At 72.9% G+C, this 105,689-nt stretch carries 91 protein-coding genes and 1 pseudogene (1 of these 92 running past the window's edge); 43 read left to right on the top strand and 49 right to left on the bottom strand.

The genetic code is table 11. The annotated features are described in order from the left end of the window. The 8 genes from AB0C33_RS43745 to AB0C33_RS43710 form a co-directional block, all read left to right on the top strand. Positions 1–1,648, top strand: a 1,648-nt coding sequence (locus AB0C33_RS43745; protein WP_358299249.1) for a response regulator, incomplete at its 5' end; no start/stop codon positions are given. A 25-nt stretch (positions 1,649–1,673) separates the two neighbouring features. Continuing rightward, on the top strand, positions 1,674–4,022 hold the full coding sequence (locus tag AB0C33_RS43740; RefSeq protein ID WP_358299246.1) for a SpoIIE family protein phosphatase: 2,349 nt from the start codon (positions 1,674–1,676) through the stop codon (positions 4,020–4,022). A gap of 114 nt (positions 4,023–4,136) precedes the next feature. Further along, entirely contained in the window at positions 4,137–4,613 is a 477-nt protein-coding gene (locus tag AB0C33_RS43735; protein WP_358299243.1) for an ATP-binding protein, read from the top strand. A gap of 19 nt (positions 4,614–4,632) precedes the next feature. Beyond that, positions 4,633–4,977 carry a YciI family protein gene (locus AB0C33_RS43730; RefSeq protein ID WP_352331477.1) on the top strand — a complete coding sequence of 115 codons (345 nt, stop codon included), beginning with the start codon at positions 4,633–4,635 and terminating at the stop codon, positions 4,975–4,977. Continuing rightward, positions 4,974–6,200, top strand: coding sequence for a sigma-70 family RNA polymerase sigma factor (locus AB0C33_RS43725; protein WP_358299240.1), 1,227 nt, complete (start codon positions 4,974–4,976; stop codon positions 6,198–6,200). Before AB0C33_RS43730 ends, AB0C33_RS43725 begins: the two co-directional genes overlap by 4 nt. A 32-nt stretch (positions 6,201–6,232) precedes the next feature. Then, entirely contained in the window at positions 6,233–6,820 is a 588-nt protein-coding gene (locus AB0C33_RS43720) for a helix-turn-helix domain-containing protein (RefSeq protein WP_358299237.1), read from the top strand. 1 nt (position 6,821) lies between these two features. Continuing rightward, the gene (locus AB0C33_RS43715; RefSeq protein WP_358299234.1) at positions 6,822–7,547 is read left to right on the top strand and encodes an SRPBCC domain-containing protein; all 726 of its coding nucleotides are present in this window, start codon (positions 6,822–6,824) and stop codon (positions 7,545–7,547) included. Positions 7,548–7,554: 7 nt separating this feature from the next. Then, the gene (locus tag AB0C33_RS43710; RefSeq protein WP_352329954.1) at positions 7,555–8,037 is read left to right on the top strand and encodes a metallophosphoesterase family protein; all 483 of its coding nucleotides are present in this window, start codon (positions 7,555–7,557) and stop codon (positions 8,035–8,037) included. Here AB0C33_RS43710 and AB0C33_RS43705 read toward each other — a convergent pair. From AB0C33_RS43705 to AB0C33_RS43675, 7 genes and pseudogenes are all read right to left on the bottom strand, one after another. Continuing rightward, positions 8,030–10,123 (bottom strand): molybdopterin-dependent oxidoreductase, encoded by a 2,094-nt coding sequence (locus AB0C33_RS43705; protein ID WP_358299231.1) that lies wholly within the window; start codon positions 10,121–10,123, stop codon positions 8,030–8,032. The two genes, AB0C33_RS43710 and AB0C33_RS43705, sit on opposite strands and share 8 nt — an antisense overlap. Positions 10,124–10,216: 93 nt before the next feature. Then, complete coding sequence (locus AB0C33_RS43700) at positions 10,217–11,512, bottom strand: M1 family metallopeptidase (protein ID WP_358299255.1); 1,296 nt, start codon at positions 11,510–11,512, stop codon at positions 10,217–10,219. Next, complete coding sequence (locus AB0C33_RS43695; RefSeq protein WP_358299228.1) at positions 11,509–15,351, bottom strand: Pls/PosA family non-ribosomal peptide synthetase; 3,843 nt, start codon at positions 15,349–15,351, stop codon at positions 11,509–11,511. Before AB0C33_RS43695 ends, AB0C33_RS43700 begins: the two co-directional genes overlap by 4 nt. 157 nt (positions 15,352–15,508) lie before the next feature. Then, entirely contained in the window at positions 15,509–16,447 is a 939-nt protein-coding gene (gene add, locus AB0C33_RS43690; protein ID WP_358299226.1) for an adenosine deaminase, read from the bottom strand. 11 nt (positions 16,448–16,458) lie between these two features. After that, the gene (locus tag AB0C33_RS43685; RefSeq protein ID WP_358299223.1) at positions 16,459–17,217 is read right to left on the bottom strand and encodes a class I SAM-dependent methyltransferase; all 759 of its coding nucleotides are present in this window, start codon (positions 17,215–17,217) and stop codon (positions 16,459–16,461) included. A 343-nt stretch (positions 17,218–17,560) separates the two neighbouring features. Next, positions 17,561–18,463 (bottom strand): annotated as a pseudogene (locus AB0C33_RS43680) (RNA polymerase sigma factor); the annotation flags it as partial. Between the two features lie 702 nt (positions 18,464–19,165). Further along, positions 19,166–19,537 carry a hypothetical protein gene (locus AB0C33_RS43675; protein WP_358299220.1) on the bottom strand — a complete coding sequence of 124 codons (372 nt, stop codon included), beginning with the start codon at positions 19,535–19,537 and terminating at the stop codon, positions 19,166–19,168. Between the two features lie 267 nt (positions 19,538–19,804). Between AB0C33_RS43675 and AB0C33_RS43670 the strand changes: the two genes are divergently transcribed. From AB0C33_RS43670 to AB0C33_RS43650, 5 genes are all read left to right on the top strand, one after another. Then, positions 19,805–20,644, top strand: coding sequence for a hypothetical protein (locus AB0C33_RS43670; RefSeq protein ID WP_358299217.1), 840 nt, complete (start codon positions 19,805–19,807; stop codon positions 20,642–20,644). A gap of 49 nt (positions 20,645–20,693) precedes the next feature. Then, positions 20,694–21,686, top strand: a complete 993-nt coding sequence (locus AB0C33_RS43665; RefSeq protein WP_358299214.1) for a hypothetical protein — start codon at positions 20,694–20,696, stop codon at positions 21,684–21,686. A gap of 406 nt (positions 21,687–22,092) precedes the next feature. After that, positions 22,093–22,659 carry a TetR/AcrR family transcriptional regulator gene (locus tag AB0C33_RS43660; RefSeq protein ID WP_358299211.1) on the top strand — a complete coding sequence of 189 codons (567 nt, stop codon included), beginning with the start codon at positions 22,093–22,095 and terminating at the stop codon, positions 22,657–22,659. An 87-nt stretch (positions 22,660–22,746) separates the two neighbouring features. After that, positions 22,747–24,576, top strand: a complete 1,830-nt coding sequence (locus tag AB0C33_RS43655) for an MFS transporter (protein WP_358299207.1) — start codon at positions 22,747–22,749, stop codon at positions 24,574–24,576. A 56-nt stretch (positions 24,577–24,632) separates the two neighbouring features. Further along, positions 24,633–25,979 (top strand): carotenoid oxygenase family protein, encoded by a 1,347-nt coding sequence (locus tag AB0C33_RS43650; protein ID WP_358299204.1) that lies wholly within the window; start codon positions 24,633–24,635, stop codon positions 25,977–25,979. 109 nt (positions 25,980–26,088) lie between these two features. Here AB0C33_RS43650 and AB0C33_RS43645 read toward each other — a convergent pair whose 3' ends face one another. Beyond that, positions 26,089–26,562, bottom strand: coding sequence for a MerR family transcriptional regulator (locus tag AB0C33_RS43645; RefSeq protein WP_358299201.1), 474 nt, complete (start codon positions 26,560–26,562; stop codon positions 26,089–26,091). Between the two features lie 19 nt (positions 26,563–26,581). Then, positions 26,582–27,454: an SDR family NAD(P)-dependent oxidoreductase gene (locus AB0C33_RS43640; RefSeq protein WP_358299198.1), complete on the bottom strand. Its 873-nt coding sequence runs from the start codon at positions 27,452–27,454 to the stop codon at positions 26,582–26,584. Between the two features lie 441 nt (positions 27,455–27,895). Here AB0C33_RS43640 and AB0C33_RS43635 point away from each other — a divergent pair, with 441 nt between their 5' ends. Next, positions 27,896–28,588 (top strand): L-2-amino-thiazoline-4-carboxylic acid hydrolase, encoded by a 693-nt coding sequence (locus tag AB0C33_RS43635; RefSeq protein WP_358299195.1) that lies wholly within the window; start codon positions 27,896–27,898, stop codon positions 28,586–28,588. 989 nt (positions 28,589–29,577) lie between these two features. Here AB0C33_RS43635 and AB0C33_RS43630 read toward each other — a convergent pair. After that, positions 29,578–30,222, bottom strand: a complete 645-nt coding sequence (locus AB0C33_RS43630; RefSeq protein WP_358299192.1) for a TetR/AcrR family transcriptional regulator — start codon at positions 30,220–30,222, stop codon at positions 29,578–29,580. A gap of 91 nt (positions 30,223–30,313) precedes the next feature. On the opposite strand from AB0C33_RS43630, the gene AB0C33_RS43625 reads away from it, so the two are divergent. Then, on the top strand, positions 30,314–30,976 hold the full coding sequence (locus AB0C33_RS43625; RefSeq protein WP_358299189.1) for a hypothetical protein: 663 nt from the start codon (positions 30,314–30,316) through the stop codon (positions 30,974–30,976). A gap of 382 nt (positions 30,977–31,358) precedes the next feature. Here the strand turns inward: AB0C33_RS43625 and AB0C33_RS43620 are convergent, their stop codons facing one another. The 5 genes from AB0C33_RS43620 to AB0C33_RS43600 form a co-directional block, all read right to left on the bottom strand. After that, positions 31,359–31,886 (bottom strand): hypothetical protein, encoded by a 528-nt coding sequence (locus AB0C33_RS43620; protein WP_358299186.1) that lies wholly within the window; start codon positions 31,884–31,886, stop codon positions 31,359–31,361. A 335-nt stretch (positions 31,887–32,221) separates the two neighbouring features. Further along, positions 32,222–32,788, bottom strand: coding sequence for a DUF4291 domain-containing protein (locus tag AB0C33_RS43615; protein WP_358299183.1), 567 nt, complete (start codon positions 32,786–32,788; stop codon positions 32,222–32,224). Between the two features lie 175 nt (positions 32,789–32,963). Next, positions 32,964–33,416 carry a hypothetical protein gene (locus tag AB0C33_RS43610; RefSeq protein ID WP_358299180.1) on the bottom strand — a complete coding sequence of 151 codons (453 nt, stop codon included), beginning with the start codon at positions 33,414–33,416 and terminating at the stop codon, positions 32,964–32,966. A gap of 286 nt (positions 33,417–33,702) precedes the next feature. Beyond that, entirely contained in the window at positions 33,703–34,278 is a 576-nt protein-coding gene (locus AB0C33_RS43605; RefSeq protein WP_358299177.1) for a 3'-5' exonuclease, read from the bottom strand. Positions 34,279–34,349: 71 nt separating this feature from the next. Next, a complete protein-coding gene (locus tag AB0C33_RS43600; RefSeq protein ID WP_358299174.1) occupies positions 34,350–35,405 on the bottom strand; it encodes a winged helix DNA-binding domain-containing protein in 1,056 nt (351 codons plus the stop codon). 9 nt (positions 35,406–35,414) lie between these two features. Between AB0C33_RS43600 and AB0C33_RS43595 the strand changes: the two genes are divergently transcribed. Further along, the gene (locus tag AB0C33_RS43595; RefSeq protein WP_358299171.1) at positions 35,415–36,593 is read left to right on the top strand and encodes a cysteine desulfurase-like protein; all 1,179 of its coding nucleotides are present in this window, start codon (positions 35,415–35,417) and stop codon (positions 36,591–36,593) included. Between the two features lie 43 nt (positions 36,594–36,636). Beyond that, entirely contained in the window at positions 36,637–37,233 is a 597-nt protein-coding gene (locus AB0C33_RS43590; RefSeq protein WP_358299167.1) for a CoA pyrophosphatase, read from the top strand. Positions 37,234–37,258: 25 nt separating this feature from the next. Here AB0C33_RS43590 and AB0C33_RS43585 read toward each other — a convergent pair whose 3' ends face one another. The 3 genes from AB0C33_RS43585 to AB0C33_RS43575 form a co-directional block, all read right to left on the bottom strand. Continuing rightward, the gene (locus tag AB0C33_RS43585; protein ID WP_358299164.1) at positions 37,259–38,848 is read right to left on the bottom strand and encodes a thiamine pyrophosphate-dependent enzyme; all 1,590 of its coding nucleotides are present in this window, start codon (positions 38,846–38,848) and stop codon (positions 37,259–37,261) included. Positions 38,849–38,964: 116 nt separating this feature from the next. Continuing rightward, the gene (locus AB0C33_RS43580; RefSeq protein ID WP_358299161.1) at positions 38,965–39,273 is read right to left on the bottom strand and encodes a hypothetical protein; all 309 of its coding nucleotides are present in this window, start codon (positions 39,271–39,273) and stop codon (positions 38,965–38,967) included. 93 nt (positions 39,274–39,366) lie between these two features. After that, positions 39,367–41,328, bottom strand: coding sequence for an ATP-binding domain-containing protein (locus AB0C33_RS43575; RefSeq protein ID WP_358299158.1), 1,962 nt, complete (start codon positions 41,326–41,328; stop codon positions 39,367–39,369). 66 nt (positions 41,329–41,394) lie between these two features. Between AB0C33_RS43575 and AB0C33_RS43570 the strand changes: the two genes are divergently transcribed. The 5 genes from AB0C33_RS43570 to AB0C33_RS43550 all read left to right on the top strand — a co-directional run bounded on the left by AB0C33_RS43570 (position 41,395) and on the right by AB0C33_RS43550 (position 45,776). Further along, a complete protein-coding gene (locus AB0C33_RS43570) occupies positions 41,395–42,009 on the top strand; it encodes a TetR family transcriptional regulator (RefSeq protein ID WP_358299156.1) in 615 nt (204 codons plus the stop codon). Positions 42,010–42,248: 239 nt separating this feature from the next. Continuing rightward, positions 42,249–42,926, top strand: coding sequence for a lysophospholipid acyltransferase family protein (locus tag AB0C33_RS43565; protein ID WP_358299153.1), 678 nt, complete (start codon positions 42,249–42,251; stop codon positions 42,924–42,926). 79 nt (positions 42,927–43,005) lie between these two features. Next, positions 43,006–44,580 (top strand): penicillin-binding transpeptidase domain-containing protein, encoded by a 1,575-nt coding sequence (locus AB0C33_RS43560; RefSeq protein ID WP_358299150.1) that lies wholly within the window; start codon positions 43,006–43,008, stop codon positions 44,578–44,580. Between the two features lie 87 nt (positions 44,581–44,667). Further along, complete coding sequence (locus AB0C33_RS43555) at positions 44,668–45,312, top strand: GntR family transcriptional regulator (RefSeq protein WP_358299147.1); 645 nt, start codon at positions 44,668–44,670, stop codon at positions 45,310–45,312. Next, positions 45,309–45,776, top strand: coding sequence for an OsmC family protein (locus AB0C33_RS43550; RefSeq protein WP_358299144.1), 468 nt, complete (start codon positions 45,309–45,311; stop codon positions 45,774–45,776). Before AB0C33_RS43555 ends, AB0C33_RS43550 begins: the two co-directional genes overlap by 4 nt. 24 nt (positions 45,777–45,800) lie before the next feature. Here AB0C33_RS43550 and AB0C33_RS43545 read toward each other — a convergent pair whose 3' ends face one another. After that, complete coding sequence (locus tag AB0C33_RS43545; RefSeq protein WP_352328164.1) at positions 45,801–46,079, bottom strand: DUF3040 domain-containing protein; 279 nt, start codon at positions 46,077–46,079, stop codon at positions 45,801–45,803. Between the two features lie 134 nt (positions 46,080–46,213). Between AB0C33_RS43545 and AB0C33_RS43540 the strand changes: the two genes are divergently transcribed. The 8 genes from AB0C33_RS43540 (at position 46,214) to AB0C33_RS43505 (ending at position 60,275) form a co-directional block, all read left to right on the top strand. Then, a complete protein-coding gene (locus tag AB0C33_RS43540; RefSeq protein ID WP_358299141.1) occupies positions 46,214–47,248 on the top strand; it encodes an Rv2578c family radical SAM protein in 1,035 nt (344 codons plus the stop codon). A 149-nt stretch (positions 47,249–47,397) separates the two neighbouring features. Beyond that, positions 47,398–49,794, top strand: coding sequence for a translation factor GTPase family protein (locus tag AB0C33_RS43535; RefSeq protein ID WP_358299138.1), 2,397 nt, complete (start codon positions 47,398–47,400; stop codon positions 49,792–49,794). 276 nt (positions 49,795–50,070) lie between these two features. Then, positions 50,071–53,253, top strand: coding sequence for a PDZ domain-containing protein (locus AB0C33_RS43530; RefSeq protein WP_358299135.1), 3,183 nt, complete (start codon positions 50,071–50,073; stop codon positions 53,251–53,253). A gap of 134 nt (positions 53,254–53,387) precedes the next feature. Continuing rightward, positions 53,388–54,728 (top strand): glycosyltransferase family 4 protein, encoded by a 1,341-nt coding sequence (locus AB0C33_RS43525; RefSeq protein WP_358299132.1) that lies wholly within the window; start codon positions 53,388–53,390, stop codon positions 54,726–54,728. A 101-nt stretch (positions 54,729–54,829) separates the two neighbouring features. Further along, on the top strand, positions 54,830–55,156 hold the full coding sequence (locus AB0C33_RS43520) for a helix-turn-helix transcriptional regulator (RefSeq protein WP_358299129.1): 327 nt from the start codon (positions 54,830–54,832) through the stop codon (positions 55,154–55,156). After that, entirely contained in the window at positions 55,153–56,205 is a 1,053-nt protein-coding gene (locus AB0C33_RS43515) for a hypothetical protein (RefSeq protein WP_358299126.1), read from the top strand. The genes AB0C33_RS43520 and AB0C33_RS43515 overlap by 4 nt, the downstream gene beginning before the upstream one ends. 79 nt (positions 56,206–56,284) lie before the next feature. Continuing rightward, the gene (locus tag AB0C33_RS43510; protein ID WP_358299124.1) at positions 56,285–56,998 is read left to right on the top strand and encodes an HNH endonuclease family protein; all 714 of its coding nucleotides are present in this window, start codon (positions 56,285–56,287) and stop codon (positions 56,996–56,998) included. A 91-nt stretch (positions 56,999–57,089) separates the two neighbouring features. Further along, positions 57,090–60,275, top strand: a complete 3,186-nt coding sequence (locus AB0C33_RS43505) for a S8 family serine peptidase (protein WP_358299121.1) — start codon at positions 57,090–57,092, stop codon at positions 60,273–60,275. Positions 60,276–60,404: 129 nt separating this feature from the next. On the opposite strand, the gene AB0C33_RS43500 is transcribed toward AB0C33_RS43505, so the two are convergent. The 3 genes from AB0C33_RS43500 to AB0C33_RS43490 form a co-directional block, all read right to left on the bottom strand. After that, the gene (locus AB0C33_RS43500; RefSeq protein WP_358299120.1) at positions 60,405–61,271 is read right to left on the bottom strand and encodes a CU044_5270 family protein; all 867 of its coding nucleotides are present in this window, start codon (positions 61,269–61,271) and stop codon (positions 60,405–60,407) included. Further along, entirely contained in the window at positions 61,264–61,827 is a 564-nt protein-coding gene (locus AB0C33_RS43495) for an RNA polymerase sigma factor (protein ID WP_358299118.1), read from the bottom strand. Before AB0C33_RS43495 ends, AB0C33_RS43500 begins: the two co-directional genes overlap by 8 nt. Positions 61,828–61,946: 119 nt before the next feature. Continuing rightward, positions 61,947–62,777 (bottom strand): SGNH/GDSL hydrolase family protein, encoded by an 831-nt coding sequence (locus AB0C33_RS43490; RefSeq protein ID WP_358299115.1) that lies wholly within the window; start codon positions 62,775–62,777, stop codon positions 61,947–61,949. A 218-nt stretch (positions 62,778–62,995) separates the two neighbouring features. Between AB0C33_RS43490 and AB0C33_RS43485 the strand changes: the two genes are divergently transcribed. Then, positions 62,996–64,231 (top strand): isochorismate synthase, encoded by a 1,236-nt coding sequence (locus AB0C33_RS43485; RefSeq protein ID WP_352329030.1) that lies wholly within the window; start codon positions 62,996–62,998, stop codon positions 64,229–64,231. Positions 64,232–64,237: 6 nt separating this feature from the next. Here AB0C33_RS43485 and AB0C33_RS43480 read toward each other — a convergent pair whose 3' ends face one another. Next, positions 64,238–64,858, bottom strand: a complete 621-nt coding sequence (locus tag AB0C33_RS43480; protein ID WP_352364154.1) for a YigZ family protein — start codon at positions 64,856–64,858, stop codon at positions 64,238–64,240. A gap of 135 nt (positions 64,859–64,993) precedes the next feature. Between AB0C33_RS43480 and AB0C33_RS43475 the strand changes: the two genes are divergently transcribed. The 3 genes from AB0C33_RS43475 to AB0C33_RS43465 all read left to right on the top strand — a co-directional run bounded on the left by AB0C33_RS43475 (position 64,994) and on the right by AB0C33_RS43465 (position 69,991). Next, positions 64,994–67,021, top strand: a complete 2,028-nt coding sequence (locus AB0C33_RS43475) for a hydantoinase/oxoprolinase family protein (RefSeq protein WP_358299112.1) — start codon at positions 64,994–64,996, stop codon at positions 67,019–67,021. After that, positions 67,018–68,646, top strand: coding sequence for a hydantoinase B/oxoprolinase family protein (locus AB0C33_RS43470; protein WP_358299109.1), 1,629 nt, complete (start codon positions 67,018–67,020; stop codon positions 68,644–68,646). The genes AB0C33_RS43475 and AB0C33_RS43470 overlap by 4 nt, the downstream gene beginning before the upstream one ends. A gap of 124 nt (positions 68,647–68,770) precedes the next feature. Beyond that, positions 68,771–69,991, top strand: a complete 1,221-nt coding sequence (locus tag AB0C33_RS43465) for a right-handed parallel beta-helix repeat-containing protein (RefSeq protein ID WP_358299106.1) — start codon at positions 68,771–68,773, stop codon at positions 69,989–69,991. Between the two features lie 22 nt (positions 69,992–70,013). On the opposite strand, the gene AB0C33_RS43460 is transcribed toward AB0C33_RS43465, so the two are convergent. The 9 genes from AB0C33_RS43460 to AB0C33_RS43420 form a co-directional block, all read right to left on the bottom strand. Beyond that, entirely contained in the window at positions 70,014–71,519 is a 1,506-nt protein-coding gene (locus AB0C33_RS43460; RefSeq protein ID WP_358299103.1) for a helix-turn-helix domain-containing protein, read from the bottom strand. Beyond that, on the bottom strand, positions 71,516–72,571 hold the full coding sequence (locus tag AB0C33_RS43455; protein ID WP_358299100.1) for a DUF917 domain-containing protein: 1,056 nt from the start codon (positions 72,569–72,571) through the stop codon (positions 71,516–71,518). The genes AB0C33_RS43460 and AB0C33_RS43455 overlap by 4 nt, the downstream gene beginning before the upstream one ends. After that, positions 72,568–73,503, bottom strand: a complete 936-nt coding sequence (locus tag AB0C33_RS43450) for a hypothetical protein (RefSeq protein ID WP_358299097.1) — start codon at positions 73,501–73,503, stop codon at positions 72,568–72,570. The genes AB0C33_RS43455 and AB0C33_RS43450 overlap by 4 nt, the downstream gene beginning before the upstream one ends. After that, complete coding sequence (locus AB0C33_RS43445; protein ID WP_358299094.1) at positions 73,500–74,831, bottom strand: MFS transporter; 1,332 nt, start codon at positions 74,829–74,831, stop codon at positions 73,500–73,502. The genes AB0C33_RS43450 and AB0C33_RS43445 overlap by 4 nt, the downstream gene beginning before the upstream one ends. A gap of 163 nt (positions 74,832–74,994) precedes the next feature. Then, positions 74,995–75,411 (bottom strand): nuclear transport factor 2 family protein, encoded by a 417-nt coding sequence (locus AB0C33_RS43440; RefSeq protein ID WP_358299091.1) that lies wholly within the window; start codon positions 75,409–75,411, stop codon positions 74,995–74,997. 88 nt (positions 75,412–75,499) lie between these two features. Further along, the gene (locus AB0C33_RS43435) at positions 75,500–76,459 is read right to left on the bottom strand and encodes an alpha/beta hydrolase (protein WP_358299088.1); all 960 of its coding nucleotides are present in this window, start codon (positions 76,457–76,459) and stop codon (positions 75,500–75,502) included. 107 nt (positions 76,460–76,566) lie between these two features. Further along, positions 76,567–77,322, bottom strand: coding sequence for an ATP-binding cassette domain-containing protein (locus AB0C33_RS43430; RefSeq protein WP_358299085.1), 756 nt, complete (start codon positions 77,320–77,322; stop codon positions 76,567–76,569). Beyond that, positions 77,319–78,359, bottom strand: a complete 1,041-nt coding sequence (locus AB0C33_RS43425) for an ABC transporter permease (RefSeq protein ID WP_358299082.1) — start codon at positions 78,357–78,359, stop codon at positions 77,319–77,321. Before AB0C33_RS43425 ends, AB0C33_RS43430 begins: the two co-directional genes overlap by 4 nt. A gap of 64 nt (positions 78,360–78,423) precedes the next feature. Then, positions 78,424–79,404: a sugar ABC transporter substrate-binding protein gene (locus tag AB0C33_RS43420; protein WP_358299080.1), complete on the bottom strand. Its 981-nt coding sequence runs from the start codon at positions 79,402–79,404 to the stop codon at positions 78,424–78,426. A 130-nt stretch (positions 79,405–79,534) separates the two neighbouring features. On the opposite strand from AB0C33_RS43420, the gene AB0C33_RS43415 reads away from it, so the two are divergent. Next, positions 79,535–80,173, top strand: coding sequence for a TetR/AcrR family transcriptional regulator (locus AB0C33_RS43415; RefSeq protein ID WP_358299078.1), 639 nt, complete (start codon positions 79,535–79,537; stop codon positions 80,171–80,173). On the opposite strand, the gene AB0C33_RS43410 is transcribed toward AB0C33_RS43415, so the two are convergent. Both AB0C33_RS43410 and AB0C33_RS43405 read right to left on the bottom strand, forming a co-directional pair. Next, positions 80,170–81,006 (bottom strand): CoA ester lyase, encoded by an 837-nt coding sequence (locus AB0C33_RS43410; RefSeq protein WP_358299076.1) that lies wholly within the window; start codon positions 81,004–81,006, stop codon positions 80,170–80,172. The two genes, AB0C33_RS43415 and AB0C33_RS43410, sit on opposite strands and share 4 nt — an antisense overlap. Next, the gene (locus AB0C33_RS43405; protein ID WP_358299074.1) at positions 81,003–82,190 is read right to left on the bottom strand and encodes a CoA transferase; all 1,188 of its coding nucleotides are present in this window, start codon (positions 82,188–82,190) and stop codon (positions 81,003–81,005) included. The genes AB0C33_RS43410 and AB0C33_RS43405 overlap by 4 nt, the downstream gene beginning before the upstream one ends. 96 nt (positions 82,191–82,286) lie before the next feature. On the opposite strand from AB0C33_RS43405, the gene AB0C33_RS43400 reads away from it, so the two are divergent. The 4 genes from AB0C33_RS43400 to AB0C33_RS43385 all read left to right on the top strand — a co-directional run bounded on the left by AB0C33_RS43400 (position 82,287) and on the right by AB0C33_RS43385 (position 85,216). Next, complete coding sequence (locus tag AB0C33_RS43400; RefSeq protein WP_358299072.1) at positions 82,287–82,913, top strand: GntR family transcriptional regulator; 627 nt, start codon at positions 82,287–82,289, stop codon at positions 82,911–82,913. A gap of 110 nt (positions 82,914–83,023) precedes the next feature. Next, entirely contained in the window at positions 83,024–83,749 is a 726-nt protein-coding gene (locus AB0C33_RS43395) for a hypothetical protein (protein ID WP_358299070.1), read from the top strand. Continuing rightward, the gene (locus tag AB0C33_RS43390; protein ID WP_358299068.1) at positions 83,746–84,447 is read left to right on the top strand and encodes an HAD family hydrolase; all 702 of its coding nucleotides are present in this window, start codon (positions 83,746–83,748) and stop codon (positions 84,445–84,447) included. The genes AB0C33_RS43395 and AB0C33_RS43390 overlap by 4 nt, the downstream gene beginning before the upstream one ends. A gap of 28 nt (positions 84,448–84,475) precedes the next feature. After that, a complete protein-coding gene (locus tag AB0C33_RS43385) occupies positions 84,476–85,216 on the top strand; it encodes a GntR family transcriptional regulator (protein WP_358299066.1) in 741 nt (246 codons plus the stop codon). Here the strand turns inward: AB0C33_RS43385 and AB0C33_RS43380 are convergent. From AB0C33_RS43380 to AB0C33_RS43370, 3 genes are all read right to left on the bottom strand, one after another. Next, positions 85,160–85,807, bottom strand: coding sequence for a DedA family protein (locus AB0C33_RS43380; protein ID WP_352324749.1), 648 nt, complete (start codon positions 85,805–85,807; stop codon positions 85,160–85,162). The two genes, AB0C33_RS43385 and AB0C33_RS43380, sit on opposite strands and share 57 nt — an antisense overlap. 174 nt (positions 85,808–85,981) lie before the next feature. After that, positions 85,982–86,485, bottom strand: a complete 504-nt coding sequence (locus tag AB0C33_RS43375) for a MarR family transcriptional regulator (RefSeq protein ID WP_352364113.1) — start codon at positions 86,483–86,485, stop codon at positions 85,982–85,984. A gap of 84 nt (positions 86,486–86,569) precedes the next feature. Beyond that, the gene (locus AB0C33_RS43370; protein ID WP_358299064.1) at positions 86,570–88,675 is read right to left on the bottom strand and encodes an FUSC family protein; all 2,106 of its coding nucleotides are present in this window, start codon (positions 88,673–88,675) and stop codon (positions 86,570–86,572) included. Positions 88,676–88,942: 267 nt separating this feature from the next. Here AB0C33_RS43370 and AB0C33_RS43365 point away from each other — a divergent pair, with 267 nt between their 5' ends. Beyond that, on the top strand, positions 88,943–89,341 hold the full coding sequence (locus AB0C33_RS43365; RefSeq protein WP_357977393.1) for a DUF3592 domain-containing protein: 399 nt from the start codon (positions 88,943–88,945) through the stop codon (positions 89,339–89,341). A gap of 171 nt (positions 89,342–89,512) precedes the next feature. Here AB0C33_RS43365 and AB0C33_RS43360 read toward each other — a convergent pair whose 3' ends face one another. Beyond that, positions 89,513–91,603, bottom strand: a complete 2,091-nt coding sequence (locus tag AB0C33_RS43360) for an alpha-galactosidase (RefSeq protein ID WP_358299062.1) — start codon at positions 91,601–91,603, stop codon at positions 89,513–89,515. A 270-nt stretch (positions 91,604–91,873) separates the two neighbouring features. On the opposite strand from AB0C33_RS43360, the gene AB0C33_RS43355 reads away from it, so the two are divergent. Together AB0C33_RS43355 and AB0C33_RS43350 are read left to right on the top strand one after the other, a co-directional pair. Further along, entirely contained in the window at positions 91,874–92,206 is a 333-nt protein-coding gene (locus AB0C33_RS43355; RefSeq protein ID WP_358299060.1) for an STAS domain-containing protein, read from the top strand. A 36-nt stretch (positions 92,207–92,242) separates the two neighbouring features. Beyond that, complete coding sequence (locus AB0C33_RS43350; RefSeq protein WP_358299252.1) at positions 92,243–93,658, top strand: RNB domain-containing ribonuclease; 1,416 nt, start codon at positions 92,243–92,245, stop codon at positions 93,656–93,658. Between the two features lie 117 nt (positions 93,659–93,775). Here AB0C33_RS43350 and AB0C33_RS43345 read toward each other — a convergent pair whose 3' ends face one another. The 10 genes from AB0C33_RS43345 to AB0C33_RS43300 all read right to left on the bottom strand — a co-directional run bounded on the left by AB0C33_RS43345 (position 93,776) and on the right by AB0C33_RS43300 (position 104,203). Continuing rightward, entirely contained in the window at positions 93,776–93,946 is a 171-nt protein-coding gene (locus AB0C33_RS43345; RefSeq protein WP_358299058.1) for a hypothetical protein, read from the bottom strand. A 198-nt stretch (positions 93,947–94,144) separates the two neighbouring features. Next, positions 94,145–94,723, bottom strand: a complete 579-nt coding sequence (locus AB0C33_RS43340) for a helix-turn-helix domain-containing protein (RefSeq protein ID WP_358299056.1) — start codon at positions 94,721–94,723, stop codon at positions 94,145–94,147. A 128-nt stretch (positions 94,724–94,851) separates the two neighbouring features. After that, a complete protein-coding gene (locus AB0C33_RS43335) occupies positions 94,852–96,501 on the bottom strand; it encodes an ABC transporter ATP-binding protein (protein WP_358299054.1) in 1,650 nt (549 codons plus the stop codon). A 574-nt stretch (positions 96,502–97,075) separates the two neighbouring features. Further along, on the bottom strand, positions 97,076–99,802 hold the full coding sequence (locus tag AB0C33_RS43330) for a DEAD/DEAH box helicase (RefSeq protein WP_358299052.1): 2,727 nt from the start codon (positions 99,800–99,802) through the stop codon (positions 97,076–97,078). Between the two features lie 79 nt (positions 99,803–99,881). Next, positions 99,882–100,766 carry a YegS/Rv2252/BmrU family lipid kinase gene (locus AB0C33_RS43325; protein WP_352364096.1) on the bottom strand — a complete coding sequence of 295 codons (885 nt, stop codon included), beginning with the start codon at positions 100,764–100,766 and terminating at the stop codon, positions 99,882–99,884. Between the two features lie 16 nt (positions 100,767–100,782). Then, positions 100,783–101,664 (bottom strand): twin-arginine translocase subunit TatC, encoded by an 882-nt coding sequence (tatC, locus tag AB0C33_RS43320; RefSeq protein WP_358299050.1) that lies wholly within the window; start codon positions 101,662–101,664, stop codon positions 100,783–100,785. A gap of 32 nt (positions 101,665–101,696) precedes the next feature. After that, positions 101,697–102,047 (bottom strand): Sec-independent protein translocase subunit TatA, encoded by a 351-nt coding sequence (gene tatA / locus AB0C33_RS43315; protein ID WP_358299048.1) that lies wholly within the window; start codon positions 102,045–102,047, stop codon positions 101,697–101,699. A 13-nt stretch (positions 102,048–102,060) separates the two neighbouring features. After that, positions 102,061–102,279, bottom strand: coding sequence for a hypothetical protein (locus AB0C33_RS43310; protein ID WP_358299046.1), 219 nt, complete (start codon positions 102,277–102,279; stop codon positions 102,061–102,063). Further along, complete coding sequence (locus AB0C33_RS43305; RefSeq protein WP_358299044.1) at positions 102,276–103,244, bottom strand: WYL domain-containing protein; 969 nt, start codon at positions 103,242–103,244, stop codon at positions 102,276–102,278. The genes AB0C33_RS43310 and AB0C33_RS43305 overlap by 4 nt, the downstream gene beginning before the upstream one ends. After that, entirely contained in the window at positions 103,241–104,203 is a 963-nt protein-coding gene (locus AB0C33_RS43300) for a WYL domain-containing protein (RefSeq protein WP_358299042.1), read from the bottom strand. Before AB0C33_RS43300 ends, AB0C33_RS43305 begins: the two co-directional genes overlap by 4 nt. 38 nt (positions 104,204–104,241) lie before the next feature. Between AB0C33_RS43300 and AB0C33_RS43295 the strand changes: the two genes are divergently transcribed. Continuing rightward, positions 104,242–105,309, top strand: a complete 1,068-nt coding sequence (locus tag AB0C33_RS43295; RefSeq protein WP_358299040.1) for a DUF3866 family protein — start codon at positions 104,242–104,244, stop codon at positions 105,307–105,309. Here AB0C33_RS43295 and AB0C33_RS43290 read toward each other — a convergent pair. Then, on the bottom strand, positions 105,255–105,689 hold the 3' portion of the coding sequence (locus tag AB0C33_RS43290; protein WP_358299038.1) for a DUF3291 domain-containing protein. It continues 45 nt past the right edge of the window; 435 of the gene's 480 nt are visible here — the last part of the coding sequence; its start codon lies beyond the right edge, outside the window; the stop codon is at positions 105,255–105,257. The genes AB0C33_RS43295 and AB0C33_RS43290 overlap by 55 nt on opposite strands.

The raw sequence follows: 105,689 nt of genomic DNA, 5'->3' as shown, positions 1-105,689 counted from the left end.
GCTGCGCACCCCGCTCAACTCGCTGCTCATCCTGGCCCAGCTGCTGGCCCAGAACCACACGCGCAACCTGACGCCCAAGCAGGTCGAGTACGCCGAGATCATCCACTCGGCCGGCTCGGACCTGCTCCAGCTGATCAACGACATCCTCGACCTGTCCAAGGTCGAGGCGGGCAAGATGGACATCAACCCCGAACGCGTGCCGTTGCGGCAGCTGCTGGACTACGTCGAGGCCACGTTCCGGCCGATGACGTCGCAGAAGAGCCTCGACTTCACGATCACCAACGCCCCCGGCATCCCGGTGGAGGTCGTGACCGACGACTCGCGCCTGCGCCAGGTGCTGCGCAACCTGCTGTCGAACGCGGTCAAGTTCACCGAGACCGGCAGCGTCGAGCTGCGCATCGAGCCGGCCGCCCAGGACGAGCTGCCCGCCTCGGTGCGCCAGCACGGCGCGGCCATCGCCGTGCGGGTGGTCGACACCGGCATTGGCATCGCCGCCCAGCAGCTCGAAGCCATCTTCGGCGCGTTCCAGCAGGCCGACGGCACCACCAGCCGCAAGTACGGCGGCACCGGCCTCGGCCTGTCCATCAGCCGCGAGATCGCCCACCTGCTCGGCGGCGCGATCGGCGCGCAGAGCACGCCGGGCCAGGGCAGCGTGTTCACCCTCTACCTGCCGATCGCCCGGCCGGACTTCATCGGGCTCTCCCCGAAGAAGGCCCTGGCCGGCCCCTCGGTGATCGTCGAGGCGGCCCGCGTCACCACGCCCGAGCAGGAGGCGGCCGCGCCGGCCAGGTCCCACCAGCCGCAGCCGCGCCGCCTGCTGGTGATCGAGGAACGGCCGCAGGGCCTGCTCTCGCACGTGGCCGAGAGCGTGGTGACCGAGCTGGCGCTGAGCAAGGACGAGACGATCGAGATCGTCACGGCGGCTGGAGCGCAGGAGGCCGCGGCCACGCTCGCCGCCGACCCCTGCCACTGCATCGTGCTCGACCTCGACCTGCCCGACCAGAGCGCCTACCGCCTGCTGGAGGCCATGGACGGCGACCAGGCCCTGAACTCGGTGCCGGTCCTGGCCTACAACAACTGGCGGGCCAGCTCCCAGCAGGCGGTGCCGTTGCAGACGCGCGAGGGCGGCCAGCCGCTGGAGCTGCTGTCCAGCCTCGACGAACTGCGCGAGCGCATCGCCCTGCACCTGACCGCCGACCAGCCCGGCGACGTGCTGCCGCTGATCCGGGCCGGGAACGTCAACCAGCTCGCCGGGGCCGAGATCGACACCTCGCTGACGGGCCGGACGGTGCTGATCGTCGACGACGACGCCCGCAACCTGTTCGCGCTGACCAGCATGCTGGAGGTGCACGGCATCGACGTGCTGCACGCCGAGGACGGCCGCAAGGGCATCGACACGCTCGTCGCCCACCCGCAGATCGACCTGGTGCTGATGGACGTGATGATGCCCGAGATGGACGGCTACACCGCCACCGCCCGCATCCGCGCGATGGCACAGTACGCCGACCTGCCCATCATCGCGGTCACGGCCAAGGCGATGCCGGGCGACCAGGAGAAGGCGCTGGCAGCCGGCGCGAGCGACTACGTGACCAAGCCCGTCGAGGCCGACCATCTGGTCGAACGCATCCGTCACTGGCTCGGCGCCTGACCCGTCCCCCTCAAGGAGCAACGCAGTGCACCACCAGCACGATCCGGCGGCCGCCGTGCCGCCGGAGCGTACCGAGCCGCCCAATCTCGGCCGCCTGGCCGCGACGGTCGACCGCCTGCACAACCAGATCCTGGAGGCCCAGCGGGCCGCCGAGGGCCGCGCCCTGGTCGAGGTCGCCAAGGGCGTGCTGGTCGAGCGCCTGCAGTGCAGCCTGGCCACCGCCGCCAGGCAGCTCGCCACCCTGGCCGACCAGGCGGGGGTGACGCAGCTCGAACTGGCCGCCGACATCATCAACCAGGCCGCCCACGACCGCATCAGCGAGGCCGCCCGCGACTTCCTCAGCTCGGCCCGCGCCCAGGAGTCGGCGGAGGTGGCGGTGCGGCTGCGCACCGCCGAGAACGGGGCGCTGACCGCCACCGACGCGCAGGCCGTGGCGCAGTCGCTGCTGGAGCAGGCCCTGTCCGCGCTCGGCGCGACGACGGTGGCCATCTGGGAGGCCGGGCCGGACGCGTCGCTCACCCTGGCCGGGTACGCGGGGCTGGCCGACGAGGAGGCCAGGCGCTGGCGTTACGTGCCGCCGGGCGTGGCCACGCCGGCCCGCCGCGCGCTGCTGGAACGCGGCACGGTGTGGCTGGACGACCTGGCCGCCGTCGGCCTGCCCTCGATCGGGCAGCGCCAGACCCCCGGCGCGCGGGCGACCGCCCCGGCCGGGACGGGCGGCCGGATCCTGGGCGTGCTGGAGATCGGCTGGCCGCACGCGATGCCGCAGCCCGACGCGCGGATCGTCAAGCAGATCGAGGTGCTGGCCGACCTGTGCGCCCACACCTTCGAGACCACCGACCAGGCCGTGCACGAGCCGCAGGTGCTGCCCGAGCTGATCGACCTGGCCGACGCGCTGCCGGACGCGGCGCTGGTGCTGCGCCCGCAGCTGGGCACCGAGGGCCGGCTGACCGACTTCCGCATCGTGCACGCCAACCCGCGCTTCCTCGACCCCGCCGGGCGGCCGCGCGGCGAGGTCGTCGGGAGCCTGTTCCTGGAGGCGTACCCGCTGGCCGCCGAGGAGGGCGCGCTGCTGGCCAGGATCGAGCACGTGCACGCCACGGGCGAGACCTTCAGGGCCGAGAAGATGACGATCACGGCCCTGGTGGACCAGATCCCGCTGCACACCGTCGCGGGCATCGCGATCATCCGGCTCGGCGACGGCGTGCTGCTCATCTGGCGGCTGCAGGACCAGGACGCCCAGCTCGCCAACCTGCTCCAGCACGCCCAGCGCCTGGGCCGCATCGGCGGCTTCGAGGAGAACCTGCTCACCGGCGAGATCGTCTGGAGCGCCCAGCTCCACGACCTGTACGGCATGTCCCTCGACGAGCCGCCCATCCCGCTGGAACGCCTGGCCACGCACGCCCACCCCGACGACGCCGTGGCCATCGGCCGGTTCGTCCGGGCCGTGCTGCACCACCGCCGTCCGGCCTCCACCGCCTACCGGCTGCAGCGGTCCGACGGCACGGTGCGGCACATCAGAGTGGTCGCCGAGCCGGTCTTCGACGACAGCGGCCTGCTGCTGTCCATCCGCGGCGCCTACCAGGACATCTCCTCCCAGCACTGGACAGAGGTGGCGCTGGCCGCCACCCGCGACCAGCTCGCCCACACCGAGCAGCAGGCCGCCGAGCGCAACCGGCTGGCCCTGCAGCTCCAGCAGGCGATCATGCCGCCGAGCCGGGAGCCGCTGGAGGCGTTCGACCTGCAGATCGCCGTGCGCTACCGACCGGCCGAGAAGGAGCACCTGGTCGGCGGCGACTGGTACGACGCGGTCGTGCTGCCCACCAAGCAGATCCTGCTGTCGGTCGGCGACGTCGCCGGACACGGCATCGAGGCGGCCACCGGCATGGTCGTGCTGCGCAACGCGCTGCGCGGCCTGGCCGCCACCGGCGCCGGGCCGGGCCAGCTGCTGACCTGGCTCAACCTGGTCGCCCACCACCTGACCGCGAACGTCACGGCCACCGCGATCTGCGGGCTGTTCGACCCCCGCACCCGCGTGCTGCGCTACGCCAGGGCCGGGCACCTGCCGCCCATCCTGGTCCGCGACGGCCAGGCCAGGGAGCTCGACCTGACCAAGGGCCTGCTGCTCGGGGCGGTCGCCGAGGCCGAGTACGAGGAGACGCACGTCCAGCTCGCCTCCGACGACATCCTGCTCATGTACACCGACGGCCTGATCGAACGCCGGGACGTCAACCTGCACGAGTCCCAGCAGCGGCTCCTGGACATCGCCCGGCACCCCGCGGCCACCCTGGAGCAGCGCCTCGACCACCTGCTGACGCACAGCAACTCCGACACCGACGACGACACGTGCATCATCGGCGCCCGCCTCCAGTAGCCGTCCGCGCCGCGGCCGGGCGGCCCGGGAGTTTGCCGGGCTTGCGTCTGGTAAGCAACCAAAGCCGGGTCCCCCGCCACGCCACACCCAGGCAGGACTGATCAGACCATGGGCATGGAACCGGAGCTACGCTGTCCCATCAGCACCGATCTCGACGCCATCCGCCGCCTCGTGCGCGACCACGCCGGCCGCGGCGGGCTGTCCGGTGAGCGCCTGGACAACTTCGTGCTGGCGGTCAACGAGGCGGTCACCAACGTCCTCGACCACGGCGGCGGCACCGGCACCTTGCTGGCCCGCACCGACTCCGGCGGCGTCACGGTGGAGATCGCGGACGAGGCCGGCCGGCTCAGCGCCGCCCACCTGGCCGCGGCCGCGCACGGCCGCGCCCACTCGGCGGGGTTCGGCTTCGGCCTGTGGCTGATCCAGCACCTGTGCGACCGCGTCGAGCTCGACCAGAGCCCGCGGGGCTCCCGGTTACGCCTGCACATGAGCGTGCGGACCGCCGCCGACCGGCCGCCCGGCACCCTCGTCCCCCAGGGCTGCGACTCGGTTGAACCCGGCCGGGCCCGGCCGGATTTCCCGGAACCCTAGGATGAGGCAGGTGAAATACATGCTGCTCATCTACAGCAACCCCGCCGCCCAGCAGGCCGTCGCCGACGGGTTCGACCAGGTCATGGCCGAGGTCGACGCGCTCATGGCCGAGCTGGAGGCCAACGGCGAGCTGGCCGGGGGCCAGGCGCTGGGCGACCCCGCCTCCTCCAAGACCGTGATGGTGCGCGACGGCGTGCCCGCCGTCACCGACGGCCCCTTCCTGGAGGCCAAGGAGTACCTGGCGGGCTATCTGATCGTCGACTGCGCGAGCGTCGAGCGGGCCACCGAGATCGCCGCGCGCTGGCCGGACGCGCGTCTGTGCGCCATGGAGGTGCGGCCCGTCATCGACGAGGTGGCGGAGTGATCGAAGGGCTGCTGCGCGAGCTGGCGCCGCAGGTGCTCGGCGTGCTCGTCCGCCGTTACGAGCAGTTCGACGCCTGCGAGGACGCCGTCCAGGAGGCCCTGCTCGACGCCGCCGTGCAGTGGCCCGACCAGGGCGTGCCGGACAACCCGCGGGCCTGGCTGATCACGGTCGCCTCCCGCCGGGTCATCGACCACTTCCGCAGCGAGAGCGCGCGCCGGCGGCGGGAGGAGAGCGCGGCGGTCGCCGTCCCGGCCGACGAGTTCGTCGAGCCGGCGCCGGGCGAGGAGCGCACGCCGTCCGGCGACGACACGCTGACGTTGCTGTTCCTGTGCTGCCACCCGTCGCTCTCGGAGCCCTCGCAGCTCGCGCTCACGCTGCGGGCCGTGGGCGGCCTGACCACGGCGCAGATCGCGGCGGCGTTCCTGGTGCCGGAGGCGACGATGGCCCAGCGCATCAGCCGGGCCAAGCAGCGCATCAGGTCCACGGGGGTGCCGTTCGGGCCGCCGCCGGAGCCGGAGCGGGCCGAGCGGCTGCGCGTGGTGCTGCACGTGCTCTACCTGATCTTCAACGAGGGTTACACCGCCACCTCCGGGCCCGACCTGCAGCGGCCCGAGCTGACCGCCGAGGCGATCCGGCTGGCCCGGCTCGTCCACCGGCTGCTGCCCGGCGACGGCGAGGTCGCCGGGCTGCTGGCGCTCATGCTGCTGACCGAGGCGCGGCGGGCGGCGCGCACCGGGCCGGACGGCTCGCTGGTGCCGCTGGCCGAGCAGGACCGCTCGTCGTGGGACCGGCGGCTGATCGAGGAGGGCGTCGAGCTGGTCAGCAAGGCGCTGGCCACCAGCGCGCTGGGCCCGTACCAGTTGCAGGCGGCGATCGCGGCCGTGCACGACGAGGCGTCCACCGCCGCCGAGACCGACTGGCCGCAGATCCTGGCGCTCTACGGCGTGCTGGCCGGGCTGGAGGACAACCCGGTGGTGCGGCTCAACCAGGCCGTGGCCGCCGCCATGGTGCACGGCCCGCGGGCCGGGCTCGACCTGCTCGACGGCCTGGCCGCCGACGACCGGCTCGCGGGCCACCACCGGCTGGCCGCGGTCCGCGCCCACCTGCTGGAGATGGAGGGTGACGCGGAGGGGGCGGCGCTGGCCTTCCGCGAGGCGGCCCGGCGCACGCTCAGTCTGCCTGAGCAGCGCTATCTGGAGGGCAAGGCCGCCCGGCTGGCTTGACAACGATTTTTTTCGGTGCGATCGTTTCAGGCATGCACGAAGTGGCAGCGATCGAAGACGCGGCGGCCGCCGAGGCGTCGCTCGACCCGATGCGGTCGAAGTTGCTGGCGGAGCTGGTCGAGCCGGGCTCTGCCACGTCCCTGGCCGCCAAGGTGGGCCTGGCCCGGCAGAAGGTCAACTACCACCTGCGCACCCTCGAACGCCACGGGCTGGTCGAGCTGGTCGAGGAGCGCAGGAAGGGCAACGTCACCGAGCGCGTCATGCAGGCCACGGCCGCCTCCTTCGTGATCTCCCCCACGGCCCTGGCCGCCGTGCAGCCCGATCCCGCCCGGTCCCCCGACCGGCTGTCGGCGCGCTGGCTGCTGGCCCTGGCGGCGCAGCTCGTCCGCGACGTCGGCACGCTGATCACCGGCGCGGCCAAGGCGCAGAAGAAGGTGGCCACGTTCGCCATCGACGGCGAGGTGCGCTTCGCCTCGGCCGCCGACCGGGCCGCGTTCGCCGAGGAGCTGGCGCAGTGCGTCACCTCGCTGGTCAGCAAATATCATGACGAGTCCGCGGAAGGCGGACGGGACCATCGTCTGATCGTCGCCGTGCACCCGTCCGTGAAGAAGGGTTCCTGAGGTGGGGCGCGAGTTCGAGATCCCCCTTGAGTCCATGGTCGAGGCGACGCCCGAGCAGGTGTGGGCGGCCATCACCACCGGGCCGGGCATCGACTCGTGGTTCATGGGCCGCAACGAGGTCGAGGGCGGCGCGATCCGCACCGCCTTCGCCGGGGCCGAGCTGCCCGAGTCCAGGGTGACCGCCGAAGACCCGCTCAAGCGCTTCGCCCACTCCGGCGTCCCGGGCCCCGACGGCCGTTTCGTGGCCTACGAGTTCCTGCTGGAGGGCCGCGGCCAGGGCAGCACCCTGCTCCGCATGGTCACCAGCGGCTTCCTGCCCGGCGACGACTGGGAGCAGGAGTACGAGGCGATGTCCACGGGCCTGGCCCTGTTCTTCGCGACGCTGACGGAGTACCTCGGCCACTTCGCCGGCCGGGCCGCGACCCCGATCACCGAGTCCGGCCCGCCGGTGAGCGACTGGCCGCGCGCCTGGCAGGCCCTGTACGCCGCCCTCGGCGGCCGCCCCGAGCCCGGCGACACCGTCCGGCTCGCACCGCCCGGCCTGCCCCCGGTCCAGGGCGTGGTCTACGTCCGCAACGCCCAGAGCGTCGGCGTCCGCACCCCCGACGCCCTCTACCGGTTCGTCCAGGGCATGGGCGGCAGCCTGCTCGCCATGCATCTGCTGTTCGGCGACCCCGCGGGGCAGGCTCCGGCCTGGCGGGCCTGGCTGGAGGATCTGCGGGCATGACGTCCGGATGAACGTGGTGGCGCTGTCCGACACCCACGCGCCCCGGCGGTGGCGCGCCTGCCCGCCCCGGGTGGCCGAGCACCTGCGCGGGGCCGACGTCATCCTGCACGCCGGGGACGTCTGCGTGCGCTCGGTGCTCGACGAGCTGGCCGCCTACGCCCCGGTGCACGTGGTGAAGGGCAACAACGACGGCCCCGACGTGGTGGCGCCGGAGACGCTGGAGCTGACCCTGGAGGGCCTGCGGATCGGGATGATCCACGACAGCGGGCCCGCCAAGGGCCGCCTGGCCCGCCTGCGCCGCCGCTTCCCCGAGGCCGCCCTGGTGGTCTTCGGCCATTCGCACATCCCGCTCGACGAGTCAGGCGAGGGGCTGCGCATCTTCAACCCGGGCTCCCCCACCGACCGCCGTCGCCAGCCGCACGGCACGATCGGGCTGCTGACCGTCGAGGACGGCGTCCTGACCCGCGCGGAGATCGTGCCCGTCAGCTGAGCGGCTCGACGGTGACCGGCACGCCGTTCAGCGCCGCCGTGCCGGTGAGCTCGTCCAGGAGGCAGGGGTCGGTGAGGTCGTTGGCGCTGGCGCCCCCCAGCGTGGCCGCGACCGACAGCAGCACGCCCGGCCGGTCGTGGCCGTAGCCGTGGGGCAGGCTGACCACGCCGGGCATGACGTCCTCGCTCGCGCTGACCTCCACCGTCACCTCGCCGCTGCGGGAGCGCACCCGGACCGGCGCGCCGTCGGTGAGCCCGCGGGCGCGCAGGTCGCCGGGGTGCATGAGCAGGTGGTGCCGGGGCCGGCCCTTGGCCAGCCGGGCGGAGTTGTGCAGCCAGGAGTTGTCGTCGCGCAGGTGCCGGCGGCCGATCAGCAGCAGCCCGGCGGGGGCGGGGGCCAGCAGCTCGGCGCGGGCGCGGGCGAGCCCGTCGAGCAGGACGGGCGGCGCGGCCTGGACGCGGCGGCCCGGCGTGCGCAGCCGGCCGGGCAGGCTCGGCTTGAGCGGGCCCAGGTCCAGCCCGTGCGGGTGGCGGCGCAACCGCGCCACGCTCAGCCGGTACGGCCCCGCCCGCAGCCCGAGGTCCACGATCCGCTCCGGCGAGAGCCGCAGCATGAGCCGGTCGGACAGCGACCCGGCCCGGACCAGGCGGCCGTATCGCCGGGCCAGCTCGCGCAGGATCTCCCAGTCGTGCCGGGCGCCGGGCGTCCTGGGCAGCACGGCCGGGGCGTAGCGGGCGTGGTCGCGGACCGCGACCAGGTTGAAGACGAGGTCGTAGTGGTCGCGTTCGAGCAGGTCGGTGGGCGGCAGGATGACGTCGGCGTGCCGGGTGGTCTCGTTGACGTAGAAGTCGAGGCTGACCATGAAGTCGAGTCCGGAAAGGGCCCGCGACAGCTCGTGCCCGCCGGGGGCCGAGCGCACCGGGTTGCCGGCGATGGTCACCAGCGCCCGCACCTGCCCTGCGCCGGGCGTGCGGATCTCCTCGGCGAGCGCCGCGGCGGGCAGCTCGCCGCCGAACTCCGGCAGGCCGCGCACCCGGCTGCGCCACCTGCCCTCGTGCCCGGGGTCGATCAGGCGGTTGCGCACCGGGTCGACGGCCGGCCTGCTCATCAGCGTGCCGCCGGGCCGGTCGAGGTTGCCGGTGACCAGGTTCAGCAGCTGGATCCCCCACTGGCACAGGGTGCCGAACCGCTGGGTGGACACGCCGATCCGGCCGTAGGCGGCGGCGCTGGGGGCGGCGGCGAACTCGGCCGCGATCCGGGTGATCACCTCGGCCGGCACGCCGGTGACGGCCTCCGCCCGCTCCGGCGTGAACGCCTCCAGCGCCGGGGCCAGCCGGTCGAGCCCGTCCACGTAGGGCGCGGGACGGGCGGCGCCGCCGGCGACGATCAGGCCGACCATGGCCAGGATGAGCGCGGCGTCGGTGCCGGGACGGACGAAGTGGTGCTCGTCGGCGATTCGGGCGGTCTCCGTGCGGCGCGGGTCGAACAGCACCATCCGGCCGCCGCGGGCACGCAGGTCGCGGATGCGCCGGACGACGCCGGGCGCGCTCATCACGCTGCCGTTGGAGACGGCCGGGTTGGCGCCGAAGGCCAGGAAGTAGGCCGTGCGGTCGATGTCGGGCACGGGGAGCAGCCACTGGCTGCCGTACAGGTGGCGGGCGACGTACTGGTGCGGGAGCTGGTCGAGGGAGGCGGCGGAGTAGCGGTTGCGGGTGCCCAGCAGGCGGGCGAACGGCGGCGCGTGCGTCAGCGCGCCCAGGCTGTGGACCACCGGGTTGCCGAGGTAGACGGCCACGGCGTCGGGGCCGTGCACGATGCGCGTCCCGGCCAGCCGGGCGGCGACCAGGTCGAACGCGTCCGCCCAGGAGACCTCGCGCCAGCCGTCCGGAGTGCGGACCACGGGACGGCGCAGCCGGTCGGGGTCCTCGCGCACGTCCTGCAGGGCCACCGCCTTGGGGCACAGGTGCCCGGCCGACAGCGGGTCGTCCTCGTCGCCGCGGATGCCGGTGATCCGGTCGCCGTCCAGGTCGACGCGCAGGCCGCACATGGCCTCGCACAGGTTGCAGGTCGCGAGCCGGGTCACCATGCGACCAGGCTATGAGCGGACGGGCCCGTCCCCGAGCCGCCACCCCGGCGACCGTCCGACCAGGTCGGCGCGGTATGCGCAGCTCGGGGCCGGTCAGGCGCCGCGGTCGCGGGTCAGGGCGCCGCCCGCCATCGGCGGCAGGGGCCGGTCGTGCAGCCACGCGGTCAGCAGCGCGCCGGCCGGGACGTGCCGCTCGGCGTGCGCGGCGAACTCCCGCGTGGTGACGCTGCCGTACCGGCGGCTGTCGGCCCAGGAGCGCAGGAGCGTGAAGAACGCCTGGTCGCCGGCCGCCCGGCGGAGGGCGTGCAGGGTCAGTGCGCCGCGCTTGTAGACGCGGTCGTCGAACAGCGCGGCCGGGCCGGGGTCGGCCAGCACGAAGTCCTGCGGCAGGGCGGCGAGCCTGCGGTGCCAGCGCAGCGCGTGCTCGTCCGCGGGCGGGCCGCCCGAGCGTTCCGACCACAACCACTCCGCGTACGTGGCGAACCCCTCCTGCAGCCAGATGTCGGCCCACCCCGCCACGGTGAGGCTGTTGCCGAACCACTGGTGGGCCAGCTCGTGCGCGACCAGCCGCTCGCAGCCGCGCGCGCCGTCCACGTGGTTCCTGCCGAAGATCGACATGCCCTGCGCCTCGACCGGGATGTCCAGGTCGTCGTCGGCCACGACTACGGTGTAGCCGCTGAACGGATAGGGCCCGAACAGCTCGCCGAACAGCGCCATCATCTCGCCCTGGCGGCCGAAGTCGTGCCGGGCGCGGGCGGCCAGCCGCGCGGGGTGGGCCAGGCGCGCGCCGCCCGCCTCCGACAGCTGGTAGCGCCCGATCTGCACGCTGGCCAGGTACGTCGCCATGGGCTCGGCCTGCTCGTAGACCCACGTCGTGGTCCCGGACGCCCGCCGCCTGGCGGTGAGCACGCCGTTGGCGATCACCTGGTACGCCGGCGCCGTCGTCACCGAGATCCGGTAGGGGGCCTTGTCGTCCGGCCGGTCGTTGCACGGGAACCAGGAGGGCGCGCCGATCGGCTGACCGGCCACCAGCGCGCCGTCGGTCAGCTCCTCCCAGCCGAGGCCGCCCCACGGGCTGCGCACCGGGACGGGCGTGCCCGCGTACCGCACCTCGACGACGGCCCGCTCCCCGGCGGCCAGCGGGCCGGGCAGGGTGAGGCGCAGCTTGCCCTGGCCGTGCGTGTGGCGGACGGCCCGGCCGGCCACCGTGACGCCCTGGACGCGGAAGTGGCCGAGGTCGAGGCCGAGATCGGCGAGCGGCTCGGCGGCACGGACCGTCAGGCGGGCGGTGCCGTCGAGCCGGTTGGCCGCGAGCCGGTAGTGCAGCGCCAGGTCGTAGTGCTCGACCGCGTACCGGTGGTCGCCGTGCCCGGGGAAGTACGCCGTCATCGCCACGCCGAGACGGGGTTGCCGAACCACCGGCTGCCGCCGGGCAGCGCCTCACCGCGCATGACCAGGGACGCCGGCCCGACCGTCGTGCCCGCGCCCACCCGCGCGGCGGGCAGGACGACGCCGTGCGGGCCGAGCGTCGCGCCGGCCTCCAGCGTCACCGTGTCGATGCTCATGACCCGGTCGTGGAACAGGTGCGTCTGCAGCACGCATCCCCGGTTGACGCACGCGCCGTCGCCGAGCGCCACCAGATCCGCCTCCGGCAGCCAGTACGTCTCGCAGGTGACCCCACGTCCGACGCGTGCCCCGAGGGAGCGCAGCCACACGTTCAGCGGGGCGGTCCCCAGCCACGGCTGGGCGAACCAGGGCGCGGCCAGCACCTCGACGAAGTTGTCCGCCAGCTCGTTGCGCCACACGAACGAGCTCCACAGCGGCCTGTTCCCGGCCTTGATCCGGCCGACCAGCGCCCATTTGGCGGCCGTGGCGACCGCCGCGGCGAGCACCCCGGCGGCCAGCACCACCAGCCCGCCGAGCGCGGCGGCCACGGCGAAGCCGTGACCGGCGGCCAGCCACTCGAACGCCGCCACCGCCAGCACGGCCAGCGCGACCACGCCCATCGCGGGCACCACCCGGCACACCTCGACCAGCGCCCGCGCCGTCCGGTACCGCGCGGGCGGGTCGTAGGTCCTGCTGCGGTCGGCCTCCTCGGCCGTGCGGCGCAGCTCCATGGGCGGCATGCCCACGTACGAGGAGCCCGACTTGGCCTTCTTGGGCGTCGCCGACAGCACGCCGACCAGGCCGTCCTTGGGCACCTTGCGGCCGGGGGCGGTCATCCCGGAGTTGCCGAGGAAGGCGCGCTTGCCGATCCGCGCCGAGGCCAGCCGCATCCAGCCGCCGTCCAGCTCGTACGGGGCCACCATGGTGTCGTCGGCCAGGAAGGCGCCGTCGCCGACGGAGGTCATCGTGGGCAGCGCGAGCACCGTGGACAGCTCGGCGCCGCGGCCCACCTTCATGCCGAGCGCCCGCAGCCAGACGGGCGTCAGGACGCTGGCGTACAGCGGGAACAGCCACACCCGGGCCGAGGCCATCAGCCGGCCGGTCACCCACGCCTGCCAGGCCGGACGGCTGTGCACCGGATGGTGACCGGGGTGCAGGCCCAGGCCGAGCAGCCGCACGCCGGCCAGCGTGACCAGCGCGAAGGCGGCCATGCCGGCGACCGTGGCCAACGGCACGGCGGGCAGGGCGGCGGCCAGCGCGCCGCCGAGCGTCGGCTCGTCCCCGGCGAAGGCGGCCAGGACGGCGAGCGCGACACCGGCCGCGGCCACCGGGAGCAGGCTGAGCACGACCGCGCTCACCCCGTACAGCGCGACCCACGGGCGGGAGCGGGCGGCGCGCTCCGCCGGCCGGGAACGGCGCGGCTTGCCCTGGCGGAAGGCCGGGACGCCGGCCCAGCGCTCGCCCGACGGGACCGTCCCGGCCACCGCGGAACCGGGGGCGACCTGAGCGTTCTTGCCGACGCGCGCGCCGGGCAGGAGGGTCGAGCGGGAGCCGACGGTGGCGCCCGCGCCGATGCGGATCTCGCCGACGCGCAGCAGGTCGCCGTCGTACCAGTGGCCGGACAGGTCGACCTCCTGCTCGACGGAGGCGCCCCTGCCCAGCTTGAGCAGGCCGGTGATCGGCGGAGGCGAGTGCAGGTCGGCGTCCGGGCCGACGGTGGCGCCGAGCAGCCGGGCGTACCAGGCCATCCACGGCGCGCCGGCCAGGTCGGGCACGCCGAGCCGGTCGGCGAACCGCTCGGCGAACCACAACCGCAGGTGCACGCCGCCGCCGCGCGGGTGGGCGCCGGGGCGCACGCCGCGCAGCAGCAGCCGGGCGACCGCCGCCGACAGGCCCATGCGTCCCATGGGGGTGACGAACGCCAGCGCGCCGAGCGTCACCCACCACCACGACAGCCGCGGCGCCCACGGCGGGGCGAGCACGTTGCCGAGCGCGGCCAGCGGCACGACCCAGCGCAGCGCGCCCACGGTGAGCAGCGGGATCATCAGCGCGGTCTGCGCCAGCGCGGCGCGTTTCGGCATGGGGGCGGCCGCGGCGTGCGCGGGGGCCTGCGTCCCGCCCCTGGCGGCCAGCAGCTCGGCCAGTCCGGCGAGGGTCGGGTGGGCGTAGACGTCGCCGACGGCCACGTCGGGGCAGGTGGCCCGGAGCACGGAGACCAGGCGGGCGGCGGCCAGGCTGGTGCCGCCGTCGGCGAAGAAGTCCGACCCGGGCCCTTCCGGGCGCACGCCGAGGATCTCGGTCCACTGCGCGGCCAGCAGCTCCTGGGCCGGGGTCAGGCCGGGGTCCGCGGCGGCCGGGCCGTCCAGCGGCCACGGTAGCGCGTCCCGGTCGATCTTGCCGGAGGTCCTGGTGGGCAGGGCGTCCACAGGGGCCAGGCGGGGCACGAGCGCGGCGGGCAGCGAGCCGGCCAGCAGCTCGCGGGCCCGTCCGGCGTCGAAGCCGGGCCCGGTGACGACGTAGCCGACGAGCACCTGGTGGCCGCCGCCCGCGGTGCGGACGGCCGCGGCCGCGCCGGTGACGCCGGGCAGCGCGTTCAGCGCGGCGTCCACCTCGCCGAGCTCGATCCGGCGTCCGCCCAGTTTCACCTGGTCGTCGGCGCGGCCGGCGAAGACGAGACCCTCGGGCTCGGCGCGGACGAGGTCGCCGCTGCGGTAGGCGCGCTCCCAGCCCAGGGACGGCAGCGGCGCGTACTTCTCGGCGTCCTTGGCCGGGTCGAGGTAGCGGGCCAGGCCCACGCCGCCGATGATCAGCTCGCCGGTCTCGCCCATGGCGACCGGCTCGCCCGCGCCGTCCACGACCGCCAGGTCCCAGCCGTCCAGGGGCAGGCCGATGCGTACGGGCCCCTCCCCCGTCAGGCGGGCGGCCGAGGCCACCACGGTCGCCTCGGTGGGCCCGTAGGTGTTCCACACCTCGCGGCCGGGCACGGCCAGCCGTTCGGCGAGCTCGGGCGGGCAGGCCTCGCCGCCGAAGATGAGCAGCCGGATGCCGTCGAGGTGCGCGGCGGGCCAGAGCGCGGCCAGCGTCGGCACCGTCGAGACGGCGGTGACGCCCTGCCCGGCCAGCCAGGGGGCCAGGTCCATGCCGGTGCGCACGAGCGCTCTGGGCGCGGGCACCAGGCAGGCGCCGTGCCGCCAGGCCAGCCACATCTCCTCGCAGGAGGCGTCGAAGGCCACCGACAGCCCGGCCAGCACCCGGTCACCGGGGCCGAGCGGCCGGTCCTGCAGGAAGAGCCCGGCCTCGGCGTCGGCGAACGCGGCGGCCGAGCGGTGCGTCACCGCCACGCCCTTGGGCCTGCCGGTGGAGCCGGAGGTGAAGATGATCCAGGCGTCGTCGTCCGGGGTGGGCCGCTCGGGCGTGGCCGCCTGGCGGGCGGGAGTGACCGGGCCGCCGTCGAGCACGGCGTCCACGGCGGCCTCGGCGAAGACGAGTTCGGCGCGTTCGTCCGGGTCGTCGGCGTCCACGGGGACGTACGCGGCGCCGGCCGCGAGCACGGCGAGGATGGAGACGTACAGCTCGGCGGTGCCGGAGGCGATGCGCACGCCCACCCGGGAACCGCGCCCGACGCCGGCCGCGGCCAGCTCGGCGGCGACCCGGTCGACCTCGGCGCGCAGCGACCGGTAGTCCAGGCACACGGCGCCGTCGTCCAGCGCGGGCGCGTCGGGGTGGCGGCGGGTGGTCTCGTCGAGGATGTCGATCAGCGTGCGGGGCGGCGCGGCCAGCATGCCCGCCGGGTAGACCGCCGACGCGGTCCTGAGTCTTAAGTCTGCCGAGTCGGTGCGCAAACGCTGCTCCTTCGGTCGGGCGGTCGGCCCCGGCCCGTCAAGGCCGCGGGCTGCCACTGTCGTGGCGTTCGCGCCACCTCCGTTCGCAACGGTCGCCGATTCGCCAACTATTCCACGATGTGACGGAGATCGCCGTGCCCGGCGGGGGCCGGTCGGGTCAGCGGAGCCAGGCGTCGACGGCGGCCAGCAGGTCCGCCTTGAGGGCGTCCGGGGCGAAGGAGGCCCTGATCGAGGCGCGGGCCAGCTCGGCCAGGACGTCGTCGCCGTACCCGAAGACCTCGCGCAGCCGCAGGTACTCGTCGGCCAGCGCCGTCTCGCCGTCGGTGTTGACCGTGACCGCGAGCCCCGCCTCGCGCAGGCGCGGCAGCGGGTGCTCGGCCAGTGACGGCACCAGCCCGAGCAGGACGTTCGACGTGGGGCAGACCTCCAGCGGGACGCCGCGCTCGCGCACCTCTGCCACCAGCGCCGGGTCGTCCAGCACCCGGATGCCGTGGCCGAGCCGCTCGGTGCGGCCGAGGTCCAGCGCCTCGCGGATGCTCGCCGGCCCGGCGGCCTCGCCCGCGTGGTGCACCAGGTGCAGGCCCGCGTGCCCGGCCGCGGCGAACACCTCGGCGAAGGGGGCCAGCGGATGGGCCTCGTCGCCCGCGAGCCCGAGGCCGATCACCTCGTCGTAGCGGGTGGCCAGCTCGTACGTCCGCCACAGCCGCTCCAGGGGCCGCCGCCTGGAGTGGTCGAGCAGCACCCGGGCCTCGACGCCGTACCGCCTGCCCTCGGCCAGGCCGTCGAGCACCGCCTCCAGCGGCATCTCCGGGGCGCCCAGCCGTTCGCCGTGGGCGGCGGCGGTGAAGGTGACCTCGACGTAGCGGGTGCCCTGGGCGGCCTCGTCCTCGCAGAACTCCAGGGCGACGCGCCGGAAGTGCTCAGGGGTGCGCAGCAGGCCGCGCACCTTGGCCCGCTGGTCGGCGAACTCGCGGAAATCGGCGAACGGGCCCTCGGGCTCGGGCGGGCCGCCCAGCTCGCGCACGGTCGCGGGCCGTACGGTGCTCTCCAGGTGGACGTGCAGGTGGGCCTTGGGCAGCAGGCGGAGGTCTCTCACTCTCCGGGAGGTTATCGCCGGGTGATGCGGATTTTCGACTGCTTATGTGGGCCCTGCTCCCAGTCGTCCATGAACGTCGCTTTCAGACCGTGCTTGCGGGCCAGTTCGACCAGCGTCTCGGTGCGGTAGTAGAAGTCCTCGCGCAGGACGTGGTGCTCCTCGCCCTCGGTCCGGTCGAAGGTGAAGTCGAACCAGCCGTCCGGCTTCATGACCCGGCCCACGTTGGCGAAGCACTCCTCGATGACCTCGATCGGCGAGTGCGAGAAGACGCTGTGGGCGTGGACGACGTCGAAGTACTCGTCCGGCAGGAACGCCAGCCGCAGGTCGCGCACCGGCGCCAGGTACGGCAACTTGTCCTGCAGGGCGTGCTTCTCGACCGTGTCCTGGGCGGCCAGCAGGATGTCGGGCGAGATGTCGATGCCGTAGTAGTTGCCGGTGAACAGGTAGCCGATGAACAGGCGGCCGGCGCGCAGGTTCCCGCAGCCGATCTCCAGCATCCGGCAGTCGGGCTTGAGCCCGTGCTCCACCAGGTAGTCGAACTGCATGCGTCCCAGGGCGAGCCAGCGCCGGTGCCGGTGCGACCCCACGGCGCCCTCGGGGTCGCGGGCCGTGTCGGACCTCATGACGGCGCGGTAGTAGGTGACGTGGTCGTGGGTGCGGAGCCGGAACCAGGTGTCGCGGGCCAGCCGGCGCAGGTGGGGGGCGATCCTGTGGGGGTGCCGGAACGCGTAGGCGGCCTGGTGGACGAGGCTCGTACGGGAGCGTTTCACGTTGGGCAGAGTAGGTCCGGCCCACCCGGCCCGCTCCAGGCTCCACACACTCCAGAGCGCCCTTTTACCCGCCCTTTCCCACCCCTGGACCGCTCTTCCCCGTGGGTGACGGGCGCGTCGCCGTGGCGCGCGGCACGCGGGTGCTCGGGTGGCCGTCGCCGGGGTGGACGGAGGTCGTGCCTGTCGCTGGTCGCGCCGGCGTCGCGGCGGCTGGTTCGGTCGACAAGGCGGTGACGCTCCACGTCCACGCGGCGAGCCCTGCTCGGCGTGTCGCGTGATGCCGTTCCCGGGCGGGAACGATCGGCTCAGGCAGCGGCGTGCCGCCGCTCCCGGGACCGGGCGGTCAGCTCAGGTAGTCGCGCAGCGCCATGGCCCGGGAGGGGTGACGCAGCTTGGACATGGTCTTGGCCTCGATCTGCCGGATGCGCTCACGGGTGACCCCGTAGACGCGGCCGATCTCGTCGAGGGTGCGCGGCTTGCCGTCGGCCAGGCCGTAGCGCATCGTGATCACGCCCGCCTCGCGCTCGGAAAGCTGGTCGAGCAGGCTGTGCAACTGCTGCTGCAGCAGCGTGAACGAGACCGCGTCGGCCGGGGAGACGGCCTCGGTGTCCTCGATCAGGTCGCCGAACTCGCTGTCGCCCTCCTCGCCGAGCGGCGTGCTCAGCGAGATCGGCTCCCGGCCGTAGCCCTGCACCTCCGACACCCGCTCGACGTCGAGATCGGTCTCGGCGGCGATCTCCTCGGGGGTGGGCTCGCGGCCCAGGTCGGACTGCAGGCGGCGCTGCACGCGGGCCACCTTGTTGATCAGCTCGACCATGTGCACGGGGATGCGGATCGTCCGGGCCTGGTCGGCCATGGCACGGGTGATGGCCTGCTTGATCCACCAGGTGGCGTAGGTGGAGAACTTGTAGCCGAGCCGGTAGTCGAACTTCTCGATCGTCCGGATCAGGCCGAGGTTTCCCTCCTGGATCAGGTCGAGGAAGAGCATGCCGCGGCCGGTGTAACGCTTGGCGATGGAGACGACGAGCCGGAGGTTGGCCTCCAGCATGCGGCGCTTGGCACGAAGGCCGTCGTCGGCGATCCACTCCAGGTCGGCACGCAGCTCGGAGGGCAGGCCGGGCTCGCTGTCGAGCCGTTCCCTGGCGAACAGGCCGGCCTCGATGCGCTTGGCCAGCTCGATCTCCTGCTCCGCGGTGAGCAGCGGGACGCGCCCGATCTCCTTCAGATAGGTCTTGACCGAGTCGGCGCCGACGGCCGTGCCACCGTCGGCGATGGTGTCGTCCAGTTCGAGAACCTCTGCTGCTTGGGACAAAATTCTCTCCTCGCTCGCGTTGGGTGGACGCTCAGTGACTGAGCCGGCCTGCGGGCAGGGCCGGCGGGGAAACGTAGCGGGCCGATAGGCGTCGGAACCTTCAGGGCATGAGGGAACGGAAGAAGCGGGGCCTGGCAGGGCCGTCTCTGACCAGGCTACCCAACACTTCCTCGAACGTGGCTTCGACGAACACCCGATCATCGCTTCCCCGCCGGCGCCGTCCACCCCCTGACCAGCCCCCCAACCCCGTCCCCTCGCCACCACCCCCGCCGGCCGACGGCACTCCAGAAGACGCCCGCCCCCTCGCCCCGCCCTGGCCTGCTTCACGGCCTGCACGCTTCGGTGAGAGCCGGTCGCCACGCGCATGCGAAGACGCTGTCGATCAGGACCCTCGATGACGTCCACCGCCATGGCGCTCGGGTGCTGGAACGCGAGGCCCGCCGGGCGATCGTCGGGGGGCGGGCCGCATTCGGGCAGGAACTGCGGACCGCGGATGCGCGTGCTGCCGCCCGGTACGACACGGACGTCCACTGCAACCCCGGTTGCGTCATCCGACGCGGCCTTCCGGCTCGGTCACGGGCCACCCGTCCAGGTGCCGTTACGTGACCGAGCCGGAAGGGACCTACTTCCGATGCACTAGGGGCATTGGATCATGCCGCCGCCGTCTCCTTCGCTGGAGACCTGGCTGAAGTGGATGTAGCGGTCCGGCTGGCCCTGGCCGCCACGCCAGGTGTACCAGCGGTTGTCCCCGCCGCTGTAGTCTCCACGAACCCAGCAGCGCGGGTAGATCTGCGTCCCCGCATAGCAGGTGAAGAGGAAGTTGGGCTGTCCGAGCCGGGGAGAGCTGCGGACGTTGCCGTCGTACTTGCACTTGAAGATCAGGGCGGTGGCTGTGCTGGCCGAGGCCACTGCGGGAGTCGCGGTGAACAGCACACCGACACCACCCAGCGCTACGACGGCGCTGCCCAGACCGGCGGCCAGACGTCGAAGCGGCATTTTATCGATCACGGATTGCCTCTCGCGGCTCGATGAGGAGGCACGCCCCAGTAGGCGTGTCAGGGCTCAGCCTTGGCGGCTGCTGAATTGTCCGGAACCCGGCTTCACCGGCCCAGACAAACGTCGTCCGCGGAGTGGTCGCAGCAGTTCATGACGTCGGGCTCAGGATCGTCACCGAGTTCCGGCCCCGCCCGGGACCCCACGGTCACGGTTCAGCTTGACAGTTGATCTCGTAGGCACAAGATTGTTGCGCCCTCCCACCATCTCCAGAGGAACGTGATGAAGCGGACCGTCATGGGTGTCATCCTGACCGCGGGCCTGGCACAGCTCGTCGCCGTCCCCGCCCAGGCGGCGTCCGGGAACGGCCCTGTAGAAGCGCTCCGAGCCGCATTGACCCGCGGTAAGGGCGTGAACATCGTGTCCACCGCGAAGGTGGACCACGGTCGCGCCGGGTCCTACACCCAGGCCCTGGACGGCACGGTCGGGTTCGGGCCGCAAGGCGAGATCGCCTCTGACACGTCCCAGCGCGTGCGGTTCAGCAAGACGGTGATGAGCGGTCTGAAGAAACTCGGCATGGCCGAGGACGCCGCCGCTGAAGAGCTGCCCCTGAGGGTGATCTCGTCAGGCCACGACGACTACGTCTCCGGCCCCCGATTCGCCGACGTACTGCCGCAGGGCACGAGCTGGGTGCGCTATCCGCACACCGATCTGCCGGCCAGCAACCCGCTGCTGGAGGTTCTGGAGCCCGCCACGCTCAAGACGCTGCTGGCTCACCGCACGTCCTGGCGGGGCGGGGTGGTGAAGGGCATGATCAAGGCTGACAAGCTGGTCAAGGTGTCGCGTTCTTTCGCCTCGCGCTTTCGCGGCTACTCCTTGAGCGAGCCCGTCAGCACCATCTCCTACACCATCCGCCTGAGCACGGCCGGACTGGTGGAGCGAGTCACGGCCAAGGGGGTCATGCACCACTGGAAGGGGTCCGTGTTCCGGCTCACGGCGGACACCCGCTACTCCACCTGGGGACGGCAGGTCACCGTTGCGCTGCCTCTGCAGAGCGAGGTGCTCGATCAGGAGCAACTCGAAGGCAAGGTGCCCTACGGGGTGCCTGGTGCCTGGAACTAGCCGCTTGGCGCTGTTGCGACACCATGATCACGTGCGGTATTGATCACGGATGTCCTTGATACGGGTGATCACGGCCGCGGCCGAGCTGCTCGACAAGACCTCGCGGATGCGTCCGGGCCGGTCGTGGGACGATCCCGCGCTGGAGCAGGCGCTGCGCCAGGTGCGGGCCGGACGGCTGGAGCCGGGCCTGGAGCTGGTCCGCCAGGCGCGCGACGACCACGAGGTGCGTGCGCTGCGCGTCGAGCAACTGGGGATCGCCGCCCGTGCGCACACCGAGGCGCTGCTCCGGCTGGCCGGCGACGACCCCGACGCGTTGCTCTGGCTCGGCGCCGCCCGGATCCAGCGGGCATGGGCGATCCGCGGCGGCTCCTACGCCGCGTACGTGGGCGACCAGCGCTTCGCCCGCTTCCACGAGGTGCTGGCGGACGCCGCCGTCCCGCTGCGGCAGGCCGCCGAGGCCCGTCCGGACGATCCCGTTCCGTGGGAGCGGCTGCAGTGGCACGCGCTCGGCGCGCAGGCCGGCCGACAGGAGCTCGACCGCCTCTGGACGGAGCTGACCGCCCGCGCTCCGCACCTGTATCCGGGCCACTACACCCGCGTCCAGGTGCTGTGCGGCAAGTGGTACGGCTCCGACGACGAGGTGCTGGCCTTCGCCCGCCACGCGGCGGACGCGGCGCCGCCGGGCGACCCGGTGACGGCAACGCTGGCGCTGGCCCACTTCGAAGTCGCGTGGGGCCGGATCGGCGAGTCGGAGCGTACGGCGCGGGAGATCCTCGAAGGCTACTTCGGCGACCCTGAGGTGGCCGGCCCGCTGGTGGCGGCCTCCGACAAATGGCGCGAGGGCGCCCGGCCGCATCCTAGGGCGCTGGACGCCGCGCACCTGTTCGGCGCGGCGCTCTTCCACGGCGGCCACCTCACCGGCGCGCAGCGCCTGCTGGAGGGCTTGGGCAGGCGCATGCCGGAGAACCAGCCGTGGGCGGTCGGCAGCCTGCTGCCGGGCCGCCACTACGCCCGCGTGCGGCGGGACCTCGGCCTCGCCTAGGTGTCCGGCCTGCTGCAGCAGAGCCCGGCGCTGGAGGCGGCCGCCGAGCAGCCCGCCGCTCTGGCCCCGCCGGTCACGATCTGGGTCGCTGATCCGGCGCCGCCACCTTGATCTCGAGCGCGATCTGGAAGACGTCCGGCACGGGCACGCGACGGCGACGCCGCCTGTGGGCTCACCGTCCCGGAGACCGCGTTCAGCGCGCGGTACGAGCCGCCGCGGCAGCCGCCACGACTGCGGGGAAGCCCTCCAGCCGGGCCCCACCCGCATCGACGTCGTGGCGACGACCCGGTGCCGCACGGTGAAGGCCGCCCGGACGGTGCCGGCGCGAGCCGTCGCCGCCCCGGATCGGGGGCGGCGGTCGAGTGGCTGGCTTGACGCCAGGAAGTGTGAGTGGTTTATTACTCACATGACGACGAGCCGAGCGCGACAGCTGTCCACCGCCGACGAGCGCCGGGAGACGGTGCTCGCCACCGCCATCGGCGCCTTCGCGGCCCGCGGCTACTGGGGCACGACCACGACGGAGGTCGCCAAGGCGGCAGGCATCTCCCAGGCCTATGTCTACCGGCTGTTCCCGAGCAAGGAGTCGCTGTTCGTGGCGGTCGTCGAGCACTGCTTCGTGAAGGTGCGCGGCGCGCTGGAGCAGGCGGTGGCCACCCATGCCGGCGGCTCGGCCGAGAGCGTCCTGCGCGCGATGGGCGACGCCTACGCGCATCTGATCAGCGACAACGATCTGATGCTGATCCAGCTGCACGCCCAGGCGGCGGCGGTGTCCGAGCCCGCCGTGCGCGAGGCGGTCCGGCAGGGCTACGCCCGTCTGGTGGAGTACGTGCGCGGCGCCTCCGGTGGCAGCGAGGCCCACGTCCAGGACTTCTTCGCCCGGGGCATGTTGTGCCACCTGCTGGTGTCCACCGGCGCCGACGAGGTGCAGGCGCCCTGGGCGCGGACCCTCTCGGCGGGCATCACGCACTATTGAGCCATCCCGGGCGACGTCGGCGGGGCGCGAGCCCCGCTTCTTTCCCACGCAAGAGTGAGTGATTAACCACACACAATGGAGTCGGAGATGCGTAAGACAGCCACTGGCCCAGCGCTCGCCGCCTTGGCCGCGGCGCAGTTCCTCGTCGTGCTCGGCAACTCGATCGTGAACGTGGCGCTCCCCCAGATCCGGGACGGCGCCGGTCTTTCCGACGACGCCACGACGTGGGTCGTCAACGCCTACGGGCTGGCGTTCGGCGCCCTGCTGCTGGCCGGCGGGCGGGCCGCGGACCTGCTGGGCCATCGCAGGCTCCTGCTCGGCGGGCTGGCGGTTTTCGGGACGGCCTCGGCCGCGTCGGGTCTGGCGTCCTCGGCGGGTGTGCTGATCACGGCCCGTGCCGTGCAGGGGATGGGAGCGGCGGCGATCGCCCCGGCTGCGCTGGCCGTGGTGATGGGCCTGTTCCCGCCTGGCCCCGGCCGGGGCAGGGCGCTGGGGGTGTGGGGCGCGGTCTCGGGCGCCGGCGGCGCCGCCGGGGTGCTCCTGGGCGGTCTCCTGGCCCAGGCGTGGGGCTGGCGGGCGCTGTTCTTCGCCGTCACCGCCGGTACCCTCGCGGTGCTGCTGTCCGTCGCGCTCGGCACCCCGCGTGCCCAGCCGCGCCGCGGCGGCCGGTTCGACCCGCTCGGCACCCTCACGATCACTCTGTCCCTGACTGGCCTGGTATGGGGTCTGAGCACGGCACGCGCACAAGGCTGGACCGACGGGCGCGTCCTGTGCGCCCTCGCCGTGGCCGCCGTCCTCGGCGCGGTGTTCGTCCTGGTGGAACGCCGTCATCCCGATCCGCTGGTGCCGCCGCGGCTGGTGCGGGGCGGCCGGGTGGCCGCGGGCAACCTGCTGATGGCCGTGTTCGGGTCGGTGTGGCTCGCGCTGTTCTTCTTCCTGCCGCTCTACCAGCAGGAGGTCCTCGGCGAGAGCCCGCTGGTCACCGGCCTGGGCCAGCTTCCGCTCGCCGGCGCCGTCATGGTCGGTTCCGCCCTCTCCCCCCGGCTCACCGCCCGGCTCGGATCCCGCCGGACGCTGGTGTCCGCCCTGCTCGTGCAGGCCGCCGGGACGCTGTGGCTGGCGCAGATCAGCGCCGCAAGCAGCTACCTCGCCGACGTGCTCGGTCCGAGCCTGCTCATCGGGCTCGGTCTCAGTGTCGCCTTCATCCAGCTCACCGACCTGTCCATGGCCGCAATCGCCAAGGAGGACTCCGGAACGGCCGGCGGGCTGGTGAACACCACCCGCCAGGTCGGCGGCGCGATAGGGCTCGCCGTCCTGGCCACGCTGGCCGGGTCGGTCACCGCAGGCTCCTCTTCACCGCAGCTCCAAGCCCTCACCGACGGCTACCGCGCGGCGTTCGCCGCCTCGGCCGCCGTCCTGCTCGCCACGGCCGTCCTGGCCGCCTGGCTGACCCGTTCGACCGAAAGGAACCCCGAAATGCGCACCATCGACGAGACCGCTCCGGTGATCGTCCGCCTGTCCACCACCATCGACGCCCCGATCGATCGTGTGTGGGCGCTGCACACCGGCATCGACGCCTGGCCGACCTGGAACGACGACATCGACACCGCCACGCTCATCGGCCCGGTGGAGCCCGGCGGCTCCTTCCGGTGGACCACCCACGGCCTGGACATCACCTCCACCGTCTTCGAGGTCGTCCCCGGCGAGCGGATCGTGTGGGGCGGCCCGGCCGGCGGCATCGACGGCGTGCACGTGTGGACGTTCACCGCCGACGGCGACCGCGTCACCGTCCACACCGAGGAGTCGTGGGCCGGGGCGCCCGTCGAGGCCGCCGCCGAGCAACTCGGCCAGGCCCTGCACGCCTCACTCGAATCCTGGCTCACGGCCCTGAAGACCCACGCCGAGCAGCCCGCCTGATGACGACCCGTGTCACCGCAGAACACCCGCACCACATCAAGGGAGAGGAATTCCCCATGACCACCAAGCCCTACCTGACCGGCCACTACACCCCCGCCGTCGACGAGATCACCGCGACCGGGCTGACCGTCGAAGGCCACCTGCCGCCCGAGCTGAACGGCCGGCTGATCCGCAACAGCCACAACCCCAAGCCGGGCGTCACCCCGACGCACTGGTTCAAGGGCAGCGGCATGGTCCACGGGATTCGGCTGCGGGACGGCCGGGCCGAGTGGTACCGCAACCGGTGGGTCCGCACCCCCGCCCTGGACGGCGCCCCCTACATGACCGAGCACGGTCCGGACCTGACCGCCAGCCCGGCCGGCACGCACGTCATCGAGCACGCCGGACGCCTGCTGGCCTTGTGCGAGGCGAACTTCCCGTTCGAGCTGGACGCCGAATTGGAGACCGTAGGCGCCTACGACTTCGACGGCAAGCTGCGCAGCGCGATGACCGCCCACCCCAAGACCGACCCCGTCACCGGCGAACTGCACTTCTTCGGCTCCTCGCCGTTCCCGCCCTACCTCCTGTACTACATCGCCGACGCCAAGGGGCAGATCGTGCACAGCGCCGAGATCTCCGGCGCCTCGGCCTCCCTCAAGCACGACTTCGCGATCACCCGCCACCACGTGGTCTTCGTCGAGGGCTCGGTCACCTTCGACCCGACCGAGCACTCCGGCATCCCCTATGGCTGGAGCGACGCCCAGCCCTCCCGCATCTGCGTCATGCCGCGCACCGCCGACGGCGCCGCCAAGATCCGCTGGTTCGACATCGAGCCCGGCAACATGCTGCACGCCGCCAACGCCTATGAGGACGGCCGGGGCCGCATCGTCCTGGAGGGCCCCACCGTCGACCGGCAGGGCTTCCAGTTGTCCTGGAACTGGTGGGTCGGCGCGCCGGGCCGCGGCACCGAGCCCAACACCCGCTCCTACACCCGCCGCTGGGTCGTCGACCTCGCCCAGGGCAGCGTCGACGAGCAGACGATCGACGACCTCGCCGTGGAGTTCCCCACCCTCAACGAGGACTACCTCGGGACCGAGAACCGCTACACCTACGCCATCTCCTTCCCCGACCAGGACGGCTTCGGCGGCTACGGCGTCGTCAAGTACGACCGCGCGACCGGCGCCCGCCGCGTCCACCAGGCCGGCGACGCCCGCCTGCCCAGCGAGGCCGTCTTCGTCCCCGCCGAAGGCGCCACCAGCGAGGACGACGGCTACCTCCTCACCGTCGTCTCCGATCTCAAGCAGGACGCCTCGCAGCTCCTGGTCCTGGACGCCACCGGCCTCGACCGGATCGCCACCGTCCACCTGCCCCGCCGCGTCACCGGCGGCATCCACGGCTCCTGGATCCCCGACACCGACCAGTAGCCGAGCCTTATGAACCGTCAGGCACGTCAGGCCAATTCGCTCCAGCAGACGTGCACGACACGTTGTCCAGGCTCGTCAGGGCTTGTTGCGCGGTCACCCCGGCGGCCGGTCAGCCTTCTGGGTGCCCGTCGTAGACGCGGATCTTGTATTCGGTCGTCTCCAGGGCGAGAGTGAGCTCGCGGATCTGCCGCACGATGCGGTCGCGCTGGTCGAGCATGATGTGCCGGCGTTCCGGGACGGTGCTCGGGCCCTGCTCGACGAGGGCGATGTAGCGCTTGAGATCCTGCATGGTCATTCCCGACAGCCGCATCCGGGTGAGGAAGACGAGGCGGCGCAGGTCGAACACCGAGTATTCCCGGTAACCGGAGGCGTTGCGTGCCGGCCGCAGCAGTCCCTCCTGCTCGTAGTAGCGGAGGGTGTGGGGGGACAGGCCGACCAGGCGGGCGGCCTCGGCGACGCTCCTGGGCGTCGCCGAGGCCTCGATCGCGGTGTCGTCCAGGAGTTCGTGCAGCGCGTCGATGACCGACGCGGACGGTTCGTCGCCGGCCGCGAGGATGCGCTCGATCAGGTCTTCGGTGGCCATGTTCGACAGGGTACGGAGCTCAGAACGCGCGCAGCGCGGGCGGCATGCCGGGAAAGTCGGCCGTCTGGCTTACATGCGCCCACTTCTCGACGTCGCTGAGCGCGTTCGTGTAGCTGCGGGTGAGATTGCGCACGGCCTCGGCGCCGAGCGGAAGCCTGAGCGGCGCGCCGGGCGTGTCGAGGATGTCGCGGATGGCCAGGGCGGCGCGTGCCGGGTCGCCCTCCTGGACGCCGTCGGCCTCGGCCATGTTCGCGCGGACGGCGCCGAGCACCTCGTCGTAGACCGGGTGGTGGTCCACGGTCCTGAGCACGTCGGCGGAATTGAAGGCGGTGCGGAAGCGGCTGGGCTCGGCGATGAGGACGCGCACGCCGAACGGCGCGACCTCGCCCGCCAGCGCCTCCGACCAGCCTTCGAGCGCGAACTTGCCGGCCGAGTAGCTGCCGACGCCGGGGAAGGACATCCGCCCGCCCTGACTGCTCATCTGCACGATCGCACCGGAACGACGCGCACGCATGTGCGGCAGCACCGCGCGCACGTAGGCGGCCGGACCGAAGAGATGCTGGTCGAGCATGTCGCGCAACTGCGCGTCCGTGACCTCCTCCGCGGCGCCCACCTGCCCGGCTCCGGCATTGTTGACGAGTACGTCGACGTGCCCGAACGCGTCGAGCGCACGCCGTACGACCGCCGCGGCCCCGTCCGTGTCGCGCACGTCGTGCTCGACCGGCAGCAGCCGGTCACCGTACCGAGCCCGGAGCGCGTCGAACCGGCCGGCCCGCCGCGCCGTGCCGAGCACCTGCTCGCCCGCGGCCAGCGCCGCCTCGGCCAGCGCCAGGCCGAGCCCGGAGCTCGCGCCGGTGATGATCCAGGTCTTGGTCCCGTTCGTCGTGGTCATGACGGCGAAGATAGACATTCGAGCGCGCTCGAAGGCAAACAGGCCTTCCGGCGGCGCGACGATGATCGTCGCTCTTGGACGGCCGGGGATCGTGGGAGGCGGCGTGGCCGGTTCGGTGGACGTTCGTGCGGCCGCAGCGAACCGCTGAGTGCGCCGGTGGAGCAGGCGCACCGGGAAGCGCGAGCCGGCCACGGCTGGGGGTGTGCCCTCCCCGACTGACGGCGGGCGGCGGTCGGGCGCGCGCCGGGCTTCGTCGGCCGCCGGATGAACATGATCGTCGGGGGTGTGGCAGGCTGGCGCCGAAACATCACCACAAGTTCGTCAGCGCCTGGTCGGTCGGTGGAGCGCGCTGGCGTGCCTGCTTGGCCGCGGCACGACCAGTCACCTCTCCACGCGGGATCGCGGTCGTGTACGCGCCGAGCCGTACACGAAAGGATGACCATGTCCACCGACCAGTTCGGGCTCGCCGAAGGCGCCTACGTCCCCGATCCCGACCGGGACACGACCCTGCTCCTGGACGCGTTCTACGACCATCTCGCCGCGATCCTGCATGAGCGCGCGCTTCCTGGCGATCTCGTGTCCGCCATGCGGGCACGGCAGAGCGAACTCGAAGCGGCTCAGCAGTCCCTGATCGTTGATGAGCCCGCCCGCCACAACCTGCGCATGACCCTGGCCCTGGTGGCCGCCTACGCTCTGCTCCTGCCCAGGCTGGGCCGGGAGGCGGCCGTCGCCGTCGTACGAGCGTCGTTCATCGAACCGCTCGGCGACGCTCTGAAGGAGGGCACCCAGGCGGTGCTGGACAACGCGCCGGACGCCTTCGCCGCCATGGTCGAGCTGAGCAGGTCACGCGAGGAGTACGCGTTCGGGAAGGGATTCGTCTTCGACCGGACCGTCGAGGACGACGAGCGCTACCACCTCGACGTGCACCGGTGCTTCTACCACGACGTTCTGGTCGCCAACTCGGCACCGGAGCTGACCCCGGTCATGTGCGCGTTCGACATCAACTGGATCGAGTCCATCGCGCCCGACCGGCATGGCTTCCGGTTCGATCGCCGGACCACCATCGGAACGGGCGGCACGCACTGTCCCTTCCACTTCAGTCGAAACCGCAGCCGGAATGGGGCAACGGGCTGATGCTCTGACGGTCACGCCGTCCGGGGGCTTCTTCGCGGTCGCGGCGGAGCCCCCACGCGCCGCGGCGGCCCTTGGGCGCCCCGCGCGATAGGTGAGACATCTCCTGCTCCGGCGCAGCCACAGCGACGGTGACGCCCGGCATCAAGAGTGAGGAAGGGATGGCCGGGGGCCATCGCGTGCCGCAGGGTGTCGTGACGGGTCTCGTGGCGTCCTTGATGGCGGGGTTGTCCCAGAACGGATTGTTGAGCGAGTCGAGCAGCCGCCGCACCAGCACGTAGCACCGGTCGCCGCCGCTCGGGCGGCCCCCTCGGGACAGGGCGTCGTCGAAGGCGTCGCTCAGCAGGTGCCGTTGGACGGTGTTGAAGAGCAGGGATCGAGCCCGGCCGCTCCGGCCATCAGCCTGATCTCCCCACCGTCCTGCTGTTCCGGTTTTCGAGGGGCAGGAGGAGGCAGAACTCGCCGAGGGGGCAGGAGACGATCGCACTACGACGCCGGGAGTAGCGCCACCTCGGCGACCGCGAGGTGACCGGCGGCGACGAACTCGCTCCCCAGGCCGCCACCCCGAGGATCGCGAGCAGCGGCGTGTGCGGCCGTCGTCCACCGCTCACGCGGCCTTCGCGCTGAACGCGGCGGGCGACTGGCACGGGTTCCGCACGGCGGCGGCGCCCCGCCGATGGCACCTCATATCATCAGGCTGGGGTCCCCAGCCTCGTCATGGCGGTCACCTCGCCGTGCGGCAGCCGCCTGGAGACACTCGCCGACCGGCCGGAGTCGATGTCCTCCAGCTGAGGATCACCGACTCCACAGGACCGGTGTCAGCGGCCAGGAGGTGGTCGCCGACGCGCCGCAGGGCGCCTGGAGCGCAAGAGCGTCGCCGATCGCACCGACGGCCGGCCTGACCTGATGGTGACAGTCGCAGGCTCTGAGGCGGGCGCGAACCCTGAATCTGCTGCCCGGTGGCCGCTGCCGCTTGCCCGAGCCGTCACTGATCACGTCGGCTGCCTGCGACCTTGGGGGATGAGGCTTTCGATGGCTGTGCAGAGCAGGTGGATGCTTCGGTGGAACTTCTCGTCCTGGCCGTGTCCGGGGGCTTCTTCGAAGGTCAGGGGGAAGCGGGTACGCAGGTCGGCGTAGTGCTCCGGGGTGAGGGCGGGGGGTTCGGAGTCGCTCTGTTCCTGGAGGGCGAATCCGGTGATGTGGCTCAGGAGGGTGTCGGCGGCTGTGACGCGGTGCGGGTCGGGGACGCCGGCGTCCAGCAGGGTTCGCAGGAGGCGCTCCATGAGGGACAGACTCCCGGTGCTGAGCATCTTGGGGCTGTCGGCCAGGAGGATGGCGCCACCGGGGTGCTCGAGGAGGCTTCGGCGGAGGGTGAGGGCCTGGACTTCGATCTCCTCGCGCCAGGTGGATTCGGGCGGAAGTGCCTCCAGGGCGGCTGTGGCGGCGTCGTATGCCTGCCGGCAGACGCGGTCGGCCATCATCGTCAGCAGGTCGCTCTTGCTTTTGACGTGGTAGTAGAGGCTGCCCGCCGTGGCGTCGAGGCGCATGGCCACCTGGCGCATGGACAGGCCGTGGTAACCGCACTCGGCGAACGTGGCCATCCCCGCATCGACGATTCGCTCCTGGGTGAGCTTCATGTCCCCACGGTAACGCATTTTGAACGCTGTTCAAATCTTGTGCTAGCCTCCGCTGCAACGTTTTTGAACGGTGTTCGAAATGGGGTCTGCCTTGAGTGAGTTGCTGTTCTTCGCCACCACGGCCGCGCTGATGGTGATGATGATCAACGGTGGGCTGGCCTTGGGGCCGTGGCGCGGCCGGCCCGTCCCGTGGGTCGCGGTGGTGCTGACGGCGCTGGCCGTGAGCGGAGTGCTGATCCAGCTGGTGTGGCCTGGCGCCATGGACACCCTCGACAACGACCCCGCCAAGACCGGATGGTGGCGAGTCGTGACCTCGGTCTTCATGCAGAACGGCGGCGTCGCCGGAGCCGTGTGGAACATCGCGACGCTCGCCGCCGTGGCGGCCTTGGCGCAGTGGTTCTGGGGTGGGCTGCTGACGGCGGCGCTGTTCGCGGGCGGCATCTTTCTGCCGGAGCGGGTCGACGCACTCCTCGGGATGGGCGGCCCCAGCACCGACCCGCGTAATTTCGCCGGCAGCTCGGGGGCCACCTACTTCCTGGGGGCGACCCTGGCCACGGCCCTGTTGATGCGGACCCGGCTCGTCAAGGAGCGGCTGCTCGCGGTCGGCGTGCCGGCACTGGGACTGGTGATGTGGTTCGCGCAGGGCAACGGACACGGGCTGGTAGCGGTGTACGGATTCGCGGCCGGCCTCCTGGCGTGGGTGGCGTGGCGAGGGATCGCGACCTTCCGGGACCGGCTCCCGCGCGCAGCCTGAGGCCTCCTGGCCGCGCGGCGCGTCTCGCGCGGGCCGACCGCCGCGCCCCGCTGACCCGGGTGAGCCTGGTCATCTCGGGCTCCGCGATGGCCACGTCGAGTCCGACGCGGGACATCGCCGGCTGGCACGGCACCGCTGGACGCGCTAGGCAGGACCATGGTCGTGCTCCCGGCGAGTGCGTCCTCAGCCGGCTTTCCACTCGATGAAGTCGGAGATGGTCCCCGTCCCGGGCTCGGCGCCCGCCGAGCTTGCCCCTGGCCGTACGAGCGCAGCTCTACGGCGAGACCGACCGCATCGACCCGCTGGCCGTGTCACTCGACGAGGACGGCTGGCTGGAGGCGCTCCCGGCCGCTCGGCCGGGGGTCGTGGTCATGGACGGGCTCTACCCGTGGATGACCAAGCCCACCTTCGTCCGGCTGCTGCGCCGGATCACCGCCCACTTCGAGCGCAGCGAGGTCTTCCTGCTGGGCTTCTCCAAGCTCTCCAGCCGGATGATGCGCACAGTCGTGCCGGCCATCAAGACGATCGGAGCTCCCGTCAACGAAGGCCTCGACGAACCTCGCGACGTTGAGCGCTGGAATCCCGCAGCTCGCTCGCAGGTGCCGCGCCAGTGCAGGGTGATGTCCTTGGGGGAGGGCGTTCCGCGGGCACCTGTGAAGGAGAAGGCGCCTTGTGCGGCGGCCTGCGCGGTGTGGGCTTGGGCGGGCGCCACCGCGCCGACCAGCGCGCCGATCGCCGCGGTGGCCACTGTCGTCGCGGCCAGGCGTAGGAGGTGCTTCATGGCGGGCTTGCCTTTCTGCTTGGCTGAGGCGAGCAGGTCGAGGGCGTGCTCGGCTTGGGGGCAGGTCGCTCTATGTTGCGGTGGGAACATGGCGCCTCCGGGAAGAGCATGATCGGACACTCCCAGCATGCGATAACAATGAGTAGTTGAACTATGGCCGTCTGATCACTTTGCGCTACCGCACCCCGCCCCGACACCCGCCGCGGCGACCACGCCATCCCCGCCGGCCGCCTGGAGACGCTGTTCACCGGCCCCGCGCATGCGCTAGGTGAACGGTTGCTGTGGAGGCTGCTGCACGAGACCGCGGCCATGACCGAAGAGATCCTGTCTCCGTCCCGGCCCTGTATCCGTCGTCGTCATCCCTCCGAAGGGCGGGCCCCGCGGCGTCCGCGACCGGCCAGAACCACGGCGAACGGCACACCCATGCGCTCATGGCACGGTTCGCCTCCTCGCCGACCGGCCCGTCATCTGCCCGGGGACAGGAGGCTTTCCAGCGTCCGCGGAAGTGGATACACCCGCTCGGCGGGGAACAGCCGCTGAGCCTTGGCAGCATGCCCGGTTTGTGTCAATACGGTGGCCTTGCGGACCTGGGGGGTGAGGTCGGTGAGGCTGACGATCCAGTCGTCGGTGAACGTGCGGATCAGCTTGCGGCCGATGCCGACCTGGATGCTGTAGTGGTTCAGTGCCGTTCCGCGCGACGAACGTTCCGGGTCCCACTGGACATGGACGGCTGCCTGGGCCACAGCCGCCGGATCCGCTGTCGTGAGCACGGCCTGGGACAGAGCCTCCTCCCAGCCCCGCCGGGTCATCCGCACTGCGAGAACGCGCTCCTGACCGGCTTTGCGGGCCCAGTTGCTGCGATGCATGAGCCACAGGAACGAGGGCTTGATCCAGGTCATCCTGTGGAAGGAGAACGGCGCGACGAAACGGCCCGCTCGCAGCGCCGCGTCGGCTATGGCAGGTGCATACGCCTGGTAGACCACGATCGTGTCAGCGTCGTAGTCTGCGCGAATCTGGTACTGAGGTGCCATGCGCTGCACCCTGCCATCCGGTGCACTCACATCGCGAAGCCTTTTGCGTCCGTCAAGGCGACTTGCTGACGGCTGTTTCGGGCTCCGGCAGCGTGGCGTCATGTCGATGTCGATGTGATCAAATGCTTGGCGTCCGCACGGACCCGAAGCAGCAGCCGCCCGAGAACGCCGCTCGTCAGCAGGAAGGGCCGGGACCAAGCGATGCGATCCAGGACGCGAAGCCCGCGGCCACGACGTCGAAGCCCGCAGGATCCAGATCGCCCAGACCGGAGGAGAACACGGCGGAGTCCGGGTCGTCGGCACGCAGAAGGAACCCGCAGCCGCCGCTGTCATCGCCGACGAGGAGGAATCCTGGTGCATACTGCGCGACTTCGTAGGTGGCGTTGCGTTCACCGATGTCTCCCGCCGAGTACACCACGACACCGGACTCTGTGTGCAGGCCGTCCCGCACCCTCCACAGTGCCACCAGTGGAGCCGGAAGGCTCATCGCCGTCTCGGCCCGCGCCCGCATCACGTCGTCCGGCGTAGCCGCCGCCGGCCTCGGAACCGACCCCGCCACCCTGCACCCCTCCCGCCAGAGTCCGGGCCCCAACATGATCACCGACGTGCCCGCCCGCAGACGCGGCATCGGCTGCATGATCCGGGAGAAGGCCGTCCAAGTCCCCGTCCCCCAAGAAGCGCGGTTCGCCAGAGCACGTGGCATGCGCGACGCGTTACGCAGGTCGATGCTGAGAGGGCAGGGGTTGTGCTCGTCCAGTCCGGCCAGTCGATTTCCTCGTCCGCGCCGAGATCCGCAGGCAGGATCTCGGTCAGCGCTGCGATACCTGTCGGGTCTTCCACGGCGATCCCTTCGACGACGTGGCCGGGGAGTCTACGAGGCCGCACCGACACAACCGGGTCAGTCCCACCAGGAGCTAGAGGCCCGGCCATGCCCCGCGGTCCAACAGGTCGAGGACGAGTGCCGCGATGTTCCACGCGTCGTCCTCGCCGCGGTGATGGCGTCCCTCCAGCGGCAGTCCGGCGATCTGCAGAGCGTGATCCATGCCGGGTTTCTTGCGTAGTCCGTACGCCGCCGCGAACACGGCCTTGGCGTTGGTATGGGTGCGTTCCGTTGGATAGCCGAACGGGTAGGCCACTCCGTCGGCCTGACTCTGTCGAGCGAACTGCCGGCGGTCGTACTCGCCCCAGCTCGCCCAGGGACGCTCCCCGGCGTCGTACTCCTCGGCGAGGATCCGGCACGCCTCGGCGAAGGTGACACCCTGTTCCACCTCGGCCTGCGTCAGGCCGGTCAGTTCCGTGCAGAAGTCACTCACCGCCGATCGGACGGGGCGGACCAGGATGCGGTGCCGGGACACCCGGCTCCGCGCCGACACGTCCACGACGGTGAGGCCGATCTCGATGATCTCGTTGACGGAGCCGGGCGGCGGCTGCCCGTCCCAGCAGGTGGCTTCCACATCGATGACGTTCAACAGGGCGGATTCGTGACGCATGGGCCGAGGGTAGGGATGCACCCCCGGCTCCGGCATCTCAATTTCACACGTTCGTTCTTCGGGCGGGGTGGTCAGTCGGGTGGGGTGTGTTCGAGGGTGTAGGTGGTCGCGTCCGGTTCGGCGAAGGCGAGGAGCGCGAGCCCTTCCTCCTCCAGGACGTCCAGAGGCGTCGGCGCGGCGAAGGGGCTGATGATGAGCTTGGCCTTCTTGCCGGACCGCTTGATCTGCCAGGTCCCCGCCGCGAACCCGTCCACCAGGTACGTGGCCTTGATCCGCAGGTTCTTGGTCGCGACCAGCGGCCTGAACTCGTCCGCCAGCACCCGCGTACGGTCGGCGTGCCCCAGGACGAGGTTGTCGAAGTCGGGCAGGAAGCGCACCGGCGCGGGCACGTCGCCGCCCGGCCGCGGCGCGCCGGGCAGGTCGAACAGTTCGCGTCCCGTCTCGTCGGCGAGCCTGTCCAGCTCCATCCCCTTCATGACGGCCCGCATCCCGCCCAGTCCCGACCAGGTCTGGACGTCGGCGGGGGTGGCCGGGCCGAACGCGGCGAGGTACCGCTCGACCAGGCGTTCCGCGCTGGGCGCCGGGTCCAGTTCGACGCCGGGCAGCCCGAAGGCGGACTCGCGCGGGAAGCTCCACCGGTCCTGCGTCGGCACCATGACCAGCGGCGTCATCATGCGCACGGCGTAGCCGAGCACCCGTTCGTCCGCGCCGGGGAACTCCTTCAGCAGCAGGGGCCGCAGCTCGTTGAAGGTGAGCGGCCCGTCGGCGAGCAGCCGGTCGGCGACCGCGGCGACGGCCTCGAAGTCGACGCCCTCGAACCGGCGCGCCGCGGCGGCCAGCATGGGACGCAGCAGCGGGCGGAAGGACGCGTAGTCCTCCGCCGTCACCAGGTGCAGCGTGGCCCGCATCATCGTCGCCCGCACCAGGCCGCCCGCGTGCAGCGAGTCGTGCAGGTCGTCGCGCCGGAAGCCGGCCAGCCGCGTCCACACCCCCAGGTAGGGCGGCCGCGGCTCCTGCGCCTGCAGCCCGGCCAGCCGGTGCACGACGTCGGCCGGGCGGCCCTCGTGCCGGGCGAGGAGGTGCTGCCGGGCCAAGGTGGCGCGGTTGAGGTCTCTGAGGGTGAGCATCTACTTATCATGCCTTTCCCCCTGGAGTCCGTACGTTCCTCCTATCCTGCGCTTTCCGATGGTTTCGCCTACCTTGACGGCGCGGCCGGCACCCAGACGCCCCAGCCGGTGATCGACGCCATCTCCGCCGCCTACCGGGCGGGTCTCGGCAACGTGGGCGGGGCCTTCCCCGCCAGCCGCCGGGCGGACGAGATCGTCGCCGCCTGCCGTGCCGCCGTCGCGGACCTGGTCGGGGGCCGCCCCGACGGCGTGATCCTCGGCCCGAACATGACGACGCTGACGTACCGGCTGGCCAGGGCGCTGACCGGGCCCGGCGACGAGGTGGTGGTCTCGCGGCTGGACCACGACGCGAACGTGCGTCCGTGGACCCAGACGGGCGCCGCCGTCCGCTGGGCCGAGGTGGACGCGGTGACCGGCGAGCTCCCGGTCGACCAGTACGCCGACCTGATCGGCGAGCGGACCAAGGTCGTCGCGGTGACGGCGGCAAGCAACATCCTCGGCACCCGTCCCGACGTGGCCGCCATCGCCGAGCTGGCCCACCGCGCGGGCGCCCTGCTGTACGTGGACGGCGTGCACGCCACCCCGCACGGCCCGGTGGACATGCGGGCGCTGGGCGCCGACTTCTACGCCACCAGCGCCTACAAGTGGTCGGGGCCGCACGTGGGGGCCGTCGTCGCCGACCCGGCGCTGCTGGAGACGGTCCGCCCGGCCAAGTTGCGGCCCTCCCCCGACACCGTGCCGGAGAGGTTCGAGACGGGCACGTCCGCGTTCGCCGACCTGGCCGGGGTCACCGCGGCCGTCGACCATCTGGCCGCCATGGTCCCCGGCGCCGGCACCCGCCGCGAACGCCTGCTCGCCTCGATGGCCGCCGCCGAGGAGCACGAGCTGGAGCTGTTCGCCGCCCTGATCTCCGGCCTGGAGACGATGCCGCACGTCACCCTGCTCGGCAAGCCCGCCAGGCGCACCGCGACCGCCTACTTCACCGTCGCCGGGCACACCCCGCGCCAGGTCGCCGAGCATCTGGCCGGGCTGAGGGTGAACGTCTGGAACGGCCACAACTACGCCTGGGAACTGACCGGCGCGCTCGGCGTGCGCGACTCGGGCGGCGCCGTCCGCGCGGGCCTGGTCCACTACAACGACCGCTCGGACGTCGACCGCCTCCTGGAGGGGGTGGCCGCCCTCTCCTGACGGGCCCTCGGCCCGTACGGGCGGGGCGTGAGATCCTGAGGGGATGCTGCCCCCGATCGACGTGCTGCGCGAGCAGGTCACCGCGCATCTCGCCGCCTTCGACCGCCGGGAGGTGCCGCCCGTCCCAGGGGTGCGCCGGGCGGCCGTGACGGTGTGCGTGCTGGAGGACGCCGAGCGCGTCCCGTACACGGTGCTGATTCGCAGGGCGGCGCGGGGGCGCAACGCGGGGCAGTGGGCGCTGCCGGGCGGGCGGCTCGACGACGGCGAGCTGCCGGTGGAGGCGGCGCTGCGCGAGCTGGCCGAGGAGGTCGGGGTGACCGGCGTGGCGGTGGCCGGGCTGCTCGACGACTTCGTCGCCGACTCCGGGTTCACGATCACTCCGGTGGTGGCGTTCGGGGGCCGTCAGGAGCCGGTGGGCGACGCCCATGAGGTGGCCTCGGTGCACGCGGTGCCGCTGGAGCGCTTCCTCGCGCCCGGCGTGCCGCGCTGGCAGGGCGAGCTGCTGCAGATGCCGCTCGGGCCGGACATCGTGATCCACGCGCCGACCGGGGCGATCCTGTGGCAGTTCGCCGAGGTGGCGCTGCGCGGGCGCGAACAGCGGGTGTTCGACGTCGCCCAGCCCCACTGGATGAGAACCTGACCCCCATGCCCCTGGAGACGGCCGGTCAGAAGGGGCCGGTGAGTTCGCCGAGCTTGCCGGTCAGCTCCAGGTTGGCCGCGTAGTCGACGGGCACCGCGATCACCGACACCGTCTCGTCGGCCAGCGCCTTGCGCAGCGTGGGCAGCAGCTCTCCGGCGCTGGTGATCCGGTAGCCGCGGGCGCCGAAGCTCTCGGCGTAGGCGACGAAGTCGGGGTTGCCGAAGCGGATGCCCGAATAACGGCCGAGCTCCAGGTCCATCTTCCACTCGATCAGCCCGTACGCGTCGTCGACCCACACCAGGACCGTGATCGGGACGCGCTCGCGGACGGCCGTCTCCAGCTCCTGGGAGTTCATCAGGAACGCCCCGTCGCCGGTGGCGGCCAGCACCTTGCGCTCGGGGAAGGCCAGCTTGGCGGCCAGCGCCCCGGGCACCGAGAACCCCATCGAGGACAGCCCGTTGGAGACCAGCATCGTGTCGGGCTCGTACGTCGGGTACATGCGGGCCATCCACATCTTCACCGCGCCGGTGTCGGCCAGCACGATGTCCTCGCGGCCCATGGCCTCCCGGATGTCGGCGACCACGCGCCGTGGCGACAGCGGAAAGCCGTCCTCCGAGCGCCCCTGCTCCAGCTCCTCGCGCATCAGGCGGCGGATCTTCTCACCGGTGCCGTTGAGCTCGAAGCGGCGCGGGACGGCGTCGGCGAGCGCGTCCAGCGACCGGGAGATGTCGCCGTGCACGCCGCCGACGGACACCGGGTAGTGGTCGTCGACCTCGGCGGGGAACCGGTGAAGGTGGATGATCTCCTTGTCGCGGTTGGGGTTGATCTTGACGGGGTCGAACTCCTGCAGCTCGTAGCCGACGCTGATCAGCACGTCGGCCTCGTCGAAGCCGAAGTTGACGTAGTCGTGCCGCATGAAGCCGACCGCGCCCAGCGCGTGGGGGTGGTCGTCGGGGAAGACGCCCTTGCCGTTGAACGTGGTGGCCACCGGCAGCCCGAGCCGTCCGGAGAAGCGCACCAGCACGTCGGCCGCGCGGGCGATCTGCGCGGCGGAGGGGTCTTGGGGGCGTACGACGTTGACCGGCAGCGGCCCGAGGTCGGCCGGCACGGGGGCCGACTCGACGTCTTCGGGGATGGCCAGGTAGACGGCGCCGGGCCGCTCGGTCTGGGCGGTCTTGAACGCCTTGCGGATCATCTCGGGCAGGGCCAGGGCCGTGGGGGCGAGGTCGGCCCACTTGGTGATCGGCCGGAACAGCGACACCAGGTCGACCACCTGGTGCGACTCCTTGTAGATGCGGTCGAGGCCGACCTGGGCGGTGATCGCCACGACGGGGGTGCTGTTGGTGGTGGCGTCGGCCACGCCGAGCTGCAGGTTGATCGCGCCGGGGCCGAGTGTGGCCGAGGCCACCCCCGCCTTGCCGGTGAGCCTGCCGTAGATCTCGGCCATGAACGCCGCGCCCTGCTCGTGCCGGACGAGGATGTAACGGATGGAGGAGTCGTTGAGCGCGTCGACGAAGTGGATGTTCTCCTCGCCGGGGATGCCGAAGACGTACTCGACGCCTTCCGCCTCCAGGGCTCGCACGATCAGATGGGCCGCGTCCGCCTGCGGGGACATGGTCAACGCCTTCTTCCATGAGCGACTGCGTCCCTGACAGCATCCGGGAGGCGCGCTTCATTCCGGGACGCGTCCCTGTGCCCGCGCGACGGCGGATCTCACGCGGGCACAGCGGATCAGGAGCCCAGCGCGCGCGTGGCCAGCGCGCCGAGGACCATGCCGACGACCATGCAGGCCGCGGCGGCGATGGCGGCCCACTTGCCCAGGGACTCGCCGCGGGTGTGGCCGACGATGCCGAGCACGATGCCGGCCAGGCCGAACAGGATCGGTATGAACAGGATGGCCACCGCGGCGCTGACGAACCCGATGATCGACAGGACCTGGGCGCCCTGCCGCTGCGGCCGGGTGTAGGGCGGCGGCTGCGGCCGGCGCCCTTCACGCGTGTGCTCGTCGTCGCCCTGGGGCGGGTCTTGCGAAGCGGTCATTCTCCGGCTCCCTCGTGAAGTGAGTCACATCACACACCAGAGCCGGAGACCTGTCGAGCCGCCGAGTCCAGACATCTGCCCATTTCAGAAGGGTTATGACGGGCGGGAAAACTGAGGGGGAAGGGGTTCGGCGTGGACGACGTCGAGCCGGGAGACCGCGCGGGTGAGGGCGACGTACAGGCGGTTGAGCCCGCGCGGCTCGGCCGCGACGACGGCGGCCGGCTCGGCGAGCACCACGTGGTCGTACTCCAGGCCCTTGGCCATCGAGGCGGGCATGACGCTCAGCCGCTCGCCGAGGTCCAGCCCCTCGTTCCAGAGCGCGCAGGTGATCGCCTCGACGTGCGCGTCGGCCGCGATCACCCCGATCGACCCCTCGAACCCGCCCGCCTCCCGTACGGCCGCCACGACCCCCTTCTCCAGCTCGGCCGTCGCGATGACGCGCAGCCTGCCGTCGGAGCGGTGGGAGCGGGTGGGGGGCACGTCGGCGTCGAGCGCGGCCAGCAGCGTGTTGGCCAGCTCCACGACCACGCCGGGCACGCGGAAGCCGGTGGTCAGCTCGACGATCCGGCCGCCGGGGCTGCCGAGCAGCTCCAGGTGCTCCGGCCACGACCTGGCCGCCCACGGCGTGGTGCCCTGGGCCAGGTCGCCGAGCACGGTCAGCGAGCCGTGCTCGCTGCGCCTGGCCACGGCGCGGCACTGCATGGGCGACAGGTCCTGGGCCTCGTCCACGATGACGTGGCCGTAGCCGCGGGGACGTTCGAGCAGGCAGGCCAGCTCGTCCAGCAGCACCAGGTCGGCCTCGGTCCACTTGGCGCTCTTGGCCCCGCGCGGCGGGCCGGGCCAGGCGAGCGCGGCGCGTTCGGCGTCGGTCAGCAGGCCCTCGGGCGGGGCGCTGAGGACCTCGTGCAGCACGTCCTCGGGGCGGACGGCGGGCCAGGTCGCGTCGAGCGCCGGGGTGAGCGCCCGGCCGATCCGGCGTTCCCAGGCGGCGTTGCAGGTCTGGCCGCGGGCCTCGGCTTGCCGCCGCATCGCCGCCACCGTCCTGGCCCTGACGCGTTCGCGGCCGACCCCGTACGGGAGGGCGGCCCGCCTGGTGTCCTCCACGATGCGGCGCAGCTCGTCCTCGCCGACGCGCCAGCGGTAGGAGCCGTCGGCCGCCACGGCGGGCTCGGCGGGCCTGCGGATGCGGCCGTACAGCGCGCGGCGCAGCACCTCGGCCATCCGGACGTCGTGCTTGACCGCCGCGGCCGCCGCGGAGTCGACGGCCCGTACGGGATGGGCGCCGAGCAGCCCTTCCAGGGTGGTCTGCTCGACGTCCACCTCGCCGAGCGCGGGCAGCACGGCCGAGATGTAGCCGAGGAAGGTCCGGTTCGGGCCGAGCACCAGGACGCCGGAGCGTTCGAGGCGGCGGCGGTGGGCGTACAGCAGGTAGGCGGCCCGGTGCAGGCCGACGGCGGTCTTGCCGGTGCCGGGGGCGCCTTGGACGCAGATGGTGGTGTCGAGGTCGGCGCGGACGAGGTCGTCCTGCTCGGGCTGGATGGTGGCGACGATGTCGCGCATCGGGCCGACGCGGGGGCGTTCGATCTCGGCGGCCAGGAGCGCGCCGCCGCCCTCCTCCCCCGCGCCGAGACGCTCGTCCTCGAAGCCGGTCAGCGTGCTGCCCGACCAGCCGAAACGGCGGCGCACCTCGACGCCCTGGGGGTCGCGGGCGCCGGCCCGGTAGAAGGCGCGCGCCACGGGCGCGCGCCAGTCGATCACCACCGGCGGCCCGCCGTGCTCGCCGGCGATGTGCCGCCGGCCGATGTGGTACGCCCGCCCGCGATGCTCGGCCGAGTCCTGGCCGAAGTCGAGCCGGCCGAAGAACGGCGGCCCGTCGGGCTCCTCGCTCAGCTCCTTGGCCAGGCTCTTGAGATGGCGGCCGAGCCGCTCCGCGCTGTAGCGGTCGCCGGCGACGGTCTCGCCGACGATCACGTTCTCCCGCGCGCCCTCCAGCATCCTGCGCAGCCCCGCCCTGCACCGTTCGACGTGACGCCGTTCGTCGTCGAGCGTTCCCATGCCCACCCCCAAAGCGTTAACTCGGTTAAGACATTGACCAGGTTAACACTTTGATAGAGTGCGGTCATGACGGGACTGCGGGAGCTGCAGCGGCAGCGGGTGCACGAGGCCATCTCGACGGCGGCGATCGCGCTCTTCCTGGCACGCGGCTTCGACGAGGTGCCGGTGACCGAGATCGCGGCGGCGGCCGGGGTGTCCAAGCCGACACTGTTCAAGTACTTCCCGACCAAGGAGGACCTCGTCCTGCACCGGTTCGCCGACCACAAGGGCGAGGCCGCCCGCGTGGTGCGCGGCCGGGCGCCCGGCGAGCACCCGGTCGCGGCGCTGCGCCGCCACCACCTCGACGGCCTGGCCGCCCACGATCCGGTCACCGGGCTCAACGACCACCCCGAGGTGCTGGCCTTCCACCGCATGGTGTTCGACACGCCCAGCCTGGCCGTCCGCCTGTTCCACCACATGACCCAGGACGAGGCCGAGCTGGCCGAGGCTCTGGCCGAGAGCATGGACGAGCTGACCGCCGCGCTGCTGGCGGCCCAGGCGCTGGCCGTGCAGCGGGTGCTGGCCCGCCGCACCTGGGCACAGCTCGCCGGGGGCCGGCCCCTGGCCGAGACGGAGGCCGACGCGGTGCGCGCCGCCGAACACGCCTACGCCCTGCTCATGGACGGCCCCGCCGGCCCCTGAGCTCCGGCGCGCAGGTCACGCGCGCCCCATCCGGCGGGCACGATTACCTCCTACGCCAGAGGCTGTGCTTAACTCGGAAATGCCGATGTGGCTGTGTCCCCCGGGCCGCAAATTACCGCCTTCACGGAATACCGTTCGGCTGGAACCGTGTTGTGCACCTCGCCGAGGAGGCGACCACCACATCGGCCTTAAAGCTTTCCGGGCGTCCCGCTGCCTTAGGGTGGCAAGGTTGACTGCCCATGATCCAGGAGAGCCCGTTGCTGTACGAAGTGGTCAAGTTCGCCGCCGCGCCGCTCGCCCACGCGATGTGCCGGCCGCACATCACCGGCGCCGCGAACGTACCGAGGGTCGGCCCGGCCATCCTGGCGGCCAACCACCTCTCCGTGCTCGACTCCTTCCTGCTGCCCGCGCTGCTCCCCCGGCACGTCACATTCACCGCCAAGAACGAGTACTTCGACGGCAACCCCGTCTCCGGCTTCTTCATGCGCCTGGGCGGCAGCCTGCCGATCGACCGCGAGAGCGCCCACGCCGCCCAGGCCATGCTCGACGCCGCCGCCGAGCTGCTGGAGCGCGGCGAGCTGTTCGGCATCCACCCCGAGGGCACCCGCTCCCCCGACGGCCGCCTCTACCGCGGCAAGGTCGGCGTGGCCTGGCTGGCGCTCAAGACGGGCGCGCCCGTGCTGCCGGTGGCCCTCAAGGGCACCGAGAAGGTGCTGCCGGTCGGGGCCAAGGTGCCCAGGCCCGCCAAGATCGGCATCTCCATCGGCCGGCCCATGCGCTTCGAGGGCGACCACACCAAGGCGCGCGACCGGCGCCGGGTCACCGACGAGGTCATGGAGGCCGTCCAGAAACTGTCCGGGCAGGAGTACGTGCCCGCGTACGCCTCCAGCTTCAAGACCGCCAATGGAACGACGTGACCGGTCACCGCTAGGCTCTGACACCTGACGTCGAGGACCGGGGGGCTGACCAGTGGCGCGGGGCCGTACCATCGCGATCGTGTCGGTGTCCGCCGTGCTCGTGGCGGGGGCCGCGGGCGGGGGCGCCTACTACCTGCTGCGCACCAAGGGCACACCGGGCGAGACGGCGCAGCGCTTCGCCGCCGCCTGGCAGGCCGGCGACAAGGCCGCCATGACCGCCGAGCTGGCCACCCAGCAGCAGCTCACCGCCTACGACCAGCAGCGCGCCGCGCTCGGCGTCGAGTCGGCCACGGTCAAGCTGGGGCGGGTGGTCGAGGGCGACGGCCGGGCCAAGGTCCCCTACACCGCGACCCTGGCGCTGAAGAACATCGGCTCCTGGTCCTACGACGGGCAACTCGACCTCGTGGTGGCCGACCGCATGTGGAAGGTCGACTGGCGGCCGGCCACGCTGCACCCGCAGATGACCCCGGGGGCGGCGTTCGCCGTCAAGACGAGCTGGCCGCAGCGCGCGAAGATCACCGACGCCGACGGCGGCCGCATCGACACCGGCACGTCCGGCGGCTCGGTGCAGCAGCTCGTCGGCTACCTCGACAAGGCCACCAAGAAGGACGTCGCCAAGCTCGGCGCCTCCTACAAGCCGGGACAGGCGATCGGGCGCGGCGGCCTGCAGGAGACGTTCCAGAAGCGGCTGGCCGGCACCCCCACCACCCAGATCCAGCTCGGCGGCAAGACCCTCGGCACCATCGAGGGAACCGACGGCAAGCCCGTCGAGACCTCGCTCGACCCGCGGGCGCAGGCGGCGGCCGTCACCGCGGTCAAGGACGTCCCCAAGCCCACCTCCATGGTCGCCATCCGGCCCTCCACGGGCGAGATCCTGGCCGTGGTCAACAACCAGGGCGGCTTCAACCGGGCCCTCGACGGGCGCTACCCGCCCGGCTCCACGTTCAAGGCGGTCACCGCGATCGGCCTGCTGGCGGCCGGCCTGTCGCCCAGCGACAAGGTCACCTGCCCGATGTACGCCACCGTCGGCGGGCTGAAGATCCGCAACTCGGAGAAGGAGGAGTTCGGCTCGCTGTCGTTCCTCGACTCCTTCGCCCACTCGTGCAACACCACCTTCGCGCCGCTGGCCGAACAGCGGCTCGGCGCCGACAAGCTGCTCAAGACGGCGGAAGGCGTCGGCTTCAACCAGCCGCTCAACATCGGCGTGCCGGCCACGAAGGCCAGCTTCCCGCGGGCCCAGTCCGACGCCGAGCTGGCCGCCGAGTCGTTCGGCCAGGCCAGGATCACCGCGAGCCCGCTGTCGATGGCCTCGGTCGCCGCCGCCATCGCCGACGGCACGTGGCGGCCGCCCACGCTGGTGCCCTCGCTCAAGCAGAAGGCCGGCGAGCAGGCGCTGCCCAAGGGGGTCAAGGAGCAGCTGCACAGCATGATGGCGGCCGTGGTCTCCAAGGGCACCGCCAGGGGCAGCGGCCTGCCCGCCGGCACCCACGGCAAGACCGGCACGGCCGAGTTCGGCACCGGCGACAAGCTCGACACCCACGCCTGGTTCATGGGGTTCAAGGGCGACGTGGCCTTCGCGGTGGTCGTGGAGGGGGGCGGCACGGGCGGCAAGGTCGCGGCCCCGGTGGCGGCGACCTTCCTCAAGGGTCTCTGACCTCTCCTCAAGGACAGCTCGAAGCTTCTCTCTCACACCAGTCGCATGCATTGCATGCAATGTATGCAAAGCATTAGAGTCGGGTCCGTGCAGAGCGATGTGGCCTGGAGCCGGTTGCGGGAGCTGATCCTCGACGGGACCTACCCGCCGGGGGCGCGGCTGACCGAGACGGAGGTCGCGGCGAGTCTGGAGATGAGCCGCACCCCCGTGCGCGAGGCGCTGCGGGCGCTGACCGCCGACGGACTGGTGCGCCCGGCCGGGCGCGGGGTGGTCGTCGTGGCCCTGGAGCCGTCCGCACTGGAGGACGCCTACCAGGTGCGGGCGGCGCTGGAGGCGCTCACGGCCGAGCTGGCGGCCACCCGCCAGGGCGAGGGCCGCATCGCCCCCGCCGACCTGGCCTCGCTGCGGCAGGTCGCCGACGCCACGGCGGCCGCCACGGCGCAGGGCCGGCTCGGCGAGGCCGTCGGGCTCAACCGCCGATTCCACCGGCGGATCGCCGAGCTGGCGGCCAACGCCATCGCGCTGCACACCCTGGAGCGCGTGTGGGACCAGATCCAGGTGTCCACGTTGCGCTCGCTGGCGCCGCCGTCCCGTCCGGCGCACGTCTCCGGCCAGCACGAACAGCTTCTCGCCGCGATCACCGAGGCCCGGCCGCAGGACGCCGCGGCCATCGCCCGCGCGCACGTCCTCGACACCCGCGCCGTCACTCACAGCAAGGACGAACCCGCATGACCCGCCACCACACGTACACCACCACCGTGACCTGGACCGGCAACCGGGGCACCGGCACCAGCGGCTACCGCGACTACGACCGCGACCACGACCTGTCCGCCGAGGGCCGGCAGGTCATCGCGGGCAGCTCCGACCCCGCCTTCCGCGGCGACCCCGCCCGGTGGAACCCCGAGCAGCTGCTGGTCGGCTCGCTCTCCCAGTGCCACATGTTGTGGTATCTGCACCTGTGCGCCGAGGCGGGCGTCGTGGTCACCGCGTACGCCGACCACGCGGCGGGCACCATGGCCGAGAGCGGCGCCGGCGGCCACTTCACCGAGGTCGTGCTCCGCCCCGAGGTGACCGTGGCCGCGCCGGAGATGGCCGAGACCGCCGCCCGCCTGCACGAGGACGCCCACAAGGCGTGCTTCATCGCCGCCTCGGTCAACTTCCCGGTACGCCACGAACCGACCGTTCGCACGGCCTGAGGCAGGCCGACCGTTCGGGGGAGGTCAGCGCGAGGCGGCCAGGGCCACGGCGGTGGCGGCCTCGTGCTGGAGCACCATGATCAGCAGGGTGGCCACCAGCGTCGCGATGAGCACCCAGCTGATCACGATGATGACCGTCGACCGGCGTGGCCGCCTGTGGCCCGGCTGCCCCTTCGCCCGCGCCTCGCTGCGACGAGCCCGCTCGTTGAACGACTCGAGCCGGGCGACGAGCCGCGGATCGTCGTCGACGAGGTGCTGCTCGATCTGGGCCAGCATTCGCTCCTCGTCCTGCGACCAGGCCATAGACGTACCTCCGGAACGCAAGCACTGTGGCGTGTTCCTCCCCAACCATGAAGATCATTAGCCTTGACGTGACCCCCTAATTACCGCCTCTTTTCGGTTTGCGATCACGCTCGAACTTTTGTTCTAATCATGGGATGCGCTGGGACAACCTGCGCCTGGCCGGGCCCGGTCAGGCCGATCCAGCCGTGCCGTTGTTCGCCCGCGGCGCGGTCACCCGTACGTTCGACACGCCCGAGTTCAGGGGGATGACCTTCTACGAGGTCCAGGCCCGGTCCATCATCAACCGGGTGCCGGGGGCCAGCCGGGTGCCGTTCGAGTACACGATCAACCCCTACCGCGGGTGCGGGCATCGCTGCGTCTACTGCTTCGCCCGCAAGACGCACGAATACCTCGACCTCGACGCCGGGGCCGACTTCGACTCGAAGATCGTCGTCAAGGTCAACGCGGCCGAGCTGGCCCGCAAGGAGCTGGCCGCGGCCCGCTGGGGCGGCCACCACGTGGCCATGGGCACCAACGTCGACTGCTACCAGCGCGCCGAGGGCCGCTACCGGCTCATGCGGGGCATCCTGGCCGCGCTGCGCGACGCCGCGAACCCGTTCTCGGTGCTCACCAAGGGCACGCTGATCCTGCGCGACCTCGATCTGCTCACCGAGGCGGCCGAGGTCACCGACGTCAGCACGAGCGTGTCGGTCGGCTTCGTGGACGAGGCGGTGTGGCGCGGGGTCGAGCCCGGCACGCCCAACCCGCGCCGGCGGCTGGAGGCGTGCGCCACGCTCAACGACAACGGCGTGGCGTGCGGGGTGCTGATGGCGCCGATCCTGCCGTACCTGACCGACTCCCCCGCCCAGCTCGAACGCACGGTCAAGGAGATCGCCGAGGCCGGCGCCACCCACCTCGCCCCGATCGTCCTGCACCTGCGGCCGGGGGCGCGCGAGTGGTGGCTGAGCTGGCTCGGGCGCGAGCACCCGCGCCTGGTGCCGCGCTATCTGGAGCTGTACGGCCGCGGCGCCTACGCCCCCGCCTCCTACCAGGACCGCGTCGTCGCCCAGGTCAAGGAGCTGGCCCGCCGCCACGGGGTCGGCAGAGCCACGCCTGCCATGGCCCGCCGCGTGCCGCCCCGCCGAACGCCCGGCACCGTCGCAGAGCCGGAGCAGCTTCGCCTGTTGTGACCCGGTTAAATCGGTGGTCCGCCGGCCCGCCCCGGTGACAGGATGACCGGGCACCCAGCCGAACGACGTTCAGGAGCATGAGATGCGGCGCCGCCCAGAGATCTTCCAGCGCCCCATTGGCACGAGAGTTCTCGAGGGCTCCACCACTCATGCACATCCTGAACATCGGCATCCTCGCGCACGTAGACGCGGGCAAGACCAGCCTCACTGAGCGGCTGCTGTTCGAGACCGGGGTCATCGCGCGCCTCGGCAGCGTCGACGACGGCAGCACGCAGACCGACAGCGGCGAGATCGAACGCCGCCGCGGCATCACCATCCGCTCGGCGGTGGCCTCGTTCACCATGGGCGACCTGCGGGTCAACCTGGTGGACACGCCGGGCCACGCCGACTTCGTGGCCGAGGTCGAACGCGCGCTCGGCGTGCTCGACGGCGCCGTCCTGGTGGTGTCGGCCGTGGAGGGCGTGCAGCCGCACACGCGGGTCCTGATGAAGACGCTGCGGCGGTTGCGGCTGCCCACGCTGATCTTCGTGAACAAGATCGACCGGATGGGGGCCCGGGAGGCGGGGGTGCTCGCCGAGATCCGGCGGTGGTTGTCGCCGCGGGTGGTCCCGCTCAACACGGTGAGCGGCATCGGCGGCCCGTCCGCCACCACCCACCCCTTCACCTTCGCCCCGCCTCCCTTCGGCACCGCCCCGAGCCCCCCGCCCCCTCACCCCCTCGCCTCCACTCCCCCGCCTCCGGGCTCCACTCCCTTGCCTCCGGGCGTTACTCCCCGCGAGCCGGCTCACTCCAGTCCCGTCACCTCCGTTCCCTCGTCCTCCGGGGCCGCTCCCCGCGACGCGGCCTCCGCCACCGGACCTTCCTCGACTTCCGGGGCGGCTTCCGGCGACCCGGCCGTCGCCACCCGCTCCCCCGTCTTTGCTCCCCCCTCCTCCGGGGGTGCTTCCCGCCCAGGGGTGGCGGGCGGCGGCTCGGAGGAGGTGGTGCGGGCCGCTGGGCCCGTCGAGGCCGAGCCCGCCAGGACGGAGGCCGACCTGGCGGCCGACACCGGGCCCGGGGCAGAGGGCGGCGCAGGGGGCGGCGTGGAGGGCGGCGTGGAGGCTGCGGGGATGGTGGCGGCTGAGGTGTTGGCTGAGGGGGATGACGGGCTGTTGGAGTTGCTCGTCGATGACGTGGTTCCGGGTGCGCGGCGGGTGCGGGAGGCGCTTGCGGCGCAATGCGCGGCGGGCGATGCGCATCCGGTGTTGTTCGGGTCGGCGATCACCGGCCAGGGCGTGGCCGAGCTGCTCGGGGCGGTCCGGCTGCTGCCCGCGGTTCCCCAGCCGCCGCTCGGCGCGGATGGAAGCGCCGACCGCACGGCGGCGACGGCGACGGCGACGGCGGCGACGGCGACGGCGACGGCGGCGACGGCGACGGCGACGGCGACGGCGACGGCGGCAGCTGTGGCTGTGGTGTTTGCGGTGGGGCGGGGGCGGGGTGGGGAGAAGATCGCATATCTGCGGATGTGGGGCGGGGAGCTGCGGGCGCGGGAGCGGGTGACGTTTCTGCGGCGGGAGCCGGGTGGGGGCGTCCACGCGTACGAGGGGCGGCCGAGCGGGGTGGCCGTCGTCGGGTCCGGGGCGCGGGTGGCGGTGGCGGGCGACATCGCCACGGTCCGGGGCGTGCCCGAGATCCGGGTCGGCGACCGGCTGGGCGAGCCCGGCCCGGCGGGGCAGGCCCACTTCACGCCGCCCAGCCTGGAGACCGTCGTACGCCCCCGGGTCCCCGGCCAGGAGCCGCGCCTGCACGCCGCGCTGGTCGCGCTGGCCGAGCAGGACCCCCTGATCGGCACCCGTACGCTGCCCGGCGGCCGGACGTCGGTCCTGCTGTACGGCGAGGTCCAGAAGGAGGTCATCGGCGAGACCCTGGCCAGGGACTTCGGCGTGGAGGCGGAGTTCGAGCCGAGCCGTCCGGTGCACTTCGAGCGTCCGGCGGGCACCGGCGCGGCCAGCGAGGAGATGCGTCAGGCCGGGGACGCGTTCATGGCGACCGTGGGCCTGCGGGTCGAGCCGGCCGCGCCGGGCTCGGGCGTGCTCTACCGGCTGGAGGTCGATCTGGGCTCGCTGCCCCTGGCCTTCCACCGGGCGATCGAGGAGAGCGTCCGGCACGGCCTCGGGACGGGCCCGCGGGGGTGGCCGGTCACCGACGTGCTGGTCACGCTGACGGCGACGGGTTACGCCTCCCCGGTCACGACCGCCGGCGACTTCCGCGGGCAGGCCCGGGTCGTGCTGGCCGAGGCGCTGCGCAGGGCCGGGACCAGGGTGTACGAGCCGTGTCACCGCTTCGAGGCGGAGGTGCCCGCCGACGCCTTCGCCGCCGTGTCGTCCCGCCTGGCCGGGCTGGGCGCGATCCTGGACGGCACGAGCAGACGGGACGGGACGTGGGTGCTCGAAGGGGAGATCCCGGCGGCGGCCGTGCACGAGGCCGAGCGGCGGCTGCCGGGCCTGTCGCGCGGCGAAGGGGTTTGGTGGTCGCGCCCGTCCGGAGATCGCCCGATTCGTACGTGATAGGCGGTATGTCGGATATCAGGGATAGATGGGTATTAATCCGCCATAGTGTGCCAATCGGGCGCAACCGTTACAGGGGGAAAACGATGGCTGACACGAAGAAGAAACCGGCCACCAAGTCGGGCAAGGCCAAGAAGCAGGCGATCAAGACGAGCCGGCAGGCCAAGGAGACCAAGAAGGAAACCCGAAGGACCGACGAGGGATGACCCCGTGAGGTGAATCGCGCAGCCGGGGGCCGGCGGCCCTCGGCTGTCCGGTGGAAGAGGAGCTGCGCACATGTCGGCCTATCTCCGCTTTCCCACTGTCTTTCAGGACGTGGTGGTCTTCGCCGCCGAGGACGACCTGTGGATGGTCTCGGCCCAGGGCGGCCGCGCGTTCCGCCTGACCGCCGGGGCGGCCGAGGCCGGCTACCCGCGCATCTCCCCGCGCGGCGACCAGATCGCGTTCGTCGGCCGGGAGGAGGGCCCGGAGGAGGTCTACGTGATGCCGGCCGTCGGCGGCGCCGCGCGCCGGGTCACCTTCCACGGCGCCCGCTGCACGGTCACCGGCTGGGACCACGAGGGCCGCATCCTGTACGCCAGCGACCAGTCCCAGCCGTTCGCCGGGCGCAAATGGCTGCACCGCGTGGCGCCGGGCGGGGTGCCGCAGCGGCTGCCGTACGGACCGGCGAACTCGATCGCCCACGGCCCCGACGGGATGATCGTGCTCGGCCGCAACACCGCCGACCCCGCGCGCTGGAAGCGCTACCGCGGCGGCACGGTCGGCGACCTGTGGATCGACACCGACGGCGACGGCGAGTTCAGGCGGCTGATCCGGCTGCCGGGAAACCTGGCCTCGCCGTGCTGGAGCGGCCGTCGGGTGTGCTTCCTGTCCGACCACGAGGGGGTCGGGAACGTCTACTCCTGCCTTCCGGACGGCGGCGACCTGCGCAAGCACACCCACCACGAGGACTACTACGCGCGCAACCTGTCCGGCGACGGCCACCGGCTGGTCTACCACGCCGGCGCCGACCTGTACCTGCTGGAGCCGGGCGACGGGCCGGGCGACGGGCCGGGCGACGGGCCGGGCGACGGGCCGGGCGACGGGCCGGGCGACGGGCCGGGCGACGGGCCCAGGCGGCTGGACGTGCGGCTGGCCAGCTCCAGGACGCAGCGCAACCGCCGGTTCGTCGACGCCGAGGACTTCCTCGACAGCGCGACCCTCAGCCCGGACGGCAGCGCGCTGGCGATCACCTCGCGCGGCAAGGCGTACGCGATGGCCGACTGGGAGGGCCCGGTGAGCCAGCACGGCGAGCCGGACGGCGTCCGCTACCGCTTCCTGACCTGGCTGAACGACGGTGTGCGGCTGATCGCCGCGGCCAGCGGCGAGTCCGACGAGGAGACGCTGGTCATCCTGGAGGGCCACGAGGGCGGCTGCGGCGTCGAGGTGGCCCGGCTGGGCCGGATCAACGAGCTGGTCCCCGACCCCGCGCACGACCGCGTGGCCGTGGTCAACCACCGCCACGAGCTGTACCTGCTGGACCTGACCACGGGCGCGGCCACGCTGGTGGAACGCAACCCGCACGGGCCCCCCGAGGACCCGGCCTGGTCGCACGACGGCCAGTGGCTGGCCTACGCCGGGCCGCTCAACGCCCAGACGACCGCGATCAAGCTGCACCACCCGGAGAGCGGCCGGACGGTGGCCGCCTCCGAGCCGGTGCTCAAGGACTCGATGCCGGCCTTCGACCCCCAGGGCCGCTACCTGTACTTCATCGGCCAGCGGGTCTTCTCGCCCGTCTACGACCAGTTGCAGTTCGACCTGGGGTTCCCGCTGGGCACCCGGCCGTACGCGATCGCGCTGCGGGCCGACGCGCCCGACCCGTTCGTGCCCGGACGTCGTCCGCTCAACGGCAAGGACGAGGAGGAGGACGAGCCGGTGGAGGCCGTCCGGGTGGACCTGGACGGGCTGGCCGCCCGCGTCACCGCCTTCCCGCTGCCGGAGGGCCGCTACGAGGGGGTGGCCGGGCTCAAGGGCAAGGCGCTGCTGCTGACCAGCCCGCTGGAGGGCGAGAACACCCTGCACCTGTACGACTTCGCCAAGGGCAGGAACGAGACGTTCGCCGACGGCGTCACCGCGTTCGAGCTGGGCCGCGACCACAAGACGCTGCTGTACCGGGCCGGCAGCCGGCTGCGCGTGGTCAGGGCCGGCGAGGTGCCCGAGCACGACGACGACCCGCCCGGACGCGAGAGCGGCTGGATCGACCTGTCGCGCGTCAAGGTGTCGGTGGCGCCGGAGTCGGAGTGGCGGCAGATGTTCCGCGAGGCGTGGCGGCTGCAGCGGGAGAACTTCTGGACCGAGGACATGGCCGGCGTCGACTGGCCGGGCGTGTACCGGCGCTACGAGCCGCTGGTGGACCGGGTCACCACCCGGGGCGAGTTCTCCGACCTGCTGTGGGAGCTGCACGGCGAGCTGGGCACCAGCCACGCCTACGAGAGCGGCGGGGAGTACCGTCCCGGGCCGGACTACAGCCAGGGCAAGCTGGGCGTCGACTGGGACTACCGCGACGGCGTCTACCGCGTGCGCGCGATCGTCACCGGCGACCCGTGGGACCCCGAGGCCACCTCGCCGTTGAACCGTCTGGGGCTCGACGTGCGGCCGGGGGACGCGGTGCTGGCCATCAACGGCGCGCCCATCGGCCGCGCGGCCACCCCGAACGAGCGGCTGGTCAACCAGGCCGGCGAGGAGGTGGAGCTGACCCTGCGGCGCGAGGAGCGGGTGTTCACGGTGACCGTGCGCGCGCTGGCCGACGAGCAGCCGGCCCGTTACCGCGACTGGGTGAATCTCAACCGCGCCGAGTGCCACGAGCGTTCCGGCGGGCGCATCGGCTACCTGCACGTCCCCGACATGGGCACCGAGGGGTTCGGCGAGTTCCACCGGGGCTTCCTGGCCGAGTACGACCGGCATGCCCTCATCGTGGACGTGCGCTTCAACGGCGGCGGGCACGTCTCGGCGCTGCTGCTGGAGAAGCTGGCCAGGCGGCGGCTCGGCTACGACTACCCGCGGTGGGGGGACCCGGAGCCGTACCCGCCGGAGTCGCCGCGCGGGCCGCTGGTGGCCATCACCAACGAGTGGGCGGGCTCGGACGGCGACATCTTCAGCCACACCTTCAAGCTGCTCAAGCTGGGCCCGCTGGTCGGCAAGCGCACCTGGGGCGGGGTGATCGGCATCTGGCCGCGCCACCGGCTCGCCGACGGGACCGTGACCACGCAGCCGGAGTTCTCCTTCGCCTTCGACGACGTCGGCTGGCAGGTGGAGAACTACGGCACGGATCCCGACATCGAGGTGGACATCACCCCGCAGGACTACGCCAAAGGCGTGGACACGCAGCTGGAGCGGGCCATCGACGTCGCCCTGGGCCTGCTTGCCGAGCATTCGCCGCATACGCCGGATCCGTCGCATCGGCCAGGTATGCAACCTTAGGAAGCTCTTGGGCGTCTAAAGATCATAGGCGGGGAAAGCGCACAGGGGATGACATGTGCACTCCGCTCGCGCGCGGCCTGACGACCGGCTCCGCGCGCATGCGAATGCAACCGAGCACAAGGGGGATCGTCCAGGTGCGCGCACTGGCACGCAGGGGGAAGTCGGCGATGGTCCGGTTGTACCGGGGGTACAACCGCCGCAAGGCACGCAACGCGCCGCCGCCGTCGACCGACCGCATCAGGATCCTGCTCCTGCACGCCAACGGCATGGGCGGCACGATCAGGACGGTGTTCAACCTGGCCGGCTACCTGGCCGAGAAGCACGACGTCGAGATCGTCAGCATCCTGAAGGAGGCCGAGGAGCCGTTCTTCCCGATCGACCCGCGGGTGCGCTTCCGCTTCCTCGACGACCGGCTCAAGCCCAGCCCCGATCCGCTGCGGGCGATGTTGTCGAAGTTCCCCAGCAAGCTGATCCCGCCGGAGGAGACGGCCTACCACCGCTTCACCCTGTGGACCGACTACAAGCTGGCCCGCTACATCCGCTCGCTCGACAGCGGCGTGCTGATGGCCACCCGTCCCGGGCTCAACCTGGCCATGGCGCAGTTAGCGCAGCCGGGCGTGATCACCATCGGGCAGGAGCACGTGGCCCTGCGCACCCAGGCCGAGCCGATGCAGAAGCTGATCAAGTGGCGGTACCGGCGGATGGACGCCCTGGTCACCCTCACCAAGGCCGACCTGCGCGACTACCGCAGCACGCTGCCGAAGAAGCCGAAGAAGCTGGCGCGCATCCCCAACGCCGTCCCGCCGATGAGCGGCGAGGTGTCCAGGCTGGACGCCAAGGTCGTCGTCGCCGTGGGCCGGATGACCCGGCTCAAGGGCTTCCACCGGCTGATCACCGCGTGGGAGACCGTCGCCGCCGCGCACCCCGACTGGAAGCTGCGCATCTTCGGCGCCGGGCCGCAGGAGGACAACCTGGCCGCGCAGATCGTCGAGGCCGGGCTTGAGGGCAAGGTGGAGCTGCCGGGGCCGACCAGCGACGTGGGGGCCGAGCTGGAGAAGGCGTCGATCTTCGTGCTCAGCTCGCGGCACGAGGGCTTCCCGATGACGATCCTGGAGGCCATGGCCAAGGGGCTGGCCATCGTCAGCTTCAACAGCCCGCACGGGCCCAAGGAGATGATCACCGACGAGGTGGACGGGCTGCTGGTCAAGCCGCGTACCAACGCCAACCTGGCGGCCTCCATCATGCGCGTCATCGAGGACGAGCCGCTGCGCCGGTCGCTGGCGGCGGCGGCGCTGGAGACGGCGCGCACGTACGACGTGCACGCGGTGGGCCAGAAGTGGGACGAGCTGCTGGACGAACTGGTGGCCCGCCGCAACGGCACGTACGTCCGCCCGCCCCGCCCCGAAGCCGAAGCCGAATCCGGCGAGGACACCGCGCCCGTCGAGGCCACCGGGCCGGCCGGGCCCCGGGCCTAGCGGGGCGGGCGGCACACCGCCGGGCCGGACCTGCACCGGCTCGGCGAAGGGCGGCGTCGAGGGATCTGGCGGCCCGCGGCACCCCTAGGTAGAGTTAGACCATGGGAAGCCTTCCCCGCATGACCATGCCGACCATGCTCGTGCTCCGCGCCCTGCTCGAAGAGCCCACCCGCGCCATGTACGGCCTGGAGATCTGCGCGGCGGCCGGGCTGCCCAGCGGCACCATCCATCCGATCCTGGCCCGGCTGGAGGGCTTCGGCTGGCTGGAGTCGAGCTGGGAGGAACTGGATCCACGCGAGGAGGGCCGCCCGCGCCGCCGCTACTACCGCTTCACCCCCGACGGCGCCCAGCTGGCCAGGCAGGCGCTCGACCGCTCCGCCGCCAAGCGCGCCGCCCTGCGGCTGCGGCCCTCCGGCGGTGTGGCGTGAACACCCTGGCACCGGCCAGGCGCGGCCTGTCCGGCGAGGCGTTACGCGAGACCCGGCGGATCGGCCACCGCCTGGAGGCGGCGAGCGCCGGACTCGCGCAGGTCGAAGCGCCGCTGACCGAGCTGCGCGGACTCGACCTCGGCACCGCCGACCAGCGCGCGCTCGGCCGCCGCCTGCCGGGCGGCGGCCCGCACGGCACCCTCGAACTGCTCACCACCGTGAACCTGCATCTCCGCATCGCGCACGAGGGCACGAACCACCTGATCACGCTCGTCGAACAGGACCTGCGGGGAACGCCGGCCGAGGACTCCGGGCTCGTTCGCGCCTTGGAGGGCCTGCTCGTCCTCGCCCGCTCCCTAGACGCCCGCCTGCGCGAGGACCTGCTCGTCGTCCACCGCCTGTTCCGGGCCGTCGAGACCGCCGTCGTCCGCGACCTGGCGCCCGCCTACGAGACGGCCCGCGCCCTGCTCGGTGGCTTCCCCGGCGCGTGGGCCCTCGGGGCGGGGCTGCACCGGCGGCTCGCCGACCAGGCGGCCACGTTCTCCGCGCAGGACCCGGCGGGCCCACCGCCGCGGAACACCGCGACCGGCGTCGCCGCTGCGCGGGCGGTCACCGCCGCACGCCCGGCGGAGAAGCTCATCGACGTCGAACTCCGGTTGCTGCCACCCGCCCACAGAGCCCGGTACGCCGAGGAGTTCCACGCCGAGCTTCACCATCTCGCGCGGGCCGGAGCCACCCCCGCCGGGCAGTCCCGGTACGCCCTGCGGCAACTGCGCGGAGTGTGGCGGCTCCGGGCGGCCCTGAAGGAGCCGCTGCGTCCCCGATGGTTCCGGCTGCACCGTCTGGCCTGCTGGGTCCTGGGCTCGGAGTGGCGGACGTGGGGCGTGCTGGGCCCGCCGTTGCTGCTGGCGATCGGCAACGTGTTCCTGCAGCAGGGATGGGGATCGGCGGTCTTCACGATCCCGGGCGTCGTCGTGTACTGGGCAGGCGTGGAGAAGCTGCGCGAGCGGTGGGGAGTGCGGGTGAGGCGGCGCGGGGTCGATCAGTGACGGAAGCCTTCCTGTGTCAAATCCGGCGATGGCGGGAATTCTCTAGACAACTTCGCCCGCGGGAGCCACGGAGGGCTGCTTGAGCACGAAGGACGCCATCGCGATCCTCGCCGGAGCCGTCATCGTCGCTTCCTTCATCGGCAGCGCCAAGAGCCCCGCCGCCACCGCCGCCAGCCCCCTCGGCAACGCCAGCGGGACGCTGCCCGGCCTCGCCCCCGTCCTGTCCGACGGCGACAAGGCCAGGGCGCGCGCCCTCATCGGCCGCTTACGCGTCAAGGACCGCGGCCCCAACACCGGCTACGCCCGCAGCCGGTACGGCGAGAACTGGGCCGACACCGCCACCGGCGTCCCCTACGCCCGCAACGGCTGCCGCACCCGCGACGACCTGCTCGCCCGCGACGGCACCGGCGTCGAGTACCGGCCCGGGTCGAGTTGCGAGGTCGTCGCCATGGAGCTGACCGACCCCTACACCGGCCGGCTCATCTCCTGGCACAAGGCCCAGGCCGACGAGGTGCAGGTGGACCACGTCGTGCCGCTCAACTACGGCTGGCGCATGGGCGCGCCGCGCTGGCCGATGTCGAAACGCCTCGACTTCGCCAACGACCCGCTCAACCTGTTACCCGTCGACGGCCGCGCCAACGAGGAGAAGGACGCCTCCGGTCCGGCCGGATGGCTGCCTCCCCAGCGCCGGGTCCGCTGCGCGTACGTCACCCGTTTCGCCCAGGTCGCGCTCAAGTACGACCTGCCCGTGACCAGGGCCGACAAGAACGCCATGCTCGCGCAGTGCCGCTAGCTCGTCCCCCGCCTCAGGGGCCCAGGGAAGAAGAATCCGCCTTACGCGGAAGAGGAGAGAAAGCGATCGTTTTCTCTTCTTGCGAGGATCAATGACGTTAGGCAAGGGACTGCTGGCAGCGGTCCTGGCAGGCACGCTGAGTGTGGGCGCGACAACGGGAACCGGCACGGCCGACGCGGGCCAGGCACGTCCCGGACAGCCGCGCTCCGGCCCGGCGGGCAGTGTGACGCTGCTGACCGGCGACCGGGTCGTGGTCACGGGCAGGAGCTTCCGGGTGGAGCCGGGCACGGCCCGGGAGGTGCACTTCTCCTCCGGCTACCGCGACGGGCACCTGTACGTCGTCCCGTCCGACGCCGCGCCCCTGGTCGCCCAGGGGGTGCTGGACGAGCGGCTGTTCGATGTCACCCAGTTGCTCGCCTGGCGCTACGGCGACGCGGACACGCCCGACATCCCGCTGATCACCCAGTCGCCGCAGGGAAGCGCCCCCGCGCTGCGCGGCGCGGCCACCACCCGGCGGCTGGCCGCCCTCGACATGACGGCCCAGCGGGTGGCCAAGAAGGGCGCGGGCGAGGCGTGGCGGAGCCTGCTCGGCGGGGCGTCCACACTGGCCGCGGGCAAGGGCAGGATCTGGCTCGACGGCCGGCGTACCTACACCCTGGACCGCAGCACCAGGCAGATCGGCGCGACCGAGGCGTGGCAGCGTGGTTTCACCGGACAGGGCGTCACGGTCGCCGTGCTCGACAGCGGGTACGACCCCACGCATCCCGACCTGAAGGACGTGGTCACCCAGTCGCGGAACTTCTCCGACGAGCCTGACATGAGCGATCGAGTCGGGCACGGCACGCACGTCACCTCGATCATCGCCGGCGCCGGCGAGAAGTACCGCGGCGTGGCACCGGGAGCCCGCATCGCCTTCGGCAAGCTGGGCACGCAGATCAGCGACTCCGCGATCCTGGCCGGGATGGAGTGGGCCGCCACGGAGGTCAAGGCCAAGATCGTCAACATGAGCTTCGGCGGCCCCGACGAAGCCGGCCTCGACCCGATCGAGCAGGCGGTGAACACCCTCTCGCAGGCCACGGGCACCCTGTTCGTGGCGGCCGCGGGCAACGAGGGCGAGCAGAGCGGGGGCAGCGTGAGCAGCCCCGGCAGCGCGGACGCCGCGCTGACCGTCGGCGCGGTGGACCGCTCCGACCAGGTGGCCGACTTCTCCAGCACGGGCCCGCGGATCGGCGACCACGCCGTCAAGCCGGACGTCACCGCCCCCGGCGTGGACATCATGGCCGCCGCCGCGGCGGGCACCGCCGACGGAACCCACGTGGCGATGAGCGGCACGTCGATGGCCAGTCCGCACGTGGCGGGAGCGGCGGCCATCCTCGCCCAGCGCCATCCCGACTGGAGCGGGCAGCAGCTCAAGGCGGCGCTCGTCGGCAGTGCCCGTCCGACCGACGGCGCCACGCCGTACCAGCAGGGCACCGGGCGGGTGGACGTGCTCCGCTCGCTGGCCCAGGAGGTGATCGCCACTCCCACCGGCGTGTGGGCCGCCTTCCCCTGGGACCAGCCGGGTGAGCGGCGGGCCACCGGGAAGATCACCTACAGCAACACCGGGGCCACGCCCGTCACCCTGGACCTCGCGGCCGGCTCCGACGTGCTCACGCTGTCGCCGCAACGACTGGAGGTGCCCGCGGGCGGGCAGGCGTCGGTCGCGGTGACCATCGACGCCGAGGGCAAGGGCCCCGGCGACCATCCGGGCATCGTCACCGCCACGGCCGGTGACACCGTGGTCCGCACCCCGGCCGGGGCCTTTGTGGAGCCGGAGTCCCATGACGTCACGGTGACCGTCCAGGACAGGGACGGGGCCGCCACCGAGTATGCGCAGGGCGTCGTCTACGACCAGGCGACCGGTGCGCCGCGCAACCTCGTCTTCCACGGCGGCACGGCCAGGATCAGACTGCCGAAGGGACGCTGGAACCTCTACACCGAGATCCTCGGGAGGGCGGAGCACAGCTTGACGCTCGCGCACCGGCCGTTCGAGGTCGGCGACGCCGACGTGTCGCTGACGGTCGACGGCCGCCAGGCGAAGCGGATCACGTTCACGGTGGACGACCCCACCGCCGTCCCCGATCCCGGATTCGCCCTCTCCGTGGCCAACGGGCCCTGGAGGACCGCGATGATCGCGTTCGGCTACTCCGGCGGCTACCACGTCGTCCCGGTGCGGCAGCCGGGGCTCACCTACCTGGCCCAGTCCACCTGGACCAAGAAGGACACGACGCCCAGCCCGTACCGCTACGACCTCGTCGACCACAGGACGGACGGCTTCCCCGACGCCCCCGGGTACGCCGCGCGGACCCGGGACCTGGTCAAGGCGACCGAGACCTACCGCTCGACCGTCCCGGGCGCCACCGGCACCCTGATCACGGCGCCGGTGCCGCCCGGCGACGCCCTCTCGCCAGGAATGGGCATCTGGGACGACATCCCGCTGCCGAGCAGCGTGACAAGGTACCTCACCCCGGGATTCGCGTGGAACGACGAGTTCGTCACGGGCGGCCTGACCGAGCTCGGCACCGGCCCGGTGCGCGACAGGAACTTCACCCAGGTCTGGAACGCCGCGGTGACCGGCCCCTCGTTCGCCGCCGCCGGCGGCAGCCGGGCCGGCGACACCCTGGCCTTCCCCGCCCACGGGCTGTACAGCAGCGGAGTCGCCGGACGCACCGGCATGGACGCGACCGCGACCGGCACCCTCACCCTGACCGGGAACGGCAAGCAGCTCGCCACGACCGGCATCACCGGCTGCCTGCCCTACCCCGGCCAGGAGTGCACGCTCACCGCCACGTTGCCGCAGGCCGACACCGCCTACACCCTGACCGCCTCCACCCGGCGATCGCAGGCCGAGCTGTCCACGGGCGTCGACGCCGTCTGGACCTTCCGCTCGGCCCGTACGGCCAAGCCCGAGCCGCTGCCGCTGATGGCCGTGCGCTACGCGCCCCAGGGCCTCGGTGACGCCAACCGCGCCAGGCCGGGATCACGGACCACCGTCCCGATCCAGGTCGAACGCGCTCCCGGCGCCGCCGGGGCGGCGGTCTCCTCGATCAAGCTGGAGGCGTCCGCCGACGACGGCAGGACGTGGCGGCCGGTGCACGTCCGGGCGAGCCGATCGGGCTGGACGGCGTGGCTGGACAACCCCACCACCGCGGGGTACGTCTCGCTGCGCGCGACCGTCACCGACAAGGCGGGCAACGGCGTCACCCAGACCGTGACCCGCGCCTACGCCGTGGGCTGACCCGTACGGCCGACAAGCTGAATCACGACGCGTCCGCCCCCCGGGCCTTCCAGCCCGGGGGGCGGACGCGTGCGGGAGAGGAGGACCGTCAGCGGTCGCGATCACCCGCGGGGCTCACGGCATCCCGCCTCAGCTCTTCACCGCGGGAAGCTGGTCCGTCCACTCGGTGGTCACGGAGATGAATTGGGCGCTGAACGCCAGGTCGCCGTCGTCGACGAGGATGAGGTTGGCGCGGACCACCCGGGCCTCCTCGGGATCGATGACCAGTTCGATGTCCGTGTCGCCGTCGGGGTCGGGAATGCGCAGATGCTGACCGCCCTCGACCGCGCCCGCGTTCTCCACCCCCGGTGTCGCGGCGAGCGCGCGGAACGCCGCCGAGCGGACCTCCCCGGGCGCCGGCAGGTCCGTGATCAGCGCGAGCAGGGTGAGGGTGGGATCGCCGCGCATCTCGGACGCGGACATGTCCCTCTCCTGGCCCTTGCGCGCGACGAGCGACGCCTTCAGCGCCTCGGGGTCCGTCGGCAGCCCTTCGAGCTCCTCGAAGCTCACCCTGGCGCCCTTGAGCCTGAGCGTCTTCCCCTCCGGCGCGGGGATGACGGCGCCGGCGGGATCCCCCGGCACGGCCCTGGTCCAGCGCTTGCCGTCGCGCCTGGTCCAGCTCTCTATCGGCGGGGCGTCCGACGAGAGCCACCGGCGCGTGACGTGCCAGTACGTCCCGGAGCCCTGGGGCGTACGTTCCGCGCTGACGGCGGCCATGAGCAGGACCTCCTTGCCCGTGACCGGTGCGCCGTCGTTCGTGGGCGCCCCCGTGGCGAACACGACTGCGGCGACGGCACCGGCGGCGGCCAGGGCCACTCCCGGGACGAACCAGCCGGCGCGCCGGCGCGCCCGGCCCGCCGGCACCCTGCGCTCCAGACGCTCCCTGCCGCGCGCGACCGCCCCGGCGGACGGCTCCGGCTCGTCCAGCAAAGCAGCGATCTCTTCCAGGTCACGCATGAGGGGTCTCCTTGTCGGTGAGGGCGTGGATCTTGGCGCGGGCCCGGCTGAGCCGCGAGCCCACCGTGCCGAGGGAAATGCCGAGCGCCTGGGCGATCTCCAGGTAGCTGAGCTGGCCCAGCGCCAGGAGCAGCAGCACGTCACGCTCGCCGCCGTTCAGCGAGGCGAGCGCCATGGCCAGGTACGGCTGCGCGGTCGCGGCGGTGACGACCCGGTTCTCGTGCCCCTCCACGACCGGCACGGGGCCGAGCCGGGCCAGCGTCCGGTACCGGCGGGCCTCCTTGTGGCGGTGCCGGGCCACCAGGTTCGTGGCGATGCCGAGCAGCCAGGGCCGCAGAGCACCTTTTTCCAGCGCGAAACGGTCACGCCGGTCGAACGCCAGCAGAAACGTCTCGGCCGCGATGTCCTCGGCCACTTGGGCGCCCAGGCGTCCCGCCACGTACCGGTAGACGTCACGGAAATACCGGTCATACACGGCGGTGAACAACTCAGGGTTCCGCCGGTAGCCGGCGACGAGGTCGGCGTCGGTCACCTGCTCGCCCACGTCGGCGGTCATGTGCCCGTCTCCGTCATGAGTGTGCCTTCCGGTGGGTGATCATTGCTTTCACCCATCCTTCGCGGCGCACGCGGCTTTTCTTCCCGCGCGCCGGAAGGCGGCCACTCACCCGGGTCGGGCTAGCGCGGGTCCTCCCAGACGAAGCCGTGCTCGAACGTCTGCTCGGCCAGCGCCTTCTGCCCGGCGAGGTTGGGATGGAAGAAGTCCCACTTGCTGACGTGGTCGAGCGTGAACGGGAAGGAGAAGATCGCGCCCTCGTCGGTGTCGCACGAGGGCCCCATCGCCTCGCACGCCAGCGCCGCCTCCCTGTTGTAGGCCATCACCCGCGCCCGCACCCGGGCCCGCCGCTCCACGTCGGCCTTCTTCACCGAGGCCGGGTCGGCCAGCATGGTCTGGCAGATCCTCCCGACGGTCCAGAACGTACGGGCCAGCGGGTTGCCCTTGCCGACCTGCCACAACCGCCGCAGGTCGGGCACGCTCGCGATGAACACCCTGGCCTGCGGCATGCCGGCACGCAGGGCCGACAGCGCGGCGTCCATGCGCCGGCGGTACAGCGCGACCGGCGTCATCTCCCGCTCGGTGCGCTTGCACGCGTCCTGGGCGCCTATGAGGATCGTCACATAATCGGCCTTCGCCGCGATCGCCTGGTTGACCTGGCCGAGCAGGTCGGCGCTCGTCGAGCCGGGCACCGCGAAGTTCTCCCGGTGGAGCGTTCCAGCCAGGCCCCGCAGCCGGAGGTAGTGACTGTCCACCTGCGCGTTGTCGCCGGCCGCCCAGGAACGGGCCGCGCAGGAGACGTACCAGCCGCAGGAGTTGAAGCCCGTGGAGATCGAGTCGCCCAGCGCCGCCATCGTCTCAGGGACGGGCTGAGCTGCGACGACGGCCTGCGCGGGGCCCGAAGCGGCCAGGACGAGGACGGCGGTGACGACAGGGGACAGACGACCGATCATGGCCCCAAAGGTAGGGAGTCGATCAAGGACGCACCATGACCTTCAGGCGAGGTCTGCCATTTCAGGACCGTCTTCCTATCGCCGCTTGACAGTGCCTCCGCGAGCTGGGCGCCCCCAATGAACGTCAAGATCCGGTTATTTCCTGGCTCGTGGGCAGTAACACCGCATTCACGGGGGTCCGAGTCGAACGTGTTCAGTTCCCGCATAGAGTGTCTTGAGTGAGTGTCGCGCTCGGAACAACCCGCCCGCTACCGGTTCGCACCACCCCTGTCGGCGACCCCGGTGACCTGCTGGCATCCCTCCCGAAGACGGCGCCCTACGCCTGGATCAGGAACGGCGAGGGCCTGGTGGGATGGGGCCAGGCCGCCCGCGTCGCCGTGCCGCCGGGCCCCGGCCGCTTCGCCTGGGCCCGCGAGTGGCTGCGCACCGTCCTCGGCGACGCGCCCGCCGACGACGCCGGGCGCGCCCCCGGCTCCGGCTCCGGCCCCGTCGCCTTCGGCAGCTTCACCTTCGACGAGGACGCCCCCGGATCCGTGCTCGTCGTCCCCCGCGCCGTGCTCGCCCGCCGCGGCGGCCGCGCCTGGCTCACCACCGTCGGCGAGGCCCCGCTGGAGACGTTCAGCCCCATCCGCGAGCCCGGCCGCATCAGCTACGGCGACGGCAGCCTCACCGCCCCCCAATGGGAGCACGTCGTCGCCCGGGCCGCCCGCCGCATCCGCGACGGCGAACTGGAGAAGGTCGTGCTCGCCCGCGACCTGCTCGCCACCGCCGAGCACCCCATCGACGTGCGCCTGCTGCTGACCCGGCTGGCCCGGCGCTACCCCGAGTGCTACACCTTCTCCGTGGCCGGCCTCGTCGGCGCCACCCCCGAGCTGCTCATCCGCCGCACCGGCCAGGAGATCGAGTCCCTCGTCCTGGCCGGCACCACCGCCCGCGGCACCGGCCCGGCCGACGACGTCGCCCGCGGCGCCGCGCTGTTCGCCTCCCAGAAGGACCGCCACGAGCACGAGTGCGCCATCGCCTCCGTGCGCCAGACCCTGGCCCCCCTCTGCTCCTCCCTGCACACCCCCGACGAGCCCGAACTCCTCGTGCTGCCCAACGTCCAGCACCTGGCCAGCCACGTCACCGGGCGGCTGGCCGACGGCGCGTCCGTGCTCGACGTGGTGGCCGCCATGCACCCCACCGCCGCCGTCGGCGGCACCCCGACCGACACCGCCATCAAGGTCATCCGCGAGCTGGAGGGCATGGACCGCGCCGGCTACGCGGGCCCGGTCGGCTGGATCGACGCCCACGGCGACGGCGAATGGGGCATCGCCCTGCGCTCGGGGCTGATCGAGGGCAACCGCGCCCGGCTCTTCGCCGGCGGCGGCATCATGGGCAACTCCGACCCGGCCGCCGAGCTGGCCGAGGCCCAGGCCAAGTTCCGCGTCATGCAGTACGCCCTGGAGGGCTGAGCGGCCTCAGCCGGGCACGTGCACGCCCTCGCCCACCTCGACGCGGGCCCGGCCGGCCGTCAGCGCGGCCACCCACTCGCCGAACGCCGCCACCTCGTCCTCCCCCACCGCCACCGAGAACGTCACCCCGGCCGCGTAGGTCACCTCGCGCAGCGCGTAGCGGGAGGCGCGCAGGTCGTTCTCCACCCGGCCGGCCTGGTCGTGGGCCACCGAGACGCTCACCAGCCTGGCCGGGACCATCCGCACCGGCTCCACCAGGTCGAGCGTCTCGGTCACCGCTCCCCCGTAGGCGCGCACCAGACCGCCCGCGCCCAGCAGGACGCCGCCGAAATAGCGCGTGACCACCGCGACCACGTCGTTGAACCCCCGGCCGACCAGCGCCTGGACCATCGGCGTGCCCGCCGTGCCGCCAGGCTCGCCGTCGTCGTCGCCCTTCTGCAGCCGCCCGCCGATCACGTACGCGGTGCAGTTGTGGGTGGCGCCGGCGTGCTCGCGGCGGCGGGCGGCGATGAAGGCGGCGGCCTCCTCGACGGTACGGGCGGGGGCCAGCGCGCAGACGAACCGGGAGCGGCGCACCTCGGTCTCGTGCTCGACGCCGGTCGCGAGGGTGAGGTACGACTGGGACACGCCCGCCAGGCTACCGCCTTTACGTTGTAGATTTTCGGGTGGGCGCACCGGGTTGAGCGCGATGCACGGGAGACGTCCCTTCCCTGTGCAGGACGCCCATGATCGCGGCGCCGCCCCGCGCGTACGGTGCGGCGCATGACCTATCGCGTCGCCATGGACATCGGCGGCACCTTCACCGACGTCGTCTGCTACGACGAGCGCACGGGGGCCGTCACCGCCTCGAAGGCGCCCACCACGCCGGGGGACCTGGCCGAGGGCGTGTTCGCCGCGCTCGGCCGGGTCGTGGACGACCCCGCGGCCATCTCCTTCTTCGTGCACGGCACCACGCAGGGACTGAACGCCCTGCTGGAGCGCAAGGGCGCGCGGGTGCTGCTGCTGGCGAGCCGGGGCGCCGGGGACGTCTACCGGATCGCCCGCGGCAACCGCGACCGCATGTTCGACCTGCGCTACCGCAAGCCGTCGCCGCTCGTGCCGCGCCAGGACGTCATGGAGGCCGGCGGCCGCCTCGACCACCGGGGCCGCGAGCTGGAACCCCTCGACGAGGAGGCGGTGCGGCGGGCCGCGCGGCGGGCCCGCGAGGAGGGCTTCGACGCCGTCGCCGTGTGCCTGCTGTTCTCCTTCGCCGACCCCGCGCACGAGCTGCGCGCGGGCGAGATCCTGCGGGCCGAGCTGGGCGAGGACGTGCTCGTGGTGCTCTCGCACGAGGTCGCGCGCGAGTGGCGCGAGTACGAGCGCACCTCCTCGGCGGTGCTGGAGGCCTACACCGGGCCGGTCGTGCGCAGGTACCTGGCCAGGATCGAGCGGCGCTTCGCCGAGCGCGGCCTGTCGGTGCCGGTGCACGTGATGCAGTCGTCGGGCGGGCTGGTCAACGCCTCGTACGCGATGCGGCGGCCGTTGCAGACGCTGCTGTCGGGGCCGGTCGGCGGCACGATGGGCGGCGTCGCCGCGGCCCGCATGCTGGGCCGGGAGAACGCGATCTGCGTGGACATGGGCGGCACCTCCTTCGACGTCTCGCTCGTGGTGAACGGGCGGCCCGACGTCAGCGCCGAGGCCCGCATCGAGGGCTATCCGGTGCTCATGCCCATCGTGAACCTGCACACCATCGGCGCGGGCGGCGGCTCGATCGCCTACGCCGAGGCGGGCGCGCTGCGCGTCGGCCCGGAGTCGGCCGGGGCCGTGCCGGGCCCGGCCTGCTACGGCCGGGGCGGCACCCGGCCCACCGTGACCGACGCGAACGTGGTGCTCGGCCGGGTGGACCCGGCCTGGTTCGCGGGCGGGCTGATGACGCTGGACGAGGAGGCGGCGGGCACGGCCGTGGTCACGCTGGCGCGGGAGCTGGACCTGGACCCGCTGCGGCTGGCCGAGGGGGTGTGCGACGTGGCCAACGCCAAGATGGCCCAGGCGATCCGCACGCTGACGGTCGAGCACGGGGTGGAGCCGCGCGAGTTCGCGCTGGTCGCCTTCGGCGGCGCGGGCGCGATGCACGCCGTCTTCATCGCCCGCGAGCTGGGCATCTCCGAGGTGGTCGTGCCGCGGTTCCCGGGCGCGTTCTCGGCCTGGGGGATGCTGGAGGCGGACGTGCGGCGGGACCTGACGCACCCGTACTTCCGGCCGCAGGACACGCTCGACGGCGACGACATGTCGGGGCATCTGGCGACGTTGGAGCGGGAGGCGCTGGAGGCGCTGGCCGGGCAGGGCGTCCCTGAGGAGCGCCGCCGGGTCGAGCACGCCGTGGACATGCGCTACGAGGGCCAGGACTACACGCTCACCGTCCCATTGCGCGACGCCGCCGAGCCGGGCGAGCCGGGCTTCCTCGCCGCGGTCGCGGCCCGCTACGCCGAGGCCCACACCAGCCGGTACGGCCACGCCACCCCCGAGGCGCCGGTCGAGTTCGTCATGCTGCGCAGCACCGGGTTCGGCTCGTTCCCGCGCGCCGCCGCCGGGGCCGCCGAGCCGCGCGAGGAGACGTCAGGGAACGTCCGGGACGTGATCTTCGACGGGGTGGTGCACCGCACGCCCGTGTTGCGGCGGGCGGGCCTGTCCGGCTCGTTCGCCGGGCCCGCGATCGTGGTCGAGGAGACCGCGACCACGGTCATCCCGCCGGGCTGCCTGGCGGCCGTCGACGACAACGGTTTCCTCATCGTGAAGGTGGACGTCCAGTGATCGATCCAGTCACCACCGAGATCATCCGATGTGCTCTGCTGCAGGCGGCCGAGGACATGAACACCACGCTGATCCGCAGCTCGTACACGCCGGTGATCTACGAGGCCAAGGACTGCGCGGTGGCGCTGCTCGACCGCGACCACAACGTGCTGGGGCAGTCGTCCGGCCTGCCGATCTTCCTGGGCAACCTGGAGGTGTGCACCCGCGAGACCGAGCGCATGTACGGCCGCGAGGTGTGGCAGGAGGGCGACGTGTGGGTGCTGAACGACTCCTACGTCGGCGGCACCCACCTCAACGACGTCACCGTCTACGGCCCGATCTTCGCCGGCGGCGAGCTGGCCGGGTTCGCCGCCTCGCGCGCCCACTGGCTGGACGTCGGCTCCAAGGACCCGGGCGGCTCGATGGACTCCACCTCGATCTTCCAGGAGGGCCTGCGGCTGGGCCCGGTGAAGGTGTACGCGGGCGGGCGACCGTGCCGCGACCTGCACGAGGTGATCGCCCGCAACGTGCGCTTCCCGCACGCCACGCTCGGCGACATGCGGGCCCAGGTGAGCTGCGCGATGACCGGCCAGCGGCGGCTGCAGGAGATCGTCTCGCGCTGGGGCCTGGAGACGGTCATGGCCGCCCGGGACGAGATCTTCGCCCAGACCGAGCGCATGGAACGCCAGGCCATCGCCGCGATCCCCGACGGCGTGTACGAGGCGTCCGGCTTCCTCGACAACGACGGCATCGACCTGGCCACGCCGCTGCCGGTGAACGTGCGGGTCACGGTGTCGGGCGAGTCGATGCACGTGGACCTGACCGACTGCGCCGACCAGGCCCGCGGGCCGGTCAACTGCGGCGCGGCGCAGGCCGTGGCGGCGGTGCGGGTGGGGTACAAGCTGCTGGTGTCGGGGGACGTGCCGCTGAACGGCGGCTCCTTCCGCCCGCTGAGCGTCGAGACCCGGCCGGGCTCGATGCTGGCCGCGCGGTCGCCGGCCGCCTGCCAGTACTACTACTCCCACCTCGGGCTGCTCATCGACCTGGTGGTCAAGGCGCTGGCCCCGGCGCTGCCGGGCAAGGCGGCGGCGGCCTCGTACGGGGACTCGATGATCGTGCAGTTCACCGGGACGGACCCGCGTACCGGGAAGTTGTACGTCTCCCAGGAGGCCACGGTCGGCGGCTGGGGGGCATGGGAGGGCGGCGACGGCGAGTCCTGCCTGATCAACAACGTCAACGGCTCGCTGCGGGACATGCCGATCGAGGTGCTGGAGACGCTGTTCCCGGTCCGGGTGCGCCGCTACGAGATGCGTCCCGACACCGGCGGCGCCGGTCAGTGGCGCGGCGGCAACGGCGTGGTGCGGGAGTACGAGTTCTGCGGCGACACCTCGTTGTCGTTGTGGTTCGAGCGTTCGGTCACGCCCGCGTGGGGCCTGGCCGGTGGCGCGGCGGGCGCTCCGCCACGGGTGACGCTCAATCCGGGCACGGCGGGCGAGCGCCGGATGCTCAAGGTCAACGCCCTGCCGGTGTCGGCCGGTGACGTGCTGCGCTGCGAGTCCGGCGGAGGCGGCGGCTACGGCCCGGCCGACCGGCGCTCTCCCCTGGCGCGGACGGCCGACCTGGCCGAGGGCATGATCACGAACTGATCCGCATTCGACCGAAAATCGCACGGATTGTTCTCCGGTCTGTGAAGATGATCGACAACGCGGGGGCACGCGAAGCCTGGGGAGGCTGTGTCCCCGTCATGACCATCTTCACGAGGGGACTCTCATGACTGCGTTACGAACGCGCCTGCTCGCGGGCTCGGCCGCGCTCGCCGCGGGCCTGGCCGGCGTCGCCGTGCTGACGCCGGCCGCGCCCGCCTCGGCCGCCAGGGTGGAGGCCGCCTGCTCCGACGCCCCCGGCGACGCCGCGGCGATCCAGGCCGCCATCGACTCCTCCAAGGACGGCGACGAGATCGTCATCAAGGGGCCGTGCCTGATCAACGCCACGATCAGCCTGGCCGACCGGCGCACCTACCGGGGCGACGCCAAGGCCGGCACGGTGCTCAAGCAGGCCGACGGCGCCAACCTGCCCGCCGTGCTGGCCTCCAAGGGCTGGCTGGAGGACACCGAGTTCAGCGGCGAGAGCGTGCGGGTCGAGCGGCTGACCATCGACGGCAACCGCGACCACAACACCGGCACGGTCGGCCTGCTGCTGCGCTCGTGGAACACCCGGGTCTACGACGTGGACATCTACGGCACGCCGTCCGACGGCATCCGCATCAGCAACCCGTCCAGGAACGGCACGACGCTGCGCAACACCATGGTCAACAGCGTCATCAGCGACGTCTACATCGAAGGCGCCGCCGAGGCCGGGATCCGCGTCGTCGACCCCGGCAACTCCGTCACCGACTGGACGCTGCAGCGCTCCTGGATCGGCTTCAGCGGCACCAGCGCCATCCAGAGCGACAACGCGGCCGGCTGGACGATGAGCGGCCTGCACCTGTACGGGACGCCGAAGAACGCCATCGACGCCCACCGCTGCTTCGGCACCTCGATCCAGGACAACTACATCGAGGACTTCGGCGCCGAGAGCACGGCGGGCCAGACGTACTACGGCATCCGCTGTGACCTGCAGGGCGATGCCGCCACCACGATCACCGGCAACCGCGTGCACAAGTTCCTGCCGCCGCCCAACGCGCTGGCCGAGCTGCGCAAGGCCCGCCAGAGCGGCGCGGCGCCGCCCGAGCGCAAGATCGCCGCGACCGGCCCGCTCCCGGACGGCGTGGACTTCGTCTACCTGGCGCTGGACGCGGTCAACTACGGCGCGGGCCACGCCGCGATCACCGGCAACACCGTCGTCGGCCACGGCACCAAGCAAGAGACCGGCATCCTGCTGGCCAAGGGCGAGGGCGAGTCGATGTCGATCACCTCCTCGGGCAACCTCCTCGACGGCGTCGGGAAGCGGCGCAAGGTCGGCGCGGGCGTCCACCTCACCAGGGGCTACTGACCCGGCGACGCCGCCGCCCGGCTCAGCGCAGCAGCACGTGGCAGGCGAGCTGGAGCGCCAGGCGGGTGGCGGCGTCGTCCAGGTCGAAGCCGGCGGCCTTGATGCGGTCCAGGCGGGTGGTGACCGTGTTGCGGTGCACGCCCAGGCGTTCGGCGGCCTTGAGCGCGCCGCCCTCGTCCAGGACGGCGGCCAGCGTCACCAGCAGCGTGCCGTCCTTGTCGACGGCCAGCAGCGGCTGGAGCACGACGGTCGCCGGCGCGCGCAGCACCCCCGACGGGAGCGCACCGAGCAGCTCGGCCGGTCCCATCCGGTCGGCGCGGGCCACCGTGCCCGCGCCGGCCACGAACGCCGCCGCCTCGGCGCCGAGCAGCGACTCCCCCACCGCCTCCAGCCCCTCCACCGCCGCGCCCACCCCGGCCGCGCACGGCCAGGGCATGCCGTGCACGCAGCGCCGCAGCTGCTCGGCGAGCTCGCCGGGCGGCTCCGGCGACCACCCGGCCCAGCCCTCGCCGCGCCGCAGCACAGGCACCTGGCCCAGCGCCGCGGTGACCAGCGCCTGCACCAGCGGCCCGTCGTCGGCCAGCGCCCCCATCGGGCGGACGTGGTAGGCGGTCAGCGTGCCGCGCACCCCCCACCCCAGCGCCACGGCCTCGGCCGGGGCCCCTTCCAGCCAGATGCCGCCGTCGCCGGCCGGTTCGTGGGCCGGCCGGCCCGCCGCGAGCAGCCGCCGGGCCAGCGCCGACTGCAGCGCGAAGTCGCGCGAGGCGCGCAGGCGCTCCTGGGCTGCCCACGCCGCCAGCGGGGCCACCGCCAGGCCCAGCACGGTCCGCACCACCGCGGGCCAGCCGGGCGAGCGGGACGTGCCGGCGGCCACCAGCGTCCCGAGTGCCGGGCCCTCCTGGCCGGGCACCTCGACCTCGGCCGCCCACCGGGACCCCGGCGGCCGGGCCGGCTCGTGCTCGCCCGGCGCGCGGGTGGCGCTCTGGCGGCCGGCGACGTGCAGGCCGTACCGGTCGAGGAAGGCCACCGACGTGCCGGGCAGCTCGGCGTTGAGCACCCCGAGCACCCGCCGCGCCGAGGGGCCCGCGTCGGCCAGCCGGGTCGCGCAGCGGGCGACGAGCTGGGTGCGGGCCGCCTCCGGCCTGGAGGCCGCCGAGGCCACCCGGACGGCGACGATCAGCGGGTCCTCGTCCACGAAGATCAGGGTGACGCCGAGCCGTTCGGCCAGCACCTCGCCCGACCCGGCGCTCAGGCCGCCCGACGGCGCGATCACGCAGGCCGCCGCCTGCTCCCAGGCCCGGCGCATGGCCATCTCGACCGCCCAGCCGCCGCCGGCCGCCGCGCCGATCAGCACGACCGCCGTGTGCGGCGTCACCGCGCCGAACACCGACAGGTCGTCCACGATGCGGACCTGGTGCACGGGGTTGTCGCCGCTGCCGTACATCCTGGCCCCGGCCAGCGGGCCGGCGTTGACCAGCTCCGCCACCGTGACCGGCGCCTCCCAGCCGGGCTCGCGCAGGCCGCTCACGGCGACTCCGCCCGCTGCTCGAACGGGATCCCGAACGCCCGCAGCCCGCCCAGCGCGAGCCCCGCGTCCGTGTGCCAGACCGGCGCGGCCTTGACCACCATGACCTCCACCTCCATGCCCGGCGCCGCCTTGTCGACGTCCACGACCAGGCCGTCCGCGGACGAGATCATGCAGATCTGGTCCGGCGCCATCGCCACCGGCGCCCCGTCGGCCAGGGCGAGCACGATCTCGTTGTGCGCCTCCAGCCGGACGAGCCTGCGCAGGCCGCCGGTCTCCTGCACCACGATGCTGGAGGGCAGCGAGGGCATGGCCACGTCGGCGCCGTGCCCCGTGCTGCCCTCGACGGCCAGGATGCGGCCCGCGCACAGCGTGCGCACCCCGTACGGGGCGGCCGCCGAGCGCGGCGCGCCGGGCACCCCGGCCGCCAGCAGCAGGCTGACCGTGCCCGGCACCAGCACCCGGGCCAGGTCCCGCGCCGCCATCGGGTAGCAGGCGGCCACCGCCCACCCGCCCACCGCCAGCACGACGGGACGCAGCAGCTCCTCCACCCGGCCGCCCGCGGTCTCCAGCAGCACCAGCTCCCCCGACGCCCCGGCCAGCGCCAGCGGGGACGCGCTCAGCCCGCCCAGCGTGTACGTCGTCTGCTCCACCAGCGGAAACACCCGGCCCGTCCCGTCGCCGTCGACCAGCGGCACGCCCAGGGCCGCCGCGGCGACCAGCGGGATCAGCGCGTTCTCGGCCGCCAGGTTGAGCGCCGCCACGGCTCCGGCCCGCTCCCCCAGCCGCCGCTCCAGCGCCCATACCGCCCGTACGGGCTCGTCGCCCGCGGGCAGCTGCTCGCCCAGCGCGGTCGTGGACCCGACCAGGCTGACCACCATGCACAACGTCCCTGGGTCCAGCTCGTGCGCGGCGGCCAGCTCGACGCCGTCGCCGAGCACCGACTCCGCCCAGGCCAGGGTGAGGCCGTAGGAGGACTCGCCCGCGCCCGTGGCGAACAGCCGAGACCCCGCCGAGAAGCGGCGCAGCTCTTCGGGGCCGACGAGCCGGGTCACGGCGTCGCGCCTTCGGCCGTGACGCGCACCCGGTAGAAGCCGTCGGGCAGGTAGGACAGCGGGTTGACGGTGGTCTCGGCGATCCGGGCGAAGCCGGGCGCGGCGCCGGCGCTGACCACGCGGGTCAGGGCCTCGTCCCTGGCGTCCTGCAGCGCCCGGTCCAGCTCGGCCCGGCCGCGGGCCTGCACGATGCGCTCCACCTGGGCCTCGGGACGGGCGAGCGCCGCGCCGTAGGCCGCGGCCAGCAGGTCGTCGCCCGCGGACTCGATCACCTGGAACGGCGCCGGGACGTCCGCCGTGGCCAGGGCGGCCCGGCCGCGGCGCAGGCTGGTCGTCCCGCCGCGGTCGCAGGCCCGCGGGAACCTGCGGAAGTAGTGCGCCGACACCAGGCCGCTGCCGGTGCGGGCGAAGAACACCGGCACCCCGGGCAGCTCCCGCGCCACCCGGTCGGCGATCCGGCCCGCCTCGGGGCCGAGCGCCGCGTTCCGGATCGCGTGCGCCTCGCGTTCCCGCAGGCCGGGGCGGCCGAACTCGTACGACAGCGTGATCCTGGCCGCGGGCACCTCGGCGGCGATGATCGCGGCCACCGCCAGCTCGTGGTCGGCCAGCATCGGCGAGCCGGTCGCCGTCACCGCGAAGTCGACCAGGCCGCAGCCGGCGGCGAACTCGCGCACCGCGCCGGTGTCCAGCGGCGCCAGCGGGCGGCCGGTCAAGCTGTGCCCGCCGCGCACGATCGTGGCCACTCCAGGGTCGGCGACCGGCCGCAGCACCGGCGGGCACGGTCCGCCGACGCGGATCGCGGCCACCGGCGCGCGGGGGATCCCGTCGAGGTCGACCGCCACGCAGGCGCGTACGGCCTGCGACGGCGGCGCGCCGTCGCCGACGGCCACCACCGCCGGCGACGGCCCGTCCAGCGCGACGCCGACGATCACTCCAGCTCGCGCCCTTCGGTCTCGGGCAGCGGCATGGCCAGCAGCGCCGTGGCCACCATGAACGCGTTGATCACCAGCATCGTCGCGGTGAAGCCGGTGGCGTGGGCCAGCAGCGCGCCCACGGCCGACGGCGCGACCGTGGTGGCCACGAGCTGGGAGGCCGTGGCCCAGGAGTAGCCGGTGCCGCGCAGGGCGGTCGGGTAGAACTCGCCGTTCCAGGTGTTCCAGACGCCCCACGCGCCCAGGCTGAAGAACGACAGGACGAAGTTGCCCAGGTACAGGCCGGTCAGGCTGCTCGCGGTGGCGAACCACAGGCCGCCCAGCACGGCCGCGACGACGTAGAACAGGAAGACCTTCTTGCGGCCGAACCGGCCGGTCAGCAGGGACGCGCTCACGTAACCGGGGATCATCATCAGCGCGCTGAGCGCGGCGAAGCCGAGCGAGGCCGACAGCGACAGGCCCTTGGCCTGCAGCAGCGTCGGCAGCCAGGTCTGCAGCCCCCAGTAGCCCCAGTTGAAGACGAAGTTGAGCAGCAGCATGAGCACGGTGATCCGGGCCAGCCGGCCGCGGAACAGGTCCATGGGGTGGCCGGCGCGCGCGCTCGCCGCCGTTCCGGCGGTCGTGCCAGCCATCGTGAACGTGGCCTCGGCGTCGGGGCTGCCCAGGACGCGCAGCACGGCCCGCGCCTCCTCCTGCCGTCCGCGGGCGGCCAGCCAGTACGGCGACTCGGGCACCCACGCCCTGATCGCGAACGCCCACAGCCCGGCCGCGGCGCTGGCGATGACCACGACGTGCCAGCCGAGCCCGCCGAGCGTCACCGAGGCGGCGATCGCCGCCAGCATGCCGATGGGCCAGCCGATCGACAGGTAGACCGCGGCCCGGCCCCGGTGCCTGGTCGGCAGCAGTTCCAGGAAGAGCGGGAAGGTGATCGTGTAGACCCCGGCCAGCGCGAGCCCGGAGCAGACGCGCAGCGCGACCAGGGTCGCCATGTTCGGCGCGAACGCCGAGGCGAGCGCGATCACGCCGTAGGCCAGCAGCGACCAGAACGCGGTCGGCCGGCGCCCGACGCGGTCGGCGAGCGGCCCCCAGACCAGCACGCCGGGGATCATGCCGAACGCCACCGCCGACAGCACGACGCCGATCCCGGCCTCGTCGATGCCGAACGCCGGCCCGAGGTCGCCGGAGACGTAGACCAGGGCGAGCTGCTCCCAGGACTCGATGACAAAGGCGATGAACAGGGCGAGCGCGATGAGCATGTGCCGGCGGGAGAACGGCATCCGGTCGAACGCCGCCCCGATGGGCAGCGTCCGTGCGTCGGTGGCGGTCATGCAAGCTCCTCGGAGGGGGGCGCGAAGTATTGCCGCACCATAGGGCCGTCCCCCTTCCGCCTCGGTGTGCGCGACGCCCGGCCGGAGCCGGCCCGGCTGTGCGCGGCGCACTGCCGGGGTTCCTCCCTGGGCCGTCGCGCGACGCCTGCGCCCGGTCAGGTCGTCAGGGCGTGTCCGCGCGCGCGTCGTCCGTGTGCGGCCTGGTGCACGAGCTCAGCGTGTTCTCGTGCACGTGGACGATCTTCCACTCGCCGTCCACCAGGCGCAGCACGCTGGTCGTCCGGACGAGTTCGGGGTCGCCGTGCTCGAAGTCCACCTGCAGCAGGTACCGGGCCAGGGCGGTGTCGCCCCACACGTCCACGATCTCGTCGATGGCCCGGACGGAGGTCTCCGCCGGGCCGTCCGACGGCCGCGCGTCGCGCACTCTTTCGAGCTGCCGCCTGCTGGTGATCAGGCCGGGCTCGGCGGAGTCCCAGATCGTGGCCTCCGGGTGGAGGAGCCGGTCGATGCCCTGCCTGTCGCCTCGCGCGTAGGCGTCGTACATGCCGGTAATAACGGCCCAGACAGCGTCGCGTGCCACGCTTCCGTACTCCTTTGTCTTGGTGGAGAAATATGGTTCTTTCTCACCGTATGGGCAGCGTGGAACGCAGGCGTCTTTACGTTGTAGATCAGGCGTTCAGCCACTCGCGCAGCTTGGCGACCGCCAGGCTCATGGCGGCCTTGTTGGCGTTGGTGTCGCGCAGCAGGTCCACCATGGCGAAGTCGTGCACCATCCCCGCCAGCTCGACCGCCGTGACGTCGTTGCCCGCCTCCCGCAGCCGGGCCGCGTACGCCTCGCCCTCGTCCCGCAGGACGTCGGCCTGGCCGTTCAGCACCAGGGCCGGCGGCAGGCCGCGCAGCTCCTGGTCGCTCGCGCGCAGCGGCGAGGCGTGGCTCTCCGCGCGCTGCGCCGGATCTGTCGTGTACTGGTCCCAGAACCACTTCATGCCGTCCCGGTTGAGGTAGTAGCCCGTGGCGAACTGCTTGTAGGACTCGGTGTCGAAGTTCGCGTCCGTGACGGGGTAGAACAGCACCTGGCCGAGCAGCCGCACGTCACCGCGCTCCTTGGCCATGAGCGTGAGCACGATCGACATGTTGCCGCCCACCGAGTCCCCGGCCACGGCCATGCGGGAGGGGTCCAGGCCCTTCTCCGCGCCGTGCTCGGCCACCCACTGGGCGGCGGCGTAGTTCTGCTCGATCTGCGTGGGGTACTTCGCCTCGGGCGCGCGGTCGTACTCGGGGAAGACGACAGCGGCGCCGGTCCGCACGGCCAGCTCGCGCACGAGCCGGTCGTGCGTGTGCGCCGAGCCGAACACCCAGCCCGCGCCGTGGATGTAGAAGATGACCGGCAGCATGCCCGTGGCGCCCTTGGGCTTGACGATGCGCACCGGCACGATGCCCGTCGGGCCGCCCTGGACCTGGATCCACTCCTCGTCGATCTCCGGCTTGGGCACGCCCGGGTCGGACTGCAGCTTCTCCAGGACCTCGCGGCCCTGCTCGGGCGGCAGCTCGTAGATGAAGGGCCGCTTGGCGTTGGCGTCGGCGAACTCCCGCGCCGCCTTCTCCAGCACGATCTGCTTGCTGATCATCGTCGTCACGGTGGCCGCCCCCGGTCGTCAGTGTGGTCCACCCGGTTCCTGCCTTGGCCTACCTCGATCCGATCGCCCGGTTTCGTCAAATTCCGATCAAGCGGTGCTCATTCGCGCCGGAGCTCGTGGTCCAGCTCCGCCAGCTCCGCGCCGCCGGCCATCAGCGCGGTCAGCTCGTCCTTGCCGATGTCGGACTTGGCGTACTCGCCCATGCCGGTCCCGCGGTTGAGCAGCAGGAACCGGTCGCCGACCGGGTAGGCGTGGTGCGGGTTGTGGGTGATGAACACCACGCCGAGCCCCCGGTCGCGGGCGCGGGCGATGTAGCGCAGCACCACGCCCGCCTGCTTGACGCCCAGCGCCGAGGTGGGCTCGTCCAGGATGAGGACCCGCGCGCCGAAGTGCACGGCCCTGGCGATGGCGACCGACTGCCGCTCGCCGCCCGACAGCGTGCCGACGGGCTGGTCGACGTCCCGGATGTCGATGCCCATGGCGCGCAGCTCCTCCGCCGCCACCCGGCGGGCCCTGGCCACGTCGAAGGCGAGTCCTTTGCGGGGTTCTGAGCCGAGGAAGAAGTTCCGCCAGACCGACATGAGCGGGATCATCGCCAGGTCCTGGTAGACGGTGGCGATGCCGCGGTCGAGCGCCTCGCGCGGGCCGGTGAAGCGCACCTCGGCGCCGTCCACCAGGTACGTCCCCGTGTCGTGCTGGTGCACCCCGGCCAGGATCTTGATGAGCGTGGACTTGCCGGCCCCGTTGTCGCCGAGCACGCAGGTGACCGAGCCCGCCTCCACGCCCATCGACACCCCGCGCAGGGCCAGCACCGAGCCGAACGTCTTGCCGATGTCGCGGGTCTGCAGGATCAATGCCGCACCTCCTCGGCGTAGCGCCGGACCATCCGGTTGGCCAGCGTGGCGAGCAGCAGCATGGCTCCGAGGAAGAACTTGAACCAGTCGGCGTCCCAGCCCAGGAACACGATGCCCTTGTCGGCCATGCCGAAGATCACCGCGCCGATGGAGGCGCCGACGGCGGAGCCGTACCCGCCGGTCAGCAGGCAGCCGCCGATGACGGCCGCGATGATGTAGACGAACTCCTGCCCGATGCCGATGTTGGCCTGGACGGAGGTGTAGCGCAGCGCCAGGATCGAGCCGACCAGCCAGGCGGCCACCGCCGTGGTCATGAACAGCGCGATCTTCGTCCGGGCCGCCGGCACCCCGACCGCCCGCGCGGCCTGCTCGTCGCCGCCCACGGCGAAGATCCAGTTGCCCGGCCTGGAGCGCATGAGCACCCATGTGGCCAGCGCGGTGATCGCGATCCACCACAGGATCGCCACCCGGAACGACGTGCCGCCGATCTGGATCGTGCCCGCGAGGAGCGCGCTGGCGCCGTCGAACCCGGCCGCCCGGCGCAGCCCGCCGACCTGCACGGTCCCGGTGACGGCCTTGGTGACGCCGAGGTTGACGCCCTGCAGCATGAGGAACGTGCCCAGCGTGACGATGAAGCTGGGCAGCCTCGTCCGGGTCACCACCAGACCGTTGGCGAACCCCACGGCGAGCGCCACGACCAGCCCGGCCAGCATCGCCGGCCACACGCCGAACCCGTAACGGGTGGCCAGCGTGACCAGGATCAGCCCGCTGGTGCCGGTCAGCACGCCCGCCGACAGGTCGAACTCGCCGCCGATCATGAGCAGCGCCACCGCGACCGCCATGATCCCGAGCGTGGCGGCCGGGTCGAGCCAGTTGGCGATCCCGGCCGGCGAGCGGAACACCTCCGATTGCGCGGCGAAGAACGCGAACACCACGACCAGCCCCACCACGGCGCCGAGCTCGGGCCGGACGATCAGGCGGCGGGCCAGGCCGACGCGGGCGACCCGCTCGTCGGCCCGCGCGGGAGCGGCCGTCATCGGCGGCCCTCCCCGTGCCCGGCCGCGTCCCCGCCCGCGTCCCCGCCCGCGTCCCGGCGGCCGCTCATCGGGTGCCCGCCTCGGCCAGCTTGGCCACCTGCTCGGCGTTGTCCTTGGTGACGAACCCGGGCCCGGTGTTGACCGGCAGCCCGCCGCCGACGGTGTTGAGGTTGTCCTTGTACAGCTTCAGGAACGTGATCGGCAGGTAGCCCTGCAGGTACTGCTGCTGGTCGACGGCGAACAGGATCTCGCCGTCCTTGATCGCGGCGACCACGTCGCCCGACAGGTCGAAGGTGGCGAGCCTGGCCTGCGACCCCGAGTCCTTGATCGCGTCCCTGGCCGCCACGGCGACCGCCGGGTTGAGCGCGAGCACGCCGTTGACCTGCTTGTCCGACTGCAGCTTGGCGGTGACCTTGGAGGTGACGTCGGCCAGGTTGGCGACGTCCACCTGCAGGCGCTCGACCGTGCCGCCCAGGGTCTGCTCGGCACCCTTGCAGCGCTGGTCGAGGCCGACGTTGCCGGCCTCGTGCACGACGCACAGCAGCTTGGTGACGCCCGCGGCCTTGAGCTGCTCGCCGGCGCCGCGCCCGGCCACGTCCTCGGACTGGCCGACGTGGGTGAGGGCGCCGAACGCCTTGGAGGAGTCGGCCCCGGAGTTGATGGTGACGACCGGGATCTTCGCCGCGACGGCCTTGCCGACGGCCTCCTTGAGCGCGTCGGGGTTGGCCATGGAGACGACGAGGCCGTCCACCTTCTCCGCGACGGCCTGGTCGATGAGCTGCGACTGCTTGGCGGGGTCGCCGTCGCCCTGGTAGGTGACCTTGACGCCGTACTGCTTGCCGGCGGCCTCGGCGCCGTTCTTGACCACGTCCCAGAAGGCGTCCCCGGCGCCGCCGTGGGTGATGACGGCGAAGCTGCCGCCGCCGGCCGCCGGGGCGGCGGCCGAGCCGGGCGCGGCGCTCTGCGCGCCCTGCTCGGCGGAGGAGGAACAGCTGGTCAGGGCGAGTACGCCGGCCAGCGCCAGCACGATCGGGGTACGTCTCATCGAATACCTCCAAGACCAACGGGCTAGCCTGGTTCTACCGCAATGTGATCTCTTTGTATAGACATACGGACCAGCGCTCCGATCTTCATCGGAAGTAGAACGGAATCTTTCGTTCCCGTATGCTGGAGGCATGACCAGCGCACCCATGAGCGGCCGCAAGGCGCAGGCCGCCCGCAACGACGAGCTGATCCTCCAGGCGGCCAGGGCGGTCTTCACCGCCGATCCGGGCGCCCCCATCGCGGCCGTGGCCGAGAAGGCGGGCGTCGGGATCAGCGCGCTCTACCGCCGCTACCCCAGCAAGGAGGCGTTGCTGCAGAAGTTGTGCGGCGACGGGCTGAAGCTCTACGCCGCCGTGGCCCAGCGGGCGATGGACGACGAGGGCGACCCCTGGGAGGCGTTCGCCTCCTACCTGCGCGGCATCGTGGACGCCGACACCAACTCCCTGACGATCAAGCTGGCCGGCACCTTCCAGCCGACGGAGGAGCTCTACCACGACGCCGTCCGCGCCGGCGACCTGGCCGCCCGGCTGCACCGCCGGGCGGTCGAGGCGGGCGTGCTGCGGGCCGACGTCACGGTGGCCGACATCGCACTGCTGTTCGAGCAGATCGCCTCGATCAAGCTCGGCGACGAGGAGCGCACCTCCCAGCTCCGCCACCGCTACCTGACGCTGATGATGGACTCGCTGCGGGTGCCGCCCGCCCACCGCGACCTGCCCGGCCCGGCCCCGGCGGACGAGGAGCTGCAGGTCCGCTGGTACCCGTCGCGTTAACCGGGTCCTGGCCGGTCCGCGGGGGCGAGCCGGCGGGCCAGGTCCAGCACGCGGCGGGCCCTGGCGAGGACCGGGGCGTCCACGAAGCGGCCGTCGGGCAGGGCGACCGCCCCCGCGCCCGCGCCCGCCCGCTCGGCCGCCTCGACGATCTCGGCGGCCCTGGCCGTCTCCTCCTCGGTGGGGCGGAAGGCCCGGCGGATGGCCGGGAGCTGCGCGGGGTGGATGGCGGTCCTGCCGAACAGGCCGAGCGCGCGGCCGGCCCGGCAGGAGGCGAGGAGCCCGTCCTCGTCCTTGATGTCGGGGTAGACCGACATGGGCACCGGCGGCAGGCCCGCTGCCGCGGCGGCCAGGACGACCTGCAGCCTGAGGTGGTTCATGGCGGTCTCGTCGGTGAGGGACAGCTCGGCGGCCAGGTCCTGCTCGCCCAGCGCCACGCCGGCCACCCGCGGGTGCGCGGCCACGGCGCGGGCCTCGACGATCCCGGCCGCCGACTCCAGCAGCGCGTACAGGGGGGCCGTGCCGGGCAGGGCGTCCAGCGCGGCGGCCGACTCGACCTTGGGCAGCCGTACGGCGTCGGCCAGCTCGCCCACGGCCGCCAGGTCGTCCAGCCCGCGCGCGGTCGTCACGTCGTTCACCCGGACGTGGATGCGCGGCCCGGCCTGCCTGGGCCCGCGCAGGTAGGCGACGGCGTGGGCGCGGGCGGCGTCCTTGGCGGCGGGCGCGACCGCGTCCTCCAGGTCGATGATGACGACGTCGGCGCCCGAGGCGGCGGCCTTGGCGAAGCGCTCGGGACGGTCGCCGGGCACGTACAGCCAGGTGACGGGGGCGTTCACGCGATCACCCCGGCCTCGCGCAGGGCCGCGACGGTCTCGGCCGGGTAGTCCAGCTCGCCGAGCACCTCGTCGGTGTCGTGGCCGAGCGGGCGGCCGGGCCAGCGGATCTCGCCGGGCGTCTCCGACAGGCGGAACAGCACGTTCTGCAGGGTGACCGTGCCCAGCTCCGCGTCCGGCAGCTCGACGAACGTGCCGAGCGCGGCGTACTGCGGGTCGGTCGCCAGGTCGGTGACGTCGTAGATGGGGGCGACGGCGGCCTGGGCCTCCTCGAAGCGGGCGATCACCTCGTCGGCGTCGCGGGCGGCGATCCAGGTGGCGACCGCCTCGTCCAGCTCGTCCACGTGCTGGACGCGGCCGTGACCGCTGGCGAACCAGGGCTGCTCGACCAGGTCCGGCCGCCCGACGAGGGTGACGACCCGCTCGGCGATGGGCTGGGCGCTGGTGGAGATCGCCACCCAGCGGCCGTCGCGGGTGCGGTAGGTGTTGCGCGGGGCGTTGCTGCTGGACCGGTTGCCGGTGCGCCGCGGCACCACCCCGAGCGCCTTGTAGGCGGTCATCTGCGGCCCGAGCAGGCCCAGGATCGGCTCGATGATGGCCAGGTCGATCACCTGCCCGCGGCCGGTCGCCGCGCGGGCGTGCAGGGCCACCATGATCGCGTACGACATGGCCAGGCCGGCGATGCCGTCGGCCAGGGCCAGCGGCGGCAGGGTCGGGGGGCCGTCCGGTTCGCCGGTCATGGCCGCGAACCCGCTCATGGCCTCGGCCAGCGTCCCGAACCCCGGCTGCCCGGCCATCGGGCCGATCTGCCCGAAGCCGGTCATCCGGGCCACGATCAGCCGCGGGTTGGCCTTGAGCAGGTCCTCGGGGGCCAGGTTCCAGCGTTCCAGGGTGCCGGGACGGAAGTTCTCGATCAGCACGTCGGAGCGCTCGGCCAGGCGGCGCAGGATCTCCTGGCCCTCGGCGCGGGACAGGTCGACGGCGGCGGTGCGCTTGTTGCGGGACAACGACTTCCACCACAGGCCGACGCCGTCCACCGAGGCGCCGTGGCCGCGCGAGGGGTCGCCGCGGCGGGGGTGCTCGATCTTGATCACGTCGGCGCCGAAGTCGCCGAGCATCATCGCGGCGGAGGGACCGGCGAACAGCGTCGCCGCGTCGATGACCCGCAGGTCGGCCAGGCTTGTCATAGTTTGTAAGTTATAAGAAATAATTTATAGCCGCGACCGGCCGTGCGAGAGACTGGGGACATGACAGCCAGCGAGCCGACGCCTCCTATGCCGCCCATGAGCAAGGCCGACTACGTCTACAGCGTGCTGCTGGACGAGATCCGCGGCGGCCGCATCCCGGGCGGCACCGCCCTGCGCGCCGGGGCCGTCGCCCGGCGGCTCGGCGTCTCGGTCACCCCCGTGCGCGAGGCGCTGCGCCGGCTGGAGAAGGACCGGCTGATCAGCTACGAGGCCCACCACGGCGCGACCGTCATCGACCTCGGCGACGACGCCCTGGCCGAGTACTACGGGCTGCGCGCGGTCGTCGAGGGCCTGGGGGCGCGGCTGGCCGCCGCCCGGATCACCGCCGACGACCTCGCCGGGCTGCGCGACCTGCACCGCGAGATGGCCGCCGACGCCGAGCAGGGCAGGCACGACCGGCTGGCCGACCAGAGCAGCCGCCTCCACCTGCGCATCGTCGACATCGGCGGCCCGGCCTTCCTCGGCGCCCACGCCAGGTCGGTGCGCAACGGCGTCCCGGTGCCCGCCGAGGCGTCGCTGTGGCTCGACCCGGAGCAGGTCGGGCGGCAGCTCCAGGCGCACGAGCGGCTGCTGGCCGCGCTGGAGGCGGGCGACGCCGACGCCGCGGAGCGCGTCATGATCGACCACATCCGGCAGGCGGGCGAGTACCGCAAGCACCACTGATGACAAACATCATCGTTCACCCCCGGTTCATTGATTCACCGTGACGGGTGTTGCACGATGAGTCACTCTGATGGTCTTGCCGCGACCCCGACGCCGAAGGAGCCGACACTGTGGCGGACGTGTGGACGCTCAATCCCGACTACCGCACCCCCCGGGTCCCCACAGACCAGGCCACCGAACCCGGCCCCTGGCGCCACCCCGACGGCCAGGTGATGAACGGCGCCTACGAGCGCAGGCGTCCCAAGCGGCGCACCGAGGTCGTCACCGTCTGGTACGGCTACGCGCTGAGCCGCTGCCTGGGCCCCCGCATGCCGCGTTTCAGCAGCCCGCTGGTCTCGGCCTGGAACCCGGTGCTGGCCCAGGGCCTGAGCTGCGACCCGGGGTCGCCGACGCCCTACCGCGACGAGCACTGGTGCGACCGCTGGATCGCCGAGGCCCTGCTGTACGGGCGCAAGCCGTACGGCACCTTCACCCTGCCCGCCGAGGAGGCGCTGCGCTGGTTCGCCAAGAGCGGCGGCACCGGCCTGGTCTACCGGGCGCGCGCCGAAGGCGCGGCCGTCCGGGTCGTGGCCGGCACCACCGAGCCCTACGAGCGGCTCTTCGACCTCGACTCCCTGATCGCCGACTACCACGAGGCCCTGCCCCCCGGCCGGGCCGCGGCCGAGGTGGCGGCGCTGGAGTCGCATCGCGGCCTGTCCCCCGCCCTGGCCTACGTGCTGGGCGAGGACGCCGAGGCGCGCTTCGCCGCCGCGCCGCGCTCGGTGCGCGGCCTCACCCTGGGCTACCCGCCGCGCGAGACGGCCGCCCGCGTCGCCGCCGATATGCTCGCCGGGTGAGCGGCACCATCAAGGGCATCCTGTTCGACCTCGACGGCACTCTGCTCGACCATCGCGGCGCGGCCGACGCCGCGATCACCGCGTGGGCGTCGGAGCTGGCCCCCGGCCATCCCCGCCTGCCCGAGGTCGCCTCGCTGTGGGCGGCGCTGGAGATCCCCCACCTGGCCGCCTGGCAGGCCGGCGAGTGCTCCTGGCAGGAACAGCGCCGCCGCCGGGTGCGCGCCCTGTGCCGGGAGCTGTCCGTGGAGGCGCCCGCCGACCTGGAGGCCGCCTTCGCCGGCTACACCGACCACTACCGGCGCGGCTGGGCCGCCTACCCCGACGTGGCCCCGGCGCTGGCCGGGCTGCGCGGCTACACGCTGGGCGTCCTGACCAACGGGTCACAGGGCGTGCAGGAGGCCAAGATCCGGGCGCTCGGCCTCGACGTGGGCCCGGTGCTGACCGGCGAGTGCCTGGGCGGGCACTTCAAGCCGTCCGCCGCCTGCTACGCCGCCGCCGCGCGGGCCCTCGGGCTGCCGCCCGAGCAGGTGCTCCTGGTGGGCGACGACCTCGACAACGACGTACGCGGCCCGGCGGCGGCCGGCATGCCCTCGGTGTGGCTCGACCGGCTGGGAGTCGAGGCGGCGCCGGCCGGGTTCCCCCGCCTCACCTCGCTCGCCGGGCTGCCCGCGCTGCTCGCCACTCGCTATTTGTCTTGACATTCTGACCTCGGTTAGGCTGATCAGCATGACCCCGAACCTGGCCATCGACCTGGACCGATCCAGCCCTGTGCCGCTCTACTTCCAGGTGGCCGAGCAGATCGCCGAGGCGATCCGGCGCGGCGATCTGGCGCCCGGCTCCCGGCTGGACAACGAGATCCTGCTCGCCGACAAGCTCGGCCTGTCCAGGCCGACGATCCGCCAGGCGATCCAATACCTCGTGGACAAGGGCCTGCTGGTGCGCAAGCGCGGCGTCGGCACGCAGGTGGTGCACGGCCAGGTCAAGCGCTCGGTCGAGCTGACCAGCCTCTACGACGACCTGCGCCGCTCGGGCCAGGAGCCGGCCACGCAGGTGCTCGCGCTGGAGCCGCGCCCGGTCGAGGAGGACAAGGCGGCCATCCTGGGCGTCGAGCCCGGCACCGAGATCCTCTACCTCGAACGCCTGCGCTTCGCCGCCGGCGAGCCGCTCGCCGTGCTGCACAACTGGCTGCCGCTGGGCCTGGCCCCGCTCTCGGCCGCCGACCTGGAGGGCCGCGGCCTGTACGAGCTGCTGCGCGGCGCGGGCGTGCGCATGCGGGTGGCAAACCAGCGCATCGGGGCCCGCGCCGCCGGCCAGATCGAGGCCAAGCTGCTCGACGAGCGCCGCGGCGCGCCACTGCTCACCATGATCAGGACGACGTACGACGACCAGGGCCGGGCCGTCGAGCACGGCTCACACGTCTATCGGGCCTCGCACTACTCCCTCGAGGTCACCCTCATCGAGCGCTGAGGCCGCGCGGCGCTTGAGATAGAGCGTGGTGCCGATGCCGAACAGCACGGCCACCCCGAGCCCGACCCAGGAGAAGCCCTTCAGCCACTTCTCGGCCACCATGCCGAGATAGTAGATCACCGCGGTGGTGCCGCCCGCCCACACGATGCCGCCCAGCACGTTCGCCACGGCGAACCGCCAGTACGGCATGCGCAGCGCCCCCGCCAGCGGCCCGGCCAGGATGCGCAGCAGCGCGATGAAGCGGCCGACGAACACGGCCCAGACGCCGTACCGGTGGAAGTAGTTCTCGGCCTTGGCGACGTGACGGGGGCCGAAGTGGCGGGGGAAGCGGCGGCCCAGCCGTTCGAACAGCCGGCGGCCGCCCTTGCGCCCGATGGCGTAGCCGGCGGAGTCGCCCACGATCGCCCCCGCGCTCGCGCACACGCCGACGGCGACCGGGCTGACCACCCCCTTGGCGGACAGAATGGCGGCGCTGACCAGCACGATCTCGCCGGGCAGCGGGATGCCGAGGCTCTCCAGGCCGATCACGAGCGCGACCATCGCGCACAACCAGGCGGCGGGGATCGCTTGCAGCCATTCGTCGATATGCACGCGGCCACCCTAACCCCGCTCCCCGCCTCCTCCATCCGTCCGCCACCCGAACCGCACTCCTTGGGCCGCGCTCCTGGGGCGGCACTCCCGGGGGCCGCGCTCCCCGGTCCGCTCCCGGGCCGCCCGTCGGCGGGCACGCCGTGCGGCGATGGGGGTGCTTGAGGTGGCGGGCGCTCAGCCGAGCAGGCCGCCGAGGCGGCCCTCCAGGACGAGCAGCAGTTCGGCCAGCAGGTCGGCGAGCTGGCGTTCGCGGTCGCGGGGAAGCCCTTCCAGCAGCTCGGTCTCGTAGTCGAGCTGCTCGGGCAGCAGGCGCAGGATCAGCTCCCTGCCGCGTCCGGTCAGCGAGAGGTGGGCGACGCGCCGGTCTCGCTCGTCCACCCGCCGGGCGACCAGGCCGATCTCCTCCAGCCGCCTGACCCGCTTGGTCACCGCCGCTCCCGAGGCGAACGTCTCGCGGGCCAGCCTGCCCGGCGTCAGCTCGCCGCCGACCCTGAGCAGGGCGCACAGCAGGTCGTACTCGGGGCGGCTCACCCCGGCGCGCCCGAGCGGGGCGTCGGCGGCCTGCTGCAGGAGCGCGGCGCAGCGGTTGAGCCTGCCGATGACGGCGATCGTGTCGAGGTCGGCGTCGGGAAGGACCTGCCGCCATTGCCGCAACGCCTTCGCGACGGCGTCCTCCACGTGCTCGTTCCTCTCATCGTGCCGATCTTCCGGTGGCTCCGATCGTACGCGCCGACGGCGCCGCTCCGGCCCCGGGTTGAACGATCAGGCGTACAGGGTGGCGAGTCTGCGGTGGCCGGCGCGCTCGGCGGCGGCGATGCGCTCATGGGGCAGCGCCCCGGTCCACCACTCGCCCGAAGCCACGTCGGCCGCTTCGCGGACCTCCACCAGCGCCGCGCGGAGCCGGTCGCGGTCCCCCGGTTCCGGCGTCCTGGCCAGCATCCGTTCCAGACGTACGAGCCCCGCCCGTACGCGCCGGGCCGCCCTCCGGTCCGGCACCAGCACGCAGGCCAGCAGCCCCGCCACCGCGCCGAGACACGTGTCCAGCCAGCGATCGGCCACGAGCTCGGCCACCGGCCGCGTCCCGGCGAACTCCCCCATGAGGATGGCCATCGGCGTGACGAAGACGCTTCCCAGCCAGTAGTTGCGCGTGATGGCCGCCTCCGTCGCGAACTGCAACGCCAGCACGGCCACGACGAGCGCCACCGCGCCCAGCCGGGTCACGGGGGCGACCAGGGTGAACAGCCCGACGCCCAGCAGGTTGCCGACGACACGCTGGATCGCGCGGCTCCAGGAGAGGGTGGTGTTGGCCGCGAACACGGCCGCCGCCGTCACCACCGCCCAGTACGGCCTGCCCACCCCCAACGCCATCGACCCCCACCCGGCCACAGCGGCCCCGGCGGACACCATCCCGACAACCCGCCACCGCCTCACCACCTCGCCCACCACCCGCACGACGCCACCCCCTGTCCCACCCCGCACTCCCTCGCCCGATCCACGCACCCCGCCGCCCGCCGCCCCACGCCGCACTCGGCCGGCCGCTGCCGCACGTCCCGGCCTGTCCGCTTCGGTCATCGCGGACTCGGCCCGTTCAACCGCGACGCCTTCGAGTTCGGCCCACTCATCCGCAGGGAGCGCGAGCTCGCGCGGGGACGGCAGCGGGCGCCCTTTGCGCAGGTCGCGGGCCCAGCCGGCGAGCTCTCTGGAGGGGACCCGCCGCACCGCACCGGAAGCGGCCGGAGCCCCAGGGCCCACCGGAACCCCAGAAACACCGGGAACATTCGGAGTACCCGGAACCCCAGGAGGGCCAGGAGGGCCAGAAACACCGGGAAGGCTTGAAACACCCGAAAGCCCCCGAAGGCCCGGAGTCCTCGCAGCGCCCGGACCGGTCTCCCCGAGAATCCCAGCGGCGGCCGCCTCGGCGCGGACCAGCAGCCGGGCCAGCGCGTCACGGCGCCGAGCAGGGACGCCGGAGCGCAACAGCGTCTGCCAGGCGGCGTTGACCGCCGCCGCAGCGGCATGGCGCGCCTGGTGGACCGCGGCGGCCTCGCGCCCCTCAAGGACGTCGCGGGCCTCCGAGAGGTCACAGGTCTCGGAGAGACCGCACCCCTCGAAGAGGCCGCGGATGCCGGAGAGAGCACGCCCATCGACGAGGCCACGGGCGCCGGGGAGGCTGCGGGTGCTGAGGAGGCTGCGTCCTTCCAGGAGAACGCGAGCCTCGGGGAGAGTGCATGTCTCGGGAAGAGCGCGGGGCTCGAAGAGAGTGCAGGGCTCGGGGGTCGTACGCAGGAGGTGGGCGGTGGATTCGAGGGCGCGGGCGACGGCGATGCGTTCGGGGCCGTCGGGGCGGAGGAGGACAGGGGCCATGCCGACCGTCCAGGCGAGGAGCCCGCCGAGCAGCCCGAGGCCGACGTGGGCCGGCACGTCGCCCAGTTCCTGCGGGACGAACACCGCGCCGGCGGCGACGAACGTGAGCACGACGTTCCCCGGCGGCCCGATCCGGGTGGCGTCGCAGACCGCCTTGTGCAACCCGGCCAGCAGGGCGGCCACCGCCACCCGGACGGCGACCGAGCCGGTGAGGGCCGAGGCGACCAGCGCGACCGCCGTGCCGGACGTCATTCCCAGCACCACCCAGGCCAGCGCCCTGGCACGGGCCGCGTACGGCAGGCCGTGACCGTACAGGGCGCACATCGAGCCGGCGGCGGCGTAGGGCACGAGGTCGAGCCGTCCGGCCCACAGAAGGGCGAGCAGCGGGACGGCGAGGGCCACGACGGCGCTGAGGGCGGGTTTGTGCCAGATGTCACCGACGGGCCCCAGCCGCAGCGCCGCACGCACGGGCAGCCGCGCCCGCCACCCCGCCGACGCCCCCACCGGAGACCGCGATGAGGGCCCCAGCGACGGCGAAGGCGAGGCAGGGGTCAGCAGGGATCGGGCACGGGATCGGGCACGGGATCGGAGCGCACTGGTCATCCCCAAAAGGTTACCAGGTGTTTTACCTGTGAAATAAACCAGGTCGACGCCGGGATCTTGCAACCGGCGATCAAGCGGCGGTCAAGCCGTCCCGGCTAGAAAGTCCTTCGAGATCAGACGGAACGAGCCGCCCGGACGCCGGGCGGAGGACAGAACTGGGGAAGCACAGTGACCACGGGAATCTTGCTGGCTGTGGCGATCACCGCCGGGACGACGCTGATCACGGCCGCGGTCGGCGTGCCGTTCCTGATCATGGCGAGGAACGGCCAGCGACTCCTGGCGACCGGGATTCCCGCGCAGGCCGTGGTGGAGTCGATGGCCGACACCCACATGTCCGTCAACGACCAGCCCGTCGTCAGCTTCGGGCTGGTGGTGCAGCCGCACGAGGGCCCCGCCTACCGGGTCGCCCACCGCCAGACGCTGCCGCGCATCCCCATGGGCCTGGTGGTCCCGGGCGCGGTGCTGCCCGTGAAGGTGGACCCGGCCCGGCCGGACCGGGTCCGCATCGACTGGGCAGCCTGGCGCCCCTCCCCCGCCGACGCCCCCTGGCGCCCGGCCACCCACTGACCGCCCCCACTGACCGCCCCGCAGACCGCGCCACCAGCCACGCCATCGGCTGCCCCGCTGAGCACACCACCGAGCCCCCCCACGGGACCCGGCCTCCCGGCCTGAGGACCGCGCGACCGGGAGTGGTCCTCAGGCAACGGAAGCGGGCGGCTGGGCCCCGCGATCGAGCGGCTACCTCTGCCGGCCCCCTGCCACCCGTTCGACCTCGAAGACCAGCGCCGAGGCCGGACGCATCGCGGGCCCCGGCAGCCCCAGCTCGGCCAGCGCCGCCCCCGGCAGCCGGGCCGGCGCGAACACCCACTGCGGCAGCCCCGCACCCTCCGGCAGCGGCCCGGCGGCGCGCACCTCGTACAGCGCGGCCGGGTCGAGCCCCGGCAGCCGCAACGGTTCGGGGCTGACGGTGACGCGGCTGGTGAGCTGGACGCAGGCGAACACGGCCCGTTCGGGCAGCACGACCCCGTGCACCAGCGTCGAGGGGTCGGGATGGTCGGCCCGCACGACCCGCCCGGCGTGCAGCACCGGCCGCAGCCGCTTGTGCAGCGCGATCCAGACGCCCAGCTCCTCCAGTTCCTGCGGACTCGCCGAGGTCAGGTCCCACTCCACGCCCATGTGGCCGAACATCGCGGTCGCCGCCCGGAAGGCGAGCGGCAGCGCGCGGCCGGTGATGTGGTCGTGGGGCGCGCCGACGTGGCAGCCCATGCGGTCCGGCGGCACCAGCAGCCCGGTCCAGCGCTGGATGGCCTGCCGGTCGAGGGCGTCGTTGCTGTCGGAGGCCCACACGCGGTCGGTGCGGGCCAGGACGCCGTAGTCGATGCGCGCGCCGCCCGACGAGCACGACTCGATCTCCAGCCCGGGGTGGCGGCGGCGCAGCTCGTCGATCAGCCGGTAGACCGCGGCCGTCTGCGCGTGCACGCCGGGCGTCCCGTCGTGGACGGGCTCGGCCAGGTCGCGGTTGTGGTCCCACTTGATGTAGTCCAGCGCGTACTCGCGGGTCAGCGTGTCCAGGCGGTCGAGGAGGTAGTCGTAGACCTCGGGCCGGGCCAGGTCGAGCACCTGCTGGTTGCGCCAGAGCGCGGGCGGACGGGCGGCGCGGGCGAGGATCCAGTCGGGGTGGGCGCGGGCCAGGTCGGAGTCGGGGTTGACCATCTCGGGCTCGAACCACAGGCCGAACTGCAGGCCCAGCTCGCGTACGTGCTCGGCCAGCGGGTGCAGGCCGCCGGGCCACACGTCCTCGTCGACGTACCAGTCGCCGAGCCCGGCGCGGTCGTGGCGGCGGTGGCGGAACCAGCCGTCGTCGAGCACGAACCGTTCGACGCCGGCGGCGGCCGCCTTGTCGGCCAGCTCGCGCAGCCGGTCGAGGCCGTGGTCGAAGTAGGTGGCCTCCCAGTTGTTCAGGGTGACCGGGCGGACCGGGAGCGGCCGGGCGGCGCGCAGGTGGTCGTGCAGGCGGCCGGCGGCCTCGTCCAGGCCGCTGCCGGACCAGGTGAAGTAGACCCACGGGGTGGTGTAGGCGCCGTCCTGGGCGAGGGTGATCTCGCCGGGTTCGAGCAGTTCGCCGGCGGCCAGCACGGCCTGCCCCTCGACGAGCCGTTCGGCGTAGTGGACGTGGCCGCCGCTCCAGCCGGCGTGCACGGCCCACACCTCGCCGGAGCGGAACCCGAAACCGGACGTGCCGGCCACGAGCAGGCCGGTCGCGTCGTGCCCGGTTCGGCCGCGGCGGCTCTCCCGCGACCACACCCCCTGCCCGAACTCCCTGCGCTGCGGCACCTTCTCCAGCGCCCACCGTCCGGTGAAGTCCAGCAGCTCCCCGGCCCTGGCGGGCAGCGGCAGCGCGCACGTCAACCCCTGCAGCCGGTACGGCGAGGCGGCGGTGTTGGTCACCGTGTGCCGCATCATGACGACGCCGGAGGCGTCCATCACCAGCTCGCTGAGCAGCCGCAACTCCGCCTCGGCGTCCACGGCGGCGACGGTGACGCGGCCGCCCGCGCCCGGCTCGGCCGCCGTCTCGACGCTCTCGGCGCTCCAGCGCACCGGCCAGTGCTCACCGGCCCGGTCACCGGACAGACCCGGCCGGCCGAACCAGGACTCGTCCTGGCCGGGCAGCAGCGCCGGCGCGGGGGTCAGCGACAGCAGGGCGGGCGCCAGGTCGGCTCCGGCGACCGCCCCGAGGTCGGCGCCGTAGTGCCGCACCCGCGGCAGTCCGGGGCCGGAGTCGTCGAGCACCAGGGCCGAACCGGCGGCGGAAAGGATGACGGGGGGCACGTCACGCTCCTCTATGTCAGTAGATCAGGTGGAACGAGACGTTACCGGGCAGTACGCCCCCGCCCGCAACGCCCGTGGCGCCGGTCGCCGCGGGCTCTTCGCACGGAGGGGGCCTGCTCCGCGAGCCCGGACAGGAGGGCATGTACACTCCTCTTCGGAAACAGACCGTAGCGCTGCGTGACGATCATCGCATCCGGCGCCTTCGGCCAGGGGCGGGTCCCCGTAGTCAGCACCACCTTCCTCCGCCCGGACCAACAGCGGGGAGCCGACATGGATTCTCTTCACCTGACCACCAGCCGCCACGACACGACCGTGACCGTCTCCCTGAGCGGCGAGCTCGACATCGCCACCACCGAGGCCGTCCGCGGCCACCTGCTCGGCGTGCTGGAGGAGGCCGGGCGGGCGCGGCGGCCGGACATGTCGGTGGTGATCGAGGTGGGCGGCCTGTCCTTCATCGACGCGGCCGGGCTCGGCATCCTGGTCTCCCTGCACAACCAGGCCGCCCGCCGGCACACCAGCCTGCGGCTGGCCAACGTCCCGCCCAACATGAAGCGCCTGCTGCGCATCACCGGCCTCGACGCCCACCTGACGCCCCAGTCGTGACGGTACGCCCGCCTTGAGTAGGTTGTGGGCGTGTCGATGATTCAGGTTCCTGGCCCGATCCCCGCCAGGCTGGAGGACGGGTTCGACCGCGTGCTGCGCGAGCAGCGGCTGCCCGCCGGGTTCCCCCAGGACGTGCTCGACGAGGCCGACTGGGTGGCGCAGGTGCCCAGGCTTGACGCCAAAGACCTGACCGACGTGCCGTTCGTGACCATCGACCCGCCGGGCTCGATGGACCTCGACCAGGCCCTGCACCTGGAACGGCTGCGCGACGGCTACCGCGTCTGGTACGCCATCGCCGACGTCGGGGCCTTCGTCCGGCCGGGCGGCCCGATCGACGTCGAGGCCCGGACCAGAGGTGAGACGGTGTACCTGCCGGTGGGCAGGGTGCCGCTGCATCCCAAGGTGCTGTCGGAGGGCGCGGCGAGCCTGCTGCCGGGCGCGATCCGTCCGGCCGCGGTCTGGCGCGTCGACCTCGACGCCGAGGGCCGGATCGTCGGCGCGGACGTGCAGCGCGCCCGGGTGCGCAGCCGCGAACGGCTCGACTACGCCTACGTGCAGGCGGCCGTGGACACCGGCACCGCCGACGGCACCCTGAGCCTGCTGGCCGAGATCGGCGCGCTGCGGCTGGGGCTGGAGCGGGCGCGTGGCGGCGTCACCCTGCCCACGCCCGAGCAGGAGGTCGTCCGGGACGCCGACGGCGGCTACCGGCTGGAGTTCCGCGTGCCGCTGCCCGCCGAGGCGTGGAACGCCCAGATCTCGCTGCTGACCGGCATGGCCGCCGCCTCCATGATGCTGGACGCCGAGGTCGGCATCCTGCGTGTGCTGCCCGCGGCGCAGCCGGACGACCTGGCCAAGGTGCGCAGGGTCGCGCAGGCGCTCGGCGTGCCGTGGCCCGAGGGCGCCGGTTACGGGGAGGTCGTGCACGACCTCGACCCGAAGAACCCGCAGCAGGCGGCGTTCCTGCAGGAGTCGAAGGTGCTGCTGCGCGGCGCCGGGTACGCGGCCTTCGACGGCGCGCCGCCCAAGCTGGCCGAGCACGCGGCGGTGGCGGCGCCGTACGCGCACGTCACGGCGCCGCTGCGGCGTCTGGTGGACCGGTACGCGACCGAGGTGTGCCTGGCGGTCGCGGCGGGCGAGCCGGTGCCCGCCGAGGTACGGGCCGCGCTGCCGCTGCTGCCCGACATCATGTCGGCGACCGGCCGCCGCGCGGGGGCGGTCGACCGGGCCTGCGTGGACCTGGTGGAGGCGTTCCTGCTGCGGGAGCGGATCGGCCAGTCGTTCGAGGCGATGGTGATCGACGTGGACGAGCGCCGCGGCGGCGGCCAGGTGCAGCTCGTCGAGCCGGCCGTGATCGCCCGCTGCGACGGCGTCCTGCCGCTGGGCGAGCGGGTCACCGTCCGCCTGACGCAGGCCGACCCGGCCACCCGCGAGGTCCGCTTCACCTTGGCCTGAAGCCCCCGCGGGGCCGGTGCCCGCACGCACGGCGAGGGCCGTGCCGCCGGGCGCCGACGGGCACGGCGAGGGCCGCGCGCTCGACGACCTGGCGCGCGGCCCCCGGTGGACCTGCCCTCACCGCTTGAGCGGCGACCATCCCGCGCCGACCCCCAGCAGGTGGAGGGCGACGCACAGCAGCCCGGCCGTGGTGAGCGTGCCCGCGGTGAGCACGTTGCCGACGGCGGCGCCGGCGATGTCGAAGATCAGGGCGAGCAGGAAGAACAGGGCGGCGATGAGAGCGAACACGGGTTACCTCCCGAGCTGACCGGACCCCGGCCCGATGGGCCTGAAGGGGGATCCCTTTCCTACGTCTTGGGGATGTCCGCCGGATTCGGCGGAGAAACTGCCCCGAGGGTGACGATCTGTAGCCATATGACGACACCCCCTTGACCGGCCGGTCAGTCGGCTGTGGCCGCTGGGATGTGCGGCGGGACGGGCGGCCGGTCAGTCGGCTGTGGCGCGCATGCCGTCGCACATCACGGCCGCCATCCGCCCGGCCGCGCCCCTGCCCCGCGCGTGGCGTTCGGCCGCCAGGGCCCCGCGCAGCAGGTCACGGACGTCGTCGGCAGAGAGATCACGGCGCACGGCCCCGGCGCGCTGCGCGCGGGCCAGCAGCCGCCCGACCGCGTCGGCCAGGTCGGCCTCCAGCGCCGCGCCGGGCCGCAGTGTCTGCCCCGCGCCGCCGGCCAGCAGGTCGCACAGCGCCTGGTGGGCCGCGGCCTGCTCGGCGACCCGGCAGAACCAGCCGAAGAAGGCCCGCCCGGCGTCCTCGGCGGTGGCCAACGCGCGGGCGTCGGCCACGAAACGTTCGGCCCGCCCCAGCAGCACGGCCTCCAGCAGCGCCTCCTCGGTGGGGAAGTGCCGGTGAACGGTGCCGACCCCGAACCCGGCGCGGCGGGCGATCTCGTCGAGGGAGATGGTCAGCCCGTCGGCGGCCAGCGCCTCCTGCGCGATCTGCAGCACCCGCTCGCGGTTGCGGCGGGCGTCGGCGCGTAACGGCCGGGCGGAGCTGTGGTCGCCCATGGGGAACCTGCCTTCGGCAAGCGGAGGGAGGGCTCCGATTCTACCGGGCGGTAGCCCGGCGTGGCGCGGCCGCCCGCCCTGGCCGGAGCCAGGAGGGGCGGCCGCGTGGGACCTGTCGCACCCGCCGCTCAGGGCGGCGTCGTCAGCCGCGGCCTGAGGCCGAACGAGCCGACGCGCTTGAGCCGGATGCGCTCCTCGCGGGGCACCGGCTCCAGCTCCACGGCTCGCGCGCCCTCGGGCACGTGACGCAGGTCGTGGGTGATGAGGATGGTCGTGCGCCCGGCCATCAGCCGCCGCAGCGGCTTCATGACCTGGGCGACGGTGGCGTCGTCCAGCCCGGTCATCGGCTCGTCGAGCACCAGGACGGGCGCGTCGCGCAGGATGGCCCTGGCGATCCCGATCCGCTGCCGCTGGCCGCCGGACAGCAGCCGGCCCCGCTGCCCGACCGGGGTGTCGTACCCCTGGGGCAGCAGCTTGACGAAGTCGTGCACGCCCGCCGCCTCGGCCGCCCTGATCACCTCGTCGAGCGAGGCGCCCGGCCGGCCGTAGGCGATGTTGTCGCGTACGGACCCCGAGAACAGCAGCGTCTCCTGGTGCAGGATCGCCACGTTGGCACGCAGCGACTCCCGCGTCAGGCCCCTGATGTCGCGGCCGTCGAGCAGGATGCGCCCGCGTTCCGGGTCGTAGAACCGCAGCAGCAGCTTGGCCAGCGTCGACTTGCCGCTCCCGCTGGGCCCGGTGCAGACGATGAGCTCGCCGGGCCCGGCGGTGAACGACACATCGCGCACGGCTGGTCGGGTGCGTCCCGGATAGGTGAAGCCGACGCCGTCGAACTCCACCCGTCCCTCGGCCCGGCCGGGCAGCGCCACCGCCCCCTCGGGGTCGGTGACGAGGGGCCGGACGTGCAGGACCTCGATCACCCGGTCGGATCCCGCCGCCGCCTCCGACACCGTCAGCGCGAGCTCCCCCAGGCTCTGCACGGCCGGGTAGAGCATCGCCAGGTAGGCGGCGAAGGCGAGCAGGCCGCCCAGGGTGAGCCGTCCGGAGACGATCTCCCAGGCGCCGAACCCGATGATGACGATCAGGCAGACCGTCTCGATGACCTGGACGACGGGCTGGTAGAGCCCCGACAGCCAGGCCTGGGACAGGTTGGCGCGCAGCCAGCGGCGGCCCTCGCCGTGCAGGCGCCCGGACTCGGCCCCCTGCCGGTTGTAGGCCTGGACGAGCGCCTGGTTGGCCAGGCCCTCCTCCAGCACGCTGTTCATGGCGCCGTTGCTGAGCCGCTCGCGCGCCGCCGCCGTCCTGAACCTGGCCGCGAACAGCTTCGAGACGACCAGGAACGCCGGGATCAGCGCCATCGTGACGAGGGCGAGGTCCCAGCGGATGAGGAAGGCGGCGCCGGCGAAGAACACCACGCTGGCCGCGGTGGTGAACAGTTTGACCAGGCCGGAGCCGACCAGTTCCTCGATGGCCTGGATGTCGTCGGTCAGCCGGGCCATGAGGTCACCGAGCCGCCGGTTCTCCGAGAAGTCCGGCGACAGGGTCTGGATGTGCGCGAACACGCGGTCGCGCAGGGCGAGCAGGAAACGTTCCGCGCCGTAGGCCGTGGCGTACGTCCCGACGAAGGACGTCAGCCCGGCGAAGGCGGCGAGCCCGAGCCAGGTGAAGGCGGGCGCCCAGAAGGCGTCCAGATCGCGAGTGGCGAGCACGTCGTCCGTGATGTGCCCGAACAGGCGGATCGCGGCGACCTCGCAGAGTGCTGCAAGGACGGCGAACACCACGCCACACGCGAAGAACCGGCGCAGACCTTTGGTGTCCGGCCAGAACTCGCGAAAGGTTCGACGGATGGAAACGGCAGGAGCGAGTTCACGGCCGGAGAGCGTAAGGGAGAGCCGGCGGCTGGGCCGCCGGCTCTCACGGGGTTGCTCTACCACCCCCAGCCCCACCACCTGCGGTAGCAGCAGCGACGGCGGTACCACCGGCGACGGCGGCAGCGCCAGGACTCCTGGAAGCCGGGCTGGGTCAGCTGGTTGTTAGCCATGTTTTCCTCCCCCGTATGGCTGTTCCATTCGACAAATGGGACGATACCCACGAATTCGCCGCAAATCACCAGAAGTTCGGACTTAAAGGGAGAATTGACCGGTGAATCCCGGCCACAAAGGCACTGCTGCCGACCACTTAAATGAGCCGTAAATCGCGAAATCCGCTGATAGCGGTAACGGAACGCCCAAAGATGCTACTCAGAACTGGTTCTCACCTAATCGGAAAACCCGAAGGGCGGGCGGATCCGGCCGGATCCGCCCGCCCTTCGCGGACATTCCCGCGGCTCAGGTGAGCCCTCAAGATGAGTCCTCAGGTGAGCGACGAGTACGCAACGACGCCGCGTCGCATGGCGTCCATCGCCTTGCCGGCGGTCTGCTTGATCTTGCTGCCCTCGGGAGCCGCGTTGCCGAGCTGGCCGAGCAGGTCCATCAGCTGCTTGATCCACCGCACGAAGTCGCCGGCCGCCAGCTCGTTGCCGGCCACGCCCTCCAGCAGCACCGCGTCGAGGCTGTGGCCCTTGGCCCACCGGAACGCCGCCCACGCGAACCCCAGATCGGGCTCACGGATGGTGGACAGCCCGTGGTCGGACTCGATGCCCTCCAGCTCGCCCCACAGCCGGATCATCGACGACAGCGCGTCCTCGGCCCGCCCGGCCGGGATCTTGGGACGGCGCGCGTCGTCGGACTGCCGCGACTCGAACACCAGCGCCGACACGCACGCGGCCAGCTCGGCCGGTTCGAGCTCCTCCCACAGGCCGCCGCGCAGGCACTCGGCGGTCAGCAGGTCGAGCTCGGTGTAGAGGCGGCCCAGGCGGCGGCCCTCGTCGGTGACGGCCTCGCCGTCGAGGTAGCCCAGCTGCTCCAGCACCGAGCAGATGCGGTCGAAGGTGCGGGAGATGACGTGGGAGCGGCCCTCGACGCGGCGGCGCAGCCCCTCGGTCTCGCGCTGCAGCTTGTAGTAGCGCTCGGCCCAGCGGGCGTGGTCCTCCCGCTCGTCGCAGCCGTGGCAGGGGTGCTGGCGGATGCTCCGGCGCAGCTCGTTGACCTCGTCGTCGTCGACCGAGTGGTCGCGCGCCCTGGCCGGCTTGCCGAGGTCGCGGTCGCCGATCTTGGCCAGCAGGGTGGAGACGAGGTTGGCGCGCTCCTTCGGCGAGCGGCCGTTGAAGTTCTTCGGGATGCGCAGCTTCTCCAGCGGCTCGACCGGGACCGGGAAGTCGGCCGGGTCGAGCTTCTTGACCTGCTTGCCGATGGTCAGCACCAGCGGGCTCGGGCCGTGGCCGCGCGGGTTGCGCCCGGGGTCGAGCACGATCGCCAGGCCCGCCCGGCGCCCGCCCGGCACCCGGATCACGTCGCCCGGCTGCAGCGCCTCCAGCGAGCGCACGGCGGCCGCCCGCCGGGCCGCGCCGCGCTGCTTGGACAGCTCGGCCTCACGGTCCGACAGACGCCTGCGCAGCGCGGCGTACTCGGGGAAGTCGCCCAGGTGGCACGTCATGGCCTCCTGGTAGCCCTCCAGGGCCTCCTCGTGCTTGCGCAGCTGCTTGGCCAGGCCCACGACCGCCCGGTCGGCCTGGAACTGCGCGAAGGACTCCTCCAGCAGCGTGCGGGCGCGCTCGCGGCCGAACTGACCCACCAGGTTGACGGCCATGTTGTAGGACGGCTGGAAGCTGGAGCGCAGCGGGTAGGTGCGAGTGCCGGCCAGCCCGGCCACCGACAGCGGGTCCATGCCCGGCTGCCACAGCACCACCGCGTGCCCCTCGACGTCGATGCCGCGCCGCCCGGCCCGCCCGGTGAGCTGGGTGTACTCGCCCGGGGTGAGGTCGGCGTGGGTCTCGCCGTTCCACTTGTCGAGCTTCTCGATCACCACGCTGCGCGCGGGCATGTTGATGCCGAGCGCCAGCGTCTCGGTGGCGAAGACGGCCTTGACCAGGCCCCGGGTGAACAGCTCCTCGACGACCTCCTTGAAGGCCGGCAGCATGCCCGCGTGATGGGCGGCCAGGCCGCGCTCCAGGCAGTCGCGCCACTCCAGGTAGCCCAGCACGGCCAGGTCCTCGTCGGGCAGGTGGGCGGTGCGCTCGTCGACGAGCTGCCTGATCTCGTGGCGCTCGCGGTCGGTGGTCAGCCGGATGCCGGCGTAGAGGCACTGCTGCACGGCCGCCTGGCAGCCGGCCCGCGAGAAGATGAACGTGATCGCCGGGAGCAGCCCCTCGGAGTCGAGCTTCTCGATCACCTGGACGCGGTCGGGCGGGCGCGAGCGGTGGACCTTGCCGTAGCCGCCGCGCCCGCGCCGCCCGGCCATCAGCCGCTCGGCGTCGCGCGTCACCCGCATCAGCGCGGGGTTGATGCGCGGCGTCAGGTCGTCGGTCATGAACATGTCGTAGACGCGGTTGCCGACCATCATGTGCTGCCACAGCGGCACCGGCCGGTGCTCGTCGACGATGACCGTGGTGTCGCCGCGCACCTCGCCCAGCCACTCGCCGAACTCCTCGGCGTTGCTGACCGTGGCCGACAGCGCCACCAGGCGCACCGACTCCGGCAGATGGATGATGACCTCTTCCCACACCGCGCCGCGGAAGCGGTCGGCGAGGTAGTGGACCTCGTCCATGACGGCGAAGCCCAGCCCGGCCAGGGTGGCCGAGCCGGCGTAGAGCATGTTGCGCAGCACCTCGGTGGTCATGACCACGATGGGGGCCTCGCCGTTGACGCTGTTGTCGCCCGTCAGCAGGCCGACCTTGGCCGTGCCGTAGCGCTTGACCAGGTCGTTGTACTTCTGGTTGGACAGCGCCTTGATGGGGGTGGTGTAGAAGCACTTGCGGCCCTGCTCCAGGGCCAGGTGGACGGCGAACTCGCCGACGACCGTCTTGCCCGACCCGGTGGGCGCGGCCACCAGGACGCCGTCGCCCGCCTCCAGGGCCCGGCAGGCGTCGAGCTGGAAGTCGTCGAGCTCGAAGTCGTAGAGACCGCGGAACGATCTCAGCGCCCCTCCGTCGTCTCCGTGCTTCTGACGGAAGGCCGCGTAGCGTTCCGCTGGCGTTGTCATACCCGTCAGCCTACCGAAATCGCCATTCCGGTCCGTCCCGGCGGACTCGGCCCGCGGCGAACAGCCTTCGCGTCGTGGATCAAGTGATCACACGCAGCGCGCCGGGCTGGATCTCGCAGCTGACCGGCACCGGCCCCACGCGCTCGCCGTCGGCGTAGGCCACCACGTCGGCCGCCTCCAGCGTGACCCGGCGGGCCCGCCGCACCGACACCGCCGGGTGCCCCACGTGGGTGCCCCGGTAGACGCCCGGGAAGACGCGCAGGAACTCGCCCTTGGACACCGCGCCGACCATCATCACGTCGAGCAGGCCGTCGTCGGGCGAGGCGTCGGGGCACACGCGCATGCCGGCCCCGTAGGAGCGGGTGTTGGCCACGGCGACCATCATGGCCTCCTGCTCGACCACCTCCCCGTCGTCGAGGGTGACCCGGAACGGGATGGGCCGGAAGGCGCGCAGCTCCTCGGCCACCGCCACCAGGTAGCGGCCCTTGCCGGGCGGCCAGGTGCGCCGGTTGGCGCGTTCGTTGACGCGTGAGTCGAAGCCGCAGCAGAGCACCCCGGCGAACAGCTCCTCCGACTCCCCGGCCCGTACGCGGGCCGCGTCGACCGGCCGGGCCCGCATCCGCAGCACGGTCCTGGCCGCGGCCAGCGGGTCGCGCGCCAGCCCCAGGGCGGCGGCGAAGTCGTTGCCGGTGCCGGCCGGGATGATGCCGAGCGGCACGTCGGTGCCCGCCACGGCCTGGACGGCGAGGTGGACCAGCCCGTCGCCGCCGAAGGCGACCAGCGCGTCGGGGCGCTCGGCGACGGCGGTGCAGGCACGTTCGAGGGCGTCGGCGGCGTCGGCGCCGACGATCACCGACAGCTCGGCGCCGCCGGCCCGCAGCCGGCGGGCGACGGGTTCGAGCAGTCGCAGGGTGCGCCCGCCGCGTGCGGCGGGGTTGACGAGCAGGGCGATTTGGGGGGCCACGCCCGGAACCTATCGCCTATCGGGCGCCGTCGGAATCCTCGGCGTCGGACGCGGCGTCGGCCGGGGCGTCCGCCAGCGGCGAGGCCTCGTCGTCGGACAGGTGTGAGAAGTCCTCGCCCGCGGGCCTGCGGCGCTCCCGCACGTACATGAAGAGCTCGGCGAGGAAGTACAGGATGATCATCGGCGCGGCCAGCGCCATCATGGTGAGCGGGTCGCCACCGGGGGTGATGACCGCCCCGAACACGAACATCGCGAAGATCACCGTACGCCGGTGCTTCTTCACGGTCGCGTGGGACAGGACGCCGATGACGTTGAGGAAGACCAGCAGCAGCGGCAGCTCGAACGACACGCCGAAGATCATCAACATGATCAGGACGTAGTCGAGGTACTCGTCGATCGAGATCGTCGCGACGGTGTCTTCAAGCGAGAAGCTCAGCAGGATGCCGAGGCTGGTGTCCATGATGACGTAGGCCAGGCCCGCGCCGAACACGAACAGCGGGACGGCCAGGCCGAGGAAGGCGATCGAGTAGCGCTTCTCGTTGCGGTAGAGGGCCGGGGTGACGAAGGCCCAGATCTGGTAGAGCCAGACCGGTGAGGCCACCACGACGCCCACCATCGCCGAGACCTTCAGGGTGATGAAGAAGGACTGGAAGATGCCGTTGTAGACCAGGCTGCAGTGACCGTTGAGCTGGCGCGACTGCACCGTCTCGCAGTAGGGCGCGCGCAGCGCCTCCCACACCGGGTCGAACAGCATCCAGCCGACGACGATGCCCACGACCACCGCGAGAACCGAGATGAGCAGCCTGTTGCGCAGTTCGCGCAGGTGCTCCATGAGCGGCATCCGGCCCTCGGGGTCGGGGGCCGATCCGGAATCTCTCGACCGTTTGAGCAGCGCCATTCGCACGTCCAGGGGTGAAGGAGGAAGGGGGGTCAGCCTTGCTTGTCGGCCTGGGCGGCGCTGGCGCGCAGGCGGGCGGCCTGCTCCTCGAGCTGGCGGGCCTGCTCCTCGGCCGAGAGCGCCGGGGCGGCGGCGGGGGCCGGGGCGGGAGCGGGGGTGATCGGCTGCGGTGCGGCCTGCTGGGCCGGAGCCGGGGCCGGCTGCGCCTGGACCGTGGTGTGGGGCGTGTCGTCGTCGTCATCGCGGAGCTTGGCGGTCTCCGACTTGAAGATGCGCAGCGACCTGCCGACGCCCCTGGCCACGTCGGGCAGCTTCTTGGCACCGAACAGCAGGACGAGCACGCCTGCGATGATCAGGAGCTCGGGAACTCCAAGGTTCGACATGAAACGTCCTTTATCAGCGAGTGCCGGTCTTCAGCCCCGATGGTACGCCCCCAGGGGCCGTGGTCTCATCCTTCCGGGGCGTCAATCTGACCTGCCCCCGCTCCAGACGCGCCTTCGCCGCGGCGACCTCCCTCTTCAGGGAACGTGCCGCGGCGGCGGCCCTGGCGCCCGCGACGCCGAGCACGGCCAGCCCGGCCAGGACCAGCCCGGCGGCCAAGAAGATCCACGTCATGGGTGCTGAGCGTACAGGGCCAGGGCCCGCTCGGCCTCCCCGCGCACGGTCTCGGCCATCGCGGGCGGGTAGACGACCCGGCCGGTGTCGCCGAGCCGCAGCGCCAGCTTGACGATCCAGTCCTCGTCACGCGCCCGCAACGAGATCTTCAGCCGTCCTTCACCGAGCTCGGTGACCTCCTCGCACGGGTAGTACTCGGCCACCCACCGCCCGGCGGCGCTGACCTCCAGCTCGACCAGCTCGTCGGTCGGCGAGGGACGGAAGACGCCGCGGGTGACGTCGATGGGCTCGGCCTCGGCCGGCGGGTCGGCCGGCACGTCGAGCACGTCGACGCCGAGCACCCGGTCGAGCCGGAACAGCCGCATCGCCTCGGCCCGGTAGCACCAGCCCTCCAGGTAGGTGCGGCCGTCGACGACCACGACCCGGGTCGGGTCGACCTCACGCGGGGTGACCTCGTCGCGCCCGGGCACGTAGTAGCGCAGCGACAGCCGGCGCCGGGCGGTGAGCCCCTCGCGCACCCGGCCGAGCGCGTCGGGTGCGGCCTCGACGTCGAAGGCGACCTGGCTGCTGACGGTGGCCGCGCCCTCGCCCGCGGCGCGCTCCAGCTTGGCCACCACGCGCGGCAGCGCGTCGCCGGCGGCCACGTCGGCCAGCTCGGGCGTGGCGGCCAGCATGCGCAGCGCGACCAGCAGCGCGCTGGCCTCGTCGATGCCGAGCCGCAGCGGCCTGGCGATGGTGTCGGCGTTGTCGATGATGATCTCGCCGCCGTCCCAGGAGACGTCGATGAGGTCTCCGGGGGTGTGGCCGGGCAGGCCGCACATCCACACCAGTTGCAGGTCGTCGATGAGCTGCTTCTCGCTCAGCCCGAACACCTCGGCGACCTCGCCGACCTGGGCCCCCGGGTGGGACATCAGGTACGGCACCAGCGCCAGCAGCCTGGGCAGCCGGTCAGCCGAACCGCTCATGCCAGGGCTCCCTTCAGTCGGCGGATGACGGCCTCGCGGGCGTCGGGCGGCCCGACCACCTCGACGTCGGCGCCGAGGCTGGCCATCCAGCCCGCGAGGCGTTCGGGGTCGGCGAAGGCCAGCTCGGCCTCGTCCCAGCCGTCCTCGCGCGGGTGCACGGCCCTGGCGAGCTGGCGCAGGCCCTCGCAGGTTCCCCGGCGCACCCGGATGACGGCGACGCGCTCGTCCACGGGCTCCTCGGGGAAGCCGACCATGGCCCGCAGGTCGACCCCGTGGGGCACCTCGACGACGCCGGGGCGGCCGAGGGCGGTGACCGGACCGGCGATGCGGCTGAGCCGGAAGGCGCGCGGCGCGGCGCGGTCGCGGTCGAACCCGGCCAGGTACCAGCGCCCGCGCCGGCTGACCACGCCCCACGGCTCGACGGTGCGGGCGCGCACGGTCTCGCTGCCGGAGGCGCGGTAGTCGAAGCGCACCACGCGGCGGTCGCGCACGGCGTCCCACAGGGCGGGGAAGGCCGGGTCGCGGGTGTCGACGCGCAGTTCCAGGGCGCCGCCGCCGATCGGGCCGCCGACCGGCTCGTCGGTGGCCACGCCGGCGGCGCGCAGCTTCAGCAGCGCCCCCGAGGCGGCCTCGGCCAGGCTGGCCCGCTGCCACACCTGCGCCGCCAGGCCCAGCACGGCGGCCTCGTCGGCCTCCAGGGTGATCTCCGGCAGCTCGTAGGACTGCGGGTCGATGCGGTAGCCCGGCTCGTCCTCCCACGGGTCGCGCACGACGTCGATGGGGATGCCGATCTCGCGCAGCTCGTTCTTGTCGCGTTCGAACATGCGCTGGAACGCCTCGTCGCCGTCGCGGTCGTAGCCGGGAACCGCCTGGCGGATCTGCTCGGCCGACAGCGGGCGACGGGTGGCGAGCAGGCAGATCACCAGATTCAGCAACCGCTCGGTCTTACGGCGCGACATCTGCCTCACTCCTCCTTCATCGACGCTACCCTGCCCCCGTGATCAGATGGCGCAAGGGCGAGGTTGTCCGGATCCGACGCGAGTGGCCGGGAGCGGTGGAGCTGGATGTCGCCGTTCCCGAAGGTGAGTGCCGGGCACTGGCCTACCCCCCGTTGGTGGGCCGCCCGGAACCCGGTGACGAGGTGCTGCTCAACACGACCGCACTCGCGATGGGTCTCGGTACGGGAGGTTACGCCATGGTGGTGGCCGTCCCGAACCGTTTGCCGCAAGATCCGGTGGGTCCGGGGCACCTGGTGAAGGCCCGCTACACCCCGCTGCAGGCCACGGTGCTGGGCGCCGACGAGCAGGATTCGCCGTTCCACGACGTCCTGAGCGAGGCCGACGACCTGGCCGGGATGCCGGTGATCGTGGCCGATCTGCACTCCGCGCTGGCCCCGATCCTGTCCGGCCTGTACGACGGCGCCCCCGGCCCGCGGGTGGCGTACGTGATGCAGGACGGCGGCGCGCTGCCCGCCTGGTTCTCGATGTCGGCGGCCCGGCTGCGCGAGACCGGCTGGCTGGCCGGGGTGGTGACGACGGGCCAGGCGTTCGGCGGCGACGTCGAGACGGTCACCGTCCACACCGGGCTGCTGGCGGCCAGGCACGTGCTGCGGGCCGACGTGGCGATCGTCACGCAGGGCCCGGGCAACCTGGGGACGGGCACCCGCTGGGGCTTCTCGGGCGTGGCGGCGGGCGAGGCGGTCAACGCCGCCGGGGTGCTGGGCGGCCGTCCGGTGGCGGCGCTGCGGGTCAGCGAGGGCGACGCGCGCGAGCGGCACGTCGGCGTCTCCCACCACTCGCTGACCGCCTACGGCCGGGTCGCGCTCTCGCCGGCCGACGTGGCGGTGCCGCAGCTGCCCGGCGCGTTCGGCGAGCGGGTGCGCGAGCAGGCCGAACCGCTGGCGGCCCGGCACCGGCTGGTGCCGGTGCCGGTGGACGGCCTGCACGAGGCGCTGCGCGCCGCGCCCGTGAAGCTGTCCACCATGGGCAGGGGCCTGGAGGAGGACCTGCCCTACTTCCTGACCTCGGCGGCGGCGGGCAGGCTGGCGGCCTCGCTGCTGTCGTAGGAGTCCTTGTACGTGAACGCCTCGGGGCTCGGCCCCTCGGTCCTGAGGCGTTCCAGCCGCCGCATGCCCTCGGCCAGCGACGGGATGTGCCCCTCGGGCACCCACCACATCACCATGTACGGCTCGGCCACGCGCAGGAACCACTCCCTGCGCCGGCGCAGCACGCCCAGATGGACGCTGCGGTAGGTGAAGTCCCACAGGGTCTGCAGCGACTCCCACACCGAGAAGTTGATCAGCAGGTGGTCGCCGTAGTCGTGCATGACGGTGGCGGTGGGGTCGCTCTCGCTCTCCTTCATCCGCCACACGAAGCCGGGGGCCTCGTCGGCGACGGCGTTGACGGGTTCGAGCAGGGCGACGAACTCGGCGAGTTCGGGGGCGTC

It is taken from the genome of Nonomuraea sp. NPDC048881 (genome assembly GCF_040649795.1).
In the GTDB taxonomy this organism is placed as follows: Bacteria; Actinomycetota; Actinomycetes; order Streptosporangiales; family Streptosporangiaceae; genus Nonomuraea.
This window is presented reverse-complemented; position numbering and strand designations above follow the sequence as displayed.

What these genes read in the sequence shown, in the direction of transcription:
- AB0C33_RS43735 (WP_358299243.1), top strand. Translation starts at nt 4,137, where the DNA reads ATGGAACCGGAGCTACGCTGTCCCATCAGCACCGATCTCGACGCCATC.
- AB0C33_RS43730 (WP_352331477.1), top strand. Translation starts at nt 4,633, where the DNA reads ATGCTGCTCATCTACAGCAACCCCGCCGCCCAGCAGGCCGTCGCCGAC.
- AB0C33_RS43720 (WP_358299237.1), top strand. Translation starts at nt 6,233, where the DNA reads ATGCACGAAGTGGCAGCGATCGAAGACGCGGCGGCCGCCGAGGCGTCG.
- AB0C33_RS43710 (WP_352329954.1), top strand. Translation starts at nt 7,555, where the DNA reads ATGAACGTGGTGGCGCTGTCCGACACCCACGCGCCCCGGCGGTGGCGC.
- AB0C33_RS43705 (WP_358299231.1), bottom strand. Translation starts at nt 10,123, where the DNA reads ATGGTGACCCGGCTCGCGACCTGCAACCTGTGCGAGGCCATGTGCGGC.
- AB0C33_RS43700 (WP_358299255.1), bottom strand. Translation starts at nt 11,512, where the DNA reads ATGACGGCGTACTTCCCCGGGCACGGCGACCACCGGTACGCGGTCGAG.
- AB0C33_RS43670 (WP_358299217.1), top strand. Translation starts at nt 19,805, where the DNA reads ATGAAGCGGACCGTCATGGGTGTCATCCTGACCGCGGGCCTGGCACAG.
- AB0C33_RS43665 (WP_358299214.1), top strand. Translation starts at nt 20,694, where the DNA reads ATGTCCTTGATACGGGTGATCACGGCCGCGGCCGAGCTGCTCGACAAG.
- AB0C33_RS43660 (WP_358299211.1), top strand. Translation starts at nt 22,093, where the DNA reads ATGACGACGAGCCGAGCGCGACAGCTGTCCACCGCCGACGAGCGCCGG.
- AB0C33_RS43655 (WP_358299207.1), top strand. Translation starts at nt 22,747, where the DNA reads ATGCGTAAGACAGCCACTGGCCCAGCGCTCGCCGCCTTGGCCGCGGCG.
- AB0C33_RS43650 (WP_358299204.1), top strand. Translation starts at nt 24,633, where the DNA reads ATGACCACCAAGCCCTACCTGACCGGCCACTACACCCCCGCCGTCGAC.
- AB0C33_RS43645 (WP_358299201.1), bottom strand. Translation starts at nt 26,562, where the DNA reads ATGGCCACCGAAGACCTGATCGAGCGCATCCTCGCGGCCGGCGACGAA.
- AB0C33_RS43640 (WP_358299198.1), bottom strand. Translation starts at nt 27,454, where the DNA reads ATGACCACGACGAACGGGACCAAGACCTGGATCATCACCGGCGCGAGC.
- AB0C33_RS43635 (WP_358299195.1), top strand. Translation starts at nt 27,896, where the DNA reads ATGTCCACCGACCAGTTCGGGCTCGCCGAAGGCGCCTACGTCCCCGAT.
- AB0C33_RS43630 (WP_358299192.1), bottom strand. Translation starts at nt 30,222, where the DNA reads ATGAAGCTCACCCAGGAGCGAATCGTCGATGCGGGGATGGCCACGTTC.
- AB0C33_RS43620 (WP_358299186.1), bottom strand. Translation starts at nt 31,886, where the DNA reads ATGCTGGGAGTGTCCGATCATGCTCTTCCCGGAGGCGCCATGTTCCCA.
- AB0C33_RS43615 (WP_358299183.1), bottom strand. Translation starts at nt 32,788, where the DNA reads ATGGCACCTCAGTACCAGATTCGCGCAGACTACGACGCTGACACGATC.
- AB0C33_RS43610 (WP_358299180.1), bottom strand. Translation starts at nt 33,416, where the DNA reads ATGCCGCGTCTGCGGGCGGGCACGTCGGTGATCATGTTGGGGCCCGGA.
- AB0C33_RS43605 (WP_358299177.1), bottom strand. Translation starts at nt 34,278, where the DNA reads ATGCGTCACGAATCCGCCCTGTTGAACGTCATCGATGTGGAAGCCACC.
- AB0C33_RS43600 (WP_358299174.1), bottom strand. Translation starts at nt 35,405, where the DNA reads ATGCTCACCCTCAGAGACCTCAACCGCGCCACCTTGGCCCGGCAGCAC.
- AB0C33_RS43595 (WP_358299171.1), top strand. Translation starts at nt 35,415, where the DNA reads ATGCCTTTCCCCCTGGAGTCCGTACGTTCCTCCTATCCTGCGCTTTCC.
- AB0C33_RS43590 (WP_358299167.1), top strand. Translation starts at nt 36,637, where the DNA reads ATGCTGCCCCCGATCGACGTGCTGCGCGAGCAGGTCACCGCGCATCTC.
- AB0C33_RS43585 (WP_358299164.1), bottom strand. Translation starts at nt 38,848, where the DNA reads ATGTCCCCGCAGGCGGACGCGGCCCATCTGATCGTGCGAGCCCTGGAG.
- AB0C33_RS43580 (WP_358299161.1), bottom strand. Translation starts at nt 39,273, where the DNA reads ATGACCGCTTCGCAAGACCCGCCCCAGGGCGACGACGAGCACACGCGT.
- AB0C33_RS43575 (WP_358299158.1), bottom strand. Translation starts at nt 41,328, where the DNA reads ATGGGAACGCTCGACGACGAACGGCGTCACGTCGAACGGTGCAGGGCG.
- AB0C33_RS43570 (WP_358299156.1), top strand. Translation starts at nt 41,395, where the DNA reads ATGACGGGACTGCGGGAGCTGCAGCGGCAGCGGGTGCACGAGGCCATC.
- AB0C33_RS43565 (WP_358299153.1), top strand. Translation starts at nt 42,249, where the DNA reads ATGATCCAGGAGAGCCCGTTGCTGTACGAAGTGGTCAAGTTCGCCGCC.
- AB0C33_RS43550 (WP_358299144.1), top strand. Translation starts at nt 45,309, where the DNA reads ATGACCCGCCACCACACGTACACCACCACCGTGACCTGGACCGGCAAC.
- AB0C33_RS43545 (WP_352328164.1), bottom strand. Translation starts at nt 46,079, where the DNA reads ATGGCCTGGTCGCAGGACGAGGAGCGAATGCTGGCCCAGATCGAGCAG.
- AB0C33_RS43540 (WP_358299141.1), top strand. Translation starts at nt 46,214, where the DNA reads ATGCGCTGGGACAACCTGCGCCTGGCCGGGCCCGGTCAGGCCGATCCA.
- AB0C33_RS43535 (WP_358299138.1), top strand. Translation starts at nt 47,398, where the DNA reads ATGCACATCCTGAACATCGGCATCCTCGCGCACGTAGACGCGGGCAAG.
- AB0C33_RS43530 (WP_358299135.1), top strand. Translation starts at nt 50,071, where the DNA reads ATGTCGGCCTATCTCCGCTTTCCCACTGTCTTTCAGGACGTGGTGGTC.
- AB0C33_RS43520 (WP_358299129.1), top strand. Translation starts at nt 54,830, where the DNA reads ATGGGAAGCCTTCCCCGCATGACCATGCCGACCATGCTCGTGCTCCGC.
- AB0C33_RS43505 (WP_358299121.1), top strand. Translation starts at nt 57,090, where the DNA reads ATGACGTTAGGCAAGGGACTGCTGGCAGCGGTCCTGGCAGGCACGCTG.
- AB0C33_RS43500 (WP_358299120.1), bottom strand. Translation starts at nt 61,271, where the DNA reads ATGCGTGACCTGGAAGAGATCGCTGCTTTGCTGGACGAGCCGGAGCCG.
- AB0C33_RS43495 (WP_358299118.1), bottom strand. Translation starts at nt 61,827, where the DNA reads ATGACCGCCGACGTGGGCGAGCAGGTGACCGACGCCGACCTCGTCGCC.
- AB0C33_RS43490 (WP_358299115.1), bottom strand. Translation starts at nt 62,777, where the DNA reads ATGATCGGTCGTCTGTCCCCTGTCGTCACCGCCGTCCTCGTCCTGGCC.
- AB0C33_RS43475 (WP_358299112.1), top strand. Translation starts at nt 64,994, where the DNA reads ATGACCTATCGCGTCGCCATGGACATCGGCGGCACCTTCACCGACGTC.
- AB0C33_RS43465 (WP_358299106.1), top strand. Translation starts at nt 68,771, where the DNA reads ATGACTGCGTTACGAACGCGCCTGCTCGCGGGCTCGGCCGCGCTCGCC.
- AB0C33_RS43445 (WP_358299094.1), bottom strand. Translation starts at nt 74,831, where the DNA reads ATGACCGCCACCGACGCACGGACGCTGCCCATCGGGGCGGCGTTCGAC.
- AB0C33_RS43435 (WP_358299088.1), bottom strand. Translation starts at nt 76,459, where the DNA reads ATGATCAGCAAGCAGATCGTGCTGGAGAAGGCGGCGCGGGAGTTCGCC.
- AB0C33_RS43425 (WP_358299082.1), bottom strand. Translation starts at nt 78,359, where the DNA reads ATGACGGCCGCTCCCGCGCGGGCCGACGAGCGGGTCGCCCGCGTCGGC.
- AB0C33_RS43420 (WP_358299080.1), bottom strand. Translation starts at nt 79,404, where the DNA reads ATGAGACGTACCCCGATCGTGCTGGCGCTGGCCGGCGTACTCGCCCTG.
- AB0C33_RS43415 (WP_358299078.1), top strand. Translation starts at nt 79,535, where the DNA reads ATGACCAGCGCACCCATGAGCGGCCGCAAGGCGCAGGCCGCCCGCAAC.
- AB0C33_RS43405 (WP_358299074.1), bottom strand. Translation starts at nt 82,190, where the DNA reads ATGACAAGCCTGGCCGACCTGCGGGTCATCGACGCGGCGACGCTGTTC.
- AB0C33_RS43400 (WP_358299072.1), top strand. Translation starts at nt 82,287, where the DNA reads ATGAGCAAGGCCGACTACGTCTACAGCGTGCTGCTGGACGAGATCCGC.
- AB0C33_RS43385 (WP_358299066.1), top strand. Translation starts at nt 84,476, where the DNA reads ATGACCCCGAACCTGGCCATCGACCTGGACCGATCCAGCCCTGTGCCG.
- AB0C33_RS43355 (WP_358299060.1), top strand. Translation starts at nt 91,874, where the DNA reads ATGGATTCTCTTCACCTGACCACCAGCCGCCACGACACGACCGTGACC.
- AB0C33_RS43350 (WP_358299252.1), top strand. Translation starts at nt 92,243, where the DNA reads ATGATTCAGGTTCCTGGCCCGATCCCCGCCAGGCTGGAGGACGGGTTC.
- AB0C33_RS43340 (WP_358299056.1), bottom strand. Translation starts at nt 94,723, where the DNA reads ATGGGCGACCACAGCTCCGCCCGGCCGTTACGCGCCGACGCCCGCCGC.
- AB0C33_RS43330 (WP_358299052.1), bottom strand. Translation starts at nt 99,802, where the DNA reads ATGACAACGCCAGCGGAACGCTACGCGGCCTTCCGTCAGAAGCACGGA.
- tatC (WP_358299050.1), bottom strand. Translation starts at nt 101,664, where the DNA reads ATGGCGCTGCTCAAACGGTCGAGAGATTCCGGATCGGCCCCCGACCCC.
- tatA (WP_358299048.1), bottom strand. Translation starts at nt 102,047, where the DNA reads ATGTCGAACCTTGGAGTTCCCGAGCTCCTGATCATCGCAGGCGTGCTC.
- AB0C33_RS43310 (WP_358299046.1), bottom strand. Translation starts at nt 102,279, where the DNA reads ATGACGTGGATCTTCTTGGCCGCCGGGCTGGTCCTGGCCGGGCTGGCC.
- AB0C33_RS43305 (WP_358299044.1), bottom strand. Translation starts at nt 103,244, where the DNA reads ATGAGCGGTTCGGCTGACCGGCTGCCCAGGCTGCTGGCGCTGGTGCCG.
- AB0C33_RS43300 (WP_358299042.1), bottom strand. Translation starts at nt 104,203, where the DNA reads ATGTCGCGCCGTAAGACCGAGCGGTTGCTGAATCTGGTGATCTGCCTG.